Source organism: Pantoea sp. S61, from assembly GCF_016625145.1.
In the GTDB taxonomy this organism is placed as follows: Bacteria; Pseudomonadota; Gammaproteobacteria; order Enterobacterales; family Enterobacteriaceae; genus Pantoea; species Pantoea rwandensis_B.
Window position 1 is genome coordinate 1 of record NZ_JACVUO010000018.1, and the last position, 115,343, is coordinate 115,343.

At 55.3% G+C, this 115,343-nt stretch carries 94 protein-coding genes and 4 tRNA genes (1 of these 98 running past the window's edge); 24 read left to right on the forward strand and 74 right to left on the reverse strand.

Annotation, left to right across the window (positions count from 1 at the left end; genetic code table 11):
• Positions 1-97: 97 nt before the first annotated feature.
• From hemG to pepQ, 4 genes are read right to left on the reverse strand one after another with little or no spacing between them, the layout of a single operon-like run.
• Complete coding sequence (gene hemG / locus IAE30_RS24200) at positions 98-634, reverse strand: menaquinone-dependent protoporphyrinogen IX dehydrogenase (RefSeq protein WP_200681130.1); 537 nt, start codon at positions 632-634, stop codon at positions 98-100.
• Positions 635-652: 18 nt separating this feature from the next.
• Positions 653-2,104 (reverse strand): Trk system potassium transporter TrkH, encoded by a 1,452-nt coding sequence (gene trkH, locus IAE30_RS24205; protein ID WP_038643764.1) that lies wholly within the window; start codon positions 2,102-2,104, stop codon positions 653-655.
• 26 nt (positions 2,105-2,130) lie between these two features.
• Entirely contained in the window at positions 2,131-2,748 is a 618-nt protein-coding gene (locus IAE30_RS24210) for an IMPACT family protein (protein ID WP_038643765.1), read from the reverse strand.
• A complete protein-coding gene (gene pepQ, locus IAE30_RS24215) occupies positions 2,748-4,079 on the reverse strand; it encodes a Xaa-Pro dipeptidase (RefSeq protein WP_200681131.1) in 1,332 nt (443 codons plus the stop codon). The genes IAE30_RS24210 and pepQ overlap by 1 nt, the downstream gene beginning before the upstream one ends.
• Positions 4,080-4,265: 186 nt before the next feature.
• Here pepQ and fadB point away from each other — a divergent pair, with 186 nt between their 5' ends.
• Positions 4,266-6,449, forward strand: a complete 2,184-nt coding sequence (gene fadB, locus IAE30_RS24220) for a fatty acid oxidation complex subunit alpha FadB (protein WP_200681132.1) — start codon at positions 4,266-4,268, stop codon at positions 6,447-6,449.
• A 10-nt stretch (positions 6,450-6,459) separates the two neighbouring features.
• The gene (fadA, locus tag IAE30_RS24225) at positions 6,460-7,623 is read left to right on the forward strand and encodes an acetyl-CoA C-acyltransferase FadA (RefSeq protein ID WP_200681133.1); all 1,164 of its coding nucleotides are present in this window, start codon (positions 6,460-6,462) and stop codon (positions 7,621-7,623) included.
• 45 nt (positions 7,624-7,668) lie between these two features.
• Here the strand turns inward: fadA and fre are convergent, their stop codons facing one another.
• The 3 genes from fre to pepE all read right to left on the reverse strand — a co-directional run bounded on the left by fre (position 7,669) and on the right by pepE (position 10,692).
• Complete coding sequence (gene fre / locus IAE30_RS24230; RefSeq protein ID WP_038643768.1) at positions 7,669-8,370, reverse strand: NAD(P)H-flavin reductase; 702 nt, start codon at positions 8,368-8,370, stop codon at positions 7,669-7,671.
• A gap of 31 nt (positions 8,371-8,401) precedes the next feature.
• Positions 8,402-9,886 (reverse strand): 4-hydroxy-3-polyprenylbenzoate decarboxylase, encoded by a 1,485-nt coding sequence (gene ubiD, locus IAE30_RS24235; RefSeq protein WP_039329276.1) that lies wholly within the window; start codon positions 9,884-9,886, stop codon positions 8,402-8,404.
• Between the two features lie 74 nt (positions 9,887-9,960).
• Complete coding sequence (gene pepE, locus IAE30_RS24240) at positions 9,961-10,692, reverse strand: dipeptidase PepE (RefSeq protein WP_200681134.1); 732 nt, start codon at positions 10,690-10,692, stop codon at positions 9,961-9,963.
• A gap of 216 nt (positions 10,693-10,908) precedes the next feature.
• On the opposite strand from pepE, the gene rfaH reads away from it, so the two are divergent.
• Positions 10,909-11,397: a transcription/translation regulatory transformer protein RfaH gene (rfaH, locus tag IAE30_RS24245; protein WP_038643771.1), complete on the forward strand. Its 489-nt coding sequence runs from the start codon at positions 10,909-10,911 to the stop codon at positions 11,395-11,397.
• Here the strand turns inward: rfaH and tatD are convergent.
• From tatD to udp, 10 genes are all read right to left on the reverse strand, one after another.
• Positions 11,394-12,176 (reverse strand): 3'-5' ssDNA/RNA exonuclease TatD, encoded by a 783-nt coding sequence (gene tatD / locus IAE30_RS24250; protein WP_038643772.1) that lies wholly within the window; start codon positions 12,174-12,176, stop codon positions 11,394-11,396. The genes rfaH and tatD overlap by 4 nt on opposite strands.
• An 83-nt stretch (positions 12,177-12,259) precedes the next feature.
• Positions 12,260-13,027, reverse strand: a complete 768-nt coding sequence (gene tatC, locus IAE30_RS24255; protein WP_038643773.1) for a Sec-independent protein translocase subunit TatC — start codon at positions 13,025-13,027, stop codon at positions 12,260-12,262.
• A 2-nt stretch (positions 13,028-13,029) separates the two neighbouring features.
• Positions 13,030-13,695, reverse strand: coding sequence for a Sec-independent protein translocase protein TatB (tatB, locus tag IAE30_RS24260; RefSeq protein WP_200681135.1), 666 nt, complete (start codon positions 13,693-13,695; stop codon positions 13,030-13,032).
• Positions 13,696-13,704: 9 nt separating this feature from the next.
• Positions 13,705-13,950, reverse strand: a complete 246-nt coding sequence (gene tatA / locus IAE30_RS24265) for a Sec-independent protein translocase subunit TatA (protein ID WP_038643775.1) — start codon at positions 13,948-13,950, stop codon at positions 13,705-13,707.
• Positions 13,951-14,060: 110 nt separating this feature from the next.
• Complete coding sequence (gene ubiB, locus IAE30_RS24270; RefSeq protein WP_038643776.1) at positions 14,061-15,698, reverse strand: ubiquinone biosynthesis regulatory protein kinase UbiB; 1,638 nt, start codon at positions 15,696-15,698, stop codon at positions 14,061-14,063.
• The gene (locus tag IAE30_RS24275) at positions 15,695-16,300 is read right to left on the reverse strand and encodes an SCP2 domain-containing protein (RefSeq protein ID WP_038643777.1); all 606 of its coding nucleotides are present in this window, start codon (positions 16,298-16,300) and stop codon (positions 15,695-15,697) included. Before IAE30_RS24275 ends, ubiB begins: the two co-directional genes overlap by 4 nt.
• 6 nt (positions 16,301-16,306) lie before the next feature.
• A complete protein-coding gene (gene ubiE, locus IAE30_RS24280) occupies positions 16,307-17,065 on the reverse strand; it encodes a bifunctional demethylmenaquinone methyltransferase/2-methoxy-6-polyprenyl-1,4-benzoquinol methylase UbiE (RefSeq protein WP_038643778.1) in 759 nt (252 codons plus the stop codon).
• 75 nt (positions 17,066-17,140) lie between these two features.
• Positions 17,141-18,652 carry a DNA recombination protein RmuC gene (rmuC, locus tag IAE30_RS24285; RefSeq protein WP_200681136.1) on the reverse strand — a complete coding sequence of 504 codons (1,512 nt, stop codon included), beginning with the start codon at positions 18,650-18,652 and terminating at the stop codon, positions 17,141-17,143.
• A gap of 85 nt (positions 18,653-18,737) precedes the next feature.
• Positions 18,738-20,006, reverse strand: a complete 1,269-nt coding sequence (locus tag IAE30_RS24290; RefSeq protein WP_038643780.1) for a tetratricopeptide repeat protein — start codon at positions 20,004-20,006, stop codon at positions 18,738-18,740.
• An 87-nt stretch (positions 20,007-20,093) separates the two neighbouring features.
• Entirely contained in the window at positions 20,094-20,855 is a 762-nt protein-coding gene (gene udp, locus IAE30_RS24295) for a uridine phosphorylase (protein ID WP_038643781.1), read from the reverse strand.
• A 300-nt stretch (positions 20,856-21,155) separates the two neighbouring features.
• On the opposite strand from udp, the gene IAE30_RS24300 reads away from it, so the two are divergent.
• Positions 21,156-21,992: a dienelactone hydrolase family protein gene (locus IAE30_RS24300; RefSeq protein ID WP_200681137.1), complete on the forward strand. Its 837-nt coding sequence runs from the start codon at positions 21,156-21,158 to the stop codon at positions 21,990-21,992.
• Between the two features lie 38 nt (positions 21,993-22,030).
• Here IAE30_RS24300 and metE read toward each other — a convergent pair whose 3' ends face one another.
• A complete protein-coding gene (gene metE, locus IAE30_RS24305; RefSeq protein WP_200681138.1) occupies positions 22,031-24,301 on the reverse strand; it encodes a 5-methyltetrahydropteroyltriglutamate--homocysteine S-methyltransferase in 2,271 nt (756 codons plus the stop codon).
• A gap of 215 nt (positions 24,302-24,516) precedes the next feature.
• Here metE and metR point away from each other — a divergent pair, with 215 nt between their 5' ends.
• Positions 24,517-25,446: an HTH-type transcriptional regulator MetR gene (gene metR / locus IAE30_RS24310; RefSeq protein WP_200681139.1), complete on the forward strand. Its 930-nt coding sequence runs from the start codon at positions 24,517-24,519 to the stop codon at positions 25,444-25,446.
• Between the two features lie 95 nt (positions 25,447-25,541).
• The gene (locus IAE30_RS24315; RefSeq protein WP_200681140.1) at positions 25,542-26,024 is read left to right on the forward strand and encodes a DUF1456 family protein; all 483 of its coding nucleotides are present in this window, start codon (positions 25,542-25,544) and stop codon (positions 26,022-26,024) included.
• A 350-nt stretch (positions 26,025-26,374) separates the two neighbouring features.
• Here the strand turns inward: IAE30_RS24315 and IAE30_RS24320 are convergent, their stop codons facing one another.
• Complete coding sequence (locus tag IAE30_RS24320; RefSeq protein WP_097118548.1) at positions 26,375-27,244, reverse strand: carboxylate/amino acid/amine transporter; 870 nt, start codon at positions 27,242-27,244, stop codon at positions 26,375-26,377.
• A 433-nt stretch (positions 27,245-27,677) separates the two neighbouring features.
• On the opposite strand from IAE30_RS24320, the gene glpT reads away from it, so the two are divergent.
• The gene (glpT, locus tag IAE30_RS24325) at positions 27,678-29,018 is read left to right on the forward strand and encodes a glycerol-3-phosphate transporter (protein WP_038643785.1); all 1,341 of its coding nucleotides are present in this window, start codon (positions 27,678-27,680) and stop codon (positions 29,016-29,018) included.
• Between the two features lie 32 nt (positions 29,019-29,050).
• Here the strand turns inward: glpT and yigL are convergent, their stop codons facing one another.
• Positions 29,051-29,851 carry a sugar/pyridoxal phosphate phosphatase YigL gene (gene yigL, locus IAE30_RS24330; RefSeq protein ID WP_038643786.1) on the reverse strand — a complete coding sequence of 267 codons (801 nt, stop codon included), beginning with the start codon at positions 29,849-29,851 and terminating at the stop codon, positions 29,051-29,053.
• Between the two features lie 32 nt (positions 29,852-29,883).
• Entirely contained in the window at positions 29,884-30,876 is a 993-nt protein-coding gene (gene pldB / locus IAE30_RS24335; RefSeq protein WP_038643787.1) for a lysophospholipase L2, read from the reverse strand.
• 104 nt (positions 30,877-30,980) lie between these two features.
• Here pldB and rhtB point away from each other — a divergent pair, with 104 nt between their 5' ends.
• Complete coding sequence (gene rhtB / locus IAE30_RS24340) at positions 30,981-31,604, forward strand: homoserine/homoserine lactone efflux protein (RefSeq protein WP_034827889.1); 624 nt, start codon at positions 30,981-30,983, stop codon at positions 31,602-31,604.
• Positions 31,605-31,748: 144 nt separating this feature from the next.
• On the opposite strand, the gene rhtC is transcribed toward rhtB, so the two are convergent.
• From rhtC to pldA, 3 genes are read right to left on the reverse strand one after another with little or no spacing between them, the layout of a single operon-like run.
• Entirely contained in the window at positions 31,749-32,372 is a 624-nt protein-coding gene (rhtC, locus tag IAE30_RS24345) for a threonine export protein RhtC (protein ID WP_038643788.1), read from the reverse strand.
• Between the two features lie 12 nt (positions 32,373-32,384).
• On the reverse strand, positions 32,385-34,208 hold the full coding sequence (recQ, locus tag IAE30_RS24350; RefSeq protein WP_038643789.1) for an ATP-dependent DNA helicase RecQ: 1,824 nt from the start codon (positions 34,206-34,208) through the stop codon (positions 32,385-32,387).
• A 23-nt stretch (positions 34,209-34,231) separates the two neighbouring features.
• Positions 34,232-35,110 carry a phospholipase A gene (gene pldA / locus IAE30_RS24355; RefSeq protein ID WP_038643790.1) on the reverse strand — a complete coding sequence of 293 codons (879 nt, stop codon included), beginning with the start codon at positions 35,108-35,110 and terminating at the stop codon, positions 34,232-34,234.
• A gap of 164 nt (positions 35,111-35,274) precedes the next feature.
• Between pldA and IAE30_RS24360 the strand changes: the two genes are divergently transcribed.
• Both IAE30_RS24360 and rarD read left to right on the forward strand, forming a co-directional pair.
• Positions 35,275-35,745, forward strand: coding sequence for a thioesterase family protein (locus tag IAE30_RS24360; RefSeq protein ID WP_038643791.1), 471 nt, complete (start codon positions 35,275-35,277; stop codon positions 35,743-35,745).
• Positions 35,746-35,767: 22 nt separating this feature from the next.
• A complete protein-coding gene (gene rarD / locus IAE30_RS24365) occupies positions 35,768-36,667 on the forward strand; it encodes an EamA family transporter RarD (RefSeq protein WP_038643792.1) in 900 nt (299 codons plus the stop codon).
• On the opposite strand, the gene IAE30_RS24370 is transcribed toward rarD, so the two are convergent.
• The 9 genes from IAE30_RS24370 to IAE30_RS24410 all read right to left on the reverse strand — a co-directional run bounded on the left by IAE30_RS24370 (position 36,638) and on the right by IAE30_RS24410 (position 47,548).
• Positions 36,638-37,690, reverse strand: coding sequence for an AbrB family transcriptional regulator (locus tag IAE30_RS24370; protein ID WP_038643793.1), 1,053 nt, complete (start codon positions 37,688-37,690; stop codon positions 36,638-36,640). The genes rarD and IAE30_RS24370 overlap by 30 nt on opposite strands.
• Before the next feature lie 170 nt (positions 37,691-37,860).
• Positions 37,861-38,814: a magnesium/cobalt transporter CorA gene (gene corA / locus IAE30_RS24375; protein ID WP_034827871.1), complete on the reverse strand. Its 954-nt coding sequence runs from the start codon at positions 38,812-38,814 to the stop codon at positions 37,861-37,863.
• 320 nt (positions 38,815-39,134) lie between these two features.
• On the reverse strand, positions 39,135-41,297 hold the full coding sequence (gene uvrD / locus IAE30_RS24380) for a DNA helicase II (RefSeq protein ID WP_038643795.1): 2,163 nt from the start codon (positions 41,295-41,297) through the stop codon (positions 39,135-39,137).
• A gap of 174 nt (positions 41,298-41,471) precedes the next feature.
• Positions 41,472-42,188, reverse strand: a complete 717-nt coding sequence (gene yigB, locus IAE30_RS24385; RefSeq protein ID WP_200681141.1) for a 5-amino-6-(5-phospho-D-ribitylamino)uracil phosphatase YigB — start codon at positions 42,186-42,188, stop codon at positions 41,472-41,474.
• Positions 42,185-43,096 (reverse strand): tyrosine recombinase XerC, encoded by a 912-nt coding sequence (gene xerC, locus IAE30_RS24390; RefSeq protein WP_038643797.1) that lies wholly within the window; start codon positions 43,094-43,096, stop codon positions 42,185-42,187. The genes yigB and xerC overlap by 4 nt, the downstream gene beginning before the upstream one ends.
• On the reverse strand, positions 43,093-43,797 hold the full coding sequence (locus IAE30_RS24395) for a DUF484 domain-containing protein (RefSeq protein WP_200539221.1): 705 nt from the start codon (positions 43,795-43,797) through the stop codon (positions 43,093-43,095). The genes xerC and IAE30_RS24395 overlap by 4 nt, the downstream gene beginning before the upstream one ends.
• Entirely contained in the window at positions 43,794-44,618 is an 825-nt protein-coding gene (dapF, locus tag IAE30_RS24400; RefSeq protein ID WP_038649736.1) for a diaminopimelate epimerase, read from the reverse strand. Before dapF ends, IAE30_RS24395 begins: the two co-directional genes overlap by 4 nt.
• Positions 44,619-44,647: 29 nt before the next feature.
• Positions 44,648-44,851: a lipoprotein gene (locus IAE30_RS24405; protein ID WP_038643799.1), complete on the reverse strand. Its 204-nt coding sequence runs from the start codon at positions 44,849-44,851 to the stop codon at positions 44,648-44,650.
• Between the two features lie 135 nt (positions 44,852-44,986).
• Positions 44,987-47,548, reverse strand: coding sequence for a class I adenylate cyclase (locus IAE30_RS24410; protein ID WP_038643800.1), 2,562 nt, complete (start codon positions 47,546-47,548; stop codon positions 44,987-44,989).
• Positions 47,549-47,860: 312 nt separating this feature from the next.
• Here IAE30_RS24410 and hemC point away from each other — a divergent pair, with 312 nt between their 5' ends.
• The 4 genes from hemC to hemY are packed head-to-tail and all read left to right on the forward strand — an operon-like array spanning position 47,861 to position 51,892.
• On the forward strand, positions 47,861-48,802 hold the full coding sequence (gene hemC, locus IAE30_RS24415; protein ID WP_200681142.1) for a hydroxymethylbilane synthase: 942 nt from the start codon (positions 47,861-47,863) through the stop codon (positions 48,800-48,802).
• Entirely contained in the window at positions 48,799-49,539 is a 741-nt protein-coding gene (gene hemD / locus IAE30_RS24420) for a uroporphyrinogen-III synthase (protein WP_045815831.1), read from the forward strand. The genes hemC and hemD overlap by 4 nt, the downstream gene beginning before the upstream one ends.
• 23 nt (positions 49,540-49,562) lie before the next feature.
• Positions 49,563-50,693, forward strand: coding sequence for a uroporphyrinogen-III C-methyltransferase (hemX, locus tag IAE30_RS24425; protein ID WP_200681143.1), 1,131 nt, complete (start codon positions 49,563-49,565; stop codon positions 50,691-50,693).
• Positions 50,694-50,695: 2 nt separating this feature from the next.
• Positions 50,696-51,892 (forward strand): protoheme IX biogenesis protein HemY, encoded by a 1,197-nt coding sequence (hemY, locus tag IAE30_RS24430; protein ID WP_200539219.1) that lies wholly within the window; start codon positions 50,696-50,698, stop codon positions 51,890-51,892.
• Between the two features lie 646 nt (positions 51,893-52,538).
• Here hemY and IAE30_RS24435 read toward each other — a convergent pair.
• The 18 genes from IAE30_RS24435 to trxA form a co-directional block, all read right to left on the reverse strand.
• Positions 52,539-52,615 (reverse strand) — tRNA-Pro (locus IAE30_RS24435).
• 45 nt (positions 52,616-52,660) lie between these two features.
• A tRNA-Leu gene (locus tag IAE30_RS24440) sits at positions 52,661-52,747 on the reverse strand.
• A gap of 15 nt (positions 52,748-52,762) precedes the next feature.
• Positions 52,763-52,838, reverse strand: a tRNA-His gene (locus IAE30_RS24445).
• Positions 52,839-52,928: 90 nt separating this feature from the next.
• Positions 52,929-53,005, reverse strand: a tRNA-Arg gene (locus IAE30_RS24450).
• A 158-nt stretch (positions 53,006-53,163) separates the two neighbouring features.
• Positions 53,164-53,898, reverse strand: coding sequence for a lipopolysaccharide N-acetylmannosaminouronosyltransferase (gene wecG, locus IAE30_RS24455; protein WP_045814991.1), 735 nt, complete (start codon positions 53,896-53,898; stop codon positions 53,164-53,166).
• A gap of 18 nt (positions 53,899-53,916) precedes the next feature.
• On the reverse strand, positions 53,917-55,260 hold the full coding sequence (wzyE, locus tag IAE30_RS24460; protein ID WP_200681144.1) for an ECA oligosaccharide polymerase: 1,344 nt from the start codon (positions 55,258-55,260) through the stop codon (positions 53,917-53,919).
• Entirely contained in the window at positions 55,257-56,327 is a 1,071-nt protein-coding gene (locus IAE30_RS24465) for a TDP-N-acetylfucosamine:lipid II N-acetylfucosaminyltransferase (RefSeq protein ID WP_200539218.1), read from the reverse strand. Before IAE30_RS24465 ends, wzyE begins: the two co-directional genes overlap by 4 nt.
• Positions 56,324-57,577, reverse strand: a complete 1,254-nt coding sequence (gene wzxE, locus IAE30_RS24470) for a lipid III flippase WzxE (protein ID WP_200681145.1) — start codon at positions 57,575-57,577, stop codon at positions 56,324-56,326. The genes IAE30_RS24465 and wzxE overlap by 4 nt, the downstream gene beginning before the upstream one ends.
• A complete protein-coding gene (rffA, locus tag IAE30_RS24475; RefSeq protein ID WP_200681146.1) occupies positions 57,577-58,707 on the reverse strand; it encodes a dTDP-4-amino-4,6-dideoxygalactose transaminase in 1,131 nt (376 codons plus the stop codon). Before rffA ends, wzxE begins: the two co-directional genes overlap by 1 nt.
• Positions 58,704-59,402 carry a dTDP-4-amino-4,6-dideoxy-D-galactose acyltransferase gene (gene rffC, locus IAE30_RS24480; RefSeq protein ID WP_200539215.1) on the reverse strand — a complete coding sequence of 233 codons (699 nt, stop codon included), beginning with the start codon at positions 59,400-59,402 and terminating at the stop codon, positions 58,704-58,706. The genes rffA and rffC overlap by 4 nt, the downstream gene beginning before the upstream one ends.
• Positions 59,380-60,261, reverse strand: coding sequence for a glucose-1-phosphate thymidylyltransferase RfbA (gene rfbA, locus IAE30_RS24485; RefSeq protein WP_038643809.1), 882 nt, complete (start codon positions 60,259-60,261; stop codon positions 59,380-59,382). Before rfbA ends, rffC begins: the two co-directional genes overlap by 23 nt.
• 23 nt (positions 60,262-60,284) lie before the next feature.
• Positions 60,285-61,361 (reverse strand): dTDP-glucose 4,6-dehydratase, encoded by a 1,077-nt coding sequence (gene rfbB / locus IAE30_RS24490; protein ID WP_038643810.1) that lies wholly within the window; start codon positions 61,359-61,361, stop codon positions 60,285-60,287.
• Positions 61,358-62,617, reverse strand: a complete 1,260-nt coding sequence (gene wecC / locus IAE30_RS24495; protein WP_200681147.1) for a UDP-N-acetyl-D-mannosamine dehydrogenase — start codon at positions 62,615-62,617, stop codon at positions 61,358-61,360. Before wecC ends, rfbB begins: the two co-directional genes overlap by 4 nt.
• A 2-nt stretch (positions 62,618-62,619) precedes the next feature.
• The gene (wecB, locus tag IAE30_RS24500) at positions 62,620-63,744 is read right to left on the reverse strand and encodes a non-hydrolyzing UDP-N-acetylglucosamine 2-epimerase (RefSeq protein ID WP_038643812.1); all 1,125 of its coding nucleotides are present in this window, start codon (positions 63,742-63,744) and stop codon (positions 62,620-62,622) included.
• Between the two features lie 11 nt (positions 63,745-63,755).
• Entirely contained in the window at positions 63,756-64,805 is a 1,050-nt protein-coding gene (wzzE, locus tag IAE30_RS24505) for an ECA polysaccharide chain length modulation protein (protein WP_200681148.1), read from the reverse strand.
• Positions 64,806-64,841: 36 nt separating this feature from the next.
• The gene (wecA, locus tag IAE30_RS24510) at positions 64,842-65,918 is read right to left on the reverse strand and encodes a UDP-N-acetylglucosamine--undecaprenyl-phosphate N-acetylglucosaminephosphotransferase (RefSeq protein ID WP_038649742.1); all 1,077 of its coding nucleotides are present in this window, start codon (positions 65,916-65,918) and stop codon (positions 64,842-64,844) included.
• A gap of 278 nt (positions 65,919-66,196) precedes the next feature.
• Positions 66,197-67,456, reverse strand: a complete 1,260-nt coding sequence (gene rho / locus IAE30_RS24515; RefSeq protein WP_034827837.1) for a transcription termination factor Rho — start codon at positions 67,454-67,456, stop codon at positions 66,197-66,199.
• Between the two features lie 343 nt (positions 67,457-67,799).
• Complete coding sequence (gene trxA / locus IAE30_RS24520) at positions 67,800-68,132, reverse strand: thioredoxin TrxA (protein WP_003851963.1); 333 nt, start codon at positions 68,130-68,132, stop codon at positions 67,800-67,802.
• 116 nt (positions 68,133-68,248) lie between these two features.
• On the opposite strand from trxA, the gene rhlB reads away from it, so the two are divergent.
• Positions 68,249-69,544 carry an ATP-dependent RNA helicase RhlB gene (rhlB, locus tag IAE30_RS24525; RefSeq protein ID WP_038643814.1) on the forward strand — a complete coding sequence of 432 codons (1,296 nt, stop codon included), beginning with the start codon at positions 68,249-68,251 and terminating at the stop codon, positions 69,542-69,544.
• A 7-nt stretch (positions 69,545-69,551) separates the two neighbouring features.
• Positions 69,552-71,036 carry a guanosine-5'-triphosphate,3'-diphosphate diphosphatase gene (gppA, locus tag IAE30_RS24530; protein WP_038643815.1) on the forward strand — a complete coding sequence of 495 codons (1,485 nt, stop codon included), beginning with the start codon at positions 69,552-69,554 and terminating at the stop codon, positions 71,034-71,036.
• A 153-nt stretch (positions 71,037-71,189) separates the two neighbouring features.
• On the opposite strand, the gene rep is transcribed toward gppA, so the two are convergent.
• Positions 71,190-73,211, reverse strand: a complete 2,022-nt coding sequence (gene rep / locus IAE30_RS24535) for a DNA helicase Rep (RefSeq protein ID WP_045815001.1) — start codon at positions 73,209-73,211, stop codon at positions 71,190-71,192.
• Positions 73,212-73,407: 196 nt separating this feature from the next.
• Here rep and ppiC point away from each other — a divergent pair, with 196 nt between their 5' ends.
• Positions 73,408-73,689 (forward strand): peptidylprolyl isomerase PpiC, encoded by a 282-nt coding sequence (gene ppiC / locus IAE30_RS24540; protein ID WP_034827827.1) that lies wholly within the window; start codon positions 73,408-73,410, stop codon positions 73,687-73,689.
• Here ppiC and IAE30_RS24545 read toward each other — a convergent pair whose 3' ends face one another.
• Complete coding sequence (locus IAE30_RS24545) at positions 73,690-75,750, reverse strand: AsmA family protein (RefSeq protein ID WP_200681149.1); 2,061 nt, start codon at positions 75,748-75,750, stop codon at positions 73,690-73,692.
• A 61-nt stretch (positions 75,751-75,811) separates the two neighbouring features.
• Positions 75,812-76,585 carry a cyclic-guanylate-specific phosphodiesterase gene (gene pdeH / locus IAE30_RS24550; RefSeq protein WP_038643818.1) on the reverse strand — a complete coding sequence of 258 codons (774 nt, stop codon included), beginning with the start codon at positions 76,583-76,585 and terminating at the stop codon, positions 75,812-75,814.
• A gap of 284 nt (positions 76,586-76,869) precedes the next feature.
• Between pdeH and IAE30_RS24555 the strand changes: the two genes are divergently transcribed.
• Positions 76,870-77,802, forward strand: a complete 933-nt coding sequence (locus IAE30_RS24555; protein WP_045833202.1) for a sugar kinase — start codon at positions 76,870-76,872, stop codon at positions 77,800-77,802.
• 422 nt (positions 77,803-78,224) lie between these two features.
• A complete protein-coding gene (locus IAE30_RS24560; protein WP_200539212.1) occupies positions 78,225-79,097 on the forward strand; it encodes an alpha/beta hydrolase in 873 nt (290 codons plus the stop codon).
• A gap of 280 nt (positions 79,098-79,377) precedes the next feature.
• On the opposite strand, the gene IAE30_RS24565 is transcribed toward IAE30_RS24560, so the two are convergent.
• The 6 genes from IAE30_RS24565 to bcsE all read right to left on the reverse strand — a co-directional run bounded on the left by IAE30_RS24565 (position 79,378) and on the right by bcsE (position 88,218).
• On the reverse strand, positions 79,378-80,892 hold the full coding sequence (locus tag IAE30_RS24565) for a pitrilysin family protein (RefSeq protein ID WP_038643821.1): 1,515 nt from the start codon (positions 80,890-80,892) through the stop codon (positions 79,378-79,380).
• Between the two features lie 245 nt (positions 80,893-81,137).
• On the reverse strand, positions 81,138-82,418 hold the full coding sequence (locus IAE30_RS24570; protein ID WP_038643822.1) for a dicarboxylate/amino acid:cation symporter: 1,281 nt from the start codon (positions 82,416-82,418) through the stop codon (positions 81,138-81,140).
• Between the two features lie 230 nt (positions 82,419-82,648).
• Positions 82,649-84,661 (reverse strand): biofilm formation regulator HmsP, encoded by a 2,013-nt coding sequence (gene hmsP / locus IAE30_RS24575; protein WP_197080216.1) that lies wholly within the window; start codon positions 84,659-84,661, stop codon positions 82,649-82,651.
• Positions 84,662-84,842: 181 nt separating this feature from the next.
• Entirely contained in the window at positions 84,843-86,483 is a 1,641-nt protein-coding gene (bcsG, locus tag IAE30_RS24580; RefSeq protein ID WP_200681150.1) for a cellulose biosynthesis protein BcsG, read from the reverse strand.
• The gene (gene bcsF, locus IAE30_RS24585) at positions 86,483-86,671 is read right to left on the reverse strand and encodes a cellulose biosynthesis protein BcsF (RefSeq protein WP_038643825.1); all 189 of its coding nucleotides are present in this window, start codon (positions 86,669-86,671) and stop codon (positions 86,483-86,485) included. Before bcsF ends, bcsG begins: the two co-directional genes overlap by 1 nt.
• Positions 86,671-88,218, reverse strand: a complete 1,548-nt coding sequence (gene bcsE, locus IAE30_RS24590; RefSeq protein WP_200681151.1) for a cellulose biosynthesis protein BcsE — start codon at positions 88,216-88,218, stop codon at positions 86,671-86,673. The genes bcsF and bcsE overlap by 1 nt, the downstream gene beginning before the upstream one ends.
• A 193-nt stretch (positions 88,219-88,411) precedes the next feature.
• On the opposite strand from bcsE, the gene bcsR reads away from it, so the two are divergent.
• The 5 genes from bcsR to bcsC are packed head-to-tail and all read left to right on the forward strand — an operon-like array spanning position 88,412 to position 97,728.
• The gene (gene bcsR, locus IAE30_RS24595; protein ID WP_200538369.1) at positions 88,412-88,606 is read left to right on the forward strand and encodes a cellulose biosynthesis protein BcsR; all 195 of its coding nucleotides are present in this window, start codon (positions 88,412-88,414) and stop codon (positions 88,604-88,606) included.
• Positions 88,606-89,337, forward strand: a complete 732-nt coding sequence (gene bcsQ / locus IAE30_RS24600) for a cellulose biosynthesis protein BcsQ (RefSeq protein ID WP_200538368.1) — start codon at positions 88,606-88,608, stop codon at positions 89,335-89,337. Before bcsR ends, bcsQ (IAE30_RS24600) begins: the two co-directional genes overlap by 1 nt.
• Complete coding sequence (bcsA, locus tag IAE30_RS24605) at positions 89,334-91,949, forward strand: UDP-forming cellulose synthase catalytic subunit (RefSeq protein ID WP_200538367.1); 2,616 nt, start codon at positions 89,334-89,336, stop codon at positions 91,947-91,949. Before bcsQ (IAE30_RS24600) ends, bcsA (IAE30_RS24605) begins: the two co-directional genes overlap by 4 nt.
• A gap of 15 nt (positions 91,950-91,964) precedes the next feature.
• Positions 91,965-94,262: a cellulose biosynthesis cyclic di-GMP-binding regulatory protein BcsB gene (gene bcsB, locus IAE30_RS24610; protein WP_255530329.1), complete on the forward strand. Its 2,298-nt coding sequence runs from the start codon at positions 91,965-91,967 to the stop codon at positions 94,260-94,262.
• A complete protein-coding gene (gene bcsC / locus IAE30_RS24615; protein WP_200681153.1) occupies positions 94,255-97,728 on the forward strand; it encodes a cellulose synthase complex outer membrane protein BcsC in 3,474 nt (1,157 codons plus the stop codon). The genes bcsB (IAE30_RS24610) and bcsC overlap by 8 nt, the downstream gene beginning before the upstream one ends.
• A 100-nt stretch (positions 97,729-97,828) precedes the next feature.
• Here bcsC and IAE30_RS24620 read toward each other — a convergent pair whose 3' ends face one another.
• The 14 genes from IAE30_RS24620 to dppA all read right to left on the reverse strand — a co-directional run.
• The gene (locus IAE30_RS24620) at positions 97,829-98,131 is read right to left on the reverse strand and encodes a BrnA antitoxin family protein (RefSeq protein WP_038643835.1); all 303 of its coding nucleotides are present in this window, start codon (positions 98,129-98,131) and stop codon (positions 97,829-97,831) included.
• On the reverse strand, positions 98,112-98,399 hold the full coding sequence (locus IAE30_RS24625) for a BrnT family toxin (protein WP_200681154.1): 288 nt from the start codon (positions 98,397-98,399) through the stop codon (positions 98,112-98,114). Before IAE30_RS24625 ends, IAE30_RS24620 begins: the two co-directional genes overlap by 20 nt.
• 227 nt (positions 98,400-98,626) lie before the next feature.
• Positions 98,627-99,631 (reverse strand): glycosyl hydrolase family 8, encoded by a 1,005-nt coding sequence (locus IAE30_RS24630; RefSeq protein WP_038643837.1) that lies wholly within the window; start codon positions 99,629-99,631, stop codon positions 98,627-98,629.
• Between the two features lie 9 nt (positions 99,632-99,640).
• Positions 99,641-100,087 (reverse strand): cellulose biosynthesis protein BcsD, encoded by a 447-nt coding sequence (gene bcsD, locus IAE30_RS24635; protein ID WP_038643838.1) that lies wholly within the window; start codon positions 100,085-100,087, stop codon positions 99,641-99,643.
• Positions 100,088-103,891, reverse strand: coding sequence for a cellulose biosynthesis protein BcsC (locus IAE30_RS24640; protein WP_038643839.1), 3,804 nt, complete (start codon positions 103,889-103,891; stop codon positions 100,088-100,090).
• Positions 103,892-103,902: 11 nt separating this feature from the next.
• Entirely contained in the window at positions 103,903-106,446 is a 2,544-nt protein-coding gene (gene bcsB, locus IAE30_RS24645; protein ID WP_200681155.1) for a cellulose biosynthesis cyclic di-GMP-binding regulatory protein BcsB, read from the reverse strand.
• Positions 106,443-108,548, reverse strand: coding sequence for a UDP-forming cellulose synthase catalytic subunit (gene bcsA, locus IAE30_RS24650; RefSeq protein ID WP_052059330.1), 2,106 nt, complete (start codon positions 108,546-108,548; stop codon positions 106,443-106,445). Before bcsA (IAE30_RS24650) ends, bcsB (IAE30_RS24645) begins: the two co-directional genes overlap by 4 nt.
• A gap of 62 nt (positions 108,549-108,610) precedes the next feature.
• Complete coding sequence (bcsQ, locus tag IAE30_RS24655; protein ID WP_038643842.1) at positions 108,611-109,411, reverse strand: cellulose biosynthesis protein BcsQ; 801 nt, start codon at positions 109,409-109,411, stop codon at positions 108,611-108,613.
• Positions 109,402-110,178 carry a cellulose biosynthesis protein BcsO gene (gene bcsO / locus IAE30_RS24660; protein ID WP_038643843.1) on the reverse strand — a complete coding sequence of 259 codons (777 nt, stop codon included), beginning with the start codon at positions 110,176-110,178 and terminating at the stop codon, positions 109,402-109,404. The genes bcsQ (IAE30_RS24655) and bcsO overlap by 10 nt, the downstream gene beginning before the upstream one ends.
• Before the next feature lie 476 nt (positions 110,179-110,654).
• Positions 110,655-111,662: a dipeptide ABC transporter ATP-binding subunit DppF gene (gene dppF, locus IAE30_RS24665; protein WP_038643845.1), complete on the reverse strand. Its 1,008-nt coding sequence runs from the start codon at positions 111,660-111,662 to the stop codon at positions 110,655-110,657.
• Positions 111,652-112,638: a dipeptide ABC transporter ATP-binding protein gene (dppD, locus tag IAE30_RS24670; RefSeq protein ID WP_038643846.1), complete on the reverse strand. Its 987-nt coding sequence runs from the start codon at positions 112,636-112,638 to the stop codon at positions 111,652-111,654. Before dppD ends, dppF begins: the two co-directional genes overlap by 11 nt.
• 12 nt (positions 112,639-112,650) lie before the next feature.
• Positions 112,651-113,553: a dipeptide ABC transporter permease DppC gene (gene dppC, locus IAE30_RS24675; protein ID WP_034827779.1), complete on the reverse strand. Its 903-nt coding sequence runs from the start codon at positions 113,551-113,553 to the stop codon at positions 112,651-112,653.
• 10 nt (positions 113,554-113,563) lie between these two features.
• Entirely contained in the window at positions 113,564-114,583 is a 1,020-nt protein-coding gene (gene dppB / locus IAE30_RS24680; protein WP_038643849.1) for a dipeptide ABC transporter permease DppB, read from the reverse strand.
• 323 nt (positions 114,584-114,906) lie between these two features.
• Positions 114,907-115,343, reverse strand: partial view of a dipeptide ABC transporter periplasmic-binding protein DppA gene (gene dppA / locus IAE30_RS24685; RefSeq protein ID WP_200681156.1) — the end only. It continues 1,174 nt past the right edge of the window; the window shows 437 of its 1,611 coding nt (coding positions 1,175-1,611); its start codon lies beyond the right edge, outside the window; the stop codon is at positions 114,907-114,909.

Consider the following 115,343-nt stretch of genomic DNA (forward strand, 5'->3'; position numbering starts at 1 on the left):
CTCAGTGGTGGCGCATTATAGGGAGTTATTCGGAGCTGACAAGGGTTTATTGCAAAAAAATGATCGTTCGACCTAAATTTAGCCACAACGCTCTATTTCACAACGATTTGCCTGGTAACTGCACAAAATCCTGGGCAAAAACCGCCACTTTATTCCAATCGGTGTATTCCACTTCTTTAGAGGTATCCGTCTCACCGCCCGTCATACGCATAATCAGTTGAATCATGACACGATCAAACCAGCGATAACGAGGGTAGCGCAGCGCGCCGGCAAATACTGCACAGCAATCTGGCTGCCAGGGGCATTGCTCGAGAAACTTGTGCGTATACGCATTAGTCGCTGGCGTGCATTTATCCGCTTTTCGCGCGGTAAGGTTGACGCTGAAAAAGCCACTGACGCGCTGGTACAGCTCAGCCTTGTGCTGAGTGACAAACTTCATCAATGCCGGATGGAAATGCCCGTAACGGATCGATGCACCAATCAGCACGCGATCATACTGCGCCCACTCAACTTTTTGCGCTTCCAGCAAATCAATCACATCGCACAGCTGTTGCGGCGCTAATGTCTGCGCAATACGCGCCGCGATCTCGCGGGTTTGCCCATCGCGGCTGGAATATAGAATTAAAGCTTTCATTAGATAATCCTGTTTCTCTTATTCACGCCAGAAAGTCGGGGTGAACAGGACCAGCAGTGTGAACACCTCAAGACGCCCAAACAACATGGTCAAAATCAAAATCCACTTAGCCACATCATTCATAGAAGTGAAGTTGTCTGCCACAACGCCCAGGCCTGGCCCAAGGTTGTTCAGCGTGGCGGCCACAGCAGCAAAAGCGGAGAAGTCATCGACGCCCGTGGCGATGATGGCCAGCATGCTGAGTAAGAACACCAGTGCATAAGCGGAGAAAAATCCCCACACGGCTTCAAGGATGCGTTCCGGCAGCGCGCGATTACCCAACTTAATGGTATAGACCGCGTTCGGATGCACCAACCGCTTCAACTCACGCGAGCCCTGCTTGAACAGCAGCAAAATACGAATGACCTTTAATCCACCACCCGTCGATCCCGCCATACCGCCGATAAAAGCAGAGCAGAGCAACAGCACCGGTAGGAACAATGGCCAGCGCGCAATGCTATCGGTGGTAAATCCTGCCGTTGTCGCCATCGATACCACCTGGAAAAAGGCCTGGTTCAGTGTTTGCCAACCGCTGGCATAGACGTTGTGGAACCACAGCACTACCGTACAGATCAGCACTAACGTCAGCTGTACGCCAATAAACATGCGGAATTCGGGATCGCGCCAGTAAACTTTGAGGCTACGGCCGCTCAATAAAGAGAAGTGCAGACCATAATTACAGCCGGAGATCAGCAGGAACACCGCCACAATGGTATTGATAGTAGGACTGTTGAAGTAGCCGATACTCGCATCATGCGTAGAGAAACCACCAATCGCGATGGTGGAGAAGCTGTGGCCTATCGCATCAAACATTGGCATGCCTGCCAGCCACAACGCCACCGCACACGCTACGGTAAGCAATACATAGATGAGCCACAACGTTTTAGCCGTTTCGGCAATACGCGGGCGCATTTTGTTATCTTTCAGCGGCCCCGGCATTTCAGCGCGATACAGCTGCATACCGCCAACGCCCAGAATCGGCAAGATGGCTACGGCCAGTACGATGATCCCCATACCGCCCAGCCACTGCAGCATTTGACGATAAAACAGAATCGCTTTAGGTAAGGTATCGAGGCCGACTAACGTGGTCGCGCCGGTAGTGGTCAGCCCGGAGAAGGATTCAAAGAAAGCATCAGTGACCGAAAGGTGCGGCTGTTCGGCAAAAATGAAGGGCATCGCACCGACACTGCCCAACACGGTCCAAAAAAGCACGACAATCAGAAACCCTTCGCGCGGTTTAAGCTCAGTTTTCTTTTTGCGATTCGGCCACCACAGCAGCGAGCCAATCACAATCGCCATCATAAATGTCTGGCTAAACGCACGTCCGGCGCCATCGCGATAAATCAAGGCCACCAGCCCCGGCAAGATCATAGTTACCGAGAATAAAATCACCAACAGGCCCACGATGCGGGTAATGGCGCGAAAATGCATTCAGCCGTTCCTTTAAACAGATGCTTTTAGTTGTCCAGCGGGATGAGCGTCAGCGCGCCCCGGCTGTAATCAGAAAGGTTTTGCCGAAAGCCATCGATCTGCGGATGCGGCAACGCCAAACGTAGCGCAATACGATCCTGATAATGGCTCTCTTCGATGATGCCGTCAAAACGTTGCAACAGACGCTCAATATCACTTAACTGGGCATAGTCACATTGCAGGGTAAAAGATTGCATCGGCACTTTACGCGCACGCGCCAGGTGCTTCAGCCCCTGCTGCACGCCACCGCCATACGCTTTAACTAATCCACCCGTTCCCAACATAATGCCGCCATAATAGCGCACGACCACTGCCGTAATCTCGCCCACGCCGCTCCCCATTAACTGTGCCAGCATAGGCTTGCCTGCGGTGCCGGAAGGCTCACCGTCATCGGAGAACCCCAACTGCTGCGAATCATCCGGCGCACCCGCAACCCACGCCCAGCAGTGATGACGTGCCGCAGGATGTTCTTGCTTTACCTGCTGAACGAGACCGCGTGCCGCCTCAACGCCATCGGTATGTGCCAGATAGGTGATAAAACGGCTTTTCTTAATGGTTTCCTCACTGAGACTCACAGCCTCAGCGGGAATATCGTACGCCTCCATCAGGCCAGATGCAGATCGCGCGTCATGTTTTCAACGCGATTAGCGTGGATCACCACATTATCTTCGATACGAATACCACCGTACGGTTTCAATGCGTCGATCGCATGCCAGTCAAAGTACTGGCTGTACTTACCACCACGGAGTTTCGCCAGCAGTGAATCGATAATGTAGAAACCGGGCTCGATGGTCAGCACCATGCCCGGTTCCAGCACACGGGTACAGCGCAGATAAGGATATTGCGACGGTGCAGCCATATGCGTGCCGTTGTCATCTTGCATAAAGCCGGCAACGTCGTGCACCTGCAAGCCCAGCGGATGCCCCAAACCGTGTGGCATAAACGGACCGGTCAGGTCTTCCGCCACCAGCACCTCTTCGGTTAAACCTTTCACCAGGTCGAACTTCAGCAATAGACGGGCGATACGCTGATGCATTTGCAGATGATAATCGGTGTATCGCACGCCCGCTTTCAACGTCGCAATCAGCGCCAGCTCTTCTTTATTCATCGCCTCCACCATTTCGGCATAGCGCGATTTGCTTTGTGCTGCATAGCTGCGCGTCAGGTCGGCGGCATAACCAAGATATTCGGCACCGGCATCAATCAGGAAGCTATGACGTTTCACCGGTGGCTGATGGTCGAGTTTGGTGTAGTGCAGCACCGCAGCATGTTCGTTGAGCGCGATAATATTGCCGTATGGCACGTCGGTATCACGATGGCCGGTCGCAGTCAGATATGCCTGGTTTATGTCGAACTCGCTCATCCCCGAGAAGAAGGCTTCTTTCGCCGCACGATGCCCCGCCACGGCAAGCTTCTGCGCCTCACGCATACAGGCCAGTTCGTAGTCAGTTTTAATGCTGCGATGATAATGAAGGAAGTCGATAACGCCTTTTGGATTCACGCGATCGCTCTGAATGCCGAGTTGCGTGGCTCGAGATGGCACAGGTCCGATATAAGCCACATTGTCGCGCTGAGCCGGCAGCAGTTGCCCAATCTCATCGGCATCTTTCAGGCCCACCACCTCAACATCCTGAGTCCAGAAGCTGTTGGGCAATGGCTCGACGTTATGCCAGTAATCCACCGGCGAGTAGAACCACAGTTTTGGCTTGTTAACACCAACGATCCATAACCAGCAGTTGGGCACCTGCGTCACCGGCACCCAGGCTTTAAATTGCGGATTCACCTTAAACGGATAGTCGTGATCGTCGAGGAAAACGGTTAACAGCTCGCCAGAGTGAATCAACATCGCATCAAGCTTAAAGCGTGCTAGCACCTGTTGCGCGCGCTGTTGCAGCGTATTGATATGCGCGTGATACAGGGTTTTAAGTGAATCCATGGACTTGTCTCCAATATCGCGAAATTGGCCGCAGTGTAGCACAGCCACGACAGCGTTGCCGTGCTGCACACGCTGTGATCGGCGTACCAAATAATCAAAGACTCGTTTGCAAAAAATTAACATGCCGCCCACACTCCCATTCATCTGGTATGACCAGATCACCTTTCGCGGTTTCAGGAGACGGACATGCTCTACCAAGGCGATACCCTTTCAGTTCACTGGCTTGATGATGGCATTGCAGAACTGGTTTTTGATGCCCCCGGTTCAGTGAACAAACTCGACACTAAAACCGTCGCTTCATTGGGCGATGCACTCAGCGTGCTGGAACAGCAGCCCGATCTACGTGGCCTGCTGCTCACATCGGCCAAACCAGCATTCATTGTCGGTGCCGATATCACCGAATTCCTGTCGCTGTTTGATGCGCCTGAAGAGAAGCTGAGCCAATGGCTGGCATTTGCGAACAGCATCTTTAACCGTCTGGAAGATTTGCCGGTGCCGACCGTTGCAGCTATTGACGGCTACGCGCTGGGTGGCGGCTGCGAATGCGTGCTGGCGACCGACTTCCGCGTCGCGACGCCCAGCGCCCGCATCGGCTTGCCGGAAACCAAACTCGGCATCATGCCAGGCTTTGGCGGCAGCGTGCGCTTGCCACGTTTGCTCGGCGCTGATAGCGCACTGGAAATCATTGCCGCAGGAAAAGACATTGATGGCACCAGCGCCCTGCAACTCGGCCTGGTCGATGCGGTAGTGAACAGCGAAAAACTACGCGCTGCGGCACTCACTATGTTGCAGGATGCGGTTGCGCAAGGCAGCTGGCAGGCGCGTCGGGCACCTAAGCTGGCCCCACTGAAATTAAGCCCGATTGAAGCGGCGATGAGCTTCACCATTGCCAAAAGCATGGTGATGCAAACAGCAGGCAAGCATTATCCCGCGCCTATTACCGCGGTGAAAACCATTGAAGCGGCAGCCGGTTTAAGTCGTGACGATGCATTAAAACTGGAAACCGCTGCATTCGTGCCGCTGGCACAAAGCGATGTGGCGCGCGCGCTGGTCGGTATCTTCCTGAACGATCAATATGTCAAAGGCCTGGCGAAAAAGCACAGCAACGCAGCCGGTGCACCGCAGCAGGCCGCCGTGTTGGGCGCAGGCATTATGGGAGGGGGGATTGCTTATCAGTCGGCATGGAAAGGCGTGCCGGTGAAAATGAAAGATATTAATCCGCAGGCGCTGACGCTGGGGATGACGGAAGCCAGTAACCTTCTTAACAAGCAACTGGAACGCGGCAAGATCAACGGCGCCAAACTGGCGAGCGTCCTCACGACGATTCAGCCCACGCTGGATTACGCCGGTTTCGAACGTGCCGATGCGGTGGTCGAGGCCGTGGTCGAGAATCCGCAAATCAAGGCCAAAGTGTTGGCAGAAACCGAGCAACACCTGCGCGAGGATGCCGTACTCGCCTCCAACACGTCGACCATTCCGATTAGCCTGCTAGCGCAATCGCTGCAGCGTCCAGAAAACTTCTGCGGCATGCACTTCTTTAATCCCGTGCCGCGCATGCCGCTGGTTGAGGTGATTCGTGGCGAGCAGACCTCAGAAGCCACCATCAGTAAAGTGGTGGCCTGGGCCAGCAAGATGGGCAAAACACCGATCGTAGTGAATGACTGCCCCGGCTTCTTTGTAAACCGCGTGCTGTTCCCCTATTTCGCTGCTTTCAGTTTGCTGCTGCGTGATGGCGCAGACTTCCGTCAGATTGATAAGGTGATGGAAAAACAGTTCGGCTGGCCAATGGGCCCGGCCTGGTTGCTGGATGTGGTCGGCATTGATACCGCTCATCACGCGCAACAGGTGATGGCACAAGGCTTTCCTTCCCGCATGCAAAAAGATTACCGCGACGCGATTGATGTCCTGTTTGAAGCCAAACGTTACGGTCAGAAAAACGGCCTGGGCTTTTATCAGTGGGAGCAAGATAAAAAAGGCAAAGCACAGAAGAGAGCCGATCCGGCTGTTGATGCACTGCTGGAACCGATTTGCGAGCCGAAACGCGTGTTCAGCGATGAAGACATTGCCAACCGCATGATGTTGCCAATGCTCAACGAAGTGGTGCGTTGCCTGGAAGAGAACATTATCGCTTCTCCGGCTGAAGCCGATATGGCGCTGGTGTACGGATTGGGTTTCCCTCCATTCCGAGGGGGCGCCTTCCGCTATATGGATACGCTCGGCCTTAGCAATCTGGTTGATCAAGCCAAACGCTACACCCCACTCGGCCCGCTGTATGCGGTACCTGAACTGTTAGTGCACAAAGCGCATCAGCACCAAAGCTGGTATCCCGCAGCCCAACCGATTGACGAAGCAACACTGCAAAGTGCCTGAGGTAAAGAATATGGAAAAGGTAGTCATAGTTGATGCGGTACGTACACCGATGGGCCGTTCAAAAGGCGGCGCGTTTCGTCAGGTACGCGCGGAAGATCTCTCGGCGCATCTGATGCGCGAGCTGCTGAGCCGCAATCCCGGCGTTGATCCGGCCTCTCTGGATGACATCATCTGGGGATGCGTGCAGCAGACGCTGGAACAGGGCTTCAACATTGCGCGTAACGCGGCACTGCTGGCAGAAATTCCGCATCGCGTGCCTGCCAGCACGGTGAATCGCTTGTGCGGTTCGTCAATGCAGGCGCTGCACGATGCGGCGCGCGCGATAATGGTGGGCGATGCGCACAGCTGTTTGATTGGCGGCGTTGAACATATGGGGCATGTGCCAATGAGCCACGGCGTTGATTTCCATCCGGGCTTGGGGCGAACAGTAGCGAAAGCCGCTGGCATGATGGGGTTGACCGCAGAAATGCTGGCGCGCATGCATCACATCACCCGCGAGCAACAGGATGCCTTTGCGCTGCGTTCACATCAACGCGCCTGGGCTGCGACCCAGCGAGGCGATTTCAAACGTGAGATCGTGCCGACCTATGGCCACGATGCCGACGGTGTATTGAAACGCTATGAAACGGATGAAGTCATCCGTGAGGATACCACGCTGGAAGGATTGGCTACGCTGCGTCCCGCGTTTGACCCGGTTAACGGCACCGTCACCGCAGGCACCTCTTCAGCACTCTCGGATGGTGCCGCCGCCATGTTAATTATGAGTGAAAGCCGCGCACGCGAACTCGGCCTGACCCCGCGTGCACGTATTCGCAGCATGGCGGTTGTTGGCTGTGATCCCTCCATCATGGGTTACGGTCCGGTGCCGGCCAGCAAACTGGCACTGAAACGCGCCGGATTGAGCGTGCAGGATATCGATTTGTTCGAGCTTAACGAAGCCTTTGCTGCACAGACACTGCCGTGCATTAAGGATTTAGGATTGCTGGATCAGCTCAATGAGAAAGTGAATTTGAATGGCGGCGCGATTGCGCTGGGGCACCCACTCGGATGCTCGGGGGCGCGTATCAGCACGACGCTGCTCAATCTGATGGAACGTCGTGATGCGCAATTTGGTCTGGCGACCATGTGTATTGGCTTAGGCCAGGGCATCGCGACGGTATTCGAACGCGTTTAATACGTTGATGCACGTGTTCCCGCCCTTTCGGGCGGGCTTTTTTACTCAGATAAAGGCAAACGCATCGCCAAACATCTGCGCTTCAACCGCACCACGTTCCGCGCAGAAACGCTCGCGCGCTATCTTCGCCATCTCGAAACGACCCGCAATATAGATATCGTGCTCGCTGAGCGTCGCGTAATCCTGCATCACCGCTGTGAGTACGGTACCACTGCGCCCTTCCCAACCCTCTGCTGGCTGCTCCACCACCGGAATCACCTTGAGATGAGGATGCTTGACCGCCAACGCGTTCAACTCATCCAGATCGTACAAATGCATCAATTCCCGGCCGCCCCAGTAGATGGCGATATCGCGGTCTGGCTGCTGCGCCAGTGCCGTCAGCAGAATCGAACGTGCATAGGAGAAACCGGTGCCGCCCGCGATCAGAATAATGGGGCGATCGCTATCTTCACGCAGCCAGGCATCGCCATGCGGCATATCCACCGTGATTTGACGATCGTTTTTGATGCGATCCATCACCGCCATCGCGTAGAGATTGAGGTCAGATGCGCCAATGTGCAGCTCAATGATGTCTTTTTCCATCGGGGTTGAAGCCAGTGAGAAGGGGCGCTTATCACGCTCATCCATCACTACCATCAGGTATTGCCCCGCACGGAAAGTAAAATCCGCCGCAGGAATTAAACGGACGCGGTAAACGGTATCCGTAATCGCTTCGACCGAAGTCACCTTGCAGTTTAACGTCGTCATACGTGCCCTTTTTTATGGTTTTCTGCCGCCTTTAGCGCTGCGGCGGCTCGGCAAAGATAGCTAACTCATCCCAAATTGCGTCAATACGCGCGGTCACCGCCGGATCTTTTACAATCGGTGTACCCCATTCGCGAGTGGTTTCGCCCGGCCACTTATTGGTGGCATCAAGTCCCATCTTCGAGCCCAGGCCGGAAACCGGAGAGGCGAAGTCGAGATAGTCAATTGGCGTATTCTCCACCATCACGGTATCGCGCGCCGGATCCATACGCGTAGTGATCGCCCAAATCACATCGTTCCAGTCACGTGCGTTGACGTCGTCATCGCATACGATCACAAACTTGGTATACATAAACTGGCGCAGGAAAGACCAGACGCCAAACATTACGCGCTTGGCATGCCCGGCATATTGCTTTTTGATCGTCACCACCGCGAGGCGATAAGAACAGCCTTCCGGCGGCAAGTAGAAATCGACAATTTCCGGGAACTGCTTGATCAGAATCGGCACCAGCACTTCATTCAGCGCCACACCCAATACCGCAGGTTCATCCGGCGGACGACCGGTATACGTTGAATGATAAATCGGGTTGCGACGTTGCGTTACGTGCGTCACGGTAAATACCGGGAAGCTGTCTACTTCATTGTAGTAGCCTGTGTGGTCGCCGTAAGGGCCTTCTGGCGCCATGTCACCCGGTTCGATGTAACCTTCTAAAACGATCTCTGCGCTGGCTGGCACTTCAAGATCGTTAGACAGGCACTTCACCACCTCGGTTTTATTACCGCGCAACAAACCGGCAAAGGCATATTCTGACAACGTATCGGGCACCGGCGTCACTGCGCCCAGAATCGTGGCGGGATCGGCGCCCAGCGCCACGGACACCGGGAAGCGTTCGCCCGGATGGGCTTTGCACCACTCCTGGAAATCCAGCGCGCCTCCGCGATGCGACAGCCAGCGCATGATCACGCGGTTTTTGCCGATCACCTGCTGGCGATAAATACCCAGATTCTGACGTTCCTTATGCGGACCACGCGTGACGGTTAAGCCCCAGGTAATCAACGGCGCGGCGTCGCCCGGCCAGCACTTCATCACCGGAATGCGCGACAGATCGACATCATCACCACTGAAAACCTCTTCCTGGCACGGTGCATTGCGCAGGCGCTTGGTCGGCATGTTCAGCACTTGTTTGAACTGCGGCATTTTATCGAACAGATCGCGGAAACCTTTTGGCGGCTCGGGTTCTTTCAGAAACGCCAGAAGCTTGCCCACTTCACGCAGCGCGCTGACCTCTTCCTGCCCCATGCCCATCGCCACACGCTTAGGTGTGCCAAACAGGTTACACAATACGGGCATGTCGTACCCTTTCGGGTTCTCAAACAGCAGCGCCGGACCGCCAGCACGCAAGGTGCGATCGGCAATTTCAGTCATCTCTAACTCAGGATCGATCTCCTGAGTGATGCGCTTTAACTCGCCGCGCTGCTCCAGCAACGCGAGGAAGTCTCGTAAATCCTGATATTTCATGCGGCGTTAGCTTCCAGCCAGAGTGAATTGGCCATTATAGGTCTGATTCACGCTGGCGTGTTGTGGTTTGTGGTTCAAGCTGGTTGACAGGAGAAAGGCACCAGCGATTGAATGGCCATCACATCGTGATGTGCGGCGATTGGCTCACCATGACGGAACACTTTAAAGTCTTCGCCGCGCGCGCTGTAGTAACGCAGGCGGTTTTCACTGACGTGCAGGAAACTGGCTTCTCGCAGAGCGATCACCGACTCATGTGGATTGACGGCGCAGAACTCCGCCAGACGCTCATCACGGGTTTCCCCCATATGCCCGCTGACGTGAGCATCCAGGTAATGTGGGTTAATCTGCACCGGGAACAGGCCTAATGCAGGCAGAACCACGCTGCTGCGCACCGGCATGTCGTTAGTGGTACGAATCGATGGCGTGGCCACATTGCAACCGGCGCTCCAGCCGACGTAAGGCACATCTCGCTCACGCACGGCACGTTGAATCGCCACGATCAGCCCGTGCTCGTGCAGCATCTGATTGAGGAACCAGGTGTTGCCTCCGCTCACCAGGATTAACTCCGCCTGGTCAATTGCGGCCACCGGAGAGTCAAACTCGTGTACGGTGCGCACCTGAATACCCAATGAGTCAGACAGGTCTTGCGCACGCTGCGCATGGTCACCGCGAATGATGGCGTAGGGTACCAGTACGGCCGAGGTGATACCGCGCTGGGCGATCATTGCATGCAGTTGTGGGTGAGCGTAGCTCAGCAGTGGCGCGTCATCGGCCACTTTGCCATTACTTAATAAGAACAGTTCCATCAGCCAGTCCTTTTTCAAATGAGAGCGAAAGATGGGGAAGGAGTCTGATACAGATGGTCATCAGCCGTCAATTTTCTTGCAAGAAAGCGTTAATAAGCCGCACCAATCGGAAAATTCGTAGTGATTTTTATTTCACAGCCGCGTTTCCACTGGCCGATGCGCTATAACTCTGACAACAGGTTTGTTATTCTTAGCGTCCAATATTTGGGAGCAGTTATGGAATCCTGGTACTTACTCTATTGCAAACGTGGACAGCTGTTGCGCGCGAAAGAGCATCTTGAGCGGCAGGAGGTGAATTGCCTCAGCCCGATGATCGCTCTGGAAAAGATTGTGCGCGGTAAACGCACCACGGTGAGTGAGCCGCTGTTCCCCAACTATCTGTTTATCGAATTCGATCCGGAAGCGATTCACACCACCACCATCAGCAGCACACGCGGCGTCAGCCACTTTGTGCGCTTTGGCGCGCAACCGGCAACGGTCTCCAGCGAAGTGATTGAAGCGCTGCAAACCGATGTTCCGCAAATTATGCTGGATCCAGAAACGCCACAAAGCGGTGATGAAGTGATCATCACCGAAGGGACTTTTGAGGGGCTGCGCGCTATTTTTGCCGAGCCTGATGGCGAAACCCGCTCAGTGTTACTGCTGAACCTGCTCAACAAACAAGTGATGCGCAGCGTCGACAACAAACAGTTCCGTAAGCTTTAAGCCAGTTTAAACAGCTGACGTGCGTTGTGATTGACTTGCGCACCCAGCGTTTCAGCCTCTTCCCCACGCCAGTTCGCCACCTGCTGCACAATATGCGGCAGGAAACATGGCTCGTTTCGACGCGAAGGCGGCCGTGGATGCATATCACGCGGTAGCAGATAAGGCGCATCGGTTTCCAGCAGCAGACGCTCGGCTGGAATCAGTGGCAGCATCTCACGCAATTCCAGGCCACGACGCTCATCGCACACCCAGCCGGTAATGCCCACCGATAAACCCAAGGCCAGACACGATTCCAGTTCATCACGCGTGCCGGTAAAACAGTGTGCCACCGCGCCCGTCAATTTCGGCAGCCACGGCTCCAGCACCGCAACAAAACGATCGTGCGCTTCGCGGCAGTGGAGAAACACCGGCAGTTGTAACTCCGCTGCCAGCGCCAGCTGTGCATCAAAGGCGTACTCCTGCTGGTCGTGCGCCGAGAGATTGCGGTTAAAATCGAGGCCGCATTCACCGATCGCCACCACTTGCTCACTCTCAGCCAGACGGCGCAACGTGTTCGCCGTCTCTGCCGACCATTCACTGGCGTGATGCGGATGCACGCCGGCTGTAGACCAGCAATAGCCTGGGTGCTGTGCCGCGAGCTGACGCGCCTGCTGGCTCTCCAGCGCATTGGTGCCGGTAATCAGCAGGCCGGTGACGCCTGCTTCGCGCGCGCGTTTAACCACCTGATTGCGATCTTTTGCGAATTGCGTGCTGGTCAGGTTTACACCGATATCAAACATGTCTTCTCCCAAATAAAAACCGCCCAATGTGTGGGCGGTTTAGATTCTTAACGCTCATCCCGCTCGCTTGCGGGGATGCCTTGTCAGGATTCGGTATTCTGTTCCTCATCCTCTGAATCTGACGCCTTGCGCCCTTTACCCACATAGTAACGGGAGAAGAATACGCCGACTTCAAACAGGCAGTACATCGGAATAGCGAGCAAAGTTTGCGAGAAAACATCCGGCGGTGTGAGCAACATCCCAACAACGAACGCGCCAACCAGCATGTAAGGACGTTTCTTTTTCAAATCCTCTGGCGACGTAATGCCCGTCCAGCACAGCAAGACAATCGCAATCGGCACTTCAAAGGCCACGCCAAACGCCATGAAGATAGTCATCACGAAGTCGAGGTAATTGGTGATATCGGTGGCGATGGTGACGCCCTGCGGCGCGGTTTTAGCGAAGAAGCCAAACGCCAGCGGGAACACGATGAAGTAAGCGAAAGCCACGCCAACGTAGAACAGCAGCGTACTGGAGAACAGCAGCGGCATCACTAGCTTACGCTCATGGCGATACAGCGCAGGCGCCACAAAAGCCCACACCTGATACAAGATCACCGGCACCGCAAGGAACACCGAAACAATGATGGTGAGCTTAATGGGGGTGAAGAACGGTGAAGCCACGTCGGTGGCGATCATGCTGGCACCGGCCGGCATCTGGCTAATCAGCGGCGAAGCCACTAAGTGATAGATGTCGTTGGCGAAATAAACCAGGCACAAAAAGATAGCAAACACCGCAATAATGCAGTTCAGCAGACGCTTACGCAGCTCAATCAGGTGGCTGATGAGCGGTTGGGTATCTTCAACGGCCATGTTTATCTTTCATCTTTTACGGTGGGAGTGGGCGTCGCATTCTGCGCGGTATTAACAGGTGCCGCAGCCTCTGCTGTTACCGGTTGAGGTTTCTGAGCCGGTGCGCTGGCCGGGTGCTCTGCCGTTACCGCCTGAGGTGCCTGAGTCGGTGCGCTGGCCGGGTGCTCTGCCGTTACCGCCTGAGGTGCCTGAGCCGGTGCGCTGGCCGGGTGCTCTGCCGTTACCGTCTGAGGTGCCTGAGCCGGTGCGCTGGCCTGGTGCTCTGCGGCCGCTGGGGTAACCGGCGGCTGGCTCGCCGTGACAGATTGTGCGGATACAGAAGACGGTTGATGAATGGTATTCGCTTCATCTTCCGCTTTCTCGATATCGATGCTCTGCTGCACAGAACGCTTCATCGAGTCGGCGGTTTTACGCAGTTCTTCCATCGACTCTTTCAGTTCCGGCGAAAGCGAGCCACGACCCGCCTCTTCGACCTTTTTCAGGCTGTCCTGCAATTCCTGCAGTTTCAGCTCCTGCGCCAGTTCGTTTTGCACGTTAGCAGCCAGGGAGCGAATCGCCCGAATCCAGCCCACGACGGTTTTCACCGCAACCGGTAATCGTTGCGGGCCAAGAACGATCAGCCCGATAACGAACACCAATACCAGTTCACTAAAACCAATATCGAACACAGTTAACCCTTACTTGTCCCGGGCGTCGTCTTTGCTCGCCGAGGTTTGCTGTTTGTCTGCCAGAGTCTTGGCGTTAAAGTCAGCGTCCTGCTCTTTCGGCTGATCCTTTTTATCGTCTTCATCGCCCATGGCTTTTTTGAAACCACGAATGGAAGAACCTAAATCCGAACCCAGGTTACGAAGTTTATTGGTACCGAACAGAAGAACAACAATGACGGCAATGATTAACAATTGCCAAATACTGATACCGCCCATGAGATATGCCTCTAATATTCTGTGAAAAACTTTGAATTGAAACGCACAGAAAGCCCGTATGAATTCGGGCTTTAGCCTGCGACATTACGCGATTTGCACCAGGCAAACAATCAGTTTGTCTTGCGCCAGCCTATCAGCCAGGTGACGATGCCAGCGGCCATTAATAGCGCTGGGAAGAAATCCCAGTCGGGTCGACTTAACAGCACTGCGGTGCCACTTAATAACAGTGTAGCCCCTACGCCAAACAGATAACGTGCCTTGTGATGGCGCGTGCGCTGTGCATTCATATCGCTGACCAGTTTATCGACGCTGTGCTGCAATAATTTATGCTGACGCATGCTGTCGTAGAACAGTTCAGGTAGCTCCGGCAGTTTTTCGGCCCAGAATGGCGCCTTCTCTTTCACCGCACGCAGAATCGCAGGAATGCCGATTTGATCTTTGATCCAATCTTCAAGGAACGGCTTTGCGGTTTTCCACAGGTCGAGCTGTGGATAGAGCTGGCGGCCAATGCCTTCAATGTAAAGCAGCGTTTTCTGCAACAGCACCAGCTGCGGCTGCACTTCCATATTGAAGCGACGCGCCGTGTTGAACAGGTTCAGCAGCACGTGGCCAAATGAAATCTCAGCCAGCGGCTTCTCAAAAATTGGCTCACACACGGTACGAATGGCGAACTCAAAATCTTCTACATTGGTATCCGGGGGAACCCAGCCTGAATCCACGTGCAGTTCCGCCACTTTGCGGTAGTCACGGTTAAAGAAGGCAATGAAGTTTTCCGCCAGATAGCGCTTATCTTCTTTATTCAGCGAACCGACAATACCGCAGTCAATCGCGATGTACTGCGGATCTTCTGGATGGTCGTAGCTGACGAAGATATTGCCGGGATGCATGTCCGCATGGAAGAAGCTATCGCGGAACACCTGGGTGAAGAACACCTGCACGCCGCGTTCTGCCAGCAGCTTCATGTTGACGCCATGTTTCTCCAGCGTCGCCACATCGGAAATCGGAATGCCGTAAATGCGCTCCATCACCATCATCGATTCGCTGCAGTAATCCGAAAACACTTCCGGCACATACAGCATCGGGCTCTGCTCGAAGTTGCGACGCAGCTGAATAGCGTTCGCCGACTCGCGCAGCAGATTGAGTTCATCAATCAGGGTCTTTTCGTAATCGCGCACCACTTCAACCGGGCGCAGACGACGACCATCCGGCAACAGACGAGGAACCCAATGCGCCATACGGTAAATCAGCTTCATATCCGCTTTGATCACCGGCAGGATGTCCGGGCGAATCACTTTGATCACCACGTCACGGCCGTTAGACTTCAGCGTGGCCGTATGCACCTGCGCGATAGACGCAGAAGCCAGCGGCTTAATATCAAAGTCGTCAAACCAGGTGTCGACAGGGCCGCCAATGGATTGTTCAATCTGCTGCTGGGCTTTCAGACCATCAAAAGGCGCCACGCGGTCCTGCAACACTGCCAGTTCATCGGCGATGGCCGGTGGGAAGAGATCGCGGCGCGTTGACAGCATTTGGCCAAATTTAATCCAGACCGGGCCAAGCTGCTCCATCGCCAGACGAATACGCACGCCCGTCGATTCATTTTTGTGCTTGTTAGGGATCCAGAAGATGCAGCGCCGCCAGATGCGGAGCGGCAGTGTGATGCGCATGTGGGGGATCAGTTCATCAAGCCCGTAAGTCAGAAAGATCTTGATGATGAAGTATAAGCGCCGAATTTCTCCCAGCGTCATTTCGCCTCCAGCTGTGCTAAACGCGCTTCAAACGCATTAAGCGAACGTTCCATCGCTTCAACCTCTTCACAGAACCACGCCAGCTCCAGTGCGCCGGGGGCGACACGCCACTCTTCCGTCAGCACCTGACCGAGATAATCCTGCCGACGCGTCACCTGCTGCTGCACAAACTTCAGCGCCTGCTGAGCGGCCTGGCTGACACCCTGCGCGGCAATGTCGCCGATCCATGGAGCCAAATACTCGGCCGGATCGAGTTCGGCGAGATCCATCAGTGCGGAGAATTGCTGCACGACCTGTAAATCGCCTTCCACGTCCAGCTCGCCGCTGCGGATCAAACTGGTCAGCTGCTGGCGATCGCGCAGTTTTGGCAAGGTGCTGAGGCGTAAGCTGACACTGCAATCGCTGCTGTCTTGCCAGTCACTCAACACATCCAACTGGGATTCGCTAAACACCAGCACCAGTGGGAAATCCAGTTCCTGCAGGCGCAGCATGAGCACTTTACCCACCAGACGCTGACGCGCGGCTTTCAGGCTGCGATCACGATACAGAACACGATTGAGGGCGGTTTCAAGGCCGCCCGTGATAAGCGGGGTAAAAGTCATGATCAATCAGAACTTAAAGCCGCGATGCAACGCCACAATACCGCCGGTCATGTTGAAATAGGTGGTATTTTCAAAACCCACATCGTTCATCATCGCCTTCAGGGTTTCCTGGTCGGGATGCATACGAATCGATTCTGCCAGATAGCGATAGCTTTCGGCATCCTGCGCCACCAGTTGCCCGATACGCGGCAGGATGTGGAAGGAATAGGTATCGTAGGCTTTGCTCAGCGGTTCCAGCAGCGGTTTGGAAAACTCCAGCACCAGCAAGCGTCCACCTGGCTTCAGCACCCGGAACATCGAGGCCAGTGCCTTCTCTTTTTCGGTGACGTTACGCAAACCGAAAGAGATGGTGATGCAATCGAAATAGTTATCCGGGAACGGCAGCGCTTCGGCGTTGGCCTGCACATAGCTAACGTTGCCTGACACGCCCATGTTGCGCAGCTTCTCGCGGCCCATCTTCAGCATCGAGCTGTTGATATCAGCCAAAACCACCTGACCCGTCTCGCCCACCAGGCGAGAGAATTTTGCTGTCAAATCACCGGTACCGCCGGCCAGATCCAGCACACGCTGACCACGACGCACGCCGCTGCTGTCGATGGTAAAACGCTTCCAGACACGATGGATGCCAAACGACATCAAATCGTTCATCAGGTCATATTTTGCCGCTACGGAATGAAACACGTCCGCGACTTTATCGGCCTTTTCGCTTTTCGCGACGGTCTGAAAGCCAAAATGGGTAGTTTCCTGCTGTGATTCATCTGCCATCGGGTTTACCTGTTCCACAAACAATTCTTGCCGAAGTGTATCAGAGTCGCGCTACGCGAGCACGCGACCACCGTGCTATTCGTTGATGCGGCGCAGAGAAGCGGCGGAGGAATCTGCCACATTTTCATTGGGCTCGGGATCGTCCGCCCAATTTTCGCCCGCCTCCTCCGGTTGCGCTTGCTCGACCAATTGGGGATTGATCGGCCGTTTAATCTCCACACCTAACGCGCGGAAGGATTCGCTTTGCGCAATCAAATTGCCGCGCCCTTCTGACAGTTTTTTCATCGCCTGGTGATAACTCTGCTGCGCTTTATCGAGGCTGTGACCGATACCGCTCATATCATCCACAAACAGTCGCATTTTATCGTACAACCGCGTAGCTCGGTCGGCGATGCGTTGTGCATTGCGACTCTGGTGCTCATAACGCCACAGGTTGTTGATGGTGCGCAGTGCCACCAGTAATGTCGTCGGGCTGACCAGCATGATGTTTTGCTGCAGCGCTTCGCTGATCAGCTCTGGCTGCCGATCAATCGCCAACAAGAACGCGGGCTCGACCGGAATAAACATCAACACATAATCCAGAGAGCGTAAACCGGGCAATTGTTGATAATCTTTTCGTCCCAGCAGCCGAATATGGCCGCGCATGGCGTTGACGTGCTCCTGAATCGCCTGCTCACGCGTGGCTTCATCTTCTGCGTTGAAATAGCGTTCGTAAGCCACCAGCGTCATTTTGGCGTCAATCACCACATCCTTGCCCTGCGGCAACCGCACGATCACATCCGGTTGCATCCTGCCCTGCTGCTCCAACTGCACGCTGACCTGCGTCTGGTATTCATAGCCTTCACGCAGACCGGAAGCTTCCAGCACCCGCGCCAGCACCACTTCGCCCCAGTTACCCTGGATTTTATTGTCGCCTTTTAGCGCTTTGGTGAGGTTGACCGCTTCCTGCGCCATTTGCGCGTTCAGCTGCTGCAGTTGACGAATTTCATGGGCCAGCGTATGGCGTTCGCGTGCTTCCTGGCCAAAGCTATCCGTCACCTGACGACGGAAACCATCCAGCTGTTCACGCAGCGGACCAATCAGCCCGTTGAGGCTCTGCCGGTTTTGCTCATCCACCCGACGTCCGCTGTTTTCAAAGATGCGGTTGGCCAGATTCTCGAACTGTGCGCTAAGACGCTGTTCGCTGTTAGTGAGCAGGCGCTGCTTCTCTTCTGCGCCAAAACGCGTCTCTTCTAAACGGATGGTGACTTCACGCAGTTCAGCTTCCTGCGCACTGTTCACTTCCAGCTGATTACGCAATTCCCGGCTAAGCTGTTCGCTCTCACCACGCCAGTAATCGAGCTGTTGCAGCCGTTCCTGTGCACCGCTAAGCGTGCCATGAAGCTGCCGCAGTTCTTGCTCGCGCTGCTGAATTTGCTGCTGTAACAGTTCGAGTTGCTGCTGCTGGCGCTGTTGCGCCTCTTCCAGCAGGCGGCGTTCGGTAGTGAAGCTGGCGTACTGGTGTCCGGCACGCAACTGGGCCAAAATCCAGCCAAGGCCCAGTCCGGCCAGCGCCAGTGCGCCGCTAATGATAAGTTGCTGATCCATAATCCCCCCGCGGATCGTTTCGCTGAGGGAAAAGGTAAGTCGCTACTGTATGAATGTCCAGACTGTTGTGTAGCTGGCGTATGATTTACAGCGCTTTCACCGTCAAATCACCCGCTTTCCACGCATCAATCAGGAAAAACGGCATCGGCAACAGCCATTCACTGCCCTTCACTTTGGCGGGATAGCACCAGCTTTGTCCATTGTGAGTGAGTTCAACCTGCTGCCAGCCGTTGTCAACATTCTCCACCTTGCCCGCCATGCTGGAATACCCTGCGTTGCTGCCGACGTGAAAACGCTCGGTTTGCCAGCGAATTGGCGGGTGTGCGGGCCACGCCTGAGCATGATGGAATCGGAAGATGTCGTCATGATTCAGCAGGCTTTCGCGGACCGTCGGCCACAACGCCACTTTGAGGAAGTACTGATCGGTGAAGCGTTCACTGCCGCTGTACTGGCCGATAAAGTCGCGTATCTGCTGCTCAACGTTGTGGAACACGCCATGACAGCCGCCCCACATGCCCGCCAGCAGCAGTTCGGTATGCGTAAAGTAATCACGCATATGATGGAACCAGCATGGCGATTGCAGCCAGGCTTCTACCGCCGCCACTTCACGCTCCGACAGCAGGGAGTCCGCATCTCGCACGATATAGCGTTTTACGCGCGGATCATCCATCACCAGAAAGCGCCACAGCGTCGGGAATAGGGTCTTCTCATGTGACATATCCACTAACTGGACATTCGACTGCTTTAGACGCTGCCAGACGTGTTGCGGCACGCTGTCGTCAAGATAGATGCGACACATCCAACCTGGATAGAATTCGCGCGCAACGTCGATATTTTTGATCAGCGTTTCACAGTAGCGCGGTTGGCCGCCATACAGACTGAATGAGATGATATTTTCAGTTGGGTTCGTGGGATTGAAAGACGGTGGCGCTGCTGCGGGATACGCCACTGTGTGGCCCTGACGAAAGATCGCGTCCGACTTCTCCAGCGACTCGCGGCCGTAACGTGCCACTTCATCGTGCTTTTCCAGCCAGCCACACACTTCCGTTAAGCCATCGAGCCAGGTGTCAGAGGCCTGCGCACGCTGTGCGGCTGGGGCCTGATAGATTTTTTGGTAGGTTTTGTAGGATTTTTTGTACTCGCCCACGCGCATCAGCGTTAGCGCATAGTCGCTGAGCACTTGCATATTTTGCGGCATGACGCGCAAAACTTCTTCACAGCATTGACGTGCCACGGGGAAATCAGAGGCCGCCATTGCCTGGCGAAAGCGTGCTGCCACGCTCTCAATACGAGACTGCGCAGCAGCGGGAGTAGGATTAAAGGCAGGACGCGGAGCAGAAACCGTTTTGCGCATAGTTGTTTTCTCAGTATCAGCTGAAAAACGTGCGCAATGTGATGGCAGCAGGGAATTCCTTATCCGTAATACCTGCTGCCTTGCGCATTAAATTAAGCGACGCGCGGCTTCTACAACAATTTTCACCGCATCGCTTTCGGTCTGTTTCATGGTCGCGGCATCCGGGATCTCTTTCTGCGTACGGTTAACGATGACACCCGCCACCATGCCCGCTCGCAGCCCCTGACTGGCGCACATGGTTAACAGTGTAGCGGATTCCATCTCATAGTTAAGAACCCCCATTTGCTGCCACTCTTGCATTGAGCCCTGGAAGCGATTCACCACACGTCCTGAGAACGTATCGTAACGTTCCTGCCCCGGGTAGAAGGTGTCAGAAGAAGCGGTAATACCGATGTGCGTTTTGGCACCGCAGGCTTCTGCTGCGGCCACCAGCGCGGTGGTGCAGGTGAAATCGGCCACTGCCGGGAACTCCATCGGCGCAAAGTGCAGGCTGGCACCGTCAAGACGCACCGAAGCAGTGGTCACCAGCACGTCGCCGACATTGATATTCGGCTGGATCGCCCCGGTCGTGCCCACACGCAGGAAAGTGCGCACGCCGAGCTGCGCCAGTTCTTCCACGGCAATAGAGGTCGATGGACCGCCGATACCGGTAGAACAGACCACCACCGGCTTGCCATCCACTTCCGCCAGGTAAGTGGTGAATTCACGGTGCGAAGCCAGATGCTGTGGATTATCCATCAGCGCAGCGATTTTTTTCACACGCTCCGGATCGCCGGGAACGATAGCCAGTGTGGCTCCTTTCAGATCGGCTTTAGTGATACCAAGGTGGAAAACGTCAGACTGGGCCATAACAGACTCCTGAAAGATAAGGGATATGCGTGTCACTCTACGCCAGAGCGCCATATAAATATGTGATTTATTTCACCATCGACAATGAAACTTACATTATCAGAAAATTATTATGTGACTCACATCACACATTACAGCTCGGCAATTCCGAATTGCTACAAGCGGTACTGCGTAAGTTCGGGTGGCGGTGTTAATAGAGAAGAAGAACATAAGTACACATCCCTCTGAACCCTACGTCAGCCTTGCTCCTGAAGCAGGCTATAGTTACGTGATTGCGCATTTGCTAGCACGGAGAGAACCATGAAAACCGAAGACAATATGGCACAAAAATCAGCAGCCGGCGGCTTTGCCCCTGCCGTTCAGCCCATCGCCAGCAGCACTATTACCACCGTCAGTGACGCTATTCATACCGGTGAAACGTCTGTTCCCAGCCAGGGAGAGAATCTGCCAGCTTATTATGCCCGCCCCAAATCCTATGAAGGCAAACTGCCGGTGGTTCTGGTGGTGCAGGAGATTTTTGGCGTTCACGAGCATATTAAAGATATCTGCCGTCGTCTGGCGCTGGAAGGTTATCTGGCGGTTGCACCTGAACTCTATTTCCGTGAAGGCGATCCTGGTGACTACAGTGATATCCCGACATTGTTCAAGGAACTGGTCAGCAAGGTGCCCGATTCTCAGGTGCTGTCCGATCTCGATCACGTTGCCAACTGGGCCGCACGCCACGATGGCGATATTCGTCGCATGGCAATCACGGGCTTCTGCTGGGGCGGACGCATCAGTTGGCTGTTCGCCGCGCACAACCCGCAGGTGCGGGCGGCGGCGGCCTGGTATGGTCGGTTAGAGGGTGAGAAAACCCTCAAACAACAAAAACATCCTATCGATGTGGCTGTCGATCTTAACGCTCCGGTGCTGGGACTTTACGGCGGTCAGGATGAGAGCATCCCGTTAGAGAGCATTGATAAGATGCGTCAGGCGCTGCATGCCGCCAATGCCAAAGCGGAGATCGTGGTGTATCCGGAAGCGGGACACGCATTTAATGCCGATTATCGCCCAAGCTACCATGCTGACTCAGCCGCTGATGGCTGGGCACGGATGCTGGCCTGGTTTAAGCAGTATGGCGTTGCACCCAACGCGTAATAACAAGGGGCGCTGCACGGCGCCCCTGTTTATCGCGATTACGCCGATTCTGCGCGCAGCTTTTTCGCGGCGGTCACCATGTTCGCCAGCGCCTGCCGGGTTTCACTCCAGCCGCGGGTTTTCAGACCACAGTCCGGGTTGACCCACAAGCGTGCGGGCGGAATGCTTTGCGCCGCTTTGTGCAGCAGATCTTCAATCCATTCTACGCTGGGTACGTTCGGGGAATGAATGTCATACACACCTGGCCCAATTTCGTTCGGGTATTCGAACGCTTTAAACGCATCCAGCAATTCCATATCCGAGCGAGAGGTTTCGATGGTAATCACGTCCGCGTCCAGTGCCGCTATCGAATCCATGATGTCATTGAACTCGCAATAACACATGTGCGTGTGGATCTGCGTTTCATCCTGCGCCACAGCCGCGTTGAGGCGGAAGGCATCAACTGCCCAGGTCAGGTACGCAGCCCAGTCCGACTGGTGCAATGGTAAGCCTTCGCGCAGAGCGGGTTCATCAATCTGAATGATCCCGATCCCGGCTTTTTCCAGGTCTTCCACTTCATCACGCAGCGCCAGTGCAATCTGTTTAGCAAGGGTTTCCCGCGTCACGTCTTCACGCGGGAATGACCAGCACAGAATCGTGACGGGGCCGGTGAGCATACCCTTCACTGGCTTTTCAGTCAGCGATTGCGCGTACTTCGCCCACTCAACGGTAATCGGCTGCGGGCGACTGACATCACCGATAATCACCGGCGGCTTCACACAGCGAGAGCCATAGCTTTGCACCCAGCCATTTTGCGTAAACACGAAGCCATCGAGGTTTTCGCCGAAGTATTCCACCATGTCATTACGCTCTGCTTCGCCGTGCACCAGCACATCCAGCCCGAGCCGTTCCTGTTCGGCAATCGCCTGCTTGATGTGCTCCGCGATGCCGGTGCGATAGTGGCCTCCATCGATATTGCCTTTTTTGAAGTCGAGTCGCAGGCCGCGAATTTCGGTGGTTTGCGGGAAGGATCCAATCGTGGTGGTCGGCCAGGCTGGCAGATTAAAGCGATGCCGCTGCGCTTTGGCGCGTTCGTCATAGTGGCTGGCGCGCTCAACGTCTTTAGCCTGAATATTCGCCAGACGTGCACCCACTGCGGCATTGTGCACGCGCGAAGAATGAGAACGAGCACGAATCGGCGCGCTCCACTCCGTCAGCGAGGCCGCATCGTTATTATTGAGCGCCTGGCTCAACAACTTCAGCTCAGCACACTTCTGTAAAGCAAAGGCAAACCAGCTTTTCACTTCCGCATCGAGCCGGGTTTCGACACTGAGATCGATCGGGCTGTGCAGCAGCGAGCAGGAGGAACCAATCCACAGATTTTTACGCTGCCCGACCAGCGGTTTCAGGCGATCGAACCAGCGGCTGAGATCGGCACGCCAGACATTGCGGCCGTTGATCACCCCGACTGAGAGCAGCCAGTCGGTCGGGAGTTGTTGGTGAATATGCTGGATGTCATCTTTGCCATGCACCAGGTCAACGTGCAAACCTTGAACCGGCAGCGTCTTAATGACATCGAGATTTTGACCAATGCTGTCAAAGTAGGTCGTCAGTAGCAGTTTTACATGACCTTGCAGCGCATCGTAGGCAGGCTTGAACGCCTCACGCCATTCCTGTGGCAGCTCCAGCACCAGCGCGGGTTCATCTATCTGCACCCATTCAATACCGCGCTGATGCAGTTCAGCCAGCACTTGCTGATAGACCGGCAGAATCGCTGTCAGCAACGACAGGCGGTCAAACGGCTCACCTTTGACTTTGCCCAACCACAGGTAAGTGACCGGCCCCAGCAGCACCGGTTTGATCGGGTGACCCAGCGCCAATGCTTCGTCCACTTCTTCGAGCAGCTGTGTCCAGCTCAGTGAGAACTGCTGGCCTTGCGTGAATTCCGGCACCATATAGTGATAGTTGGTGTTGAACCATTTGGTCATTTCAGCGGCGGCGGCAGGTTCACCGCTGGGTGCGCGGCCACGTCCCAGACGGAACAGCGTATCGAGATCGACCGATCCATCCTGGTTCTGATGGCGCGCCGGCACATTGCCCAGCATCAGGCTGGTGGTCAGCACATGATCGTACCAGGCGAAATCGCCCACGGGCAGCAGATCCACCCCCGCGTCTTTCTGCTGTTGCCAGTGACGAGCGCGCAGCTCGCGCCCCACGGCCAGCAGCGCTTCCTGTGAGCTGTTGCCTGCCCAGTAGCTTTCCTGTGCTTTTTTCAGTTCACGACGCAGACCGACACGAGGGAAACCGAGCGTATGGTTCAGAATGGTCATTTAGTGATCTCCAGATATGCTTAACGAGTCGAGCCCGTTTACGTTCATCCAGCGAGTGAAATTGCCGTCCGCTGAACGCCTGAACTGGACGAAAGTCATGTGGCGGTGGCGCTTGCTTGAGATGTTTAGCCGTCCAGATGTTTACACCGCCATAATCTGCGGGTACTGTATGTTCCTCAAGCGCAATTTGTTCAATCTCGATGTGAAGGACTCTCATGATCGAACTCAAACACCTGAGAACGCTGCAGGCGTTGCAGAATACCGGCTCGTTGGCCGCTGCCGCCGCTCAGCTTCATCAGACACAATCGGCGTTATCTCATCAGTTCAGCGATCTGGAACAGCGGCTGGGCTTTCGCCTGTTTGTGCGCAAGAGCCAGCCGTTGCGGTTTACGCCACAGGGGGAAATCATGCTGCAGTTGGCCGAGCAGATTTTGCCGCAGATTCAGCAGGCGTTGCAGGCATGCCACGAGCCGCATCAGACCACGCTGCGCATTGCCATTGAATGCCACAGCTGCATTCAGTGGCTGACGCCGGCCCTCAATAATTTCCGCCAGAGCTGGCCACAAGTGGGGGTCGATTTTAAATCGGGTGTGACTTTTGATCCCCAGCCCGCCTTGCAGCAGGGCGAACTGGATGTGGTGTTGACCTCCGATATCCTGCCGCGCAGCGGTTTGTTCTATACGCCGATGTTTGATTTTGAGGTGCGTCTGGTGCTGGCCCCGGACCATCCGCTGGCAAAGCTGGAACATATCTCACCAGAAGATTTAGCCGATGAGGTGCTGATGATCTATCCGGTGCAGCGTCAGCGTCTCGATATCTGGCGTCATTTCCTGCAGCCTGCAGGTATCAGTCCGGCGTTGAAGAGTGTGGACAATACGTTGTTGCTGATTCAGATGGTGTCAGCACAGATGGGTATTGCGGCCCTTCCGCATTGGGTGGTGGAGAGTTTTGAAAAGCAGGGTCTGGTGGTGACCAAAACATTGGGTGAGGGTTTGTGGAGCCGTTTATATGCCGCCGTGCGCGATGGTGAGCAGCGTCAGCCGGTGTTAGAAGCCTTTGTGCGCTTCGCCCGCCAGCACGCCTGTGACCATCTGCCGTTTGTACGCGATGCCGCTCGCCCGGGTTCATTGCAGTCAATTTCTTGATCATCCCATGGGCGACCTGTGTCGCCCGTGCTGTTATCCGTGCCCGGCCTGCTCTATAATGCGCCGCCTCAATCCGCGACCAAGAGAGTTTCACCATGACGAGTAACGATGTTCTGCGCAGCGTGCGCTATATGCTTGATTTGAGCGATAGCAAAGTGGTGGAGATTTTTACCTTAGCGGGCAGTGAAGTGCCGCTGGAGGATGTGCAGGCGTGGATGAAGAAGGATGATGATGCGGCGTTCCGTAAGTTGCCGGACGTGCTGATGGGCTATTTCCTCAACGGTTTGATTTTCTTCCGTCGCGGTAAGAGTGAAGATGCGCCCGCACCTTCGGTTGAACGCCGTATGAATAACAATATTTTCATTAAGAAGCTACGTATCGCGTTTGCGCTGAAGACCACGGATATTCCCGTGGTGCTGGAGAAGGCAAACTTTAAGATTTCACAGGCTGAAGTCGGTGCGATTTTCCGTAATCCGGACCATAAGAACTACCGCGAGTGCGGTGACCAGATTCTGCGTAACTTTCTGAAGGGACTGACGATGATGAATCGTCCTGCGGCGCCTGCGAAAAAGGGCTGATGGCTTTTCAGGAATGGGCTGATTGCTGTGTGTTTGTGCTCAGTCAGGGATAGCGTGGCAGATCGCAAAGGAATCCCACATCCCTGTGGATCGGCCTCGCCATCCATGGCTCGGACGCTTTGCTCCTCTGCCACGCTATCCCTTCCCTTAAGCTTTGAGCGTCGCTTTGATATCAGGTCAGATGCAGGCCGCTCCGATCACGAAGGAATCTTACTTCCCTGTGGATCGGCCTCGTCATCTATGGCTCGGACGCTTTGCTCCACTGCCACGCCATCCCTTCTCTTAAGCTTTTAGCGTCGCTTTGATAACAGAGCAAAGCAACGTGCTTGTTAGCCATTCAGCTCGGCCATTTAGGCATCGCTTTTGGACCCATGCCCCACCACCCAACGCTTGTGCACGTATAGCGAAGCGAAAATGACAATCGCCCCGGCAATAAAGCTCGGCCAGTGCGGTTTTTCCTGCCAGATCGCCAGGTTCACCAGCAAGCCCGCCGGCACGTGCATGTTGTTCATGATGCCCAGCGTACCGGCATCGACCTGCGTCGCACCGTAGTTCCACATAAAATAGCCCAGCCCGGAAGCCGCCACGCCTAGCCACACCAGAATGCCCCACTGCAGTGAGGTGGTCGGCAGTTTGTTCGGGTTACCCCACAAGCTCCACGCAATGATGGCGATGATCACCGCGCCAAGATAGAACCACGAGAAGGCCGTGTGTTGCGGCATTGGGCGGGTTTCCTGCAGGCGCTTGTAGCCGACCATACCGATGGCAAAGCAGATGTTTGCCGCCTGCACCAGCAGCAAACCGAACCAGAAATGATCGCTAACTTTGTCATAGCGAATGATGGCCGCACCGGCTACCGCCAGCAGCGCGCTGAAGGCATAGCCGATTCGCAGCCGACGTCTGCTGAGCAAATCGTAAATCAGCGTGACGTAGAGCGGCGTCATCACGGTAAACAACAGGAATTCTGTCACGCTGAGGTAGGTATAAGCCTCAAAACTTAGCAGATACATGACGCCGAGTTGCAGCATTCCCACCAGCATGTACAGCAGGATGGTTGAGGCGCGATAGCCCTTCCAGCGCAGGAAGGGCAAAAAAACGAGCGCAGCCAACCCAAGGCGCATCAACACAGAGAACCAGGAGTCAACCTGGCCCGCAAGGTATTCCCCTATCAAACTAAAGGAAAAAGCCCACAAAATGGTGGTAACGATCAGTAACAGCACGGTATTGATCCCAAAATGAACAGTGGCGCTAGTGTAAACAAACTGTCGTGGACGGGCTGAAATTTCTGGTTGACGAGTGGTCAAATTAAAATCAAACAAATCGCCGAATCCTCTTCTCTCATTGAGATGAGGTCCACTGCCGAAATCAGCTCGCGGATTGCGGATGCAGTGAATGTCATTCGACGCAGCAACGGATTCCCCTTCCAAACCCAAAAGCCCCGACGCTTCATGCGCGAATACCAACATTTTTTGGTTTATATCGCTCTTTAATGTCATCAAAGTGTAACAATTGTGTCACACATCACAGTAACGTGGCGCAACCATCACTATCCTTTGCGCGAAATGGAACTTTGGTTTTGTTGTTACGCCAGAGGGCTTTTGACCCAACCTGCTGGGAATTTATAAAAATATCGCGCCCTGGAGGGCCACATACATGTTGAGTATCTTCAAACCGGCACCGCATCAGCCGCAAGTCGCTGACGATCGTGTCGATCCGCTTTATCGTCGGCTACGCTGGCAAATCTTCATCGGCATTTTCTTTGGCTATGCCGCCTATTACCTGGTCCGTAAAAACTTTGCCCTGGCGATGCCCTATTTAGTTGAGCAGGGCTTTTCGCGCGGCGATCTTGGCTTTGCGCTGTCCGGAATCTCCATCGCCTACGGTTTTTCCAAGTTCATCATGGGTTCCGTCTCTGACCGTTCAAATCCACGCGTCTTTTTACCTGCCGGACTGATTCTGGCCGCTGCGGTGATGCTCTTTATGGGCTTTGTGCCGTGGGCCACCTCCAGCATCATGGTGATGTTTGTGCTGCTGTTCCTGTGCGGTTGGTTCCAGGGTATGGGTTGGCCGCCATGCGGGCGCACCATGGTGCACTGGTGGTCACAGAAGGAGCGCGGCGGGATTGTCTCGGTGTGGAACTGCGCCCATAACGTGGGCGGCGGCATTCCCCCACTGCTGTTCCTGCTGGGTATGGCGTGGTTTAACGACTGGAAAGCCGCACTTTATATGCCGGCGTTTGGTGCCATCCTCATCGCCATTATTGCCTTTGCCCTGATGCGCGATACGCCGCAGTCTTGTGGCCTGCCACCGATTGAAGCTTACAAGAACGACTACCCGCCCGATTACAACGACAACCACGAGCAGGAGTTAACGGCAAAGCAGATTTTCATGCAGTACATCCTGCCTAATAAGCTGCTATGGTATATCGCGCTGGCTAACGTGTTTGTCTATCTGCTGCGTTACGGCATTCTCGACTGGTCACCCACTTACCTGAAAGAGGTGAAGCACTTCACGCTGGATAAATCTTCGTGGGCTTACTTCTTCTATGAATATGCAGGCATTCCCGGCACCCTGCTGTGCGGCTGGATGTCGGACAAGGTGTTCCGAGGCAATCGTGGCGCGACCGGCGTGTTCTTTATGACGCTAGTGACCATCGCGACGGTGGTGTACTGGCTTAACCCGCCAGGCAATCCAGGTATCGATATGCTGTGCATGATCGTCATTGGCTTCCTGATTTACGGCCCGGTGATGCTGATTGGTCTGCACGCGCTGGAGCTGGCGCCGAAAAAAGCCGCTGGTACCGCCGCGGGCTTTACCGGTTTGTTTGGTTATCTTGGTGGATCGGTGGCAGCCAGTGCGATTGTCGGTTACACCGTGGATTACTTCGGCTGGGATGGTGGCTTCATGGTGATGATTGCCGGATCGGTGTTAGCCGTGATTTTACTGCTGCTCACCATGATCAGTGAACATAAGCACAAGAAGCAGATGGCATAACGAGAATGGGCCGGTGATTCCGGCCCATTTTATTAAGCAAGGAACAGCTTGCGCAGCGTATGCGGCACCGCATCTTCAGCATTGCTGCCAATCACTTCTAACGTTGGCAGCGTATCTTTCAGGCGCTGGTGCGCATTGCGCATAATGCAGCCTTTACCCGCCATGCTCAGCATTTCCACGTCATTCATGCCATCGCCAAAAGCGATACACTCTTTCAATGAGTACCCGAGTTGTTTGGCTACGGCTTCCAGTGCATGCCCTTTCGATACGCCACCCGCCATCACTTCCAGACAGGTCGGCAGTGAGAAACTGACATTCACGCGATCGCCCCAGCGCGCTTCGATCGCCAGCTCCAGCGGCGCCAGACGCTCAGGATCGTCGCAGGTAAAGAACACTTTGCTGATGCCGTCGGTTTCCAGCATGCCCGGCTGGTAAACCTGATAGTTGAACACCGACTCGCGGAAGTAGTCCTGTTCCTCCGGGCGATGGCGGCTCATATACCACTCATCGTCGCGATACACGTGTGTCAGGATATGCTCATCGTGATACTGCAAACCGTAGAGTTCGCTGGCAATATCGGCATCGAGGTTATGGCTAAACACCAGTTCACCTGCTGCATTGTGCACACGAGCACCGTTAGAGGTAATCATGTACGCCGGAATGCCGAGGTTATCGCGCATCTGGCCCACGTCGATATAGTGACGACCGGTGGCGAAAACGAAGTGAACATCTTGCGCCACCAGTTCCTGCAGCGTGGTGCGAGCAAAAGGTGTCAGGCGGTGTTCCGGTGAGAGCAGCGTGCCATCCAGGTCGGATGCGACGATGTGGTACATGTAAACCTCTGGTATTGATGTCGGAAAATGAGTTAAACGTGGCGCTCGAAAAAATCGACCACCAGGTTAAGCGCTTCAGCGCGCATGGCGTCTGTTTCGAACAAAATCTCGTGACGCGCGCCTTGAATCACATACGGCACGGTTCCTTCGCAGGGATGTCCCGCATCGGCCATCGCCGTACAAAAAATATCTTGTGCGCGGTTATCCACCACATCGTCTTCGCTGGCCTGTAACACCAGCGCCGGTGTGGTAATTTTCGCCGCCTGACTGATGATGCTGCGTCCGGCATAGACGCCTTCACGCACCCAATGATAGGTCGGCCCTCCCACACGCAACCCCGGATCGTCGGCGTAAAAACGCAGGTTGCGCCGATAGCGTTCACGACTGTGCGTCAGGCGATTAATGCCAAACGGGCTGGCCCGCCAGCGGCCGGTGCCGAGCGCATAGCGTTCGCGGATTGCCGGCAGTTTTTCCGCCCAGTCTAAAATCGGGTACGCCATCCAGTCGGGCAACGGCAACACAATGCCAAACATCGGTGCCGAGAATACCGCCGCATGGAATGCCTGCGGCTGGCGCGCTAAAAACAGTGCCAAAATTGCACCGCCCATCGAATGGGACAGCACGTAGCGTTGCTGATAATGGTTGCTGACTATCTCTTTCAGATACAGCGTTTCCAGATCGTCAACGTAATGGTTGAATTCCACCACATGCCCGCGATGAGTATCCGCCAGCAAGCGATCGGAACGGCCCTGCCCGCGATGGTCAATTATCACCACGTCATAGCCGCAGTGAAACAGATCGTAAGCCAGTTCCGGGTATTTGATATAGCTTTCGATGCGGCCGGGCACAATCAGGATGACACGGCGATGTTGCGGTGAGGTGAAACGAACATAGCGAATCTTCAGGTTACCGACGCCGGTAAATTCACACTCCTCACGACGTCGCCAGAAGTCGAGCAGCGGACCCGTAGCAAAGGCCGAAAAGCCTTTCTCACGCCCGAGCCAACTCTGTTTGTGATGCTGCATCCGTCCCCCTGAAAAAAAGCCTCATCGCGCGCCTGTACGCCATAGCGCACCGCGATATTCTGGCGTATTGTGTCACACTTCGTTCACTTCAGGGAATGTCACACATGACCATTGAATGGTGGTTAACCTACCTGTTGACTACAACTATCCTCAGTCTTTCACCCGGTTCTGGTGCCATCAACACCATGAGCACCGGCATTAGCCATGGCTATCGCGGCGCGGCGGCTTCCATCACTGGCTTACAGCTGGGTCTGGCGATTCACATCGTGCTAGTCGGCGCCGGTTTGGGGGCGCTATTTTCACAATCGATCATGGCCTTTGAAGTACTGAAGTGGGCAGGTGCCGCGTATTTGGTGTGGCTTGGGATTCAGCAATGGCGTTCCGCAGGCGGTATTGATTTGGATGCCGTGGCGAAAGCGATGCCGCGTCGTCGTTTGTTCAAACGCGCTATCCTGGTAAATCTTACCAACCCGAAAAGCATCGTGTTTCTCGCCGCACTATTTCCGCAATTCATTCAGCCACACCAGCCGCAGCTCATGCAGTATCTGGTGCTCGGTGTCACCACCATCGTGGTTGATATTATTGTGATGATTGGTTACGCCACGCTGGCAACACGCATTGCGGGCTGGATTAAAGGGCCAAAACAGATGAAGCTGATGAACCGCACCTTTGGTGGCTTGTTTATGGCCGTCGGAGCCTTGCTGGCAAGTGCGCGCAGAATCGCGTAAGAGGTTTTGCAATCAGTCACACCGAGGGTAAATCGTCGGTGGTGCAGCCAGTTCGGCGCCGGCAAGCCGCACAAACCCCGGAACGTGCACGAGGTACGTGAGGGGCGAGCACTGCCCGGTGCCGAAATGGCAAGGAAAATCGATTTAACGAGAAATAATCAGGTGAATGCCGAATCCGGCAAATAGCACACCCGCCATGCCATCAACCCACTTCGCCATACGCTGATACTTATCCCGCATCCACGGCAGCGCGAAGATTGCCGCCACCAGCGTAAACCAGGCAAAGGTTTCACCCACGATCAGCATGAACAGGCCCCAGCGCTCCATCGCACCCACATCATTGCCGACAAACAGTGAAAACACGCTGCCGAAGTAGATAATCGCTTTCGGGTTCGACAGATTAGTCAGAAAACCTTTCAGGAAACTCATACCTTTCTTTGGCAGTTCCACCACCGGCGCATTAACCTGTGGGGCTTTGTGCTGCTGACGAGCTGAGCGCAGCAACTGCCAGCCCATCCACAGCAAGTACAAACCACCGCCCACCATGATGATTTCATGCAGCCAGGCCATTTTCTGCAGGATCAGATGCAGGCCCATCAGCGCCACGCCCGCCCAGATGACGATCCCCAACGTAATACCCAACACGCCCATCATCGCCTCTTTGCGCGAGCGGCTGGCCGCCGTTTGCGACACAAAGAAGAAGTCCGGGCCTGGGCTCATTAGCGCAACCAGATGCACAAGCGCGACAGTGGCGAATAACATCAACATGGTTTCTTTCCTTTACTCTTCATCGACATGCTCTTTGATCATCACCAGGAACGGTTTACCAAAACGTTCCAGCTTGCGATGACCGACACCGTTCACGCTCAACATTTCTGACGCGGTAATCGGCATTTGCTCCGCCATCTCAATTAATGTGGCATCGTTAAACACCACGTATGGCGGAATGTTAGATTCGTCGGCAATCGCCTTACGCAATTTGCGCAGCTTGCCAAACAAGGTGCGATCGTAATTGCCACTGTGCACTTTTGGCGAGCTGCTGCGGCTCTTCACCGTGACGATGCGCGGTACCGCCAGCATCAATGGCACTTCGGCACGCAATACCGGACGCGCCGCTTCCGTGAGCTGTAAAGCGGAGTGCATGGCAATATTTTGCGTCACCATACCAAGATGGATCAGCTGGCGCAGCACGCTGACCCAATGCTCCTGACTCTGCTCACGGCCGATGCCGTACACCGGCAATTTATCGTGCCCGTTATCGCGAATGCGATGGTTGGTGGAACCGCGCAGCACGTCGACAATATAGCCCATACCAAAGCGCTGGCCGGTACGATAAATGCTGGAAAGCGCCTTCTGCGCTTCCACTAAACCATCATATCGACGTGGAGGATCAAGGCAGATATCGCAGTTGCCGCACTGCTGCTGACGCCCTTCACCAAAGTAGTTGAGCAGCACTAAACGACGGCAGGTTTGCGCTTCGGCAAACGCGCCCATCGCATTGAGCTTGTGACGCTCAATATCTTGTAACGGGCCGGGCGCTTTCTCTTCCAGACATTTACGTAACCACGCCATATCCGCTGGATCGTAAAGCATCATCGCTTCGGCGGGCAGGCCATCACGCCCGGCGCGACCGGTTTCCTGATAGTAGGATTCGATATTGCGCGGAATATCAAAGTGCACCACGAAGCGCACATTAGGCTTGTTGATGCCCATACCAAATGCCACGGTGGCAACCACAATTTGCAGGTCATCACGCTGGAAGGCTTCCTGCACGTGCGCGCGCTGGGCGCTGTCGATACCGGCGTGATACGCGCCGACACTCAGCCCACGGCTTTGCAGACGCGCGGCCGTGTCTTCCACTTTGGCACGGCTGTTACAGTAAATAATGCCACTTTTACCCCGCTGCTCCTGTACATAGCGCAACAGCTGGTCGGTCGGTTTAAATTTTTCCACCAGCGTGTAGCGAATATTCGGGCGGTCAAAGCTGCTGATTTGAATCAGCGGATCGTCCATCTGCAACAGATGAGCGATGTCATTACGCGTGGTTTCGTCAGCGGTTGCCGTCAGCGCCATCACCGGCAGATCCGGGAAACGCTGACGCAGTTGACCAATCGAGCCATACTCCGGGCGGAAATCATGGCCCCATTGCGAGATACAGTGCGCCTCATCCACCGCCAGCATCACCGGATTCCACTGGTGCAGGCTGTCGAGGAAGTTATCCATCATCAGACGTTCAGGCGCGATATACAGCAGCTTCAGCTTACCGGTGCGACAATCCGCAAAGACCTGTTGCTGCTGCTCACGCGTCTGCGTCGAGTTGAGGCACGCCGCTGCCACGCCGTTGGCCAGCAATTGATCGACCTGATCCTTCATCAGTGATATCAGCGGTGAAACCACCAGCGTCAGCCCCTCGCGCACCAGCGCCGGGATTTGATAGCACAGCGATTTGCCGCCACCGGTCGGCATCACCACCAGACAATCACGCCCTGCGAGCGCGGTTTCGATGATGGTTTGCTGACCGGGGCGAAATTGCTGGTAGCCGAAGGTATCTTGTAATACCTGCTGCGCCAGCATTTCCTGATTAAGCACTGCCGATGTTGCCACGGTAATCCTGTTTTTCTGACTGGTTAGAACAGATCGTTAAGTGTTACACCCACGCCAAAACGGGTCTGACGATGGTTATAGTCGATAAGCGATTCACCATACCCGCTGAACAGCTGGGTGTAAAAGCGCACATGCTCAGAGATAGGATAGCTCCAGGCGAAAGTCGCGCCGCCATAGCCGCTGTTCCAGTTGTAGTTGCCTTCCACGCTGAAGATACTTTCACCCATTTCATAACCGAGCTTGGCGCGATAGTAGCCCATGTACTTGGTAATGTCGGGGTTATCATCGTTATTTTCATTTTCTGGAATGCGATACCACGGTTTGATTTCCGCAAGGAAGTTACCGTTCTGCGCCATCAGGCGCGCATAGACGCGGTTCCAACTGCGTGATGTCGGATCGCTACGTCCGTTAGACTCGTGGTTAAGACCGGTTTCGATGTCGCGCAGAGTCCAGCCGGCAAAAGTGTAATCCGTTGCCCAGCCGAGGAAAATCTGCGGCTCATAGTTGGTTTCACGAAACGGCGATGACGCACCACGGTTGGAGAGCTGCCACCACGAGCGCTGCGTATAAGACGCGGCCAACACCGAGTTATCACCCAGAATGCCACGCCACAGTGGGAACGCCAGGCTGAGCTGGAATTTTACTTCATCGTTTTTTGCTTTGTCAGCCCAGTTGTACGAAGAGATCGCCTCTTTGTTCATGTCACTGGTGTAGGTGTAGAGCAAATAGTTGTTTTCGTAAGGATAAAGCACGAACGGGTTATCGTGTTTTTCCAACAGGTTCGCAATAATACTGCCCTTCACTGCCGGGGCGTCATGCACCTCTTTTATGGTGGCTTCATCAGCCTGTGCCAGCGCAGGTATCATCAAAGCTGCGGCCAGCAACGCGTATAGCTTACGCATAACATTCTCCAGGAACTGCGTGTTGTCATTATTAGGGCAATGTTCAAAAAGCACGCCATTCTACACGCAAAGACACAGGTTGATCAGTGCCGATTTCTGAAACTGGAAAGCCGCGCGAACGCGGCATAATATACACAACTCTTTAACATCTTAAGGCAGAAAACATGTCATCCCCGTTGCTGTCACAGCAGGAAGCTCGCCGCCTGATTGGCGAAATCTTTGTTTATCACATGCCCTTCAATCAGGCGCTGGGTTTAGAGCTGGATCGACTCGAAGCGGATTACGCCGAGTTGGGCTTTGCCAACAAAACCATGCTGGTCGGTAATGCGGCGCAGCATATTTTGCACGGCGGCGTGATTGCCTCAGTGCTGGATGTCGCCGCCGGTCTGGTGTGCGTCAGTCATGCGCTGTCGCGTCAGGAGAGCATCAGCGAAGAGGAACTGCGTCAGCGTCTGTCGCGCATGGGCACTATCGATATGCGCGTTGACTATTTACGCCCTGGACGCGGCGATCGCTTTGTCGCCACCAGCAGCCTGCTGCGCGCCGGTAATAAAGTGGCGGTGGCGCGAGTGGAACTGCACAACCAGCAGGGCGATTATATCGCCACAGCAACCGCAACCTATTTGATTGGCTAATGCCCTTTTTTTGGAAAGCATGATGGATACGCAACAAACGCGTCAGGGCATAGGTTATGCGCTCGGCGCTTACTTTATCTGGGGCATTGCGCCAGCCTACTTCAAGCTGGTGAAGGAAGTTCCACCGACAGAAATCATGACGCATCGCGTGATTTGGTCGGCACTGTTTATGCTGGTACTAATTACCCTGAGCCGCAGCTGGCAGCAGGTGCGCACGGTGCTCGCTCAGCCAAAGAAAGTGCTGTTGCTGGCCGTCACTGCCGTCACCATTGGCGGCAACTGGCTGCTGTTTATCTGGGCAGTGAATAATCAGCATATGCTGGAAGCCAGCCTCGGCTACTTTATCAACCCGCTGATCAACGTGGTGTTTGGCATGCTGTTCCTGCGCGAGCGCTTCCGCCGCCTGCAGTGGCTGGCGGTTTTACTGGCAACACTCGGCGTGCTGGTGCAGCTATGGCAATTTGGCTCGCTGCCGATTATTGGCCTTGGCCTGGCGCTGAGTTTTGCCGTCTATGGTTTGTTGAGAAAGAAAATTCAGGTGGATGCGCAGAGCGGCATGCTGATCGAGACCGCATGGCTGTTTCCGCTGGCGGCCATCTACTTGTTTGGCTTTGCTGACAGCGCCACCAGCCACCTCAGCGCCAATCCACTTAGCCTCAACCTGAAGTTGATCGCCGCAGGCATCATCACCACGATTCCACTGATGCTGTTTGCCGCCGCCTGTGCACGCCTGCGTTTGTCGACTGTGGGCTTTTTCCAGTATCTCGGCCCCACGCTGATGTTCCTGCTCGCGGTGGTGTTCTACGGCGAAAGTCTGACGCCAGACAAGATGGTCACCTTCGGTTTTATCTGGCTGGCGCTCGCCGTGTTTATCGTTGATGCAGTCGCATTCTCAGCTCGCACCCGCGTGCGCGTAACGTGAGATAAAGCGTGCGATAGCCGGGCCGGTCAGCAAGATGGTGAACAGGCGTAATGTCTGCAATGCCATCACAAATGCGATATCGACCCGGCTGCCCGCCGCAATAATCGCCACGGTATCCAACCCGCCCGGGCTGGTTGCCAGATACGCCGTCATCAAATCGACGTGCAACACTTGCGTCAGCATCCACGCCAATCCACCACACAGCAACATCAAGCCGAAAATCGACACCAGCATTTGCGGCAGGGTGCGCAGCGCCAGCAGGAAGATCGGGCGCGTAAAGCGCAAGCCCACGCTCCAGCCAATTAACGCATAGGCCAGCGCCAGCAACCACTCCGGCACCTGCAAAGTGGCAACATCGGTGCCGTGCAGCGTCGCACCAATCAGCGCGGGCAGCAGCAGCGCACCCGAAGGGATACGCAGTTTTTGTCCCAGCCAGGCGCCCGCGAACATCACCACCAATGTCAGGATGAAGCTGCTTTGTAAGGCAGGGAACCATACCAGCTCCACGGCACCACCGTTGGTGCCCAGCCCAATGCGTGCCACCACCGCGGCTGCAGTCGCCACAAACAGCACGCGCAGATACTGCATAAACGCCACTAAGCGCACGTCCGCACCGAAATCACCGGCCATCGCCACCATCGCAGAAGCACCGCCAGGCGACGATCCCCACGCACCGGTTGGCCCTGGAAGGTTGCTAAAGCGCACCAGTAGAAAACCCGACAAACCGCTGGCCGCCAGCGTAAGCACCAATACCGCCAGCACCACCGGCCAATCCGCTAAAAGCGGTGAGAGAATAGCCGGTGATAGCGTTTGCCCGATCATGCAACCCAACACCGCTTGTGCGAGCACAAACAAACGTTTGTCGATGCGGACGGTCGCGCCAGAAAGGCCCATGACGGTTCCGACGATCATCGGACCCAAAAGCAGTGCAGCAGGAAGGTGAAACAGCTGGAGAATGATCCCCAGTACTAACGAAGCAATCAGCAGAATGGTCCACTGCTGTCGCAAAGAAAGACGCGCCATAGGGTGGAAATCAGAAAGTGAGAAGTGACAACAGCCTACGCAGAAAAGTTAAACCATGCCAGTTTTGTCGCGGCGCAATTTGTTACGCATCTGTTAGCAGCATTGTCGCTTCAGATAAACGCGATAAATCGCGCCGCTACGAAATCGGTAAAACCTGTCTGGCCGTGTTATTACAACCAGTTTTTCCGTTTGAAATAGAGGTACGGCGCCAGACCGGCGAGGATCATCAAGGTAATCGCGCCAGGATAACCGAAGCTCCACTTCAGCTCAGGCATAAACTCGAAGTTCATCCCGTAGCTGGATGCCACCAGCGTGGGTGGCAGGAACACCACCGACACCACCGAGAAGATCTTGATGATGCGGTTCTGCTCGATGTTGATAAAGCCCATTGCTGCCTGCATCAGGAAGTTCACCTTCTGGAACAGCGATTCGTTATGCGGCAGCAGGGATTCGATATCGCGCAGGATTTCACGCGCCTGCTCCAGCTGATTGCCTGGCAGACGGGCTTTACGCACCAGGAAGTTCAGCGCGCGTTGGGTATCCATCAGACACAAACGCACTTTCCAGCCGATATCCTCCAGCTCCGCCAGACGCGACAGCGCCTGATCGTACTCTTCGCCCTGTTGCCCTTCCATGATCACGCGGCTGAGTTTTTCCAGCGCGCTATAGATGTTCTCGATCTCATCCGCCAGCTGTTCGATTTTCGTCTCAAATAGATCCAGCAACAGCTCGTAGGCGTTGCCATCAGTCAGCGTCTGGTTACGGGCACGCATACGATAGAGACGGAAAGCCGGCAGCTCACGTTCGCGCAGCGTATACAGGCGATCTTCGCGGATGGTAAAAGCCACGGTGGAGTTGCCAGCGTGGTCTTCCGCATCTTCAAAGAAGAAGAAGGAGTGAATGTGCAGGCCATCTTCATCTTCGAAGAAACGTGCGGAGGCCTCGATGTCTTCCAGCTCCGGACGCGTGGCCAGGCTTTGACCCAGCTCGGATTGCACACGATCACGTTCAGTGTCGTCGGGCTCGATTAAATCGACCCACACCGAGGTGTTGAGTGTGTCGTTGTTGTCTTCCAGTTCGATGCGCGTCAGGCGATCGCGTTCGAGTTTAAAAGCGCTCAGCATAGCAATACTCCCCATTGCAGACTTAATGGGACAAGGCGGCACACCGTCAAGCCAAAGGCAAAACGGGCACGGCAAAGCCTGAACGCGGAAACTTTCGCTTCAAGGGTAAATCAGTGCTGACTCGTGCGACGAGAGTGTAAAGGGAGGTCGCTGATAACCGCTAAGGCTACCCGCGTATTGAGGTAGCCTTAGATGTTATTCCTGTTAAACAGGCGGTTGAGCCAGCATCGACTGGGCGCGTCCAAGGCATTGTCCTCTCATGATAATAGTGCGCGCATGTTACGCTGAGACGAAAAAGTCGTCAAGGTAACGCAACGGCGCTACACCGTTTCCAGACGCGCGTAAGCCGCCACCAGCCACTTGATACCCTGGCCCTGAAACGCCACCTGCAAGCGGCTGTGTTCGCCGCTGCCTTCCAGGTTAATGATGGTGCCTTCGCCGAATTTGGCATGGCGCACACGCTGACCGAGCGCGAAACCACTGTCGTTTTCCGCGATCGGGGTACCCATGCGCTGATGGCTCACCGGACGGCTCACGCTGGCGCGCAGACGGACTTCCTCGACGCACTCCTCCGGTAATTCGCCGATAAAGCGCGATGGACGGTGATACACTTCTTTACCATAAAGGCGACGAGTCTCGGCGTAGGTCAGCGTGAGTTTTTCCATCGCGCGCGTGACGCCAACGTAAGCAAGACGACGCTCCTCCTCCAGACGCCCGCCTTCATCCAGCGACATCTGGCTCGGGAACATCCCTTCCTCCATACCCACGATAAACACCTGGGTGAACTCAAGACCTTTCGCCGAGTGCATGGTCATCAGTTGCACTGCGTCTTGCCATTTATCGGCCTGACCTTCACCGGCTTCCAGCGCAGCATGCGACAGAAACGCCTGCAGCGGCATCAAATCTTCGTCTTCGTCCTGATAGCTGAACTGGCGCGTGGCGGTCACCAGTTCCTCTAAGTTTTCGATACGCGCCTGGCCTTTCTCGCCCTTTTCCTGCTCGTACATGATCCACAGGCCGGAATCCTTGATCACGCGATCGGTCTGCACGTGTAGCGGCATATCGGCGGTTTCCGTGGCCAGGGAATCCACCAGCTCGCAGAAGCGCTGCAGCGCCGAGGCTGCACGTCCCGCCAGGGCTTTGTTTTGCAGCAATTCACGCGTCGCTTGCCACAGCGTTAATTGCTGTTCGCGCGCGGTCTGGCGCACCACATCCAATGTGCGATCGCCCACGCCACGCACCGGCGTGTTCACCACGCGCTCAAAAGCGGCATCGTCATTGCGGTTCGCCATCAGGCGCAGATACGCCAGCGCATCCTTAATCTCCTGGCGTTCGAAGAAGCGCATGCCGCCGTAAATACGGTACGGCATGCTGCCTTGCAACAGCGCCTCCTCCAGCACGCGCGACTGGGCGTTGCTGCGATAGAGAATGGCGCAATCCTGCAGCGCGTTACCGTTCTCATGCCAGGTTTTGATGCGGTTTACCACGAAGCGAGCTTCGTCTAGTTCGTTAAACGCGCAATAAAGAGAAATCTTTTCGCCGTCGCTGCCATCAGTCCACAGCTCTTTACCGAGTCGACCATTGTTATTGGCGATCAGCGTGTTAGCCGCTTTCAGGATGTTATTGGTCGAGCGGTAGTTTTGCTCCAGGCGAATGGTTTCCGCACCAGGGAAATCCTGCAGGAAGCGCTGGATGTTCTCGACCTGCGCGCCACGCCAGCCGTAAATCGACTGGTCGTCATCACCGACGATAATCACACGACCGGTATCGCCGGCCAGCATACGGATCCACGCGTATTGGATGTTGTTCGTATCCTGGAATTCGTCCACCAACACGTTGCTGAAACGCTCGCGGTAGTGATTCAGGATATGCGGCTTATTCAGCCACAGCTCATGCGCACGCAGCAGCAGTTCGGCAAAATCCACTAAGCCCGCGCGATCGCAAGCCTCCTGGTAGGCCTGATAAATGCGCAGCCAGGTTTGCTCCACCGGGTTGCCGTAGCTTTCGATGTGCTTAGGACGCAGCCCTTCATCCTTTTTGCCGTTGATGTACCACATGCCCTGGCGTGCAGGCCACTGCTTCTCATCGAGGTTCATGGCTTTGATCAGACGCTTGAGCAAGCGAAGCTGATCGTCGCTATCGAGAATCTGGAAATCCTGCGGCAAATTGGCATCAAGATGATGCGCACGCAGCAAACGGTGCGCCAGTCCGTGGAACGTACCAATCCACATGCCACCCTGACTGGTGCCGATCAGCTGATCGATACGATGGCGCATTTCTGCTGCCGCTTTGTTGGTAAAGGTCACCGCCATGATTGAGTAAGGCGAGCAATTCTCTACCGACAGCAGCCAGGCAATACGGTGCACCAGTACCCTGGTTTTGCCACTGCCTGCTCCGGCCAGCACCAGCAAATTGCTGCGCGGCGCGGCGACCGCCTCGCGCTGTTTGTCATTTAAGCCGTTAAGCAGATCAGAAACGTCCATAAGCACCGTTTTGCCAAAGTATTAAAAGGAGAATTGAGAAATGCGGTTTCTCAGCATTTAAGCAACGCACCCTGTATAGCGGTGCTATTCATCGCAGGATGAAGGGTGCCGCTACGATTTGTGCGTCAGACAATGCCCGTATCATCCAGCCATTAGCTGGATGAACATACAGCATTATAGCAGCGAGGTCAGCGATGCCAACTGATGAATTTCGACGTGCGGCAGCAAACGCGCATCGTCAATTTTCATCAGGTTGTCATCACGCAGATTGATCCAGCAGGCTTGCATGCCCGCATTTAATGAACCGACCACATCGGTGGTGAGATCGTCGCCCACGTGCAGAATATGCTCAGGTGCGATGTTCAAACGCTCGGCCGCCAGCTGGTACATATCCTGCCACGGCTTAGCGCGACCGTGCGGGCCAGCGCGCAGGGCGAACTGGAAGTAGTGATTAATCCCCAGCTTTTCCGGACAGGCGTTGCCGTTGGTGATCGCCACCAGCGGCACGCGCTCGCCCAACCACTTCAGCGTTTGATGCGTCTCATCTGGCATCTCGACTTCGCTGCGCCACTGGTGGAACACGCCCATCACTTCGCTGGCACCGGCGCGGGCTTCAGCAGCGGATAAGCCGATATTGATCATTGCCAACTCGACCGAGCGGCGACGCCACTCAGACACGTCGTGATAAATTTCCGGCTCACGCACCAGCAATTCGTCGCGCAGCGCCTGATAATCAGCGGGGGTGAATTCACGCAATGCCGGATGAAAGGCCTGCAATGCGGCGTGGGATTCGGCGGTGGTTTTAAGGATCACGGGATGGTTGTCATACAGCGTATCGTCGAGATCGAAAGTGATCGCTTTGATCGGGCCCAGCGGGCGGTAGAACTTCATTCAGACTTTCCTCGTTTAGCACGTGGATGTGCCGCGTCATACACGGTCGCCAGATGCTGGAAATCGAGATGGGTATAGATTTGCGTGGTCGACAGATTGGCGTGGCCGAGTAGTTCCTGCACCGCGCGCAGATCGCCACTCGATTCAAGCAAATGGGTAGCAAAAGAGTGACGCAGTTTATGCGGATGAATATGGTTGGCCACGCCCTGCTTAATGCCCCACTCGGCAAAACGCTTTTGCACGTTACGCGCCGATATGCGCGTGCCGCGACTGGAGACAAATACGGCATCATCCTGCGGCGCGAAGCTATCACGCAGTGGCAACCAATGTTTCAGCCAGGTCACCGCCGTGCCACCAATCGGCACACGTCGTTCTTTGCTGCCTTTCCCCAGCACCCACACTTCACCGGCGTCGAGATCGACATGACGACAATCCATGCCCACCAGCTCCGACAAGCGTAAACCGCCGCCGTACATGGTTTCCAGCATCGCTCGGTCGCGCACCGCCAGCGGATCGTTCAGGTCGATTTCCAGCAGCTGGTTAACCTCGTCAACATCCATATTTTTTGGCAGATGGCGGGCATTGCGCGGCGTAGAGATGCCTTTGGCCGGATTGGCGCTTAACATCCCCTGGCTGACCTGCCAGTCGAGAAAACTACGTAGCGCCGACATGCGCAGCGCCAGGCTGCTGGGCCCTAATCCGGCACGACGGCTGCGCGCCGCCAGTTGGCGAACCTGTGCGGGCTCCAGTTGCGCCCATGAGACGATCTTCATCTCATCGGCCATCGCGGTCATCGTCTGCAACTGGCGGGTGTAATTCTTTTGCGTCAACGGGCTGAGCTGGCGTTCGACTTTCAGATAACGCAGAAAGCCCTCAACGGCAGGCTGCAACGGGCTGACGTCACTCATGCGCGTTCAATCCAGCGAGACAGCAGATCCGGCAGCATTTGCGCCAGATGCTGCAACAGTAAGGTGCCCATGCCCGCTTGATAGTGCTGGTTATCGCGGCTGCTGAAAATCAGCACACCAAGTTCACCCCGTTCGCCCATCAACGACATCGCCACCGACCCGATGGCTTTCGCCTGTGGCAACAGCAGCAGTAACTCCGGGCCATTCAGGCTGCCAAGGTAATGATGTTCAGCACCAAAGCGTTGAATACGCAGCGGCTCAAAAGCCTGACGAGAAAGACCCAACTGAGTGAAATCAGAAGGTGCGCCGATGTGCCAGTGGTCGTTGAACACCCGCACATGGGCTCCGGCCAGACCCAACTCACGCGCCCAACGGTGCAGACGCGTTAACATTTCCTGCAAGCTATCCGCCGCGGCAAGATGGCCTTGCAACCCCAGCAGGCGATCAAACAGTTGATGGTTGGCCGTGGCCTGCTCCATCAACAGCGTGATTTCCTCTTCCAGTTGCTGGATGTGGTTGCGCTGACGCGCCATGTGCCACTCCACCAGCGACACACTGCCGCGCACCGGGTGCGGCACCATCATCTGTTCAACCTGGTGCGCATTGCGAATAAAGAAATCGGGGTTCTGGCGCAGGAAGGCGCTAACCGACTGATCGTCCAGCAAAACCGCGCTGTCGGTTTGCTCTTCGACATTTTTCATAGATGAATAAACCCATCATAGACGTGTGTGGCTGGGCCGGTCATAAACAGCGGCTGACCCGCCCCTTTCCAGGCGATATGCAGCGTTCCGCCAGGCAAATCAACGCGAACTTTTTCCGCCAGAATGCCTTGCTGAATGCCGCAGGCAACGGCCGCACAGGCACCGCTGCCACAAGCCTGGGTTTCACCTGCGCCGCGTTCATACACGCGCAGACGAATGTGTTCAGGATTAACCACTTCCATAAAGCCCACGTTGACGCGTTCCGGGAAGCGTTCATGGCTTTCCAGCACCGGACCCAGTGTTTCTACGGCTGCCGTTTTCACACTCTCAACCTGAATCACACAGTGCGGGTTCCCCATGGATACCGCACCAAACATTACGGTCTGCTCGGCAACACGTTGCAGATACAGACTTTCCGCTTTATTGGCGCGCAGCGGCACTTGCTGGGGATCGAAGTTGGGTTCACCCATATTAACGCGTACCAGCTCATCGCTGGTCACGCTCAGCACCATGCGCCCGGTTTGCGTACTTACGCGGATGTCGCTTTTATTGGTCAGCCCTTTCAGGCGCACGAAGCGGGCGAAACAGCGCGCGCCGTTGCCGCATTGGGCCACTTCACTGCCATCCGCGTTGAAAATTCGATAATGAAAATCAAGATCCGGATCGTAAGGCGGTTCGACGATCAGCAGCTGATCGAAACCGATCCCCAGATGCCGATCCGCCAGGCGGCGAATCAGTTCCGGCGAAAAAAAGACGTTTTGCGTCACGGCATCCACAACCATGAAATCGTTGCCGAGACCGTGCATTTTCGAGAACTGCATTTTCTGCTCCGCCGGATTACTCATAGAGATTAGTTCGCCTGTGAACCCGATTTACTGGTGACCAAACCGTTAACGTCAGCATCCTGCGCCGCTTTTTGCTGCTGCTCGGTGACCTGCTGATTTTGTTTCGTCGGCTGATCTTTGGGCGGGAAATACAGCGGTCCTTTCAGGCCACAGCCTGCGAGGCTGACCAGTGCCAGCGCCATACCCAGCTGACTTATCATGTGTCTCATTCTGTCTGCTCTTCCTGTCCTTAAGCCTTGGCTGCTTATCATCGCAGTTGACGTTGTAAAAGCAACAGGAAATACCCGCAAATCCGGGCGCATGTCAGAGGAAAAGCCAATCCCACCGCGCGAACGCAGGCGGGATCAGTGCATTTGGTAGCGCGGCTGGAAATCGCCGTTGTCGTTATCGGGCTGCGTCGCACAGAGCTGCGTCAGCGTCTGGCTGCGGAACGGAATCACCTGGAAGCGATCGCCTGCGTGCACAATCTGGTAGAACTGTGGCAGGTTGAAGTTGATAAAGCTGGAGCCATAGGTGAAGCGGTCATGCGACGAGGAGTAAAAACGGCTCACGTCACGCACCAGCTCTTCTTTACTGCCTTCGCAATGGTGATAAACCTCAACGCGATTGGTTTCGTCGAGGATATAGATGTTGAAGCCGCGATCGTCATTGGTGTCTTCAAAGAAGAACTGAATGATGCCTTCGCTGGCATAGCCATTCACCACCGGCGGCAATGGCGTTTGATTCGACTCCACTTTGATCGACAAACCGTGCAACTTGTTGTTGGAAATCGCGCCGTAGAACTCCACCGCATTTTCCAGCTTCTGCACCGATACGCTCATGCGCTCGAAGAACAAGCCCCACGTCTGGCCCGCCATGCGCAGCGCTTTGAAGCGGCCTGGCTCCTGACGGGTGCTGGAGAGTCGCAACTCAATACACTCAGACACCAGCTGCTGCACGCGGGTACGAATTAAACCGCGCAGATGCTGGCTATAACAGAACACTTCCACCGTATCCGGCGGCGCGGCATCCTGATGCATTTTGCCGAGAATGGTTTTCAGCGCTTCGATCATCGCCTGCTCACCGCTGAAGTGCAGCGTACGCACTTCATTCCACGAGTTGCGGTACAGCAAATCAATGCTGCCAATCAGGCACTGCTGCTGCTGGCCGAAGCTGAATACATCCAGCTTACGGAAATCGAAATGCACCACCTGATTGCGGAAGGCTGAGGTCGGATCGTGTTCGAGATTGACAATAATCGCCAGATGACGAATTTCGCACGGGCTGTACAACGCTTTTGGCGTCGGTGCCGCTACGCGCAGCGGGAAGTGACTCGAGACATCGTTGACCAACTCCTGCAAGCGCGGCAGATCGCAGAATTCGTTGCCCTTCATATGCAAACGCGTTTTGCTGGTCAGCAAACCGTTGAACCACGCCCACGCCACTAACTTGTTCAGGTAGCGGTTATATTCCAGCGGCTGATGGCTGATGATCGAACTCATGTCCGGCGACTGGTTGTAAAGATACCAACCGGCGCGATTGGCGCGGCCTTCCGGCACATGAATAAAGGTCAGATTATCTTCCGACAGGTCAGGCGAAATCTGTGGGTTCACCAGCGTCACTTTGCCCGGCAGCGCTTCAAACGCGGCATACAGTTTACGCGTCAGCACGCCGATATCCTGCGGGCTGGCACTGACGCTTAAATTGTTACGACGGGCAAAACGGATCAGGTTGCGATAGCTCTGCATCATCGCATCCAGCAGCTCGTTGTGCGCTTCACGCACACGCTCAATTTTCCACTGGGCGCGGTTATCCAGTACCGCAATTTTCTCTTCATCCCAACCCCACTCTTTCACCAGTTGCGAAAGAATCTCGCGGCGCCAGCCTGAGCGGTGATGGTGGTGATCGTCACTCGAGAGCTTCTCACACACTTTTAAATAGAAACATCGACGCACCAAATCAAGGCGCGCCATGTCATCAACGCTGGTCAGATAGCGCGTCACGCGCTCCAGCATCATGCAGTAGGGATCGAGGCCAAAGCAGACAATTTCGCCATCGTGCAGACGCTGTTTGATATCCATCGCCAGCAATTGCGTGTTCGGATATTCCCAGCTGTACGCTTCTAACAGCAGGGTTTTCAGCACCGCTTTGTACGGTGAATCGATACTTTTGTACAGCTGCCACAAGCTGGCCCCGAAGTACTCTTCGGCTGACAGCGTGCCGAGACCGCCGAGATCCAGCCACTCATTCGGCGTCAACACGCCTTGTGAATAGAGTGACATAACGTAATCGTCGTAATGATGCTCTTCTTCGCCGGGCACCATGTTCCACAGGATGCGTTTGCCCGCCATACGCACAGCGGTACGGTAGAACTCATCCAGCAGCAAAATATGTTGGGTTGAACCGCAGTCTTCACCACCGAGGCTGCCGCTCTCATTGTGGCGGAAACGGTTCTCGTCGATCAGGAAGAAACTGACTTCCACACCCATTGACACACACCATTTCTGCAACAGCGTACACTTGCGCTGCAGATTGAGACGCTCTTCATTATCCAGCCAGGATTGGTGGCACACCCAGATGTCGAGATCGGACACGCTGTTCTGACCGACAGACGAGGTACTGCCCATCGAATAGATGCCGGTAATCGGACGTTCACCTTTGACGGCAGTGCTGAGATCCAAAGACTGATCGCCTGCCAACTGTTGCAACAGATGCTGTTGGTTTTCATCAGGCGTGAAGAAGCTGACGCCGTGGGGAACGCTACCTTCAAGGTAGCCGGGCATCAACGGGTGATGATAGTGCAGTAATGTTGGCAGCAGACTGTAGACTTGCTGGAAGGCAGGTCCCATAGCAGCCAGTGCGCGATCAACGCGCAGCTGGTTAATTGCATCCAGTCTCTGTTTCAGTGTCTCAATGTAGAGGTACAAGACGTTTCGCCTGATTGTCCCAGTGTTAAGCACCCTGTTTCCAAAACCTGCCGCTTAATAATAAAGATGTTGGGCAAATTATTGCTGGAAACGTGATCAATCTAACACCTGGAGGATTGACCGTAAAGAAAGTTGCGCTACATGACAGTTTAGCACGTTCCCCATGTAGCCCTGCTTTTTCGGACTTAGACGTCAGATAATGACGCAACAATGCGTAACAACTGACATCGAGGCCTTTTCAATCCGTTGAAACTGACAGCATTCCCCTATCAATGATAGGATAATCGATGAACGATCAAAATGGTTAACAGCATGTTAAACAAAATTTTCAGAATTGCTACCAGACAAAGTCCCCTTGCTTTATGGCAGGCACAATATGTCCAACAGCGCCTGATGGCAGCACATCCGGGCGTGCAGGTTGAGTTGGTGCCAATGGTCACCAAAGGCGACATCATCCTCGATACACCGCTGGCTAAAGTCGGTGGAAAAGGCCTGTTTGTCAAAGAACTTGAACTGGCAATGCTGGAAAACCGTGCCGATCTTGCCGTGCACTCCATGAAAGATGTGCCGGTGGAATTCCCGGAAGGTTTGGGTCTGGTCACCATCTGCGAGCGTGAAGACCCGCGTGATGCCTTCGTCTCCAACCTTTATAACAGCATCGATGAACTGCCACAGGGCGCGATTGTGGGGACGTCCAGTCTGCGCCGTCAGTGTCAGCTCAGTGCACGTCGCCCCGACCTGATCATCCGATCTTTGCGTGGTAACGTGGGCACCCGCCTTGGCAAGCTGGATGCCGGGGAATATGACGCCATTATCCTTGCCGCGGCAGGCCTGAAGCGCTTAAACCTCGACGACCGTATTCGTCAGGCGATGCCCGCTGAAATCTCGCTGCCCGCCGTCGGCCAGGGTGCCGTCGGCATTGAATGCCGTCTTGATGATCACGAACTGATCACCTTGTTGCAGGCGCTGAATCACGCCGATACCGATGTTTGTGTGCGCGCTGAACGCGCGATGAACACACGCCTTGAAGGCGGTTGTCAGGTTCCCATCGGCAGCTTTGCCTTATTAGAAGACAATCAGTTGTGGCTGCGTGGCTTAGTCGGCTCACCGGATGGCCACCAAATGGTGGTAGGTGAACGCCGTGGTCCGCGCGAAAACGCCGTGCAAATGGGGATCTCCCTGGCAGAAGAGCTGCTGGATGGTGGCGCCCGCGACATTCTGCGCGACGTCTATCAGGGGCAAACGCCTGCATGACCATTCTCGTGACCCGCCCGGAGCCCGCTGCCAGTGAATTGGTTTCGCGTCTGCGAACCCAGGGAAAACTGGCGTGGACTCTACCGCTGATTGAATTTACGCCGGGTCGCGATTTGCAACAATTGCCACAAAAGCTGGCGGCTTTACGGCCGGGCGATCTGGTGTTTCTGCTGTCACAGCAGGTGGTGCTATTCGCCCATCCGGCGCTTCAGCAAAGTGCCCTCAGCTGGCCCGAAACACTCGACTACTATGCTATAGGGCGCAGCACCGCGCTGGCACTGCATACCGTCAGTCATCTGAAAGTAGACTATCCTCATGCGCGGGAGACCAGCGAAGAGTTAGTGCGGCTCAACCGCCTGCAGCAGGTTAATGGCAAGCGTGCGCTGATTTTGCGCGGCAGCCCAGGCCGTGAATTACTGGCAGAAACCCTGCTGGAACGCGGTGCCAAGGTGGAATACTGCGAGTGCTACCAACGTTGTGAAAAGCATTATGAGGGCGCGATTGAAGGCCGTCGCTGGCGCGATCGCGGGATTACCACGCTGGTGGTCACCAGCGGTGAGATGTTACAACAACTCTTTGCACTGTTTCCGCCAATTGATCGTCGGGAATGGTTATTGCACTGTCGACTGGTGGTCGTCAGTGAACGTTTGGCTACTCAGGCCGCCGAATTAGGCTGGCAGGATATTGAGGTAGCCGATGGTGCTGATAACGATGCGCTGCTGCGTGCGTTACGCTGAACTTAACAATGGGATGAGCCATAATGACGGAACAAAAAGCCTCCTCCGCCATGGTTGAAGAAACCACCCCGGCGGACACTTCCCCCACGCCAGACGGTAAAAAGCCTAGCGATAAAAAAAGCGATGGCAAAGTACTGAGCGCGGTGGCGATCGTGATTGCGCTGGCGATTGGCGCGGGACTTTACCTCAATGGGAAACATCAGGCCGATTTACAGGCTCAGACAAACCAGAACCTGAGTGAACAGTTGAGCGCCCTGCAGCAGCAACTGGGCAGCGACAAACAGCAGCTGACGCAACAACTGGATACCGCGAATACGGCGTTGCAGGAAGCGCGAACGCAGCAGGATAACAGCGCCAAAGAGCTGGAGACCCTGCGCGATAAAGTCGCGACGATTTCTGGCAACGACACCCGCACCTGGCTACTGGCGCAAGCGGACTACCTCGTGAAGCTGGCGGGTCGCAAGCTGTGGAGCGATCAGGATGTCACCACAGCAGCCGCGCTGTTGAAAAGCGCTGATACCAGCCTGGCCGATATGAATGACCCGAGCGTGATGAATGTGCGTCGTGCTTTAACGCAGGACATCAGTTCTCTCTCAACGGTGAGCCAGGTCGATTACGATGGCATCATCCTCAAACTCAATCAGTTGTCGAACGGCGTCGATAATCTGCGTCTGGCTGACAATGACAGTGATGATTCACCGATGGATGCCGATGGCGGAGAGCTTTCCAGCTCGCTGCACGAATGGCGTCAAAATCTGGTGAAGAGCTGGCATAACTTTATGGATGATTTCATCACCATCCGCCGCCGTGATAATACCGCACAGCCGCTGCTGGCACCGAATCAGGACGTTTACCTGCGTGAAAACATTCGTTCACGCCTGCTGATTGCCGCCCAGGCCGTGCCACGTCATCAGGATGAAATCTACAAACAGTCGATTGATGCGGTCTCAACCTGGGTGCGCGCCTGGTATGACACCAACGACGCTGCCACCAAAGCTTTCCTCGCACAACTGGATGAGCTGAGTCAGCAAAACATCTCAATGGATGTGCCGGATACGCTGGAAAGTCAGGCGCTGCTGGAAAAATTGATGCAGACGCGCGTGCGCAACCTGCTGGCGCAGCCATCGGTTCCGGCTGATCAACAGGGAGGCTAAGCATGCTGAAAGTATTGGTGCTTTTCCTGCTGCTGATCGCAGGCGTGGTATTGGGGCCGATGATTGCCGGCCATCAGGGCTACGTGCTGATTCAGACCGATAACTGGAACGTGGAAACCAGCGTCACCGGCTTGGTGATCATCCTGATCCTTAGTTTGCTGGTGATTCTGTTCATTGAATGGATTTTACGCCGCGTGTTCCGCACCGGCGTACGTACGCGCGGTTGGTTCACGGGACGTAAACGCCGCAGCGCGCAGCGTCACACGCAAAGCGCGCTGATGAAACTGGCGGAAGGTGATTACAAGCAGGTTGAAAAACTGCTATCGAAGAATGCCGATCACGCCGATCAGCCCGTTGCTAACTACCTGCTGGCTGCCGAAGCGGCACAGCAACGTGGTGACGAAGTCCGTGCTAACCAACATCTGGAGCGCGCCTCTGAGCTGTCTGAAAATGACACCATTCCGGTTGAGATCACCCGCGTACGCCTGCAACTGGCACGTAATGAAGATCACGCCGCCCGCCATGGCATTGACCGTTTACTGGAAGTCGCTCCGCGTCATCCTGAAGTGCTGCGTCTGGCTGAACAGGCTTATATCCGTACCGGCGCATGGGGCGCGTTGCTGGATATTCTGCCCTCCATGCAAAAATCTCAGGTCAATGACGAAGCCCATCGTGAGGCGCTGCAACAGCAAGCCTGGCTAGGCATGATGAATCAGGCAATGGCCGATCAGGGTAGCGAAGGTCTGAAGAAGTGGTGGCAAAACCAGAGCCGTAAAACGCGTCAGGAAACGGCGCTGCAGGTAGCGATGGCTGAACATCTGATTGAGTGTGATGACCCTGATACCGCGCAAAGCATCGTGCTGGAAGGATTGAAGCGTCAGTATGACGACCGCCTGGTGCTGTTAATGCCACGTATTAAAAGTGGCGATCCGCAATCACTGGAGAAAGCGCTGCGCCAGCAAATCAAACAACATGGCGCAACGCCGCTGCTGCACAGCACCTTAGGCCAGATGCTGATGCGCCACGGTGAGTGGCAACAGTCCGCAGAAGCTTTCCAGCAGGCACTGGCACAACGCCCGGATGCTTTTGATTATGCCTGGTTGGCCGATGTCTATGATCGCCTGCATCGCCCCGAGGACGCTGCTCAAATGCGCCGTGAAGGTCTGCTTCTGACCTTGAAGACTAATCCAAACGCTTGATTTAACGATTGTTACTTTTGTGCACGCCGGGCTTGTCCCGGCTTTTTTTTGCCTGAAGAGTCGCGGAATGGGGGAAAGTACAGATAAAAAAACACCTGCCATAAGCAGGTGTAAGATCAGGTCGTTCAGACAACTGATGGTATCCGACTCAACGTAATGTCCTTCTTACTGCAGTAAAGCGTGCGCAATAACTGCCAGGCTGGACAACGGATACCGTAAGGGGCTCTGCATCATTCCCAGGTTTATGTAGCATCAGCAGACATAAGAGGTGGAATGAGCATCTACAGGTTAATTATTGCATAAGCCGTGCCAGAATTGGAGGTGTAGAAATAAGTTATTTTAAATCAGTCAGATAAAGGTAAAACCCTCTCTCAGACTGAACAGTGCGTCGTGATTTCGCTACACTCCCCTTAATAACTGTCTCCTATCAACGACAAGCAATGCAAGGAACTGTCAGTCAATTTAAAATCAATGAGTTACGAGTCTCATTATGACGACAACGGCAGTGAGCGTGATTTATAAGGCTGAGAAGCTGAGAAGCTGAGAAGCTGAGAAGCTGAGAAGCTGAGAAGCTGAGAAGGATAAAATCAATCAAGGGAAAGATAAAACGAAAAAAGCCTGCTTTTTCAAGCAGGCTTTTCGAATATGGTCGGCGAGAGAGGATTCGAACCTCCGACCCACTGGTCCCAAACCAGTTGCGCTACCAAGCTGCGCTACTCGCCGATTTTTTCTGTATCTTATTTCTTCACGCTACCGCGTAATTTTGCCTGGTGCGAAGGGAGGGACTTGAACCCTCACGTCCGTAAGAACACTAACACCTGAAGCTAGCGCGTCTACCAATTCCGCCACCATCGCGTGCCCAGCAAAATTTGGGGTGGCTAATGGGACTCGAACCCACGACAACTGGAATCACAATCCAGGGCTCTACCAACTGAGCTATAGCCACCATAATTCTGTTGCGTAAGCATCTCTGCTTACTATTTTCACTGCATAACGCGGTTAAACCAACCACCGAAGCTCTTGCGCACAAACTAAATGGCGCGCCCGACAGGATTCGAACCTGAGACCTCTGCCTCCGGAGGGCAGCGCTCTATCCAGCTGAGCTACGGGCGCGTAGCGCCGTTGCGGATGGGCATACTACGGGCTTGACCTCATACTGTCCAGCGCTTTTTTATAAAAAAAACGCGTTTGATTACGCTTTGTGCATTCCGTCGATTATTAATGCAGTTTTACTGGCTGCACTGATGATATTGCTGAAAAAATCGGCGATATCAGAGATCGCCACGCCAATGATAGCGCAAATATTTCAGCAGTTTTAACTGGCGGCGCCAACGCGAAGGCTGCCGAATCAGACGATAGAGCCACTCCAGCCCTAATTTCTGCCAGATTCGCGGTGCACGCGCGACGTGGCCGGTGAAAACATCATAGGTACCGCCCACGCCCATATAGAGCGCATGCGGCCAGTGCGCGCGGCAATCACGCATCAGCAACTCCTGACGCGGCGAACCCTGCGCCACCGTGACAATCTGTGCACCGCTGGCCGCAATGCGCGCAAACAACGCCTCACGCTCTGCCGGGGCAAAATAGCCATCCTGACTGCCGACGATGTTCACATTCCACTGGCGACGCAGTTTGTCACAGGTTTCATCCAGCACCGCCTGACGACCGCCAATCAGAAATACCGGAATGCTGCTGCGGCCCGCGCGCTCCATCAGGGCTTCCCACAGATCGGCACCAGCAATGCGGCTAACCTGCAACTGCGGATATTTTTTGCGTAAGGAGCGCACAATGCTAATGCCATCCGGATATTTAAATTCCGCTTCAGCAATCAGCGCCCGCAGCTGCGCATCCTCTTCCAGCGTCAGCATCTTTTCTGCATTCATCGCCACCAGCGTGCCACAACGCGGCTGGCCACCCGGCAGCAAGAAGTGCAGGAAGCTGTCCATGTCGATAAACGCGTGAAGATCGACACCGCGCAAGTTATAGCGCGGCTTATCGGTTTTCATGAATCATGTTCCCAAAGGTTAAGACAGGCTGTGAACCACTGGCTTGCTACGCGAGCGAATCAACCCCGCACGCGCTAACAGCCAGTACAGCAATTTAGCCACCGCCATACAGGCAGCAAAAATAATGCAAAAGAACACCACGCGCGAACCGAAAGCATCCAGCCCTTCACGCGCCAGCACGATCATGTTGAATACCGCACCGAAGCAAAAGCTCTGCAGAATCGCCCCGCTATAACGGTTCGAAGCATCACGGCCTTGCAGATAGAGGTTATCGAATCCTTTCATCAGCCAGCCGACGGCAATCGCACCCAGCGGAATAAACCACACGCCGCCCATTACCAGCAACGAACCCAGCAGCGTGGGCGAAATCGCCAGTCCTGAATGGTTGTTCAGCACTTCCCAGGTAAAGTAGTTGGCGCTATTTAACACAATCGACGGACGTTCCGGCCAGAGCCAGCTCGGGATGAAGACATAAAAGTCACGCCAGACCGGTGCTAAGCCCTGTAAGTCAATTTTGTCGTAGTTCTGCAATAACAGCGCGAGATTTTCCCAGGGGGAGAAGGTATCACGCGTTAAATACAGGAAGGTGTAAAACGCTTCATCGCCCACCACATCGAGGTTATAGCGCCGCAGTGCCAGCCAGAACATGCCAGCAATCGCCATCACGCCTGCGCCCACCAGCATCCACAAGGTGATCCAACCGCGCGTAATACCGATAAACAGGAACAGGGCAAAAGCGATGATGATATTGGCGCGCGTCCCGCCCACCAGCGCATAAGTCAGCAAACCAAATGCCACCGACACCAGCAAAAACCATAGCCACTGGCGCTGTGTGGGGTTGAGGAAATAGCGAATCAGCATCGCCGGAATAAAGAAGTAGAAAAATCGTTTGAGCGCTACGCCGGATACTTCGCTGGAGAAAATCTGGTTATACGCAGAAAGTCGGAACAACAGTAACCCGTTGTGCATGAAGAACACCGTGACCGTGCCAATCGCCACCAGCGCCAGTAACAGACAGGTTAGATGGGTTTCGACTCGGTTCATCTGCAACCAGGGTTTGCGCGGTGCAGCGTTGATCGGCCTTAACCGGACTTTATAACTGACGTAATAAATCGCATAAAAACTGGTCGCGGCCAGCAACGCCTGTAACAGGTACTCCGGTGGCACCACTTCAACATTAAAGCGGAATACCAGCACACTGGTGAGGGGGAACCCGAAATAAAAGGTCAGTAAAAAAAGGATGGTGAAGAACAGGTGGAAGTTAAAACGCACCCGTTTAAATTCCCGCCAGGTCAGCGTCAAAATGAAACCTAGCGAGAACAGATAAACCACCAGCAGACCACTAAACTGCATCAGGCTCATGTTCTCTCCCTTTCACTCAGGCTCAACGCGTTGCGCCAGCCAGCCAGATAACCAGGGGCGAAAAAGGCAATCGCGGATTTATCATACTGTGCCAGCTGACGCTGAGCTTCAGCCACACTCGACGCATCCAGTGCATCTTCACTGAAAAGAACCGGCAACCCTTGTTCGCTGAGGTCGCGCCAGAACGGATTTTTTCGGTTCAGCACAAAGGGAATGTTGGCCTGCATCAGCAAACATAACGTGCCAATACCCTGTTGACGTTCGAACATAAAATAGCCGAGCTGGCAGTCACTGAGCAATTGCAGATAGGTATCAAAATCTATCTTATCGCGTAGTAAAGTCACCTGGCCTTGCGGATACAGGCGCTGTGCAGCCGCGCTGATCTCGTCAATGTACGCCTGATTGTTTTCCGGATAGCCCAGTGGGATGAGCACTTTCACGCGATCGCCAAACTGAGCGTGAATCGCCTGCAAGCCTTCGATATGGCAATTGCTGCGATCGCCGGAATTGCCCAGCAGCACGGTGAAATCACCGCTCGTGTTGCCGCCGGGCACTGCAGCATTGGGCATACGCGTTGGAAAGTAGAGCAGCGATGTCGGCACGCGCGGATGGCGCTGCTGAAAACAGTGTAAATCACCACGCGTCGCGAACACATGGGCAATGCGATGCTGTGCCATGCGGCGCAGCAGATAAAACAGCCGATACTTCAGCCCACGCCCTTCTTCGTACAGATCCGCACCCCAGATATGCCAGTAGGCCTGCTGACGCCGCAGTTTACCTCTGAGCAACGCTAGCCAGATTTGCGGATTGAACTGTCCATGAAAGAAGAAGCGTTGCGTACGGTCAGCCGCACGGGACATTACCGCCTGTGCAAGTGCGCGCTTGCTGGGATAGCTTTCGATTTGCAGCGCGGTATAGGCTTGCAGCGCTTCAGGCGTTGAAGTCACCACCATAAACTGGCGCGGTCCAGCACCCGGCAATTCGGTGCTCATCACCTCATCAAAGAAGCGCAACACCGTATGGTTATGATGTGGGATATCCGATCCCAGCACGTGAAATAAAGTCATTTTTTTCGGCAATAAATCATAAAGGCGCCACAGCAAAGGGCGAAGTAGAGCACGTAAGTCGCCATATAGGCTTGTGCGGCTCCGGCGGTTCCATGCAGCGGAATCAGCCAATGTGAGAACGCGGTTAACAGCACAAACTGGCTGATTTCCGTCAAAATATAAAAGCGCAGTGAGGCTTTAGCGATCACCAGATATCCGAAAACATAGGCGCCAACTTTAAAGACGTCACCGCACAACTGCCAGACAAACAGGTCTCGCATCGCGGTAAACTGCGGTGAAAACAGCAGCCAGATGGCAATGTCACGCAGTAACCACACGGAGAAACTCGCAGCCGCCACGGCAGGTAACACAAAACGCAACGCACGCCCAATTTCACGCGCAATCTGCGGTTTGCTTTCCAGTCGCGCCAGCGTCGGCAGTAACCAGACACTAAAAGTCGCCGTGATAAATTGCAGATAGGCATCGGAAATACTGGTCACACCCTGCCACAGACCCACCTGCGCCCACCCCTGCTGTTCTGCCAGCAAGTTACGCATCATCACCCACGCCACCGGCAAGGTGACCGATGTAATCAGTGCCATCAAGGTGAACTTTGCCAGATTTCGCGCCAGTTCCGGCTGCCAGCTCGGTTTTAACCAGCGCAGCGGTAGCACCTGACGATGACGGCGCAGCATCAGCAATGCCGGAAACACCAACAGTGCAGGCACCAGCGCTAAACCCACCAACGCGCCAGCATATCCGCCCAGCCACCAGCACAACACATAACCCAGCACGCCCACCAGACTACCGATAATCAGCGCCAGCGCATTGCCGCGCGCATCGCGGAAGCCTTTTAGTAATGCCAGCGTCAGATTGGCCCAGGCAATGCCGAACTGCAGAAAGGCCACGATCCTCACCACATTGGCAAAGTCGTCATGACCAAATAGCGCATGACTTATCGGCCCCGCCGCCAGCAAGAACACCAGCGCCACCAGTGTGGAGAAGCCGATCACCATGGATGATGCCGTACCCGTCACGGCACGCAGTGGCTCGGGCTGCTGCTGAAATTGTGCGATGTAGGTGGTTACACCGTTGAAAATGCCCGCGCCGGCCAATACACCTAATACGGTAATCAGTTGGCGAAAGTTACCGGCCTGGCCAACCCCTTCCGGCCCAAAGCTGACCGCCAGCAATTTCACCACCAGCAGACCGGCAATGATTTTCACTAACGTTGATGAGGCCGTCCAGACTGAGGCTTTGGCTAACGACATCAGGCAAAGAAACTCAACAGCGAGCTGATAACGGTGCGCTGGTTGTTATCCGACAGGTTATAGAACAGCGGCAGGCGCAGCAGGCGCTCACTCTCTTTGGTGGTGAAGCGGTCATCGCCGTGGAAGCGACCATAACGTTCACCGGCTGGCGAAGAGTGCAAGGGAATGTAGTGGAACACCGTGAGGATTTCTGCCTCTTTCATCCAGTTGATCAGCGCCTGGCGGTCATCGCTGTCGCGCAGTTTGATGTAAAACATGTGCGCGTTGTGACGGCAGTTTTCCGGCACCATCGGCAATGTGATACGTCCAGCGGCTGCCAGTGGCTTCAGCGCATCATAATAGCGCTGCCACAAGTGCAAACGCTGCTGGTTAATGCGCTCAGCCGCTTCGAGTTGCGCCCAAAGGTAGGCAGCCTGCAGATCCGCCATCAAATAGCTCGAACCGATATCACGCCAGGTGTATTTATCCACCTGACCACGGAAGAACTGGCTCCGGTTGGTGCCCTTTTCGCGGATAATCTCCGCACGCTCCACCAGCTTCGCGTCATTAATCAGCGTTGCTCCACCTTCACCGCCGGCGGTGTAATTTTTGGTTTCATGGAAGCTAAAGCAGCCAATATGGCCAATGGTGCCCAGCGCACGCCCTTTGTATTGCGACATCACGCCCTGCGCCGCATCTTCAATCACAAATAATTGATGCTTTGCCGCCAGCGCCATGATGCTATCCATCTCGCAAGCGACGCCCGCGTAGTGCACCGGCACAATCGCACGGGTTTTCTCAGTGATCGCGGCTTCAATCAGCGTTTCATCGATATTCAGCGTATCGGGGCGCACATCGACGAACACGATCACAGCACCGCGCAGCACGAAGGCATTGGCAGTGGAAACAAAGGTGTAGCTCGGCATGATCACTTCATCACCGGGCTGGATATCGATTAACAGTGCGGCCATTTCCAGCGAGGCAGTGCAAGAGGGTGTCAGCAGCACTTTTTTGCTGCCAAAGTGCTGCTCCATCCACTGCTGACAGCGGCGGGTAAATCCACCGTCACCGCAGAGTTTGCCGCTGGCCATCGCCGACTGCATATATTCAACTTCGCTGCCGACGACCGGCGGCGCATTAAATGGGATCATGAGGCTGTCCTGTAAAACCAGTAGGCGGTGCTTTCAAGGCGAGCACCGCTGCGTAAATAGAGGCGCATCGCCGTAAGATTACTCAGCTGTGTCGCGACGCGCAGTCGTTCAAGTTGCCGCACGCGGCCCCAATCCGCTGCCGCCAACAGCAAGCGTTGACCCATGCCCTGCCCTTGCGCTGCGGGCAGCACGGCGAGCAGGCCGATACGCGCATCACCGTTCACTTCACGCATCGAGACAAAGCCTTGTAATTGACCGGATTCGTCGCTGGCCACCAGGCATTGGTGATCAAAGGTGCCGCGAACCGCGTTTTCAATCCACTGCGCATAGAAACGACCGCTGTCATCAGCGTTAAACCAGGGCGCACGAAAACGGCTTTGGCGAAAGGCATGCGATGCCGCCTCACGCAATGCCGGGATCTGTGCTTCACGCGCGATGCGCACGCCAACCTGGCGCTCGGTGCGTTTGATATTAATGGCCAGATCGGCCTCACCCTCCACCAGCTGAAAACCGTGCTGGCTCAAGGCATCAATGGCGTCAGTACGCTCGGCGGGCACTTTGGCCTGCCACAACGTATCTGGCTGCTGCAGCGCGTCGGCAAGGGTGAAGTCGCCATCCAGATCGATACGCGCACTGTTCACGCCAAAGAAATCGCTTTCCCACGCAAGGGGGTTAATACTGACGCGGACGGGCATGGAGAACATCCAGCAGATATTGGCCGTAGCCGGTTTTGGTCAGTGCTTGCGCCGCCGCCAGCAACTGATCATCAGTCAACCAGCCGTTACGCCACGCAATCTCTTCCAGACAAGCGATTTTAAAGCCCTGACGTTTTTCCACGGTCTGGACGAACATACTCGCTTCTATCAGGCTGTCGTGAGTTCCCGTATCCAACCAGGCAAAGCCACGTCCCAGTAACTCGACGGAGAGTTCACCCTGCTCAAGATACATCTGGTTAATCGCAGTGATTTCCAGCTCGCCCCGAGCTGAAGGCTGTACCTGTTTGGCAAACTCCACCACGCGGTTGTCGTAGAAGTAGAGGCCGGTAACCGCCCAGCGCGATTTGGGTTGCAGCGGCTTTTCCTCGATGGAAAGCGCATTGAAGTCGTCATCAAACTCCACCACACCAAACCGCTCAGGGTCCATCACCTGATAAGCAAACACCGTGGCACCACAGCTGCGCGCGGCCACTTTTTTCAGCTTCGGGCTGAAGCCCTGACCAAAATAGAGATTGTCGCCCAGCACCAGACAGCAGCTGTCATTGCCAATAAAGGACTCACCAATGATAAACGCCTGCGCCAGACCATCGGGACTGGGTTGTTCGGCATACTGCAACTGCAGGCCGAACTCGCTGCCATCGCCGAGGAGACGCTCAAAGTGCGCACGATCTTCCGGCGTGGTGATAATCATAATCTCGCGAATCCCCGCCAGCATCAGCACCGACAGCGGATAGTAGATCATCGGCTTGTCGTACACCGGCAGTAGCTGCTTTGAGATAGCACGGGTGATAGGGTGCAAGCGCGTGCCTGAACCACCCGCGAGGATGATACCTTTCATCGTTGCTGCTCCTGTATTATGCCTCAGTGCGGCGTAGCTAAACCCAACCGCTCGCCACGATAGCTGCCGTTGAGAATCGCCTGCCACCATTGTGGATTTGCCAGATACCACTGCACGGTCTTGCGAATGCCACTTTCGAAAGTTTCCTGAGGCGTCCAGCCTAAATCACGCGCAATTTTGCTGGCGTCAATGGCATAACGCAGATCGTGACCGGGACGATCGGTGACAAAGGTAATCAGATCACGATAGCACGCGAGGTGCGCCGCGCGCTGCTGCGGTGCGAGTTCGTCCAGCAGATCACACAGGGTTTCCACCACCTCAATATTACGGCGTTCGTTGTGACCACCAATATTATAGGTTTCGCCGACTTTGCCGCTGCTCACCACGCAGTAAAGCGCTCTGGCGTGGTCTTCGACATACAGCCAATCGCGGATCTGACTGCCATTGCCATACACCGGCAGCGGTTTTCCGGCTAAGGCATTAATGATGGTGAGCGGAATCAGTTTTTCCGGGAAGTGGCACGGGCCATAATTGTTCGAACAGTTGGTGACAATAATTGGCAAGCCGTAGGTGCGTAACCAGGCCCGCACCAGATGATCGCTGCTGGCTTTCGTCGCTGAATAAGGGCTGCTGGGCGCATAAGGCGTGGTTTCAGTGAAGAAATCATCACTGCCATGCAGATCGCCAAACACTTCGTCAGTGGAAATATGATGGAAGATGAAGCCTTTTTTACGCTCATCCACCATGCCATTCCAGTAGTGGCGAGCCGCTTCCAGTAGCTGATAGGTGCCCACAATGTTGGTTTCGACAAACGCAATTGGCCCATCGATCGAACGGTCCACATGGCTTTCTGCGGCCAGATGCATAATGCAATCCGGTTGATACTGGGCCATGACGCGGTCCAGTTCGGCTCTGTCGCAAATATCCACCTGCTCAAAGGCATAGCGCGCATCATTCTGTACTGAAGCCAAAGAGGCTAAGTTGCCAGCGTAGCTGAGTTTATCCACCACCACCACCTGATGGTCTGTTTGCTCAATCAGGAAGCGCACCAGTGCGGAACCAATAAAGCCAGCACCACCCGTGATGAGGAATTGTTTCATCGCCAGACACCTTTAGTATCGATAATCCACTGCTGCGTAATCTGGCTGGCATCGATCGTGCGGAACGGCGTGTGATCCACCAGCATCACGATGATATCCGCCTGCTGCAACGCATCCTCAGTGGAAACCAGTGTTGCTTCATTTGCCAGTCGCGCAGGAATTTCTGCCACATGCGGTTCAACCACCAGCGTGCTGCCGCTGTGCCACTCAGCAATTAGGTGTGCCACCGCCATCGCCGGGCTTTCACGTAAATCATCGATGTTCGGTTTAAACGCCAGGCCGAAGCAGGCAATCGTCACCTCAGAAGCACGTTTGCCGCTGACAGTCAGGCAGTCAGCCAACTGCTGTTTGACCTGATCTAACACCCACGTCGGTTTCGCATCATTCACTTCCCGCGCGGTGCGAATCAGCCGTGCCAGCTCCGGATTTTGCGCCACGATAAACCAGGGATCGACAGCGATACAGTGCCCACCGACGCCCGGCCCGGGCTGCAGAATGTTGACGCGCGGATGGCGGTTCGCCAGCGCAATCAACTCCCACACGTTGATCTTCTGCTCCGCACAGATCAGCGATAGCTCATTGGCAAACGCAATATTCACATCGCGGAAGCTGTTCTCCGTGAGTTTGCACATCTCCGCAGTACGCGCGTTGGTTTCCACACATTCGCCGCGCAGGAAGATGCGATACAGTTCGCTGGCCCGTGCTGAGCACGCAGGCGTCATGCCGCCAATCACACGGTCATTTTCCAGCAGTTCTACCATCACTTTGCCGGGCAGCACGCGCTCCGGGCAGTAAGCGATAAACACGTCACAGTCATCACCGTGCTGCGGGAAACGCAGGTCAGGACGCGCCTCCGCCAGCCAGGTGGCCATCTGCTCGGTAGCGCCAACCGGTGAGGTCGATTCAAGAATCACCAAATCGCCGATTTTCAATACCGGTGCAATCGACAATGCTGCCGCCTGTACGTAGCTCAGATCCGGCTGATGATCGCCGATAAACGGCGTGGGTACGGCGATTAAGAAGGCATCCGCGGCTTCGGATTCTGTGGTGGCGCGCAGATGTCCTGCCTGAACGGCGTTGCGCACCACGTCACCCAGCTCCGGCTCAACAATGTGAATATCGCCGCGATTAATGGTCTCGACTGCGCGAACATTGATATCCACGCCGATCACTTTTTTTCCCTTTGAGGCAAAAACAGCTGCCGTTGGCAGCCCAATGTAGCCCAGTCCGATAACGGAAATGGTTTCAAAACGCATAATTATACTCTGTGTTGTTTCAATGCCTGCAGGATGCGCGCGCAGGCTTGTCCATCGCCATACGGATTGTGCGCGCGACTCATCCTCTGCCAGGCTTCCTCGTCCTGCAGCAGCAGGCCGACTTCTTCGACAATCCGGTTGATATCGGTACCGACCAGTTTTACGGTGCCCGCATCCACTGCTTCCGGACGCTCAGTAGTATCACGCATGACCAGAACAGGTTTACCCAACGATGGCGCTTCTTCCTGAATGCCCCCGGAATCGGTGAGGATCAGCCAGGAACGGTTCATCAGCCAGACAAACGGCAAATACTCCTGTGGCTCAATCAAAATGATATTCTCGATCCCACTCAGGATACGATTGACCGGCTCGCTGACGTTGGGATTGAGGTGCACCGGATAGACGATTTGCGCCTGCGGATGCTGACGTGCAATCTGCGCCAGCGCGCTGCAAATGCGTTCGAAACCGCCGCCAAAGCTTTCACGACGATGGCCGGTAACCAGAATCAGTTTTTTATCTGCATCAAGAAACGGATAACGCGCTGCCAGACGCGCATTCAGGTCGCCATCATCCAGCACCCGATCGCGCACCCATAGCAGCGCATCAATCACCGTATTGCCGGTAACAACGATACAGTCATCCGGCAAATTTTCACGCAGCAGATTCTGCCGCGAACTCTCGGTTGGAGTGAAATGGTAGCTCGCCAGATGACCGGTTAAGGTGCGGTTAGCCTCTTCCGGCCAGGGCGACATCAGGTTGCCCGTGCGCAGTCCTGCTTCGACGTGCCCCACAGGAATCTGATGATAAAAAGCGGCTAAGCTCGCGGCAAAGGTGGTGGTGGTATCGCCGTGCACCAGCACCACATCGGGTTGGAAATCGGCGAGCACCGTTTTCATTCCTTGCAAAATGCGGCTGGTGATCTCCGTCAGCCCCTGCTCCGGGCGCATAATATTGAGATCGTAATCGGGCTGCAGCTTGAACAACCGCAGCACCTGATCGAGCATTTCACGGTGTTGCGCGGTCACGCACAGGCGTGATTCAAACGACGGGTCCTGCGCCAATGCCTGCACCAGCGGGGCCATTTTGATCGCCTCAGGACGCGTGCCAAATACGGTCAGAACTTTCACGTGGCTTCTCTTTAATGGCTCGTTGGTGACGTTGGACGAGGACGGCGCACCAGCGCCACACCTGCACCCACCAGCGCGCCAATGACGCCCCACACGATCATCATAAACACTCGGCGCGGACTGTCGCGCGACACCGGCTCTTCAGGCGTACGCAGATAGCGATATGTCTGGAATGGCTTATCCAATTGCGCGCCTGCCTGCAACGTGCCCAGCATCGCTCTGTTCTGATCATAGCTCAAATCGTAAGCGGGCCCGCTGGCCTGCAATGTATCGAGCTGAGCCTGCAACATTTGCTGCCCAAGCAGGAAGCGATCGCTGTCAGGCAGCGCTTCGCCGAGGGCCGGTGCACGGTTTTCCTGGATGCCCTGCTGGCTCGCCACCTTTAAAGCTTGTTCAATACGTTGGCGCTGGCGATCAAACACCGCTTGTGCCACTTCCTGCTGGCGAGTCACCTGCGCTTGCAACTGCGCACTGCGCGCCTGCCATGCGCCTTTTAGTTCCGCATTCAGATGGCGTGCGGCACGCTCGCTGGCATAGGCGATATATTGGCGCAGCAGGTTATTCGCGTCGCCAGCGGTTTCGGCAATCAGCTTAATGTTATCCAGTGTGTTATGCGCCGCATCCGCTGGTGTGAACTGAATATTGGTAATCAAATCGTCCAGCAAAGCCGCATCGTTGTGTGTATTGCCACTTTTGCGGCTTTTGAAGTAATCGGTCTGCTGCCAGAAATCACGGCGCGTGTCCCAGGAGGCCAGTTGCATGGTGAACTCCTGATAGACCTCATCCATCACGGTGGGTGCGGGCGTGTTGAGATTGAGCGTGTTGTTACGCACATCAAGGTTATTAAGGAATTGCTGCTGCACGAAGAAGTCACCCAGCATATTCACCGTCGGGCGATCGGTCGTCGCGGTGGTGCTCCATGCTTGTTTCATCAACATCGAGGCAAGCCATGCCAGTAAGGCAAACAGCAGCGCAAAGCCGATAATCCAACGCTTACCGCGCCACAGCGTGCAGCCCAGGCCGCGCACATCCAGTTCGTTCTCCACAACGACAGAGGTCATAACAAAAGTCCTTATCAGGGTACTGATCGGGGTAACTTATTTTTTATCTTCGCCACTGCTTTGCCAGCGGCGTTTAATGCGACGGATTTTGCGCGCCACACGCCACGCGTGTTTCAGGCAGTAGCCGTAAAGGAAAAACGCCATCAGGAATAACACCAGCATCACCCACTCGGGGATGAAAGCAAGGTACTCGCCCAGCACGCCGATACCGGCTAAAAGCGCAGCAGCCACGGTGATCAGTACAAAGGCCTGGCGGGAGGTGAAGCCGGCACGCATGATCAAATGGTGAATATGCTGGCGGTCAGCTGAGAACGGACTCATCCCCTTACGCAGGCGGCGATACATAATCGCCACCATGTCCATCAGCGGAATGGCAATCAGCCAGAGTGCCGTGACCGGCGTAATCGGATGGCTCAAACCCTGGGTGGTTTCCAGCAGGATCCAGATAATGGTGAAGCCAATCATGGTGCTGCCGGCATCGCCCATAAAGACCTTGTAGCGGCGACCAATCAGACCCAGGTTAAGCAAAATGTAGGGGATGGTGGCGGCAATCATGGCAAAACACCACATAGCGAGGCTGGTCTGACCGTCGAAATAGAGGATGATGCCCATGGCGGCGAAGGTCACACTGGCCAATCCACCCAACAGGCCATCAATACCATCGACCATGTTAAAGGCGTTAATGGCCGCCCAAACGGCGAACAGTGTAAGTACGTAGCCAAATGGCCCAACAACCAATTCCACCGGACCAATGATAAATCCGAGGCTCAGCAGATACAGTTTTGCGCCGACCATCATCACGATGGCCACCGCCGCTTGTACTAATGCGCGGATTTTAACGCTGATATCGAACCGATCGTCCAGTGCACCCACCAGCACCAGCACCCCTGCGCAGCAGAGGAAAAGTGCCGCGTGAGGCAAATAATAATCTGAAATAGCGAAAGCAAAGCAGATCCCCGCATATACGGAGATTCCACCCACTAACGGAATGGCGCCATGGTGTCGTTTTCTTAAATTAGGTGTGTCTACCAGCCCAATTTTTTTAGCGGCTTTACGGGCAAAAAATAGGAACACTAAAGTAAACAGAAAAACAAAACCAAGCTCAGTACTCATAGTGAGTAAATTCACGTTAACGCTCTCAGCTAAAATCATCGACAACAATAAGCAAGATTCTTGCCATTGCCGTATATCCTTTGTCCGAATTATGCCTGGGAAAAGTCTGATTGCTGAAAAAACCAGCACCTTTCTGGCACAATCATTATCTTTCTTCCTGACTGGGCTAATCCTAATGCCCATAAAAAAAAAACGCCACGTTAAGACGTGGCGTTAGCAATAAATCCTGGCAAATTGTGCGAAAGAATCGCTTCGCTTAGCGATTCAATTTCGCCAACTTACGAACGCTTCATCATATCGAAGAATTCGTCGTTGGTTTTGGTCATCGCCAGCTTATTGATGAGGAACTCCATCGCATCAATTTCACCCATTGGATGGATGATTTTGCGCAGGATCCACATTTTCTGCAGCTCTTCCTGCGTGGTGAGGAGTTCTTCTTTACGGGTACCGGAGCGGTTGTAATCGATCGCTGGGAATACGCGTTTTTCAGCAATTTTACGCGACAGGTGCAGTTCCATGTTACCTGTACCTTTAAATTCTTCGTAAATCACTTCGTCCATCTTCGAACCGGTATCAACCAGCGCAGTCGCGATGATGGTCAGGCTGCCGCCCTCTTCCACGTTACGTGCTGCACCGAAGAAACGCTTCGGACGATGCAGGGCGTTGGCGTCCACACCACCGGTCAATACTTTACCGGAAGCCGGTACCACGGTGTTGTAAGCACGCGCCAGACGGGTGATGGAGTCAAGCAGGATAATAACGTCTTTCTTGTGCTCGACCAGGCGCTTAGCCTTCTCGATCACCATCTCAGCGACCTGAACGTGGCGTGAAGCCGGTTCGTCGAAGGTGGATGCGATGACTTCGCCTTTCACCAGACGCTGCATCTCGGTCACTTCTTCCGGACGCTCGTCAATCAGCAGCACCATCAGCACGCAATCCGGATAGTTGTACGCAATGCTCTGTGCGATGTTCTGCAGCAGCATGGTTTTACCGGCTTTCGGTGGTGCCACGATCAGACCACGCTGACCGCGACCAATCGGCGATGCCAGATCCAGTACGCGAGCGGTCAAATCTTCGGTTGAGCCATTACCGCGCTCCATACGCAGACGATTGTTTGCGTGCAGTGGCGTGAGGTTTTCGAACAGAATCTTATTACGCGCGTTTTCCGGCTTGTCGTAGTTAACTTCGTTAACTTTCAACAGCGCAAAGTAACGTTCACCCTCTTTTGGCGGGCGAATTTTACCAGAAATGGTGTCACCAGTGCGGAGGTTGAAGCGGCGGATTTGGCTGGGAGAAACGTAGATATCATCGGGACCGGCGAGGTAGGAGCTGTCTCCAGAGCGGAGGAAACCAAATCCGTCCTGCAATATCTCCAGCACACCATCACCAAAGATGTCTTCGCCACTTTTCGCATGCTGTTTAAGGATAGAGAAAATAATATCCTGTTTACGCATACGTGCCTGGTTTTCCAGACCCATATTTTCGCCGAGGGTAATCAGCTCAGAAACCGGCGTGTTCTTTAATTCGGTAAGATTCATAGTGAGGGTTCTTAAACTCGGGGTAATTCTCGAAATGATTGTCGTGGGTGGTATGGCAAAAATTCCATGCCGTTAATGGCTCTTTTTCAACTCTGCTCGACGATTATCGTCTGATGTGGCGATAGGAAACGAAGAGATGGTCGAAAGGTGATGCCGAATGTGCTAGTCATCAGATTGCCAAACCACGATAACGTTCAATGCGAGCAGGGTCTGACAAGGGAAAACTTTAGATGCAAACTACAAGGTAAGTGCGTAATGCAGTGAGGTCAACTTAACACGCCTGAATGGAGACGTCCAGCAGTGGCGAAAAAATTCACCACTGCGGAACAACACCGCGCCGGGCTTAGGCCAGGTTAGCGTTCAGGAACTCTTTCAGCTGACCTTTAGACAAGGCGCCTACTTTGGTCGCAGCCACTTCACCGTTCTTGAACAGCAGCAGTGTCGGGATACCACGAATGCCATATTTAGGCGCAGTGCCCGGGTTGTCATCAATGTTCAACTTGGCGATGGTAAGCTTACCGTCGTACTCTTCTGCGACTTCGTCGAGAATTGGGGCGATCATTTTGCAAGGACCACACCATTCAGCCCAGAAATCTACCAGAGTGACACCGTCGGCTTTCAGCACGTCAGTGTCGAAACTGTCATCGGTCAAGTGAACGATTTTATCGCTGCTCATGTTTAACTCCAAAGATTGTGCCTGGCGAATTGGCGTAAAATATACCAACGTAGGTTGACTTTATTTCATCGGATACGCTTTCGTAAAGCGCTAGTAAGCTGATATTCTACCACACTATGAGCAAAACACACTTAACTGAACAGAAGTTTTCCGACTTCGCCCTGCACCCACAGGTGGTTGAAGCCCTTGATACCAAAGGCTTTTCTAACTGCACGCCTATTCAGGCGTTGGCACTGCCTTTTGCGCTTTCAGGGCGTGATGTTGCGGGTCAGGCGCAAACCGGTACCGGCAAAACGATGGCGTTCCTGACGTCAACGTTTCATCATCTTCTTTCTCATCCAGCCGCTGAAGGCCGCCAGATTAATCAGCCACGTGCGCTGATCATGGCCCCGACGCGTGAACTTGCTGTGCAGATCCATGCCGATGCAGAGCCGCTGTCGAAAGTCACGGGTCTGAAACTGGGTCTGGCTTATGGCGGTGACGGCTACGACAAACAGCTAAAAGTGTTGGCCGATGGCGTCGATATCCTGGTGGGCACCACCGGTCGCCTCATCGACTATGCGAAACAAAATCACATCAACCTCGGCGCCATTCAGGTCGTGGTTCTGGATGAAGCGGATCGCATGTTCGATCTTGGCTTTATTAAAGATATCCGTTGGTTGTTCCGCCGCATGCCGCCGGCCACCCAGCGTCTGAGCATGTTGTTCTCGGCTACCCTCTCTTACCGCGTACGTGAACTGGCGTTTGAACATATGAATAACGCTGAATACGTGGAAGTGGAACCGGAGCAGAAAACCGGCCACCGCATCAAAGAAGAACTTTTCTACCCTTCGAATGAAGAGAAGATGCGTCTGCTGCAAACCTTGATCGAAGAAGAGTGGCCCGACCGCGCCATCATCTTCGCCAACACCAAACACCGCTGTGAAGATATCTGGGGCCATCTGGCCGCGGACGGTCACCGTGTAGGTCTGCTGACGGGCGATGTGGCACAGAAAAAACGTCTGCGTATTCTGGATGACTTCACCAAAGGTGATGTGGATATTCTGGTCGCGACCGACGTTGCGGCGCGAGGTCTGCACATTCCTGCCGTGACCCACGTGTTCAACTACGATCTGCCTGACGACCGTGAAGACTACGTGCATCGCATCGGTCGTACTGGCCGCGCGGGTGCCAGCGGACACTCCATCAGCCTGGCGTGCGAAGAATACGCACTCAACCTGCCAGCGATTGAAGAGTACATTGGTCACGGTATTCCGGTGAGTAAGTACAGCAGCGAAGCACTGATGAGTGAGCTGCCTCCGCCGAAACGTCTGCAGCGCAGCCGTTCTGGAAACGGCCCACGCCGTGGCGGGAACAACAGCAACCGTCGTAGCGGCGCGCCGCGCAATAACAACCGTAAACGTTCGAGTTAAGCACACCATGCTGAGCGCATCGTCACTTTATGCTGCGATTGATTTAGGCTCTAACAGCTTTCATATGTTGGTGGTGCGCGAAGTGTCCGGCAGTATTCAGACCATTGCGCGTATAAAGCGCAAGGTGCGTCTGGCTGCCGGTCTGGACAAAGCCAATCACCTCTCCGCCGAGGCGATGCAGCGTGGCTGGCAATGTCTGAAGCTCTTCTCTGAACAGCTGCAAGACATTCCCCCCGAGCAAATCCGCGTGGTCGCCACGGCTACGCTGCGTATTGCTGAAAATGCCCAGGACTTCCTGACTCACGCCGAAGAGATCCTTGGCTGCCCGGTGAATGTCATCAGCGGCGAGGAAGAAGCACGCCTGATTTATCAAGGTGTTGCTCATACCACTGGGGGTTCCGATCAGCGCCTGGTGGTGGATATCGGCGGCGGCAGCACCGAACTGGTCACCGGCGAGGGTTCGCACGCGACCACGTTGTTTAGTTTGTCGATGGGTTGCGTCACCTGGCTGGAACGCTACTTTGGCGATCGTCACCTGGCGAAAGAAAATTTCGAGCAGGCTGAATTAGCGGCCCGCGACATGATTCGTCCGGTCGCGGCTGCACTGCGCGAAAAAGGCTGGCAGATCTGCGTCGGCGCTTCAGGCACCGTGCAGGCATTGCAGGAAATTATGGTTGCGCAGGGCATGGATGAACGCATCACCCTGAGCAAGCTGCAGCAGCTAAAACAGCGTGCGATTCAGTGCGGCAAGCTGGAAGAGCTGGAAATCGAAGGATTGACACTTGAGCGCGCGCTGGTGTTTCCCAGCGGCCTGTCGATTCTGATCGCTATCTTCCATGAACTTAGCATCGACAGCATGACGCTGGCCGGTGGGGCACTGCGTGAGGGGTTGGTGTACGGCATGCTGCATCTGCCGATTGACCGCGACATTCGTAGCCGCACGTTGCAAAACGTCCAGCGCCGCTTCTCTATCGATGTGGAGCAGGCAAGCCGCGTGCGTCAGCTGGCTGAAAGCTTTTTCCGCCAGGTGAGCACGGCCTGGAAGCTGGATAACCGATGTCGCGATCTGCTACTGAGCGCCTGTTCGATTCACGAAATTGGCCTGAGCGTTGATTTCCGCCAGGCACCACAGCACGCCGCTTACCTGATTCGCCATCTCGATCTTCCCGGCTTTACACCTGCACAGAAAAAAATGCTCGCCTGCCTGCTGCAGAATCAGAGTGGCAGTATCGATCTCGCTTTACTGACGCAGCAGAACGCTGTGCCACCACGTATGGCGGAACGCTTAAGCCGTTTACTGCGTCTGGCGCTAATCTTCTCTAGCCGACGTCGTGATGACACGCTGCCTGCGGTACGTTTACAGGCGGATGATGATGCGCTACACCTGACGCTCCCCGCAGGCTGGCTGGACGCGCATCCGCTGCGTGCCGAGTTGCTGGAGCAAGAGAGTCATTACCAGTCTTATGTGCACTGGTTGCTGACTATCTCTTGATCAAAGCTGCTGCGCTTGCTGATGCTGCGTTGAAAAGCTCCCGCCAAATGCTCATTTACGACATGTAAACGCCGCTTTGCCGGGAAATTTTCGCCTTGCCTCCGCTACGCTCGCAACTGTTCTCGCCAGAGGCCTGAACGAACGGCGGGGGATTTACCCCTTCTTCGCATTCTCCAGCATCGCACGTAAACCCGCGACACGCGTCTGCCCGGTTTTCACCCGCTCCTCGGCGCTGATCACTTTTTTCTCGCGCTCCCACACCACATCATCCTGAGGTAGCTCCATCAGGAAGCGGCTCGGTTCCGGGCGGACCAGTTCGCCATACTGACGACGTTCACGGCATAAGGTAAAGGTCAGCTCTTTTTGCGCGCGGGTAATGCCCACATAGGCCAGACGGCGTTCCTCTTCGATGTTGTTCTCATCAATGCTGCTCTGATGCGGTAACAACCCCTCTTCCATACCGACCAGATAAACATACGGGAACTCCAACCCTTTGGAGGCGTGCAAGGTCATCAGCTGTACCTGATCGCTCTCCTCATCGCTCTCACCGCGTTCCATCATGTCGCGCAGCGTGAAGCGCGTCACCACCTGCGCCAACGTCATCGGCTCATTCAGCTCATCGCCCTCCAGCATCTCCGTCATCCACTGGAACAGCGTGTTGACGTTTTTCATGCGCATCTCGGCGGCTTTGGGGCTTGGCGAGGTCTCAAACAACCAGCTTTCATAATCGACACCGCGAATCAGATCGCGTACCGCATTCACCGGTTCGCGTTCCGTCAGCTGGATAATCTCATTCAGCCATTGAGTAAAACGCTGCAGATGCTCCAGTCCGCGCCCGCTCAGCGTTTGTTCCAGTCCCATATCGAAGCTGGCATTGAACAGACTTTTATTGCGCAGGTTGGCCCATTCACCCAGCTTCTGCAGCGTGGCGGGGCCAATCTCGCGGCGCGGAGTATTGACGATACGCAGGAAGGCACTGTCGTCTTCCTGATTGGTCAGCACGCGCAGGTAGGCCAGCAAATCTTTGATTTCCGGGCGCGAGAAAAACGAGGTGCCGCCAGAAATACGATAGGGGATACGGTTTTGCATCAGCTGCTTTTCAAAGACGCGCGACTGGTGGTTGCCGCGATAGAGAATCGCATAATCTTTGTAGGCGGTTTTGTTGACGAAGTGGTGGGCAATTAACTCACCGGCCACCCTCTCGGCCTCATGATCTTCATTGTTGGCACTCAGCACCTTCAGCTCGCTGCCCTCGCCCAGCTCAGAGAACAGGCGCTTCTCAAACACATGCGGATTATTGGCAATCAGGATGTTAGCTGACTTCAAAATGCGCTGGGTTGAGCGATAGTTCTGCTCCAGTTTCACCACTTCCAGCGCCGGAAAGTCCTCTTTTAGCAACACCAGATTTTGCGGCCGCGCGCCACGCCAGGAGTAAATTGACTGGTCATCATCACCTACCACGGTGAAACGCGCCCGCGCGCCCACCAGCAGTTTCACCAGCTCATACTGGCTGGTGTTGGTATCCTGATACTCATCCACCAATAAATAGCGAATACGCTGCTGCCAACGCTCGCGCACTTCCTGATTGCGTTGCAGCAACAGCGTCGGCAGTGCAATCAAATCGTCGAAGTCCAGTACGTTGCAGGATTTCAGATGCTGGTCATACAGCTGATAGCAGTGGGCAAAAATCTGGTCGCGCTGGGATTTGGCCAGGCCAGCCGCACCCTGCGGATCGACCAGGTCATTCTTCCAGTTGGAAATGGTGGAAATCAGCTGCTGCAACAGCGTTTTGTCTTCCTCCAGCCACTGTTTAGTGAGGTCTTTCAACAGCGCCAGCTGATCCTGATCGTCGAACAATGAGAAGCTCGCTTTCATCCCTAACGCTTTGTATTCACGTTTAATGATCTCCAGTCCCAATGTGTGGAAGGTGGAGATCATCAGGCCTCGCGCCTCTTTGCGTCCGAGCGTTTGCGCAACACGCTCTTTCATCTCGCGCGAGGCTTTATTGGTGAAGGTGACTGCAGCGATATGGCGCGCCTGATAGCCACATTCGCGGATCAGGTGGGCGATTTTATTGGTGATGACGCGGGTCTTACCCGAGCCTGCACCGGCCAGCACCAGGCAGGGACCGGTGACAAATTCGACAGCACGTTGTTGGCCGGGGTTTAAACGCATAACGGAATATCACTCAACTAATGAAAAGGAGATCCCCTGACGATTTCGCATGGCAGGAATATGGACAGGTGAGCGACTCCCGGAAACTGACTCAATCAGTCACCGTATCAAGCATACGCAGCCAACGCACCTGCAATTTGAAGTAGGACGGGGATATAATGCGCCGAACATTATACATACATACAGAGACACCAACATGGCGAAAACCGCGGCAGCTTTGCACATCCTCGTCAAGGATGAAGCGCAGGCCAAATCCCTGCTGGCCCAGCTGGAAAAGGGCGCAAACTTCCAGCAGCTGGCAAAAAAGCACTCCACCTGCCCATCAGGGCGTAACGGTGGCGATCTGGGCGAATTCCGCAAAGGCCAGATGGTGCCCGCCTTTGATAAGGCGGTGTTCTCCTGCCCGCTGCTGCAGCCTTACGGGCCGGTGAAAACCGCCTTTGGGTATCACATCATCAAAGTGCTGTGGCGTAACTGATCATTTTTTACTTTTCATCTGCTGCAGCACATTACTGCACTGATTGGCATCAGTATCACTGGGTGAAATCAGTGCCAGCAGGGCTGCGGCCGGTGCCACCACCGCGCCCAGCGCTACTGCGGCGGCGCCACGTGCGATCAGCGGCCCGGCTTTCACTCCGGCATCCGGATTTTTGAACGTGCCACGCACATACAGCGGCGAACGCAAGGTGATGATACGAATCCCTTTGCTCTCTGGATTAATAGATAAATCCAGCCCTTCATTGGCAAAGTTAACGTTGCCGGTGACATTAATCACCGCATTCTCCGTATCCAGCACAAACACTTTCGGCGTGGCTACGCCCTGACGGATATTGAGATCGGTGGCGGCACAGTTGATGCGCACCTCATCATCGCCAAACAGTTTGCCGACCACATAGTTACCCACATTCAGGCCGGCAATTTCCATCAGACTACGGCTGATCAATCCATCATTCATCAGCAGTTTCAGTTCACCGTTGCTGGTCCCCAGAATATCCGCTACCGAGTTGCCGGTACCGCTCAGGCTGGCATCGCCGTTTAACTGACCCAGGCTGCGCTGCATCGCCGTGACATTCGGGAACAGTTGACGCAGTTGCAGCTTACGCGCATGCAAATCCGCGCGACCGCGCATCGGGCTTTTATCCCCTTCCAGATGAATGGTGGAGTTGATACTGCCGCCCGCCATGCCGAAGCGCAGCGGATCGAGCAGCAAGTCACCGTTTTTCAACTGCAGATGGGTATAAAGGTCGCTAAGCGGCAGCTTGCTGCTGTGTTCGATGCGTTTTCCGCTGAATTTCACATCCGCATCCATCACGTCCCAGCTTTTGGTATCAAACTTGTCATGCGGCAGCACGCGATCGGCCGGTTGAGTCGAAGCGTCACCGCGCTGGGCTTTGGCCTGCTGGGTTTTCTCACTGCCCTTGCCCGAATTCACACCAATCAGCGGGCCTAAATCCGCCATGCGCAACTGGTTCGAGGTTAATTCTCCGGTCAACGTTGGGCGCGGTTTCACCTGGTGATAAGCCAGCGAACCGTGAATATCGCTATCGCCAATATGACCATTGAAGTTTTCGTAGCGGAACAGCGGCCCTTTCTCTTCATTGAAGCGCGCGATCAAATGGCCGTCAGTTTCGTACGGCGGCGTATCAGGCAGCAGCACGCCAGTTAAACCGTACAGATTCGCCAGCGTATCGCCAGCAAAGCGCAGACGCACATCCAGCCCGCCGAGATTTAAAGGATCCTGCAACGTCCCGTCAACGCGCACGCGCGTGGTGCCGTTGCGCACATCCACCTGCAGTGGGAACGGTGTGGTTTTGCTGCGCAACGAGAGCATGCCGCCGATCTTACCGTCGCCAGTCAGTTTCTGATTGTTGTAGGTTCCATCCGCCTGCCAGCCAAAGACAAAATCGCCCGCGCCTTTCTGCTGGTCGTTACCGCCCGCTACCTGCGCGTAAGGCACCGGTTTACCCAGTGGATTAAGGGTGACGGTCACATCGGCTTTATTGATGGCATCGCGATAACGAATCTGGCCTTTATCGAAGAGAATATTATCGAGGCGGAAAGACCAGGCAGAAGGCGGCGCATTGGCATCGCTGCTCTCGCTGCTGGCTAAGTTAAAGGTCCAGTTATTCTTTTTATCCGCCGTCTGCACCAGCCGCGCATCGGGCAGCTGCATTTTAATCCATGGCAGATAAACCTGTTTATGCAGGAGCGCCAGCGGCGCAAGCGTGGCTTCAACGCGCTGCAAATGCACCATGGTGACATCGGGAATATTCGGCGGATTGCCCAGCATAATGTCATCGGCATGCACCTGCGGCCAGGGCACCCAACTGCGCCAACCAGGTTCTTCGCGATTGCGCACCCAGGCAACACCCAGATCGCCACGAATGGCGAAAGGCCGGTTTAACTCAGTGGAGACTTTTTGGTTGATGGTTGGCTTCAGGCGGTTCCAGTCAAACGTGGCGATAATCACCACCACCACCACAACCAACAACAATAAAATCCCGAACACCCAACTCAGGACTTTTCCCGTACGTGACATTCTGCTTCCTCCTTGCCCTCAACGTCTCACATAACTGTAGTCGAGACGTTGCGGATCGGGATCAGGGAAGCTCGAGCGCCAGGGATTCCAGCGTACTGAAGGGAACAGGGCGCGAGAAGAAATAGCCTTGTGCCGCCATCGCAGGCGAATTACGCACCTGCTGCCACTCCTCTTCGGTCTCCACGCCTTCAACAATAACGCCGTTGCAATAGCGATTGATCAACGCCAGCAGCATGGAGAACAGCGAGCGACCTTCATCGGTAGAGCGCAGCAGCATGAACAGTTCGCGCGACAGTTTAATGTAGTCATAGCGCAGCTCAGTCAGCGCAGAGAAGTTTGCCATGCCTGATCCAAAGTCATCGAGCCACAGCGGCCCCAGCTCAGGCATCTTCGCCACCATCTCTTCCTGCGGCAATGCATGGTGCTCCGTGAGTTCAAAACGCACCCAGGGGAGCTGCGTAATCAACTGGCGGATATCGTCATGCTGCTCAATGGCCAACAGCGTCGGACCATCAATATTCACCGAGGCCACCAGCTGACGCTGACTGAAAAAGTGTGACCACTGTAATAACAGCTCAAGCTGTTCCTCGACGACATCAAGGCGCTGCGCGATAGTCAGCGCATCAAAATAGGTTTCGGGCGACAACCTTTTCTCTGGTGCGGAGGGGTGTGTCACCGCAGTCAGTAATTCAATAGCCAGTAAACGGCCGGAGACCTGGTAAATCGGCTGGAAAGTATAGAATCGTTGGCACTGCTGCCAGAAGAAACGCGTTTCCTGTTGTTGCTCCAGTTCAATTGAAATAGGCAGCCGATGACTTAAATTGTTCATCACCATGGTTTTTTCCTGGTAGGTGGTGGGTGCCTGCAAATTGTTTCTCAGCGGCAAGTATCGGCGAGTAACACGATAACTTTATTGGTCTCAGCCACCTCACGAGCAGTTGAGTGTATCAGCGCGTTTCAGGCTTAATCGGCAAAACAAGCGGCGCTTTGTCCGTTAAATCGCCGTGGAGAGAGGGTTCAGGCACCTTAAGTTAAATTAAAACGTCGTTTTAAAAACCATTGACAGCTGCCATACCAGACGCGAGACTCGAGGGCAGAATTCACTACAGGCCGAAGACCATGACGCAGAAGAACATTGCCATCATTGGCGAATGCATGATTGAGCTATCCGAAAAAGGTGAGAACATCAAACGTGGCTTTGGCGGTGACACGCTAAACACAGCGGTTTATCTGGCACGCCAGTCAGATAGCCAGCAGCTGCGGGTGGACTATGTCACCGCGCTGGGCACCGATAGTTTCAGTGACCAGATGATCGCTGCCTGGCAGCAGGAGCAGGTTCACACCCAGCTCATTCAGCGCCTCGACAATAAAATGCCGGGCCTCTACTTCATTGAAACCGACGAACACGGTGAGCGCACCTTCTGGTATTGGCGCAATGATGCCGCTGCACGCTTCTGGCTGGATGGCCCAGAGTCTGACGCAATTTGCGCCCAGCTGGCCCACTACGATTACCTCTATCTCAGCGGTATAAGCCTGGCGATTCTGCCAGCTGCCAGCCGGGAGAAGCTGATGGCACTGCTCAGCACCTGTCGCCAGAACGGTGGCAAGGTCATTTTCGATAACAATTACCGTCCACGTCTGTGGGCAGACAAATCTAGCGCGCAACAGGCTTATGCCGAGATGCTGCATCATACCGATATCGCCTTCCTGACGCTGGATGATGAGCACCTGCTGTGGGGTGAGCAGCCGCTGGACGCAGTGATTGCACGCACGCGCGAAGCCGGTGTGCAGGAGATTGCCATCAAACGCGGTGCCGATTCCTGTTTAGTGGCGATAGGCGATGAGCCGCTGCGTGAAGTGCCTGCCATCAAGCTGGCTAAAGCGAAGGTGATCGACACCACGGCCGCAGGCGACTCTTTCAGTGCAGGTTATCTGGCCGTGCGTTTAGCCGGAGGGAGTGCAGAAGATGCGGCCGCGCGCGGTCATCTCACCGCCAGCACGGTGATCCAACATCGTGGAGCCATTATCCCTTTAAGCGCTATGCCGCAGTAACCCTCCTGTCAGCATTTTCCAGCGGCGCTATTTCAGGCACGACGCCTGGCGCCGCTGGATATCTGTTGGCGCCAGGCGTTCACTTTGCCGCTGTTGATTTGATAATCACGACTTACGCAATGCACAGGATAATTTGTCTTAAACCACGACATTACACTGCGAATTTCAACTAACCTCGCCAGCGATCCATCTTTGGCTCATATCCGCCCTCGCCAGTTTAGCAACTCTTACCATATCAATTTAAATTCAATAGATTACGGACAGAAATCGGGCCGCCAGGCATAGTCCGAAACTGCAGAAATGGTGGGTTTTCGGCTGGACGCCAGCGCGAAAACAGACCATGTTTTAATCAATAACAGCAGGACGCTGTTAATCCGGCCGCGAACAAAATAATGACAACACGACTCGCTCAGGACTGATTTATGCACACAGAAATCATTAATATCTGGCCACACGGTGATGCGCCAGGCGCGAGTGATTCGCGCGCTCAGCCGCAAATCGTCGATCTCGCCAAAGAGTACGAACCCTATGACCGCGCCGCGACCGGCGTGCGTTGCCCTGAAATGGCGATCTGGCACCCGGAAACCTCCAACGGCATTACGCTGCTGGTCGCGCCCGGCGGCGGCTATCAGCGAGTGCTGATTGACCGTGAAGGCAGTGCCCTCGCCACGTTCTTCACATCGATGGGTTATACGCTGGCAGTGATGACTTATCGCCTGCCCTACGATGGCCACCACGAAGGTCCCGATGCCCCGCTGGCCGATGCACAACGTGCGGTGCGCGTGTTGCGCGATCGTGCGCAGCGCGGCATGAACGGTAAATATATTGTGATGATGGGCTTCTCAGCGGGTGGGCATGTGGCTGCCAGCCTGGGGACGCGCTTTGGTGAGAAAATTTATCCGGTGCAGGATCAGGCCGACAGCTTCTCGCCGCGCCCGGATGCCATGGTGCTACTCTACCCAGTGATCAGCATGCGCGAGGGTTTGGCACACGAAAGTTCGCGCACTCGCCTGCTCGGCGCATGGCCGGATCAGAGGTTGATTGATGCGTATTCAATGGAAACGCGCGTACATGCGCAGACACCGCCAACGCTGCTGATTCACGCTACTGATGATGAAGCGGTTTCGGTGAACAACAGCATGGTGTTTTTCAGCGCCCTGCGTGAACACAAGGTGCCGGTGGAAATTCACTTTTATCAGAAAGGCGGCCATGGATTTGGCATTCGCGGCGTCGCCGATCTGCCCCTCGCCAGTTGGCCGATGCTGGTCACCGAATGGCTACGCGCTAAGACCTAATCCCCTTCATACTTTGCACTGCAGCGGCGTTGGCCGCGCGCGTTCGCCCCAGTCACTGGCTTAAGTCAGCGCCTGGGGATGAACACACTTGCCGCCTTGCTGCAGCTCAAATTATTTCGGGGATAATTCATGCCCTGAAACGCAGCGACGATGGCTGCATGGATGCGCTGTTCAAAAGCACCCCAAGGCGCTTTTGTGCTGCCACTCAAATTATTTTGGCGATCTCATGTGCCATGAATTATAAGACTCGATAACTCGACCATGAATGATAAAACCTGTGTCATGACGATGGTTGAGCCGGGTCGGTCGCGCTCGCGCTGCCGTTACTTTCCGGTTTAGCTTCATCAGAAGCCGCCGGTGCTGCAGGAGCATCCGGTACCTTCATCACTTTATCCCAGCCGTCCTGCAGCATCTTCACGTTGGTCTCAGCTTCACCTTGTGGTTGAATCAGCACCATCGTCAGTTCCTGCGTCAGCTGCTGGCGCAATTCCTGATTCAGCTGGTCACGCGTCAACCCACTGAGAAACGCCTGACGCAGCTTTTGATACTGCTCCGGCGCGATATCCACCACCGCGTTCTGCTGCGAGCGCAGACGCTGCCCCATCAAGATATCGGTATCCGTGCGCGCATAGGTGGCGAACAGCTTATTCAGTTCCAGCAGCTTCTGCGCCATCAGCGCATCGAACTCATCCTGTGGTAAGCCTTTATCTCGCACTGCCGCCAGTTCTTTCGCCACCTGGTTCATATTCTGCGCCAGCGATGCGTTCGGGCTGTCCATGTTGATGGAGCACTGCGCACGCTGATAAAGCACGCGGCAATCAAAGCCCACCTGCACGCTCTGTGCTTTGCTGTCCGCCAGTGCGCGTTGCACATGCCAGAACAGCGCTTCGCGCGCCAAATCACTCTGCCAATAGTGCTGTAAGTTTTGCGAGTCACGAATCGGTTGCCACGGCGTATCCCACACAAGCGACAGGCGATCCTGACTCATCCCGCCATTGACCAGGTTGACGGGCTGATGTGGCAAAGGAGACAACGTAGGCAGTGCTGCGGGCGCCACCCGTTTCCCCTTCAGCACGGAGAAGGTTTTGTTGATTTGTTCTGCCATGCTGCGGCTGTCAACGTTGCCCACCACATACAGTGTCATGCCATCCGGCGTGTACCACTGCTGATAGAAGCTGTTGAGCTGTGCAATATCGACCGGCGCGCGCGGCTGTTCGCCCGGATCGTGCGCCAGCATCGCGGAACCCTTGAGACGGTAACGCCACCAGACATCCTGGGTATTTGGCGGCCAGGTGGCGATAGGATCGGTCGCGGTCAGCGCGGTTGATACCACCTGCTCATTGATGGTCATTTTCCCTGCGGTTGCCGCCAGCCAGTTCAGCGCTTCTTTCAGCAGCTCCGGGCGGTTGTTGGGCAAGCTCAGGTTGTATTGGGTGTAATCGTACGACGAGATCGCTGGCGGCAGCGGGCGTTGCGGATCCATGGCTTGCTGCCACAGTGCACGCTGCTGATTGGTATCCAGCGCGGTGTTGTGCACCATTGCCAGACGCGGTATCAGATGGCTGAAACCGGTTTGCTGAGCGCTCTCCACCAGTGAACCGGTGTTAACAATCAGACGTAATTCAATGCGATCGCTTGGACGTTGTGGCGTGGTGAGTAACTGCCAGCTAAAACCATTGTCCAGTTTGCCTTCCTGCCACGCGGGATCGGGCTGGAGTGTCTCGGCGTGCGCGCCAAAGCCGGATGCCGCAAGGATTAATCCGCCAACCAAAAGTCGAATTCTGGTGCCCTGCATGTGAACCCCTACATAAACAGATCAACGCTCGTTATCGCGACATGTGCGGTCACATCTTTGGTGACCGGCGCGGCCATTAGCCGCCACGTTTAATGAAGAACAGACTCTTTGACCACAGGAAGGTCAGGATGTCGCGCAACGAGGTAAAAAATCGGGAAAAAAATCAATGGGGTTTATTATGCAAATGCCCGCTGTCAGGGCAAGCGACAGCGGGCATTTCTCGGGAAATTAACGCAAATAGGCGATCAGACGCTGGTTTGTGAGGCGTTATTGACCTTTTTCGCTGAAGAAAGCGTCGCTTTCATCTGCTTCTCATCCAGCTGACCGACCCACTTCGCCACGACGACCGTCGCCACACCGTTACCCACCAGGTTGGTCAATGCACGCGCTTCAGACATAAAGCGGTCGATACCGAGAATCAGCGCCAGACCTGCTACAGGCAAATGTCCGACTGCAGACAAGGTGGCCGCCAGCACGATAAAGCCACTGCCGGTCACGCCCGCTGCGCCTTTTGAGGAGAGCAGCAGCACCACTAACAACGTGATCTGGTGGAAGATATCCATGTGCGCATTGGTGGCCTGGGCAATAAATACCGCCGCCATGGTCAGGTAAATCGAGGTGCCATCAAGGTTAAAAGAGTATCCCGTTGGAATAACGAGACCCACCACCGATTTCTTACAACCCAGCTTCTCCATCTTGTCGAGCATGCGCGGCAGCGCAGATTCAGATGAAGAGGTACCCAGCACGATCAGCAGCTCTTCTTTGATGTAGGCAACAAATTTGAAGATGTTGAAGCCGGCCCAGCGTGCAATCAAACCTAACACCACCACCACAAACAGCACGCAAGTGATGTAGAAGCAGATGATCAACTGACCGAGTTGCACCAGTGAGCCCACGCCGTATTTACCGATGGTAAACGCCATGGCACCGAAGGCACCGATGGGCGCAAGGCGCATAATCATATTGATAACGCCGAAGATCACTTTCGAGAAGCTCTCAATGACGTTGAACATCACGGTACCGGCATTACCCAAACGATGCAGGGCAAACCCAAACAGAATCGCGAACAGCAGCACCTGCAAGATATTGCCGCTGGCAAAGGCACCGATCACGCTACTCGGAATGATATCGAGCAAGAAGGCAATAACGCCCTGATCCTGTGCTTGCTGGGCGTAAACCGCCACGGCTTTGGCATCCAACGTCGCGGGATCAACGTTCATGCCCGCGCCCGGCTGCACCACATTAACCACCACCAGGCCAATAATCAGCGCGATGGTGCTGACAATTTCAAAGTAGAGCAGCGCAACTGCGCCAGTACGACCAACGGCTTTCATGCTCTCCATGCCGGCAATACCGGTCACCACCGTACAGAAAATCACGGGGGCGATGATCATCTTGATCAGCTTAACGAAACCATCGCCAAGCGGCTTCATTTGCGCGCCTAACTCAGGATAGTAATGGCCCAACAGAACGCCGATGCCGATGGCAACCAGCACCTGAAAGTAGAGGCTTTTGAACAGTTTCATAACAGGTGTCCAGGTATAGACGGAATTCACCGCCGTTATTATGGAGAACGCATGCGGCAAGCCGCCTGGAAGCGAAAAACCTTACCGATTGCGGGAAAATAACACTCCATTAACAGGATTAATATACCCTTACATTCCTTACAAAAGTTACAAAACTCTAACTATGAACTGAAACGCTTCAGCAAACCGCTTGATAGCAATTTCGTGAGTAAAATCAATAAACAATGTGATTATTCAGGATGTGACGAGCTGTCAAGCCAGCGTTGGTTGAAGACGTTGAGAGGGAGCGCTTCAGCGTATAAGTAGCCTTGCCCTATCGTAATTCCGCGTGCCAGCAGCCAGTCTCGCTGCTCATCGGTTTCCACGCCTTCAGCAATAACATCAAGATGAATGATGTCCGCAATCGCCGCGACAATACGCACCATGGTGTCATCATCCGGTAGCGCCGCAACAAAACTGCGGTCCATCTTCAGCTTGTTCACCGGCAGCGCTTTAAACTGATGCAGGTAATTGAGATTGGAGTAACCCATGCCAAAATCATCCAGCGCCACGGCCACGCCGGTTTGCTGCAGTGAACGCAGCAGCGAAATCGCTTGCTCGGCATCGCCAATCTGCGCGGTTTCGGTAATTTCCAGCACGAAATTGCCGGGAGCAATACGATGGCGCTCTAGCAAGCCCTGCAAATGACTCACCATGCTGGGGTCACGCAACTGCACTGCCGATATATTGACGCTCAGTGGAATATTGATGCCCAGCTTCTGCCACGCGGCAAGGATGCGGCAGGCTTCTTCAAACACCCAGCGCCCAATCGCGGAAATCACCCCAATCTCTTCCGCGCTGGCGATAAACTCTTCTGACAAACCATAGCTGCCATCCGGCATACGCATACGCAATAGCGCTTCCGCACCCGCCAGCTCACCGGTTTGCATATTAATTTGCGGCTGCAGGTAAAGTGCAAATTGACCATCCTGCAAACCCTGCAGGATATCGTGCTCCTGCGTCAGGCGTTTTTGCGCCCGCTCAGTCAGCGCCGGATCAAAGAACAGAATCTGGTTTTTGCCCTGATGACGCGCCGACATCATTGCCGAGGTCGCGCGGTCAAGTTGCTCGCTGGCGCTGACAACGCTGTCATCATGCAGCGCCAGACCAATACTGGCGTTTGGGCGCAGTTGTAACTGATGCAAATTCACCGGCTGGTTGATGCGAATCATCAGGTTACGCGCAAGGCGCATGGCGCGGAACGGGTTGTGCGCACGCTTCATCAGTAGCGCGAAATCACTAGGTCCGGTTTGCGCCAGCAGGGTGTGATCGTCAACGGTGCTGCGAATCTTCTCCACCAGCGTCAGCATCAGGGTATCGCGCTGTTCATCACTCAGTACACCGTTGGCTTCCTGCAGCGTTTCGATACGAATCACCATTAATCCCCACGGCTGACGGCTATGGCGATGGCTGGCGTGCTGATCCAGTAACGCAAGGAACAGAGCACGGTTGGGCAGGTCGGTCACAGCAAAATGGGTGGTCATGCGACTCATTTCATCATGAATCGACTCCAGCACCTGCTGATTGCGATTGTAACTGCGAATCAGCATACCGATTTCATCGTCGCGATGATTATTCGGCAAATCGAGCTTGTGCGTGAGGATGGCCTGCGGCGGCAACTCCTGCAAATCACGCGACAGATTACGTAACGGATGAACAATCAAGCGATTGATACACCAGCTAATCGACACCGAGAGGATTAGCGCCAGCAGCAAATAGGTGGTGATCATCGTCGATAACGTGCTCAGCAGAAACTGATAAACGCGCGACGAGTCAGCCTGCAGCACCAGATAGGCAATCGGTTTGGGCAGCCCGGTGCGTTCAACTGAATAGAGCGGTAGGGTAATTTGCACCGGCAGCTCAAACAGACGCGCCACAAAACGCGGTACCGGTTTTTCCGGCACAAAATCGGCGTGCAGCGCCTGAAACGCATTCGGTAATACCACATCGGCACGAGACAGGATGCCCGCCGGTTTCAGGGTATTAAGGATACGTTCGGCTTGCGGAATATCGCCTTTCAGAACGGCTTCTGACAGCGGTTGGCGCACCGTGTGCGCGATATTTTCCATCTGCTGGGCGTAGTCAATCCTGCGCTGCTGCACAAAGTGGAATAACTGGATGACGATAAAAATGCTGATGGTCACCATTGCCACGGCGGACACCGTTGCCATCTGTTTTATCGTTAACGAGCGACTAACGCGCAACAAAAACCTCTCCCGGCGGCTAAAGCCGTGTATTTAGATGAAATGCGCAGCGAGTATATCGCAGGTGAGCATTGTTATGCGCCGGGATAAAGTCGAAAAAAGGCAGGAAGGGCGAGATAAAGTGGTGATTAGGAATTGTGCACGTTAAAGTCGCGGCGCAAAGTTTGCGCCGCGACCCCAACTATTGCGGATAAGGCACCCAATCGCCGCCGTTCAGACGAATCCAGGGTTTACCCTGATACATCATCACCACCGCATTATCATTCTCGGACACCACCGGTGATTGCGGCAAATTATCCGCTAACATCGACATATTGACGTTCGGGGCGTTAAATACCTGACCATCCACCACACGGGAAATGATTTCGGAAATCGCCAGCAGGCTGGTTGGCGTATCAATGCTCAACGGCTGCCCCTGATGCGGCGCTTTCATCCCGACAAATTTAATGCCCACCGGTACATGCGTAATACCTGGGCTGGGAATATCACGCAGACCGGACATCTGCATTTTATCGCCCTGCAGTGCAGCACCGTGCTCCGGCACCACCAACACCATCACGCGGCGACCCGATTTCTCCAGATTGGTCAGGAACGTATTCAGCTGATCAAACAGTACTTTAGCGCGCGGTTGCCAGTCAGCGGTACGCGTGCTGCCGAGCTCGCGCGTGCCGTCATGCAACGGAATCAGGTTGTAGAAGGTGGCACTGCGCGCATCGCTGCTTTTGGTGCGATCGTCGAGCCAGCGCTGCATCAATTGACCGTCATTAAACACCGGCGAACCATCAAACGAAGTCAATTCTGGTGCTATTCCCGCTTGTGACATCAGCGGTGCCTGCAAATTGCCCTCTTCACGTAACTCTTTGAGATAGTTACCAAACACGCCGGTATGATCCATCATCAGTTCCTGCTTAAAGCCCAGCTTCGCCAGATTATCAAACAGATAGCAGCGCTGGTCGGTGGCCTTATACAGATTGGAGTGTGAAGTCTGGCCGCAGCTGGCACGCAATAAACGGATCCCCGCCGGACCGCTGTAGCCGGTGGCTGAGTTGTAGTTGTTCAGCAGAATATCGAAGTGTTTCCACAAGGGATGATCACGCAGCTGGGCCACATCCATATCCGACCAGGACAGCGAACAGATGTTGATCACTAAAATATCAAACGGCTGCGAGTCCGCGGGTAGCGCATCCGGGAAATGGGTCGCGCGCTGGCGCTCACTGTCGTAGAAGCGATTGAGCCAGGACGTCAGATTGGCGCTGGTCGGCGGTGCTGACTGGTCCAGGCCATCCGGTGCTTTGGTTGCCGCAGGTGGGTTGCTCAGTGCCACTTCCGGGGTCGCCGCTTTGGTTGGCAGCAGATTCATCGCCGGTCCGGCAATGGTCAGCACGTTAAGCCAGATCAGCATCAGTGACACCAGCACTGTGATGCGAATCCACTGGGCGACAAACAGGTACAGCACCAGCAAGACAAAGCCTGCACCGATCATCTGCCAGTTAATAAAGCGCTCCAGTAGATCGAGCAGATAAGCAGAGGAGAAGCCCGCAACCTGGCTGCCCTGGCTCATGATTGATTCCAGCCCCGGCAGCCAGGTGTCATGCCAGAACAGCGCGAAGCCAATCGGCAGCGAAATCCAATGGCGCACACGGTGCAAACGACGTGACGGCAGCGGGAACAGCAGCCAGGCCAGGAACACCAGATTGCTCAGCGCATGAAAATTCAGGTAGCCGTACCACAACAGACCAAATTTGATCAGGAAGTAGAAATTCCAGCCGCCGAGACCGCGCCACCACGAAGCGTGCAGCGTCGAAGGTTTGTTATCACTCATTACGGTTTGGTATCCGTTTTCGCAGATTTGCGTTGCCACTGCCCTTCCGACTTCAGCGCACGCGGTGGCAGCAGACGCATCAGCAGGCTGGTGCTACTGCGCGGTAACCAGCGCACGAACAACGATTTCAGGAACAGTAAAATTAATAACAGCAGGATCGCCACCTGCACCCAATCCATCAGTGTCATTAGCGGCGATCTCCATCGAGGTTGAGAATAATGGGCTGCGGGGTTTGCGCCCCACGCAGGTTAGCAGCGGACACCTTATTCGCCTGAGGGGCTTCAATGGGCGCCATCGGCACTTCACGCTGCGCCACGGGCGTCAGCTGACGAATCTTGTGCACTTCCGACAAAATCTGGTTGTCCTCAAACCACACCACGCGATTACTGAACAGCTCATCGTGCGGCAGCGAGAAAATCGATTTCAGCGCAATATCCAAATCGTTGAAGCGACAAGATGACAGGAACAGATAGATGCGATCGTTAATCAGCGTCACCAAATCACCGAAACGACGCGGTTTGCACAGCGTCAAAATTTGCTCGGGTTTCAACTGTGGCACCGGACGCAATGCCACCATCAGCCCTTTGTCGTTTTCCGGCAGCAGCGTATTGCTCATCAGCTGCTGCACCGCCGCGCAGAAAGACTCCAACTGAAGATACCCTTTTTGCTGCAACGGCTGGAGTGCCTGCATCAGCGCGGGCAAGTTGGCCGGAACATGACGCGTAAACTGCTGGCCCTGAATCCCTTCCAGCGTGGTGAGAAAGCGTGACAGCGTTTGAGCGCCGGACACGATGGCATTCACGCCACACGCCAGTAACAATCGCTCATCGCTATACCTAAGACTGGTACTGATTTCGCGCACCACGATCTTTAATGCGTTGCCGCGCGAACGGCGCAAACTGTGGACCATTTTTGCCAGGGCATTAATGTCCTGGTTATGGGCCAGGCTAAAAATGACCGTGGCGGCGTTGGCCTGTTGTGCACGCGAGAAGACGCTTTCATTATCGCTAAACAGTTGCCACTGGCTGGAGAGCGGCGGTGCGCCTTCCAGCACCCCTTCTTGTGCCAGAAACTGATTTTCATCATTAAGGCTAAGAGGGGTGGTTTGTTCAACGTCATTAATGGCAATGAATTGATTCTCATTACAACTCAAGCGAATCGCACGGTCAGCCAGTAATTTGTCTGCGGAGTACCACCAGTTAATTCGATATTGCCAACTATCCTGTTGGAATTCTAAATGTGCGACACCATCAAGTTGGCGAAAATAACGCTGTAGATGGTTACGCAGATGAATAATTGACGCCCCCGAGGTGATCAATAACAGCGTGATTTGTTTTTTGATCAACAACCGCCGCATGCGTTTAACCCAGAGCGTCAGCTCATCCTCGGATAATTTACTCCACTGCGCAGCGTTGCTGTAAAACAGCATTAAACCACTTCGGCTATTCAGCACACGCGCGAAATCATTCTCCAGATGCTGCAAGCTGGCTTTATTGGCCGGCAGCGAAAATAAGGGAATGCGCGCCGGTCCTGTCAGTGGGTCCGGCGTCAGTAATGACTGAGGCTTCTCATCTGAACTGACCAGGGTTGCCGCCTGTTGATGGCTCACCACCTGACGCAGCAGTACCCGCGCGTCTTCCTGACGCTGACTGGTAATCCAATAAAACCCCGGATTTTGCAGGGTAACGAATTCCTGCTGAACCTGTTGTAGGCCAAGCGCATAGCGATTTTTCATATTTGTTTCGCGATCAGAACAATCCAGGCTAGTTTAATATAGACGGCGACGATTGGAACTGCTGAAATAAATAAAACCTGCGCTATCTCAAATGATATCGATTTTTGCATAGTCTGCGCATTTTGCCGGGTTTAAACTTAACAAAAAATAGAACCACAATTCATCCATTGCTGTTTTTTGGTGGCAAAAAGTAATGAAAACAGAGAATGCCTTTTCGCTGGTCGCGTCAACTACTGAAGATCAGGATGACATTAATACCCTGAGCGAAGCCTTTTCCCTCAAGGCATTTCGTTACATTGATATTGCCCGCGAAGAGCGACTGAATAGTCTGCTGACACGCTGGCCGCTGCTGCGTGAATTATCTGCCGCTCAGGAGCCAGAACGCTAATGCCGGTTATTGCCTTACAAGGTTTGCGCGGCGGTTGTGGCGCAACATCACTCAGTGCGGCGCTTGGCTGGGCGCTTAATGCCTTACAGGAGTCGGTGCTGGTCATAGATTTTTCCGCCTCGAATCAACTGGCCGCCCATTTTAATCTAGCGCTCAATCACACCCAGGGCTGGGTTCCCGCACTGCTGGAACAGCAGTCATGGCAACAGTGTGCGCAGCGCTATCAAACCGGTCTCGATTTTTTACCGTTCGGCGCGTTAACCCCTCAGCAGTGCTTAAGTCTGCAAAATGCCGACGAACAGCTTGCTGCGCCGTTGCTGAAGGCGCTGCCGGCCCTGAAATCACACTATCGCTGGGTGATCTTCGACCTTCCAGCGGATCTACTGCCGTGGCAACGATCCTTCGCCATTCACGCCGATCGTCTGTTGCAAGTGCTATCGCTGGATGCCAACTGCCAGTTGCGGTTGCACCATCCGCGTTTTTTGCCGCATACGCTGTTTTTGATTAATCAATTCAACGCCAACAGCCAGCTACAACAGGATCTGCATCAACTGTGGCTGCGCACGCTGAAGAACCTGATTCCGCAGGTGATTCACCGCGATGAAGCACTGGCAGAAGCCTTGATGATGAAACAACCGGTGGGCGAATATCGTCCTCATGCACTGGCGAGCGAAGAAATCAATACGCTGGCGAACTGGCTAATACTGAACGTTGCGGGTGGTGCGGCGTGAATCCGTTGCGCTGGCTGCTGGTACCTCAGGCCTGGCAGGCGCTACAAAGCCGTGCCCGCGTGGCTCGCCAGCATGGCGCGGGCCGCTTAACCGTGATGTTGCATCTGCTCTGGTGCGTGCTCGCCTGGTCGCTGCTGCGGCTGGAAACGCCCGGCTGGCAGCGCTTGTTGCAACAGCGTCAGCGATACTATCCGCAAATCTCACCGCTGCGTCCTCGCCCGTTAGACGTTCTGCGTTACGCCATGCAGAGCCTGTGGCTGATGCTGGTGTTACCGCTCGATAACAGCGCACGCAGCGAGCGTAAACGGTTTAACGCGTTTGGCCCACTTTTCCGCTGGCGTCAGCAGTGTTATCAATGGCTGGGAGCGCTTCCCGCACGCATGGCGAAAACGGGCGTTCATCTGCGTACCGAACAGCTCTTGCAGAAACTGCCACCGCGTATACGCCAACTGCTGTTTATTGTCGCGGCGATTGTCGCCAGCCTGCTGGCGCTGTTGTGTATTTCACAGCCGTTTGGCATCACCACGCAATTTGTCTTCGTACTTCTGCTGTGGGGCCTGGCAATGATGGTGCGCCGCGTGCCGGGCCGCCTCTCCACCATCATGCTGATTGTGCTGTCGCTCACTATTTCATGCCGCTATTTGTGGTGGCGCTACACCGAGACCCTGAACTGGGACGATCCGCTGAGTCTGACATTCGGTCTGCTGCTGATTGGCGCTGAAACCTATTCGTGGACGGTATTGGTGCTGGGTTACTTCCAGACGCTGTGGCCACTGAATCGCCAGCCCGTTTCAATGCCGCCGGAAATCACTTCCTGGCCCAGCGTCGATATTCTGGTGCCGACTTACAACGAGCCGCTGAGCGTGGTGAAACCGACCATTTATGCCGCGATGGGCATCGACTGGCCGCAGGACAAGCTCAACATCTATCTGCTGGATGACGGCACCCGTGAGGAGTTTCGCGAATTTGCCGCCAGCGTGGGCGTCAATTATGTGGTGCGCCCCACCCACGAGCATGCCAAAGCGGGCAACATCAACCATGCATTGAAAGTGGCCTGCAGCAGTGATTACGTGGCGATTTTTGACTGTGACCACGTGCCGACCCGCTCCTTCCTGCAGCTGACCATGGGCTGGTTCCTGAAAGACCACCGCCTGGCGATGCTGCAAACGCCGCACCACTTCTTCTCACCCGATCCGTTCGAGCGTAACCTCGGTCGCTTCCGCCAGACGCCGAATGAAGGCTCGCTGTTCTACGGCCTGGTGCAGGACGGCAACGATACCTGGGATGCAGCGTTCTTCTGCGGCTCTTGCGCCGTATTGCGCCGCACCGCGCTGGATCAGATTGGCGGCATTGCCGTTGAAACTGTGACCGAAGATGCGCACACCTCGCTGCGTCTGCATCGTCAGGGATATACCTCTGCCTATATTCGTATTCCGCAGGCGGCGGGCCTTGCCACCGAGAGTTTGTCCGCGCACATCGGCCAGCGTATTCGCTGGGCGCGCGGCATGGTGCAGATTTTCCGCCTCGACAATCCACTGATGGGCAAGGGCTTAAAGCTGGTACAGCGGCTGTGCTACGCCAACGCCATGTTGCACTTCCTCGCCGGGATTCCGCGCCTGATCTTCCTGCTGGCTCCGCTGGCGTTTCTGCTGTGCCACGCCTACATCATCTACGCGCCCGCACTGGCGATTGCGATCTATGTGCTGCCGCACATGGTGCACACCAGCCTGACTAACTCACGCATTCAGGGACGCTGGCGTCACTCATTCTGGAGTGAAGTGTATGAAACGGTGCTGGCGTGGTATATCGCGCGTCCCACCACCGTCGCGCTGTTTAACCCGCACAAAGGCAAGTTCAACGTCACGGCGAAAGGCGGCCTGGTCGAAGAGCGTCATCTCGATTGGGTGATCACCAAGCCTTATATGATGCTGGTGCTGTTGAATATTGCGGGTATCGGCATGGCGTTCTGGCGCATGGCGTATGGCCCAGCCAACGAGATGCTCACCATCTGGGTGAGCCTGGTGTGGGTGGTATACAACATGATTATTCTCGGCGGCGCCGTGGCGGTTTCAGTGGAAGCGCGCCAGATTCGCGAAGCACATCGCGTCGAGATTGCCATGCCCGCCGCCATTGCACGTGAAGATGGCCATATGGTGCCGTGCACCCTGCGTGACTATTCAGATGGCGGTGTGGGTGTCGAACTGCGTGAAGCGGATGCGCTGAAAGAGGATGAGCCCGTGTGGCTGCTGCTGCGCCGTGGCCAGCAGGAATTCAGCTTCCCGTGCCAGGTACAACGCGTATTCGGCCGACGCGCCGGTATTCGCCTGCATCAGCTCACCACTCGCCAGCATATTGAATTTATCCAGTGTACCTTCGCCCGTGCCGATACCTGGGCGCTGTGGCAGGACGGCTTCCCGGAAGATAAACCGGTGCAAAGCCTGGCCGATATTATGGTGCTGGGTTTCAAAGGTTACCTGCGTCTGGCGGAGTATGGCCCTGTCCCATTGCGCCGTCTGTTCCGGGCACTGACTTCCCTGGTGAGCTGGCTGGCGACACTGCTGCCACAGGGCATTGGCCGCGCACCTGCGGCAATCAAAACCGATTTTTCATAAGTTGATGATATGACCATGACGAGAAAACTGAGCTGGTTTACTGCCCTGCTGCTGGGCACCGCAACGCTGGCACAGGCCGCGCCGCAGCCTTCCGCTCCTGAAGCGCCGCGCACCAGTGCACAGATACCGCTGCCAACAGTCAGCCAGCCGCTGGATGCCAATGCCCCGCTGCGCGACAGCCAACTGCTGTTTAATCAGGTCGCGCCTCCGCCAGGCAGCATGACACTGCGCGGCACGGAGCCCACCAGCCAGATTGAGTTCGGCGTGCGCAGTGATGAAGTGGTGACTCGCGCCTTGCTGACGCTCAGCTATCGCCCTTCACCCGCGCTGATCCCGACGCTGTCGCAGCTCAAGGTCTATCTCAACGATGAACTGGTGGGGCTGGTCACCGTCACCGCCGATCAGCTGGGCAAAGAGGATCAAACCCAGTTGCCGATCGATCCGCGTTTTATTGGCGATTTTAACCGCGTGCGCCTCGAACTGGTGGGTCACTACGCCAACGTGTGTGAGAACCCGGCCAACAGCACCATCTGGATGGATATCGGTAAAGAGAGCAAGCTCGATCTGACGCTGCAAAAACTGCCGCTGAAGAACGACCTGTCACACTTCCCGGAACCGTTCTTTGATGCGCGTGACAGCCGCCCGTTGCAGTTACCGATGGTGTTCAGCAATCAGCCTAACCTGCTGCAGCAGCGCGCGGCGGGTATTTTGGCTTCGTGGTTCGGCAGCAAAGCGCAGTGGCGTGGTCAATCCTTCCCGGTACTGTATAACCAGTTGCCGAAAGAGCAGCATGCGGTGGTGTTTGCCACCAATGACCATCGCCCTGACTTCCTGAAAGATCTGCCACCGGTGGAGAAACCCACGGTGGAAATGGTGAGCCAGCCGGACAATCCCTACGAAAAAATGCTGCTGATCCTCGGCCGGGATGACAACGATCTGCTGACTGCCGTCGAAGGCATTGCCCAGGGCGAACTGCTGCTGCGTGGTGATACCTCGACCATCGACAGCGTGAAAATGCTGGCACCGCGTCAGGCCTATGATGCGCCTAACTGGGTGCGCACCGATCGCCGCACCACATTTGCTGAACTGACGCATTATCAGAACCAGCTGCAGGCCGATGGTTTACAACCGAATCCCATCAGCCTGACGCTGAACCTGCCGCCCGACCTGTTCCTGGTGCGCGCGCGCGGCATCGACATGGATCTGATTTACCGCTACACCTCGCCGATCCAGCAAGATGGATCGCGTCTGGCGGTGCATCTGAACAATCAGTTCATGCAGGATTACCCGCTGACGCCGAAAGACACGGCAGGTCAGCAGATCATGCGCATTCCCCTGATGCAAGGTCTGCAGGACAGCAACCGCCAACTGACCATCCCGGCGCTGCGTCTCGGCGTGGTCAACCAACTGCGCTTCAGCTTTGATTACGCTAACACCTTTATCGGTGGCACCGCCGACGGTCGCTGCGAAACCGTCACCGCTGTAGGCCATCATGTGGTGATCGATGACAACTCCAGCATCGACTTCTCCGGCTATCGCCACTACATCGAAATGCCTTCGCTGGGTGCTTACGCCAACGCCGGTTTCCCTTACAGCCGCTACGCCGATCTGGCGCAGACGCTGGTGTTAGTGCAACCGAAACCCGCCAACGGTGAAGTCAGCACCATGCTGAACGCGCTGGGCGCTATAGGTGCACAGACCGGCTATCCGGCGCTGCGCGTGCAGATGAGCGATGACTGGAAGCAGGCAAAAGACCAAGACGCTGACCTGCTGATGATCGGCGGCATTCCGCAGGATCTGCAGGACGATAAGAAGATCAACCTGCTGGTGAATGCGGCGCGCAGTTGGATCAACATGCCATCGCGTCCGATTACCGCGCAGAACGTGCCGGTGTCCGCCAGCGATCGCGCGGTTGAAAGCCAGACCGGTATCAGCTCACGTGGGCCGATGGGGGCGATAGTCGGCTTCCAGTCGCCGTTTAACGATCAGCGCAGCGTGGTCGCACTGTTAGCCGACAGCCCGCGCGGCTGGGATTTGCTGAACAATGCCTTGCTCGACAGTGGCAAGCGCGCCGCTGTGTTCGGGTCTGCCACCATCGTGCGTGAATCGGGCGTCACCAGCGTGCGCGTCGGCGATACCTACTTCGTCGGCCATCTGCCATGGTGGGAACGTTTGTGGAACCTGCTGGCGACCCACCCGGTATGGCTGGCGATTTGTGCCGTCGTGGTGGTGATTCTGTTTGCTCTGATGGCATGGCGCCTGATGCGCATGGTGAGCCGTCGCCGCCTGGCCGAGCTGGAAGACGATGAATAAACTGCCACTCGGGCTGCTGATTGCCAGTATCCTGGCGGGCTCCGGCATGGCTGCCGAGGGTCCGCAGGTGTCACCGGTGGCATGGCTGCTGATGCAGATTCGCACCGGTGAATCCACCAACAAGTATGATTTGGTGCAGCAGTCGCTTTATCGTCTGGAAAAAATCGATCCTGATAACCCGCAGGTGCTGGCCGCACAAATCCGCATGGCGCTGCGTCAGGGCGATCAGGCTAAAGCGCAGACGCTGCTCGATGAACTAAAGAAAGCGGCGCCCAATGACGCGGCGACGCGTGAATCGGAAACCGGCCTGCGGCTGATGAGCGCTGAAGGGCGCCAGCAACTGCAGCAGGCGCGTTTACTGGCCACGGCAGGCCGCGTAGAAGAAGCCAAAACGGCCTGGGATGACCTGTTCCACGGCGTGTTCCCGGATGTGAATACCGAACTGGAATACTGGCGGCTGGTGGCGCGTTTACCCGGTCAGCAGCCCACCGCTTATCGCCAGTTGCAGGCGCTGGAAGCACGTTATCCCGGCAACATCGGTGTAGAACTGCAGCTGGCGCGCATGGCGTTTGATAACAATCAGCCCGGCGAGGCGCTGGTGCAGCTGCGTCGTCTGGCCAATCGTGACGGCGGACGTGATGCCGCCTCCGAACTCTGGCTGCAGCAGATTCAATATCAGCCGGTGTCAGAGGGCACGGTGGCCACTCTGAAGCAGTATTTGCAGGTGTTTACTTCCGGTGATGCGCAACAGCGCGGCGAGGAAGAGCTGGCAAGACAACAGAAGCTGCTGGCCGATCCCGCCTATCGTCAGCGCATGCGCGGGCTGGCGCTGGTGGATGCCGGCGGTGGCGCGGGTGCCATTGCGTCACTCAACGCCGCGCTAAAAGCCAACCCGAATGATGCCGAGCTGATGGGCGCGATGGGTCAGGCGCAGGCGCGAGCGAATAACCGCGCAGCGGCGATCAGCTGGCTGCAGAAAGCGATTCAGGCCGGGCAGGCCAGTACACAAGTGGGCAAATGGCAGTCGCTGTTGCAAACCAATCGTTACTGGCTGGCGATCAATAACGGCGACGATGCGCTGAAAAAGGGTGATTTAGCGAGCGCGGAACGCCAGTATCGCAGCGCGCAGGCCATTGATAATCGTGACAGTTGGGCGTTGATTGGCCTCGGTGACGTCGCTCAGGCGCGAAAAAATGATCCCCAGGCAGAACAGTACTGGCAACAGGCACTGCGCCTTGATCGCAGCAATACCACCGCCGTGCGCCGACTGGCTGCGCTGTATCAGCAGCAGTCCCCTGCCCGCGCCATGGCGTTTATCAATGCCCTGCCCGCCGCGCAACAGCGGTCACTGGCCGAGACGTTGCGATCGCTGCGCAGCGACAGCCTGCGTGCTGAAGCGGATGCGCTGGCGCAGCAAGGTCAGTGGCATCAGGCGGTGGTGAAATACCGCCAGGCCGCACAAGATAATCCCAACGATATCTGGCTCTCTTACCGCTTAGCCAACGCACTGCGTAGCAGCGGTGAAGAAGCCCAAGGCGCACAGGTGATGGACGCCATGGTGCGCCAGCACGCGCAGGAACCCGCCGCGCTCTATGCCTGGGCGCTGTGGCTCTCGTCCGGCGATCAGGATGATGCTGCGCTGGCGGCACTGCATCGCCTGCCGGAAACGCGTTGGGACAGCAATATGCATGAGCTGGCGGATCGCTTAACGCAGGATAAAGTGTACGCCCGTGCCAGCGAGCTGCGCGCCAACGGCAATGAATCTGCCGCGCTGGCACTGTTGCAACAGCAACCGGCCTCAACGCGACGTGATATCACCCTGGCGGATTGGGCACTGGAACGCGGCGACGCGAAAGCGGCGCTGGCGAGTTACCAACGTGTACTGCAGCAGGATGCGACCAACAATGATGCAGCACTGGGCCGTATCGAAGCACTGATCGCCCTGAAACGCCCAGACGAAGCTCGTCAGGCGCTGCAGGCTTTACCCTCCAGTGTAGCGCAGCAAAATATCAACAGCGGACGCCGCGTGGCGCTGGCATGGCAAAACAGCGGCGACACGGCGCATGCGCAGCAGCTTTTCAACGATTTAAAAACGCGCGCCGCCAAAGAAGCCCCCTCGCAAAGCAAAGCGTTGGTCTATCGCGATGCGGCACGTCTGGAAACTCAGCAGCAACAGCCTGATGCGGCGCAGCAAGACTATCGTCTGGCAATGACGGCCAGCGGTATCAGCGCCGACGCGCCGCAGGATAATGACAGCTATACCCGTTTGACGCGTAACGACGCCAGCGATGACTGGCTGAAGCGCGGTATTCGCAGCGATGCCGCCGATATCTATCGTCAGCAGGACACCACCTTCACGCTTGAACAGGATTATTCGCGCGATAAAGGCACCGGCGGTATCTCCGATTTCACCGCGCATACCACCATGATGCAGGCGGAGACACCGCTGGCCGACGGGCGCAGCTTTGTGCGCGTCGATCATGTGTTGGTATCAGCGGGCACTTTCTCCACCAGCAATGGCAGCCACAGCGAACGCTTTGGTAGCTGTAATGATGATAACTCCGGAGGCTGTAGCCGCGACTTTACCCAACGTGATGAAGGCACGGCGATAGGCGTTGGCTGGCATAACGATCGCTGGTCTGGCGATATCGGCACCACACCGCTCGGCTTTGAAGTCACTAACTGGGTAGGCGGTCTGAGCTGGAAAACCGATATTGATGATATGGGCGTGACGTTCACCGCTTCACGCCGACCAATCTCCAGCTCGTTGCTGGCCTATGCTGGTGCGCGCGATCCGGCGGCCAACGGCGGCAAAACCTGGGGCGGCGTAGTGGCAACCGGTGGTTCGGTGGGGCTGAGTTACGATCAGGGCGGCGCGAATGGCGTATGGGCCGATATCAGCGCCCACCAAATTACCGGGGAAAATGTCGCAGATAACAGCCGTGAACGCCTGATGGCCGGCTATTACTACAAACTGATCAACGAAGATAATCGCCGCGCCACCGTCGGCCTGAACAGCATGCTGTGGCATTACCAAAAAGACCTTAGCGACTACACCTTCGGCCAGGGCGGCTACTACAGTCCGCAGCAGTATTTCTCGCTGGCGGTGCCGGTCACTTATCGCCAGCGCACTGAGAACTGGTCGTTTGATCTGGGCGGCTCGGTCTCCTGGTCACAATCGCAAACCGACGGCCAGCAGCGATATCCGGTCAATCCTGGCTTTACGCTGGCTTCCAACCCGACCTCCGACAGCAGCTCCGGCAACGGTTTCGGTTACACCCTGCAAGCCGTGGTAGAACGCCGCATCACGCCACACTGGTCAGTCGGTCTCGCCATGGATATTCAGCAAGCCAAGGATTACACCCCAAGCCACGGCTTGATCTACATGCGTTACTCAATGGGCGGCTGGAACGGCGACATGGATATGCCACCACAACCGCTTGAGCCGTATGCGGATTTTAAATAGTTGACCCGACTCAATGTTGACTGAATGATGCACCCGGTTCGGTAGCCATCATGGGGGTGACTAAAGTTCACCACCATGATGTGCCGAATCCATCGCGTGGCTATTTGCTTTGCAGCTCTCGCATCATGGCGGCGCGCAAAATCGCATTCAAGCGCGTCTGGTAACCTTTCCCTGGCGCTTTCAGCCATTCCAGAACATCGGCATCAATCCTCACCGAGGCTTGCGTTTTTACCGGACGATAGAAGCGGCCGCGCGTAGCTGTGCTCCAGAAGGCGTCGTCTAACGGCGCAATGTCCTCAAAATCAATGTCTCCGTCCGCTTTTTGACTCAACGCTTCCAGTTCCAACTGCTGTTTATCTGTAAGCGGCGGCAGTTCACTGCGTTTAACTCTGATTTTGCTCATATCGCCTCCTCTCATTTCGCGTTGCAGAACGAGCACTGATAATCCTGACAATCTCGGTACCCTGTTCAAATCTGACCGTATGGGCAACCAATACGATGAGATAACCCGACACACTACCCAACGTCTGCCAGCGATATTCGCCGTTTTCAACGCGATCCTGACTAGCGATGTGATAAGGGTCATCAAAGACTCTGGCTGCAATTTCAAAGCTGATGCCATGCTTGCGGATGTTGGTTTCCGCTTTGATGGTATCCCATTCAAACTCCAATTCCGTTGCATTTTAGCATACACTTTTGTCTATACATTTTAGCATGACAAATTCACATGTTGGTTTATGGCTCAGCATTGATCAAGATCAACGCGCTTCAGGTTATTGTCTTGAAAAAGATAAACAATGTGAGCTGCTACGTGAAATTTAGACATAAAAAAAGCCGCACTCCATCAATGAAGTACAGCTTTTAAAATGTGCGTCCTCGCGACGCAACCCGAGATTGGCTAACGCTTTTCCTGATACGCCAGCCAGGTCAGTAACTGCAAGCTGGCGGAGAAGTAGTTCTGATCCGGCGCCAGACGATCGCTGAGATAACCGGTTTGATTCAGGGTCAGATCGCGAACCGCCAGCAAACCGCCTTCCATATTGTAAGGCGCAGGGGTGTTGGCGAGCACGTCAAACCAGGCCGGTGTCGTCTGGCGATCATAACCCTGCCAGACGCGCTGGAATGGCACAAGACGCAGGCTCTGCGGGTCATACCACCAGATGTTGAGTGGAACGCGTATGGCATCGTAGCTAAAGCGATTGGAATAACCCACCGCCGGTGCCACCGAACCATCGGCATTCAACGCCACCCAATCCAGCGGCAGACCGGTTTTGCCGAAGTGCATATCACCGAGCAGTTCCATGCCGTCGTCGATCAGGTTATTCCATACGCGCAGATGGCTACGATCGGCAAACGCCTGCCAGGCGGCAAACAGGAAATAAGAGGGATTCAGCACCACATAGCTGTTTTTGTTGAAGCCCTGTGCTCCAGGCAACATCACCGTGTGGCCGCCAAACGTGATGACGTTTTGTTTGACGATGGCGCGCTGAATACGGTCAGAAGTTGACTGATAATCACCGCCCCACTTTTGGCCTGCGCGCTGCAGTGCCCACGCAATCAGCACATCGCCATCAGAGGCATTGTTCTTGTCGGCAATCGGGTCTGAAGCACCCGGCGTGTAACGCCAGTAGAACAGATCGTTTTGCGGATTACGCAGATGGGTACGCGTCCACTTCCACAGCAGATCAAACGTGGTGCGGTCGTCGTTCGCGACCGCCAACAGCATGCCATAACCCTGACCTTCGGTATGACTGACATTGTTGTTGGCCGTATCACTGATACGTCCATCGCCGCTCATAAAGCGGCCTTTGAAGGTGCTCCAGCCATCTGCTGCAGCCTGGGCGCTGAAAAACATCACCATGAAACACAGCATCCATAGACGCCAGAAGCGCATGACTCTCATCAAACAATCCTATTGATATCGGTAATGCAGCGTGTTGCCGTCATTCTTCTCGAAGGTGACCGGCGCCACAGCGCTGCCGCCCTGTGCCTGCAGCCACTGTGAATAAACACCGGCCAGCACGGCGCTCATCGCCAGCTGCCAGCGCTCTGCACCCACCTTGCTGTCGCCCTGCGGCAGCGCATGGTGCTGAATCAGAATGGCATTTTCCAGCGGCTGAAGCTGGGTGAAACCCCAGCTAAAGCGCGCCAGTTGCAGATTCATCTCGCGTTCCAGATCCTGCACGGTGCGCGCTTCCGCTAAAGGATAGCGCGCTGCCAGCGATGCGCCCACATTGTTGAGAAAGCCTTCGGCTTCCTCGCCCGCGTTGTCCAGCATCCCTTCAATCATCACGCTGACCAGATCAAACCAACCCGGCTGATGCGGATGGCTGACGCGCGCGGTTGCCTGCTCACTCATTTAGTTGTCTCCGAACAGATAACGGAAGTACAGATTCGCTGTGCTTTCGTTGTAATCGCCAAAGGTGTCGTAGCCTAATTGCCCACCCACAGTGACATCTTTGTTGATCTTATAATCCGCACCGGCGTGCAAGTTATAGCCAATGCCATTCTTGCTCTCGCCGCTGTAATACGCGCTCTTCACGTAACCCTGATCGGCCAGGCTCTGCATTTGTGCCTGGTAAGTCGGATCGTTCGGGAAGTAGGCGCTCTTATCCTGGCTGTAGGATTGATAACCCACCGAACCACCCACGTTCACTTTCAGATCGTCGAACTTGCGGGAGAACTCGATCGGGAACGAGACCGATGCATAGTTCTGCGGGCTGAAGTAACCGCCCTGACCGTAGCTGAAGTAACTCAGGTTTTTCGAGTAATCCATCCACGACAGGCTCATGCCCACTTTCAGTTCGCGGTCGTCGTAGTGGAACGGACGCACATACGCACCGGCAGTCGCCTGCACGCTGTTGTTACTCGCCACGTTTTCGCCAATGTAGCTGTACGCGCCACCGCCGACATAGAAACCAGCATCGCCGTTATCATAGCTCAGCAAGGCATTACCGCCGTTTTTGGTCACGCGACCCCAGCGCTTACCGCTGGTTTTATCTTCCACGCCCACATAGGAGAGCAGGCTGTCGGTCATCGCGCGACGTTCACCGGTGAGGATCAGCGTCAGGAAGTCAGTGAGTTTCGGTGACCACTGCACGCCTCCCACCAGGGTACTCAAATCCTGTCCGAGTGGCGTACTGCCGAGGTCAATCTTGTAGCTGTCGCCTTTCAATGCCAGGTTCAGCTCAACACCCGTGGCTTTCTGCGAATCAGTGGATGAAGACGGGACATCGTCAATTTTGGCATCGCCTGACGCCACCACATTACCCTGCACCAGGGCATTGGTGCCGAAACGACGCCACGCATCGCCCGCCGCACTGCCCGCCGTGAGCGAGACAGGTGTCATAGTAAAGTCAAAGCGCGATTCGCCAAACGGGACGGTGGAGAAGGTCAGTGGCGCTTTGGCTTCGGTCAGTTTGCTCAGACCTGATTCGCCGTCACGACCACGTATCTGCATGCCGCCCTGAATCCAGGTGCCGGTTTTCTCTTGCAGGTCATCCATCATACTGTCGATCTGGCGCAGCGTCTGGCTCTGCTGGATTGCTGGTGTGTTGCTGGCCAGCGTGGTCCCCGTTGCGCTGCTGGTGACATCCGGTGACGATTGCCATGGCATCACCGCGCCATAGGCAGACGGAGAACGTCCCACCGGCGAAGTACCACGGTTGATGAACGGGTTATCCGCCAATGCCAGACCACCCACGCTTGGCGTATCACCATTGGTGGCGCCCTGCAGACCAATCAACTGGCCGCGCGCGCTGCGCAGATAGCTCATGGCCTGGCTGTGATTGCCGTTGGCTTCGGCCACGCGCGCCAGTAACAGCTGGCGATCCGGTGACTGCTCATTGTTCAGGCCGCGTGTCAGGGTATTGGCTTTATTGACGTCATTGTTGGCCAGTGCCACGTTGATGGCACCGGTACGCGCATCTTGCGTTGGCGTATCCTGGGTCATCAGGTAGTCATACACCACACCCGCTTCTTTGTTCATCTTGCCGGACTGATACAGTCGCGCCATGGCGAACATCAGATCGCGGTTCTGTGGATCGTGCTGCAGTGCGCCCACCAGCTTGTCGTAAGCCGCGGCGTACTGCTTCTGCTCACGCAGACGATCCACTTCGTTGATCACGTAACCGTTGCGAATACCCGCCAGCTGCGTGGGCGTACTGCGCGCCTGCAGCTCCGGGCTGCTGAGGAAGCTCTGCGCTTCGGTATTCAGACCCGCCTGGTTGAGCACCGCGACCTGTGCAGCGTAATCACCGGCGTTCCCCTGAATACCGCGCTGCATATTGCTGCGCACCACAGAGACAGCGGTGGTGAGATCGCCCGCTTTCGCCAGCTTCTGTGCCAGATTACCGGCATCCACCGGGTTGGACGGAGGTGACGAGGCCAGCGCACGCAGGGTATTCGCCGCTGCAGCATTGGAACCCTGCGCCAGATACTGATCGGCGGTGGTCATCTGCAGGTTGAAGTTCACACGCTGCGCCAGTTCGCGCATATCGCTGCTCTTGCTGCCGTTCGGTATGCGTGACAACAGCAAACTCGCCTGCTGCCAGGCGCCGCTTTCGCTGGCATTCAATGCGCCGGCATACAGCTCTGCCGTGCTGGCGCCGCTGCGCATTGACGGCTGCATGATATTGGCGGCCATCATGCTATCGCCCTGAGCACGATAAATACGCGCCAGGTCGAGTCGCAGCCAGCCATCGTTGGGATAACGCTGAATCCCGCTGTTCAACGTGGCAATCGCCGCGCTGTTGTTGCCTGCCGCCAGCTCACGCTTGGCCTGCGCACGGATCGGATCGGTGCTGCTGCCGCGCGGTGCCACGCTCTGGCGTACGCTATCTGGCAGTGATGCCAGCAGCGTGTTCGCTTCGGCGCTGCGGTTCTGCTGACGCAGCACGTAGAACAGGCCTTCTTTGGCGTTACGGTTATTCGGGTCGCCTTGCAGGATAGAACGATAGGTTTGTTCCGCCTGGTCGAGTTGATTGCTGCGACGCTGCACGTCCGCGCGGAACAGCTTAGCTGAAACGCCTTTCTCGCCATCGGCCTGCGCCAGGGGTTCACTCAAGGCTAATGCCTGCGCGCTGTCACCGTTTTTCAGCGCCTGCTGCGCGGTGGCCAACTGGGCATAGAAGCGCGCATCGGCTGCCTGCTTCTGGCGCGTCTCGCTCTGATCGCCGCCCATCTGCGCGGCGCGCGTCAGATAATCCGCAGCTTCCGCATAGCGTCCGGCACGCTGGGCCACATAGCCCATCCCTGCCAGTGCATCGGCATCCTGAGGGTTTGCCTGCAGCACTTTCTCAAAGTTGTTCTGTGCGTTGCTGACGTCACCACTGTTCAGTGCGGTAAAGCCCGCCCCTTTCTCAGCACCACCGACATTTTTACGGTAGTAATCCATCACCGCATTGTCCTGCGGATGGCGCTGCTGCCAGGTCTGGTACAGGGAAGCATCGGACGCCTGCGGCCCGAGCCACAGCAGCGCCTGGCGCAGTGAACGGTCAGCGTCTTTATTGCCATCCGCCAGCGTGCCCAGCAGATCAATACCCTGACGACGGGTTGATTCCTGATAGGTCAGTGCTTTGCCGAGTGCCAGCTTCGCGCCGGTATCTTGTGGATGATCGGCCGCGAATTGGCGCAGCGCTTCGACCGCCTGCGGCAGCAGCGAGCGGTCTCCGGCCATGGTCAGGTAATATTCCGCCGCCACGCTCGGTGGTGGCTCATTGCCATTAAAGGTATTGCGCCAGGTCTGCAGCGAAGCCGCAATATTGCCGCTGCGGGCCTGCTGCCGCGCTAACGATAGCTGCGCCTGCGGAATGGTTTGCAGCTGACGCGCATTATCCAGTTCGGTGAGGTGCGGATCGTTCGGCGATGCGGCACTCAGGCGCGCGCGCCACTGCGCCGCTTCCGCGCTGCTGCCGCTTTGCTGGGAATAGAGCGCCAGCAAATAAAGCGCTTGAGTGTTATTGGGTTCCACCATCAACACTTTTTGCAGCGAAGATTTGGCCAAATCGTCATGCGCTTTCTGATGCCAGTAAGCCGCCTGATCAAACAACGCTTGTAACGCAGGATTGGTGCTCTCCGCCGCCAGCAGCGGCTGAGAGAACGCCAGTGCCCCACCCAGAATCAGGGCATGACGAATACCGGCACTCAACAGATTTTTTTTCATTGTTTTTATCCTTACTTCTTGCCGGACTTGCTATCAGCTTTCGGGTTGAGGCGTCGCCATGCATGACGCTTCAGCATCGCCCATGCGCTACCGCCGACCAGCGTTGCCAGCAACAGAGCCGCCAGCGCCATCAGCACCGAGTGCTGGTTGGCATACCACACCACCATCATGTACCACGGCATTTCGCCACTCGGGAACTGTGGGCCGACGCGGAAACTGCGGATACCGTTTTCATCGGTGATGATGGCGGTATCGCCACGAATGCCCGCGTTAATGCGCGCCGAGTTGAGATCTTCATGCAAACGCAGCAGCTGTTGATCGCTGGTTGCCACCGTCATCACCACCAGACGATCGGCATTCCACGGCGAGCGGTAGCTGACAAAGCCACGCCAGGCTTCGTTGGAGGAGAAGTAACGATCGGCATCCAACTGCTGAAGATTCCAGTCGCCGGTCAGCCAGCCACGCAGCTTGTCCCAGGTCGTCGGATCTTTCACGCCCAACGTATTACCGCTGGTCTGATAAGGCGTGTTAGCCAGCATCTGCTGATTGAATTCACTGTTCTGTGTGGTGCTCACCGCCAGCAGATCGCTGTCCTGCAGGCGTGTCAGGTTAGTGCCACCATTTGGCAAGCCAAACAGCACCTGGTTCTGCACTAGCGGTACACCGGTCGCGTTACCCGCACGTGAAGACATATCCAGCAGCGTGGAGATCTCCGCATCGGTCGGTTTTTCTGGCAGCAGCAAGGTGGTCTGCGAGAAGTCCGCCAGACGCGAGAACGGGAACGATGCGCCAACGAAGTACGACAGGTTCGGCAGCATGGTGAAGTGACGCGTGTGGCTCAGATCGATCCACGAATCATCTTCGATGCGGCTCTTAATGTTGTTGTTGAGCAACACACCACAGGGCGCGTCCGCTTTCGGTTTGATGTTGAAGTACAGCGCCAGCTGGTTATCACCGTAAATCAGATACGGCTCCAGCTTCAGGGTGTAGTGCTCCTGACGGGCGTCGCCGCCCAGACGATGCCAGGCGCTCTCCAGCAAGCCGACTTTGTTTACGGTCAGGTTGCGCAGGAAGGTGCCGTTAAGCATCACGTTGAGGAACGATTTGTTCTCATCAATCCAGCTTTCCGACGGGAAGCGGTAGTGCAGCTCGACCGGAATGGTGTCGCCATCCCACATGAACAAATCGGGTGCCGCGCGGAAGTTCACGCTCAGCGCATCGTGCCAGATGCCGGTGGTGGTCAGACTCTGATCTTTACGCAGCAGCTCGCTCAACCGCACCGGGCGGGTGGTGTTGATCCAGCGCGGCGCGTCATACGGCTTACGCAGGCCAATCGGCTGCGGCTGCACGTTCAGACTGCTGGCATCGGTCGCCAGCGGTTGCGTGGTCAAACGGTTGGCCGCCTGACGCAGCTGAGCATCATCCGCGCCGACCACTAACAGCAGTTTGTAAACCGGGTTGTTCGGGTTATCAATCACCTGCAACAGCGGTCCGTTGGTGGCAGGCAAAGTCACAGAACCGATCTTCTCACCGGGATGGCCAATCAAAATGCCGTTGTGCTCAGGCAGATCGCCACGTACCACCGGGAAACGAATGCCGCGATAGTCCGATTGAATACCCATCCATGATGCCACTAACGCCGCCGCGCTGATGCTGTCCGGCGTGGCATTGGCGGCAAAGCCGAAGGTCACGCTGGCTGGCGTCATACGCTGCGCATCCATAAACGGACGCGGGAAGTTGCGCAGGCTGGTGCCGATATTCAACTGCTGGCCTTCGAGGCTCAGCGTGGTTTTCGGCAAGATGGAGACCTGATACTGCTGCGCACTCTCTTTTTCGCACAGCAGTTTGTCAGCATCGTTAATTTTGAAGCTGAGGTTGTTGCTTGAAACCACCATCGCTGCCGGAATATCCAGCTGATAGTCGCTGACATCACTGTCGCTCGATCCCAGTGGCAAGGTGCCCAGCGGCTGACCGTTTAGCATCAGCTGCAACGAGGTATTACGCGCCGCCAGTGCTGCTGAAACGCGCAGCGACAAATTCAGGCGCGCGTTGGTGATCACTTCATCGCTCGGCAGAGTAAACATGATACCCGATTGCAGCTGACCGCCGGTTAAGGTGATGCCCTGCGGCTGGCCCATCTGCGCCACGGAAATGGTGCTGCTGATAGGTTGATTGAGCATCGCAGAAGCGGAAACCACGGGTGCGGCGACTGATGCCGCAGGTGCCACATCAGGCAGCACCATCTCTGGCGCTGGCGTGGTAGCAGGCAGCTCCGCCTCTGGTGCAGCCGGGTTTGTGGCGTTGGCTGCTGGCATATCCATCGCAGCCGGGGCACTATTTTCAGTCGCTGGTGCATTTTCAGTGGGCGCATAAGGTATTGCACCCGCCGCCTGCTGCAACTGGGCATCCGCTTCACTCTGGATGCCTTGCGGTGGCGGCACGTTGGACAAGGCCGAACTATCCTGCGTTACCGCAGGAGTTTCTGCCCAGGCCGGGGCGAGCATCAGCGCCGTCGCCAGCGAGCTTGCCAGCAACGTTTGCGTCAAATTCTTCATACTGCGCTGTCCTCTTTCACTGCCGACTGGTTGTTACGCTTACGCTTCTCACGGCGATCTTTCCAGGTCAGCCAGAACAGCTCAAATACGGTACGAATAATGGTGCCCAGCGATACCAGCGGGTTGTCCTGCTTATACTCCGGCTGGATCCACGCATCGGCGCGCGCCAGTACCACACGCACCAGCTCACGACGACGCGATAGCGGCATATCACCAAAGCGCAGACGAATGGTCTCTTCATCGCCGGAGATTTTGCTCACCGGAATAGTGATGGCACCGGATTTCAGCAGCAGGTCAATCTCTTCAATTTCATCATGCTCATGACGATTGTCCGGCGCATCCAGTTGCGCGCCGCCCATCGACAGGTCGCTGGTTTGGGTGCGTGATGAGATACCGCTGGCGTAGTGAATCACCGCCGGAATCTGCACGTCGATACGAATGGTTTTACGTACCTGTTTGGTTTCGCGCGCCACGGCAATCGCCGCCATCAGGATGATCAGGCTGAACACCGCCCAGCCGACGTTGAGGGCGATAACATAAGGGTCAACACCGAAGTAATCATGTGCCGTTGCACGTACGACGCCCGCGACGATACCAATGGTCAGCAGTACCGCGACAATCACATGGGGGCGGACGATGTGGAAATCGAAGAAGCCCTGATCCAGCAAGCCCCCTTTATCCGTTACGTTAAATTTACCGCGCTTAGGTGCCAGCATGGTCAGCAACGTCGGGATCACGAGGTGGAAGCACATCACGGTTTCGTAGATTTCACCCCAGAAGGTGTAACGGAACTTGCCGTTCATGCGGGAGTTGACGTACAGCGACATCACCAAATGCGGCAATACGTAGGCGAAGATCAGCGACGCCGACGAGTGAATGATGTTCAGGTTGAACAGCAGGTACGCCAGCGGCGCGGTCAGGAATGCCACGCGCGGCAGACCGAACTGGAAGTGCAGCATGGCGTTGAGGTAGCAGAGGCGCTGCTGCCATTTCAGACCACGGCCAAACAGCGGATTATCCACACGGAAGATCTGCGTCATGCCACGTGCCCAGCGGTTACGCTGAACCACGTGCAGACCGAGACGCTCAGTTGCCAGACCCGCAGCCAGCGGAATCGCCAGGAAGGCAGACCCCCAGCCCAGACGCTGCATTTTCAATGCGGTGTGCGCATCTTCGGTCACGGTTTCCACCGCAAATCCACCAATCTCTTCCAGTGCGCTACGGCGAATCACCGCACAGGAACCGCAGAAGAAGGTCGCGTTCCAGTTGTCGTTACCCTGCTGAACCGGGCCGTAGAACAAAGCCCCTTCGTTCGGGATCGTCCGTGCCGCACGCAAGTTACGTTCAAACGGGTCCGGTGAATAGAAATAGTGTGGCGTCTGCAACAGCGCCAGCTTGGGATCGTTCAGGAACGGACCGACGGTCGCCTGCAGGAAAGTACGCGTGGCGACGTGGTCACAGTCAAAGATGCAGATCAGCTCACCCTTGGTGATTTTCATCGCATGGTTGAGGTTACCGGCTTTCGCATGGCTGTTGTCGTCGCGGGTGATATAGCCCACGCCCACATCGGCGGCAAAAACCGCAAACTCACTGCGCTTGCCATCATCCAGCAAATAGACCTTGAGTTTGTCACGCGGATAATCAATACACTGGGCCGCCAGCACGGTATCACGGACAACGTCGAGGCTTTCGTTATAAGTCGGGACATAGACGTCGACAGTGGGCCACAGGCTGGTATCGTCCGGCAACGGTTCAATGGTGCGTTTTAATGGCCAGGTAGTTTGCAGGAAGCCGAGAATCAGAATCAGCCAGACATACAGTTCGGCCAGATATAAGCCGATACCGAGAATCGCTTCAATCTCGGAATTAAACTGTAGCGTCTCCGTGGTGCGCCACCAGATATATCGGGTCGACATCAGCGCAGAAAGGATAACCATGATGACGGTTATTTTGCGGCTTTTGCTGAAGCCCAGTAAAAACATCATCCCGATGCTGATTAAGCCAAAAATATATTGTTTTTGGCTGTCCATAGGCGTGATGACGATTACCGCAGCCACAGGTGCAAGCACCAGCAGCAGCAGGTAAAACCCGAGTTTACTCATGATTCACCCTAAAGAAGCTGTGTTGTTATTATTGCTAATACCGCCAGGCAAATGCCTGGCGATTAATAATGGCTGCGGATAGGTGCCTGAACTTCACCGTTACCCACGGTAATATTCAGGATATTGGCTACGCGCTTCGCCACCAGTTCGATATCAAAGGCTGCGGCTGATGCCGGGCTGAAATCATAAACTGATTGTTGTGAAGCATTGGCTTCCGCGACGCTTTCATCACGATGAACCACGCCTAATAAATTCTCGCCCAAACGCTGCTGCATAAAGCCAGTGACTTCACGGCTAATATTGCGGCGATTGTCACTTTGGTTAAGTACGAAATAATGACCACACTTATTATTGAGTGGCTGACCTATCATGCGGTCATTTTCAATTTGTGGCAGTAAAGAGACCGAGGCGGTATCTGCCAGCATCACCACTAAATGCATATCGGCCAAAGCGGCCATGGCTTTAAGTGCCGGACCTGGGCCTGGCGGGAAATCGGCAATAATGACCAGTCCCGGATAATTTAAAACCGTGTCCAGACCGCGGCGCAGGAAATGTGGATCTTTAATCAGGTTCTCTTCAAAACGCTCACGCTGATCTTCGGTCACATCGCCATAAGGCATGACGAAAATATTACCGCCGGTGGTGAGGATGGATTGGCTCCAGTCGGCCTGCTCTTCGGAGCGCGCAACAAAGCCGCGACCATCATTCAGCGGCACACCAAAATGCAGGCGCAATGCGTTCTGGACATCGAAATCGATTGCCAACACCTTGCTGCCAGCGCGAGCCAGACTCCATGCAAGGTTGGCCGCCATGGTGGTTTTCCCTACTCCCCCTTTTGGCGAGCACACACAAACTAACGGCATAGCGCAATCTTCTCCAATAGCGGTTTTAAGGGTGTTTCTTTCGATAGATTAGCAGGTTCCGTTGCACGCGAACGGAACAGGGCACCAAAACGAGAGGGTGCAGAAGCGGCCGGACGCGCCGGTTCAACCGGAGCGGCAAAGGTAGACGCGGGTGCACTGAACGTTGATGCAGCCTGCGGCGCTTCAGCCGATGTCGCGGCAATCGGTGCGGCTAAAGGCGCTGGAGCAGGGTTCGCTACAGGTGCGGGAGCCGGCGTCGCTGCGGGTACCGCAGCGATAGGTGCGGATGCAGATAAAGGTGCAGCAGCCGGTTTCGCTGGCGGCGGTGGAAACAGCGACGTCGTGGCCTGACGCTCAACATGGGTCGCTTTCGGTGCCTGTGAGATGACAGAGGGCGCCGGTTTAGCCGCTGGTGCAGGCGGGAAGAGAGACGAGACTCCCGCAGGCGGCGCGGCTGGTGCAGGTTCTGCAGGCGCAGTGGCCGCCAGGCTGTCGAGAATCGAACCGCGTGAAGTGCTGGCCGCAGGTGAAATTGCCGCCGGTGCAGCAGCGGGTGCGCTGAACTCATCACCGCGAATCGGCTGCGGCTGTGGCAGGTCAATACGCTGGCCGCTGCCTAACTCAGGCTCATTATCGGTCGCTAATTGGCGGATGATCGCCCACTGGCTGTGATCCGCTTCCTGCGATTGCCCAGACATATCCTTAAAAGCGATATCGAGCGTTTTGGTCTTTTCTTTAAAACGCTGCAGATCGTCGTAATTCTTCATGATCAGAGCCTGTAAAAGCGGGAGGGAATTTTCCGCGAATATATCACACACACTAAAAGAGAGTGAGGGAATTCTGATTACAAAAACGGCGTATTCAACAAAAGACTTTTATCAATATGATTGAAAATCTGGCAATGCAAAAAGCGTGCAGATATTTAAGGCCGGAGATTTATTAATATCGATTAACTGAAATAATAACGACAAAAACATTCACCTAAGCTACTGATATGAAGCAGAAGTGGTTCAAGTTGCGGATTTAACAGGTGCGTGATTATGCTCACATAATCCTGCCGCTATTCAGAATTTGCCTTAACGATTTAACCCTTAATCAGGACCAATCGATTACTGATGCACTGGAGTAATACATTTCCAGGCGCTTCCGGCAGAAACATTTTTCGCGTTAGCATCCCTGAAGTATAACACAGGAAAAAATAAAGGCTCCCGCAGGAGCCTTTATTCATTTTTGGCGTTATTAATTACACGCCCACTGGCTGATTCTCGTCCTGATCCACCGCGAAACAGGCAATTTGCTGTTCGCCATATTGCTTCAGTTTGGGCTGCAACTGGACGCAGGTACCAAAACGGCGGCGGCAGCGCGCGTTAAACGCACAGCCCGGCGGCGGATTAAGTGGACTGGGCAGTTCACCGGTCAATTTAATCCTTTCACGACGCTCATCTGGATTCAAACGTGGCGTGGCTGACAGCAATGCCTGCGTATAAGGATGACGCGGATGACTGAAAATGGCCTCTTTGCTGCCTCGTTCGACGCAGCGACCTAAATACATCACCATCACTTCGTCAGCGATATGCTCCACCACCGACAAATCATGAGAAATGAACACATAGGACAAACCCAAATCCTGCTGCAAATCCATCATCAGGTTGAGCACCTGCGCACGCACGGAAACGTCGAGCGCAGAAACCGGTTCATCGGCGATCAGCACGTCCGGGTCGAGCATCAAACCGCGCGCGATGGCGATACGCTGGCGCTGACCACCAGAAAACATATGGGGATAGCGATCGTAATGCTCGGTTTTCAGGCCCACCTTCGCCATCATCTCCAGCGTTTTCTCGCGACGTTCCGCTTTAGTCAGTGAGGTGTTAATCACCAGCGGTTCTTCGAGAATCTGGCTGATTTTTTTGCGCGGATTAAGCGAGCCATACGGGTTCTGGAACACGATCTGGATTTTCTGACGACGCAGTTTTTGCGCCTGCGGATCGTGTTTCAGCAAATCCTGACCGTGCCAGTAAAGCTGGCCTTCGGTCGGCGTCTCAATCATGGTCAGCAAACGGCCAAGCGTGGATTTCCCACAGCCCGATTCACCCACCACCGCCAGCGTTTTACCGCGTTCGAGGTTGAACGACACGCCATCCAGCGCTTTCACCAGACGTTCCTGTCCAAACAGCCCTTTCTTCACCGGGTAGTGTTTTTTCAGGTCGATCGCCTGCAGCAGGTAATCCTGCTGAGTATTATTAAGACTCATAAGTCGGTCTCCCGGCATCATCCAGTGGGAAATGGCATTTAGACTGGCGACCCGGAATGTCACGCAGTTCAGGTTCTTCACGACGGCAGCGTTCGGTCACATACGGACAGCGCGGATTGAGCAGACAGCCGGTTGGACGGTCATATTTGCCCGGCACCACACCCGGCAGCGAAGCCAGACGCGCTTTATCTGCGGCAAACTCCGGCAGCGCACGCAGCAACGCCTGAGTGTACGGATGACGCGGCGCTTTAAAGATGTCTACCGCTTTACCGCTCTCCACGACCTGGCCGGCGTACATCACGATGATGTGCTGCGCGGCTTCTGCCACCAGCGCCAAATCGTGGGTAATCAGGATCAGCGCCATGTTCTCCTGCTTCTGCAACTCCAGCAGCAGTTCGATGATTTGCGCCTGAATGGTCACATCCAGCGCCGTCGTCGGTTCATCGGCAATCAGCAGCTTAGGTTTGCAGGCAATCGCCATGGCGATCATCACGCGCTGGCTCATGCCGCCTGACAGCTGATGCGGATAAACATCCAGACGAGAGGCCGGATCGGGAATACCGACCTGATCCAGCAAGTCGATCGCACGCTGACGACGGGTGCTTTTGCTGCCGCCCTGATGCACCTTCAGCGCTTCCATGATCTGGAAGCCCACGGTGTAGCAAGGGTTGAGGCTGGTCATCGGGTCCTGGAAGATCATCGCTACTTCCGCGCCCACCAACTGGCGGCGCTCTTTCTCAGAGATCTTCTGCAAATCGCGCTGGTTGAACTCCAGCTTTTCCGCCATTACGCGGCCGGGATAATCAATCAGTCCCATGATCGCCAGCGAGCTGACCGACTTACCAGAGCCGGATTCACCCACAATTCCCACCACCTGGCCTTGTTCAACCTGGTAGCTGATACGGTCTACTGCACGGAACGGTGTCTTTTCGTCGCCGAAGTGCACCGACAGTTTTTCTACATTTAATAGTGCCATCTCGGTGCCTCTTTACTGCTTGAGTTTCGGGTCGAGTGCATCACGCAAACCATCGCCCATGAGGTTGAATGCCAGCACGGTGAGCAGGATGACGACACCAGGGAACGTCACTACCCACCAGGCACTTTGCGCATACTGCAACACGTCGGAGAGCATGGTGCCCCACTCCGGCGTTGGCGGTTGCGCCCCCATTCCGAGAAAGCCCAACGCCGCCATATCGAGGATGGCGTTGGAGAAGCCTAATGACGCCTGCACGATCAGCGGTGCCAGGCAGTTAGGCAGAATATTGACGAACATCTGGCGCAGCGTACCGGCACCCGCCACGCTGGAGGCGGTGACGTAATCGCGGTTCACTTCCACCAGCACCGCTGCACGCGTCAGACGGATATAGTGCGGCAGCGCGACGAAAGTAATCGCCAGCGAGGCGTTGACAATCGACGGACCAAAGATCGCCACCAGCACCAATGCCAGCAGCAGACTCGGCAGCGCCAACATGATGTCGACCAGACGCATGATTACCGCATCGACGACGCCGCCGAGGTAACCCGCCATCAGGCCAAACACCACGCCAAGGATCAGCGACAGCACCACCACCAGACAGCCGACCAGCAGCGATAAACGTGCACCGAACATCAGGCGTGACAGCACATCGCGGCCTACGTCATCGGTGCCAAAGATAAATTTCCAGCTGCCGCCTTCCTGCCACACCGGCGGATGCAGCAGAGCATCTCGGAACTGCTCTGACGGCGCATGCGGTGCCAGCACATCGGCGAAGATGGCGATCAGCAGCATCAGAATGATGTAAACCAGGCCAATCACCGCGCCTTTATTACGTTTGAAGTAGTGCCAGAATTCCTGAATCGGGGTCATCGGCTTAGGTGCAGCGCTTACGCTTGCGGGATCAACAGTTGTCATGATGCCCCCCTTATTTCTTATGTCGAATGCGCGGATTGACCACGCCGTACAACAGATCAACCAGCAGGTTGACCACGATGATCAGAATCGCCACCAACAGCACGCCGCCCTGCACCACCGGATAGTCACGACGCTGCAATGCTTCGATCAGCCAGCGACCGAGTCCCGGCCACGAGAAGATGGTTTCCGTCAGAATCGCGCCCGCCAGCAAAGTGCCGACTTGCAGACCGATCACGGTGACCACTGGCAGCATGGCGTTACGCAGCGCATGCACCACGATGACGCGCATACGCGTCAGGCCTTTAGCGCGCGCGGTACGGATATAATCCTCACCCAGCACTTCCAGCATTGAAGAGCGCGTCATACGCACGATCACCGCCAGCGGGATAGTCCCCAGCACGATGGCCGGCAAAATCATGTGCATCACCGCATCTTTGAAATCGCCCTCTTCACCCCACAGCAGCGTATCAATCAGCATAAAACCGGTGAGTGGGTGGCTATCGTCGAGGAAAATGGTGTCGCTAATACGCCCGGATACCGGCGTCAGGTTGAGCTGCACCGACACCAGCATGATCAGCATGATGCCCCACCAGAAAATCGGCATTGAGTAGCCAGTCAGTGAAATACCGACTGCGGTGTGGTCAAACACCGAACCGCGTTTAACTGCCGCCAGCACGCCCACCGGAATGCCCACCGCAATGGCGAAGATCATCGCGCAGATGCCGAGTTCCAGCGTGGCTTTGAAGCGGGGGACGAACTCATCCCAGACCGGGATGCGGCTTTTCAGCGAGATGCCGAGGTCGCCGTGCAGCACACCATTGATGTAGGTGATGTACTGTTTCCACATCGGCTGGTCGAGGCCAAATTGGGCCATCAACTGGGCGTGGCGCTCGGGAGAGATACCGCGTTCACCCGCCATGATCAGCACCGGGTCACCGGGGATCAGATGGACAAACGCAAAGGTCAGTAAGGTAATACCGATGAACGTTGGGATGACAAGGCCCAGACGTCGGAGTATGAATTGCAGCATAAGCCGGATTCTCAGTCATTTCCCGTGGCGTTGCCGCCAGGGACTACATTGCTCACAACACGCAATCGACAACGTCGTTTGCGACGCAAGAAGCGCTTCAAAATCCCCGTCATACTTCATGCTGCATCTGCGTGGGCTGCGTTCGCTCATCCCAGTCACTTACTTGAGTAAGCTCCAGGATATTCACGAAATTGCCGCCTTGCTACAGCGTGAATTATTGAGGGTATATAAGAAATTAACCGGAAAAAAAGTGCGGAGACCGGGCGGCAAAGGTGCCGCCCGAGGGCCAGCAGCGCTGGCCCAGACCGCGATAATCCGAAAGGTTATTCCTGGATATCGACGTTTTCGAAGTGATGTTTACCTAATGGATCAACCACATAGCCAGTCACTTTCTTGCTCACCGGCTCATACACGGTAGAGTGAGCAATAATCAGCGCCGGAGCCTGGTCATGCATCACGACCTGAGCCTGTTTGTAGAGCTCAATACGTTTGTTGTGATCGGCTTCAGCACGTGCAGGCTGAATCAGATCTTCAAACGGCTTGTAGCACCAGCGTGAGTAGTTAGAACCGTCTTTAGCGGCGGCACAGCTAAACAGGGTGGCGAAGAAGTTGTCCGGGTCCCCATTGTCACCGGTCCAGCCCATCATGACAGTCTGGTGTTCACCGGCTTTGGCGCGTTTCAGGTACTCGCCCCACTCGAAGGTGACGATCTTGGCTTTCACGCCAATTTTCGCCCAGTCAGCCTGAACCATTTCCGCCA

Excerpts from the sequence above, each read along its gene's own strand:
- ppiC (WP_034827827.1), top strand. The coding sequence starts at position 73,408 with ATGGCGAAAACCGCGGCAGCTTTGCACATCCTCGTCAAGGATGAAGCG.
- bcsR (WP_200538369.1), top strand. The coding sequence starts at position 88,412 with ATGAAAACAGAGAATGCCTTTTCGCTGGTCGCGTCAACTACTGAAGAT.
- pepE (WP_200681134.1), bottom strand. The coding sequence starts at position 10,692 with ATGGAACTGTTCTTATTAAGTAATGGCAAAGTGGCCGATGACGCGCCA.
- wecC (WP_200681147.1), bottom strand. The coding sequence starts at position 62,617 with ATGCGTTTTGAAACCATTTCCGTTATCGGACTGGGCTACATTGGGCTG.
- tatD (WP_038643772.1), bottom strand. The coding sequence starts at position 12,176 with ATGTTTGATATCGGTGTAAACCTGACCAGCACGCAATTCGCAAAAGAT.
- rhtB (WP_034827889.1), top strand. The coding sequence starts at position 30,981 with ATGACCATTGAATGGTGGTTAACCTACCTGTTGACTACAACTATCCTC.
- pldA (WP_038643790.1), bottom strand. The coding sequence starts at position 35,110 with ATGCGTAAGCTATACGCGTTGCTGGCCGCAGCTTTGATGATACCTGCG.
- IAE30_RS24300 (WP_200681137.1), top strand. The coding sequence starts at position 21,156 with ATGAAAACCGAAGACAATATGGCACAAAAATCAGCAGCCGGCGGCTTT.
- IAE30_RS24565 (WP_038643821.1), bottom strand. The coding sequence starts at position 80,892 with ATGCAGGGCACCAGAATTCGACTTTTGGTTGGCGGATTAATCCTTGCG.
- rffC (WP_200539215.1), bottom strand. The coding sequence starts at position 59,402 with ATGCCCGTCCGCGTCAGTATTAACCCCCTTGCGTGGGAAAGCGATTTC.
- rho (WP_034827837.1), bottom strand. The coding sequence starts at position 67,456 with ATGAATCTTACCGAATTAAAGAACACGCCGGTTTCTGAGCTGATTACC.
- dppF (WP_038643845.1), bottom strand. The coding sequence starts at position 111,662 with ATGAGTCTTAATAATACTCAGCAGGATTACCTGCTGCAGGCGATCGAC.
- IAE30_RS24395 (WP_200539221.1), bottom strand. The coding sequence starts at position 43,797 with ATGAAAAATGTCGAAGAGCAAACCGACAGCGCGGTTTTGCTGGACGAT.
- rep (WP_045815001.1), bottom strand. The coding sequence starts at position 73,211 with ATGCGTTTAAACCCCGGCCAACAACGTGCTGTCGAATTTGTCACCGGT.
- bcsQ (WP_038643842.1), bottom strand. The coding sequence starts at position 109,411 with ATGCCGTTAGTTTGTGTGTGCTCGCCAAAAGGGGGAGTAGGGAAAACC.
- xerC (WP_038643797.1), bottom strand. The coding sequence starts at position 43,096 with ATGAGTGACGTCAGCCCGTTGCAGCCTGCCGTTGAGGGCTTTCTGCGT.
- hemD (WP_045815831.1), top strand. The coding sequence starts at position 48,799 with ATGACCATTCTCGTGACCCGCCCGGAGCCCGCTGCCAGTGAATTGGTT.
- trxA (WP_003851963.1), bottom strand. The coding sequence starts at position 68,132 with ATGAGCAGCGATAAAATCGTTCACTTGACCGATGACAGTTTCGACACT.
- hemY (WP_200539219.1), top strand. The coding sequence starts at position 50,696 with ATGCTGAAAGTATTGGTGCTTTTCCTGCTGCTGATCGCAGGCGTGGTA.
- bcsB (WP_200681155.1), bottom strand. The coding sequence starts at position 106,446 with ATGAAGAATTTGACGCAAACGTTGCTGGCAAGCTCGCTGGCGACGGCG.
- wecG (WP_045814991.1), bottom strand. The coding sequence starts at position 53,898 with ATGAAAACCGATAAGCCGCGCTATAACTTGCGCGGTGTCGATCTTCAC.
- dppB (WP_038643849.1), bottom strand. The coding sequence starts at position 114,583 with ATGCTGCAATTCATACTCCGACGTCTGGGCCTTGTCATCCCAACGTTC.
- IAE30_RS24405 (WP_038643799.1), bottom strand. The coding sequence starts at position 44,851 with ATGAGACACATGATAAGTCAGCTGGGTATGGCGCTGGCACTGGTCAGC.
- wzzE (WP_200681148.1), bottom strand. The coding sequence starts at position 64,805 with ATGACCTCTGTCGTTGTGGAGAACGAACTGGATGTGCGCGGCCTGGGC.
- corA (WP_034827871.1), bottom strand. The coding sequence starts at position 38,814 with ATGCTGAGCGCTTTTAAACTCGAACGCGATCGCCTGACGCGCATCGAA.
- fre (WP_038643768.1), bottom strand. The coding sequence starts at position 8,370 with ATGACGACGTTAAACTGCAAGGTGACTTCGGTCGAAGCGATTACGGAT.
- udp (WP_038643781.1), bottom strand. The coding sequence starts at position 20,855 with ATGGCCCAGTCTGACGTTTTCCACCTTGGTATCACTAAAGCCGATCTG.
- bcsF (WP_038643825.1), bottom strand. The coding sequence starts at position 86,671 with ATGACACTGATGGATTGGGTGCAGGTGGCGATCCTGCTGTTATTAATT.
- IAE30_RS24630 (WP_038643837.1), bottom strand. The coding sequence starts at position 99,631 with ATGAGAGTCATGCGCTTCTGGCGTCTATGGATGCTGTGTTTCATGGTG.
- bcsB (WP_255530329.1), top strand. The coding sequence starts at position 91,965 with ATGACGAGAAAACTGAGCTGGTTTACTGCCCTGCTGCTGGGCACCGCA.
- dppD (WP_038643846.1), bottom strand. The coding sequence starts at position 112,638 with ATGGCACTATTAAATGTAGAAAAACTGTCGGTGCACTTCGGCGACGAA.
- rmuC (WP_200681136.1), bottom strand. The coding sequence starts at position 18,652 with ATGGATCAGCAACTTATCATTAGCGGCGCACTGGCGCTGGCCGGACTG.
- IAE30_RS24465 (WP_200539218.1), bottom strand. The coding sequence starts at position 56,327 with ATGACTTTATTTCACGTGCTGGGATCGGATATCCCACATCATAACCAT.
- yigL (WP_038643786.1), bottom strand. The coding sequence starts at position 29,851 with ATGTACCACATCGTCGCATCCGACCTGGATGGCACGCTGCTCTCACCG.
- bcsO (WP_038643843.1), bottom strand. The coding sequence starts at position 110,178 with ATGAAGAATTACGACGATCTGCAGCGTTTTAAAGAAAAGACCAAAACG.
- metR (WP_200681139.1), top strand. The coding sequence starts at position 24,517 with ATGATCGAACTCAAACACCTGAGAACGCTGCAGGCGTTGCAGAATACC.
- tatC (WP_038643773.1), bottom strand. The coding sequence starts at position 13,027 with ATGGCCGTTGAAGATACCCAACCGCTCATCAGCCACCTGATTGAGCTG.
- bcsQ (WP_200538368.1), top strand. The coding sequence starts at position 88,606 with ATGCCGGTTATTGCCTTACAAGGTTTGCGCGGCGGTTGTGGCGCAACA.
- hemC (WP_200681142.1), top strand. The coding sequence starts at position 47,861 with ATGTTAAACAAAATTTTCAGAATTGCTACCAGACAAAGTCCCCTTGCT.
- pepQ (WP_200681131.1), bottom strand. The coding sequence starts at position 4,079 with ATGGATTCACTTAAAACCCTGTATCACGCGCATATCAATACGCTGCAA.
- IAE30_RS24570 (WP_038643822.1), bottom strand. The coding sequence starts at position 82,418 with ATGAAACTGTTCAAAAGCCTCTACTTTCAGGTGCTGGTTGCCATCGGC.
- wzyE (WP_200681144.1), bottom strand. The coding sequence starts at position 55,260 with ATGAGCCTGATGCAGTTTAGTGGTCTGCTGGTGGTTTATCTGTTCTCG.
- fadB (WP_200681132.1), top strand. The coding sequence starts at position 4,266 with ATGCTCTACCAAGGCGATACCCTTTCAGTTCACTGGCTTGATGATGGC.
- trkH (WP_038643764.1), bottom strand. The coding sequence starts at position 2,104 with ATGCATTTTCGCGCCATTACCCGCATCGTGGGCCTGTTGGTGATTTTA.
- IAE30_RS24370 (WP_038643793.1), bottom strand. The coding sequence starts at position 37,690 with ATGGCGCGTCTTTCTTTGCGACAGCAGTGGACCATTCTGCTGATTGCT.
- rffA (WP_200681146.1), bottom strand. The coding sequence starts at position 58,707 with ATGATCCCATTTAATGCGCCGCCGGTCGTCGGCAGCGAAGTTGAATAT.
- ubiE (WP_038643778.1), bottom strand. The coding sequence starts at position 17,065 with ATGGCAGATGAATCACAGCAGGAAACTACCCATTTTGGCTTTCAGACC.
- bcsE (WP_200681151.1), bottom strand. The coding sequence starts at position 88,218 with ATGAAAAATCGCTATGCGCTTGGCCTACAACAGGTTCAGCAGGAATTC.
- IAE30_RS24360 (WP_038643791.1), top strand. The coding sequence starts at position 35,275 with ATGTCATCCCCGTTGCTGTCACAGCAGGAAGCTCGCCGCCTGATTGGC.
- IAE30_RS24315 (WP_200681140.1), top strand. The coding sequence starts at position 25,542 with ATGACGAGTAACGATGTTCTGCGCAGCGTGCGCTATATGCTTGATTTG.
- IAE30_RS24275 (WP_038643777.1), bottom strand. The coding sequence starts at position 16,300 with ATGACTTTTACCCCGCTTATCACGGGCGGCCTTGAAACCGCCCTCAAT.
- bcsA (WP_052059330.1), bottom strand. The coding sequence starts at position 108,548 with ATGAGTAAACTCGGGTTTTACCTGCTGCTGCTGGTGCTTGCACCTGTG.
- hemX (WP_200681143.1), top strand. The coding sequence starts at position 49,563 with ATGACGGAACAAAAAGCCTCCTCCGCCATGGTTGAAGAAACCACCCCG.
- IAE30_RS24545 (WP_200681149.1), bottom strand. The coding sequence starts at position 75,750 with ATGTCACGTACGGGAAAAGTCCTGAGTTGGGTGTTCGGGATTTTATTG.
- IAE30_RS24290 (WP_038643780.1), bottom strand. The coding sequence starts at position 20,006 with ATGCGCAAAACGGTTTCTGCTCCGCGTCCTGCCTTTAATCCTACTCCC.
- pdeH (WP_038643818.1), bottom strand. The coding sequence starts at position 76,585 with ATGGTGATGAACAATTTAAGTCATCGGCTGCCTATTTCAATTGAACTG.
- bcsG (WP_200681150.1), bottom strand. The coding sequence starts at position 86,483 with ATGAGTGATAACAAACCTTCGACGCTGCACGCTTCGTGGTGGCGCGGT.
- rfbA (WP_038643809.1), bottom strand. The coding sequence starts at position 60,261 with ATGAAAGGTATCATCCTCGCGGGTGGTTCAGGCACGCGCTTGCACCCT.
- rhlB (WP_038643814.1), top strand. The coding sequence starts at position 68,249 with ATGAGCAAAACACACTTAACTGAACAGAAGTTTTCCGACTTCGCCCTG.
- bcsC (WP_200681153.1), top strand. The coding sequence starts at position 94,255 with ATGAATAAACTGCCACTCGGGCTGCTGATTGCCAGTATCCTGGCGGGC.
- IAE30_RS24640 (WP_038643839.1), bottom strand. The coding sequence starts at position 103,891 with ATGAAAAAAAATCTGTTGAGTGCCGGTATTCGTCATGCCCTGATTCTG.
- bcsD (WP_038643838.1), bottom strand. The coding sequence starts at position 100,087 with ATGAGTGAGCAGGCAACCGCGCGCGTCAGCCATCCGCATCAGCCGGGT.
- wzxE (WP_200681145.1), bottom strand. The coding sequence starts at position 57,577 with ATGTCGTTAGCCAAAGCCTCAGTCTGGACGGCCTCATCAACGTTAGTG.
- rfbB (WP_038643810.1), bottom strand. The coding sequence starts at position 61,361 with ATGAAACAATTCCTCATCACGGGTGGTGCTGGCTTTATTGGTTCCGCA.
- wecA (WP_038649742.1), bottom strand. The coding sequence starts at position 65,918 with ATGAGTACTGAGCTTGGTTTTGTTTTTCTGTTTACTTTAGTGTTCCTA.
- gppA (WP_038643815.1), top strand. The coding sequence starts at position 69,552 with ATGCTGAGCGCATCGTCACTTTATGCTGCGATTGATTTAGGCTCTAAC.
- pldB (WP_038643787.1), bottom strand. The coding sequence starts at position 30,876 with ATGCAGCATCACAAACAGAGTTGGCTCGGGCGTGAGAAAGGCTTTTCG.
- hemG (WP_200681130.1), bottom strand. The coding sequence starts at position 634 with ATGAAAGCTTTAATTCTATATTCCAGCCGCGATGGGCAAACCCGCGAG.
- IAE30_RS24210 (WP_038643765.1), bottom strand. The coding sequence starts at position 2,748 with ATGGAGGCGTACGATATTCCCGCTGAGGCTGTGAGTCTCAGTGAGGAA.
- uvrD (WP_038643795.1), bottom strand. The coding sequence starts at position 41,297 with ATGGACGTTTCTGATCTGCTTAACGGCTTAAATGACAAACAGCGCGAG.
- yigB (WP_200681141.1), bottom strand. The coding sequence starts at position 42,188 with ATGAAGTTCTACCGCCCGCTGGGCCCGATCAAAGCGATCACTTTCGAT.
- glpT (WP_038643785.1), top strand. The coding sequence starts at position 27,678 with ATGTTGAGTATCTTCAAACCGGCACCGCATCAGCCGCAAGTCGCTGAC.
- IAE30_RS24555 (WP_045833202.1), top strand. The coding sequence starts at position 76,870 with ATGACGCAGAAGAACATTGCCATCATTGGCGAATGCATGATTGAGCTA.
- tatA (WP_038643775.1), bottom strand. The coding sequence starts at position 13,950 with ATGGGCGGTATCAGTATTTGGCAATTGTTAATCATTGCCGTCATTGTT.
- IAE30_RS24560 (WP_200539212.1), top strand. The coding sequence starts at position 78,225 with ATGCACACAGAAATCATTAATATCTGGCCACACGGTGATGCGCCAGGC.
- ubiD (WP_039329276.1), bottom strand. The coding sequence starts at position 9,886 with ATGAAATATCAGGATTTACGAGACTTCCTCGCGTTGCTGGAGCAGCGC.
- rhtC (WP_038643788.1), bottom strand. The coding sequence starts at position 32,372 with ATGTTGATGTTATTCGCCACTGTCGCGCTTGTGCATCTGGTTGCGCTA.
- rarD (WP_038643792.1), top strand. The coding sequence starts at position 35,768 with ATGGATACGCAACAAACGCGTCAGGGCATAGGTTATGCGCTCGGCGCT.
- fadA (WP_200681133.1), top strand. The coding sequence starts at position 6,460 with ATGGAAAAGGTAGTCATAGTTGATGCGGTACGTACACCGATGGGCCGT.
- rfaH (WP_038643771.1), top strand. The coding sequence starts at position 10,909 with ATGGAATCCTGGTACTTACTCTATTGCAAACGTGGACAGCTGTTGCGC.
- dapF (WP_038649736.1), bottom strand. The coding sequence starts at position 44,618 with ATGCAGTTCTCGAAAATGCACGGTCTCGGCAACGATTTCATGGTTGTG.
- metE (WP_200681138.1), bottom strand. The coding sequence starts at position 24,301 with ATGACCATTCTGAACCATACGCTCGGTTTCCCTCGTGTCGGTCTGCGT.
- ubiB (WP_038643776.1), bottom strand. The coding sequence starts at position 15,698 with ATGACGCTGGGAGAAATTCGGCGCTTATACTTCATCATCAAGATCTTT.
- dppC (WP_034827779.1), bottom strand. The coding sequence starts at position 113,553 with ATGACAACTGTTGATCCCGCAAGCGTAAGCGCTGCACCTAAGCCGATG.
- IAE30_RS24620 (WP_038643835.1), bottom strand. The coding sequence starts at position 98,131 with ATGAGCAAAATCAGAGTTAAACGCAGTGAACTGCCGCCGCTTACAGAT.